102 protein-coding genes and 1 pseudogene (1 of these 103 running past the window's edge) are annotated in these 113387 nt (G+C 64.5%); 65 read left to right on the plus strand and 38 right to left on the minus strand.

The annotated features are described in order from the left end of the window. Window positions 1-230: 230 nt before the first annotated feature. Window positions 231-692, minus strand: a complete 462-nt coding sequence (locus ABIB78_RS27725) for an Lrp/AsnC family transcriptional regulator (protein WP_024579268.1) — start codon at window positions 690-692, stop codon at window positions 231-233. A 130-nt stretch (window positions 693-822) separates the two neighbouring features. Between ABIB78_RS27725 and ABIB78_RS27730 the strand changes: the two genes are divergently transcribed. Both ABIB78_RS27730 and ABIB78_RS27735 read left to right on the plus strand, forming a co-directional pair. Next, complete coding sequence (locus tag ABIB78_RS27730) at window positions 823-3189, plus strand: transketolase (protein WP_429030076.1); 2367 nt, start codon at window positions 823-825, stop codon at window positions 3187-3189. Between the two features lie 181 nt (window positions 3190-3370). Continuing rightward, window positions 3371-4801 (plus strand): aldehyde dehydrogenase family protein, encoded by a 1431-nt coding sequence (locus tag ABIB78_RS27735; protein ID WP_429030079.1) that lies wholly within the window; start codon window positions 3371-3373, stop codon window positions 4799-4801. 128 nt (window positions 4802-4929) lie between these two features. Here ABIB78_RS27735 and ABIB78_RS27740 read toward each other — a convergent pair whose 3' ends face one another. Then, a complete protein-coding gene (locus ABIB78_RS27740) occupies window positions 4930-5892 on the minus strand; it encodes an SMP-30/gluconolactonase/LRE family protein (protein ID WP_429030081.1) in 963 nt (320 codons plus the stop codon). A 125-nt stretch (window positions 5893-6017) separates the two neighbouring features. On the opposite strand from ABIB78_RS27740, the gene ABIB78_RS27745 reads away from it, so the two are divergent. Continuing rightward, a complete protein-coding gene (locus ABIB78_RS27745) occupies window positions 6018-6842 on the plus strand; it encodes an NAD-dependent epimerase/dehydratase family protein (protein ID WP_429030083.1) in 825 nt (274 codons plus the stop codon). A 16-nt stretch (window positions 6843-6858) separates the two neighbouring features. On the opposite strand, the gene ABIB78_RS27750 is transcribed toward ABIB78_RS27745, so the two are convergent. Together ABIB78_RS27750 and ABIB78_RS27755 are read right to left on the minus strand one after the other, a co-directional pair. Beyond that, on the minus strand, window positions 6859-7428 hold the full coding sequence (locus ABIB78_RS27750; RefSeq protein WP_429030086.1) for an invasion associated locus B family protein: 570 nt from the start codon (window positions 7426-7428) through the stop codon (window positions 6859-6861). 34 nt (window positions 7429-7462) lie between these two features. After that, window positions 7463-8155 carry a GntR family transcriptional regulator gene (locus tag ABIB78_RS27755; protein ID WP_429030088.1) on the minus strand — a complete coding sequence of 231 codons (693 nt, stop codon included), beginning with the start codon at window positions 8153-8155 and terminating at the stop codon, window positions 7463-7465. Between the two features lie 172 nt (window positions 8156-8327). On the opposite strand from ABIB78_RS27755, the gene ABIB78_RS27760 reads away from it, so the two are divergent. From ABIB78_RS27760 to ABIB78_RS27775, 4 genes are all read left to right on the plus strand, one after another. Then, a complete protein-coding gene (locus ABIB78_RS27760) occupies window positions 8328-10031 on the plus strand; it encodes an IlvD/Edd family dehydratase (RefSeq protein WP_429030090.1) in 1704 nt (567 codons plus the stop codon). 154 nt (window positions 10032-10185) lie between these two features. After that, a complete protein-coding gene (locus ABIB78_RS27765; protein WP_429030093.1) occupies window positions 10186-11187 on the plus strand; it encodes a TRAP transporter substrate-binding protein in 1002 nt (333 codons plus the stop codon). A 151-nt stretch (window positions 11188-11338) separates the two neighbouring features. Next, window positions 11339-11923 carry a TRAP transporter small permease gene (locus ABIB78_RS27770; protein ID WP_429030095.1) on the plus strand — a complete coding sequence of 195 codons (585 nt, stop codon included), beginning with the start codon at window positions 11339-11341 and terminating at the stop codon, window positions 11921-11923. Continuing rightward, window positions 11920-13260, plus strand: coding sequence for a TRAP transporter large permease (locus ABIB78_RS27775; protein ID WP_429030098.1), 1341 nt, complete (start codon window positions 11920-11922; stop codon window positions 13258-13260). The genes ABIB78_RS27770 and ABIB78_RS27775 overlap by 4 nt, the downstream gene beginning before the upstream one ends. Window positions 13261-13371: 111 nt before the next feature. Here the strand turns inward: ABIB78_RS27775 and ABIB78_RS27780 are convergent, their stop codons facing one another. Further along, a complete protein-coding gene (locus tag ABIB78_RS27780) occupies window positions 13372-14163 on the minus strand; it encodes an enoyl-CoA hydratase/isomerase family protein (RefSeq protein WP_429030359.1) in 792 nt (263 codons plus the stop codon). 259 nt (window positions 14164-14422) lie between these two features. Between ABIB78_RS27780 and ABIB78_RS27785 the strand changes: the two genes are divergently transcribed. Then, window positions 14423-15640 (plus strand): NAD(P)/FAD-dependent oxidoreductase, encoded by a 1218-nt coding sequence (locus tag ABIB78_RS27785; RefSeq protein WP_429030101.1) that lies wholly within the window; start codon window positions 14423-14425, stop codon window positions 15638-15640. Here the strand turns inward: ABIB78_RS27785 and ABIB78_RS27790 are convergent. Together ABIB78_RS27790 and ABIB78_RS27795 are read right to left on the minus strand one after the other, a co-directional pair. Continuing rightward, window positions 15637-16572, minus strand: a complete 936-nt coding sequence (locus tag ABIB78_RS27790; protein WP_429030103.1) for a ribokinase — start codon at window positions 16570-16572, stop codon at window positions 15637-15639. The two genes, ABIB78_RS27785 and ABIB78_RS27790, sit on opposite strands and share 4 nt — an antisense overlap. 21 nt (window positions 16573-16593) lie before the next feature. Continuing rightward, on the minus strand, window positions 16594-17487 hold the full coding sequence (locus tag ABIB78_RS27795) for a sugar kinase (protein ID WP_429030105.1): 894 nt from the start codon (window positions 17485-17487) through the stop codon (window positions 16594-16596). A 249-nt stretch (window positions 17488-17736) separates the two neighbouring features. Here ABIB78_RS27795 and ABIB78_RS27800 point away from each other — a divergent pair, with 249 nt between their 5' ends. From ABIB78_RS27800 to ABIB78_RS27840, 9 genes are all read left to right on the plus strand, one after another. Next, on the plus strand, window positions 17737-18597 hold the full coding sequence (locus ABIB78_RS27800) for a VOC family protein (RefSeq protein ID WP_429030107.1): 861 nt from the start codon (window positions 17737-17739) through the stop codon (window positions 18595-18597). A 264-nt stretch (window positions 18598-18861) separates the two neighbouring features. Further along, on the plus strand, window positions 18862-19521 hold the full coding sequence (locus ABIB78_RS27805; RefSeq protein WP_429030110.1) for a TetR/AcrR family transcriptional regulator: 660 nt from the start codon (window positions 18862-18864) through the stop codon (window positions 19519-19521). Between the two features lie 169 nt (window positions 19522-19690). Continuing rightward, window positions 19691-20500 (plus strand): ABC transporter permease, encoded by an 810-nt coding sequence (locus ABIB78_RS27810; RefSeq protein ID WP_429030112.1) that lies wholly within the window; start codon window positions 19691-19693, stop codon window positions 20498-20500. A 58-nt stretch (window positions 20501-20558) separates the two neighbouring features. Beyond that, window positions 20559-21557: an ABC transporter substrate-binding protein gene (locus tag ABIB78_RS27815; protein ID WP_429030115.1), complete on the plus strand. Its 999-nt coding sequence runs from the start codon at window positions 20559-20561 to the stop codon at window positions 21555-21557. 151 nt (window positions 21558-21708) lie between these two features. After that, the gene (locus ABIB78_RS27820) at window positions 21709-22557 is read left to right on the plus strand and encodes an ABC transporter ATP-binding protein (protein WP_429030117.1); all 849 of its coding nucleotides are present in this window, start codon (window positions 21709-21711) and stop codon (window positions 22555-22557) included. Between the two features lie 14 nt (window positions 22558-22571). Beyond that, a complete protein-coding gene (locus ABIB78_RS27825) occupies window positions 22572-23978 on the plus strand; it encodes a hypothetical protein (protein ID WP_429030120.1) in 1407 nt (468 codons plus the stop codon). Continuing rightward, complete coding sequence (locus ABIB78_RS27830) at window positions 23975-25126, plus strand: Gfo/Idh/MocA family protein (RefSeq protein ID WP_429030122.1); 1152 nt, start codon at window positions 23975-23977, stop codon at window positions 25124-25126. The genes ABIB78_RS27825 and ABIB78_RS27830 overlap by 4 nt, the downstream gene beginning before the upstream one ends. A 14-nt stretch (window positions 25127-25140) precedes the next feature. Next, window positions 25141-26334 carry a dihydrodipicolinate synthase family protein gene (locus ABIB78_RS27835; RefSeq protein ID WP_429030124.1) on the plus strand — a complete coding sequence of 398 codons (1194 nt, stop codon included), beginning with the start codon at window positions 25141-25143 and terminating at the stop codon, window positions 26332-26334. After that, window positions 26334-27197 (plus strand): sugar phosphate isomerase/epimerase family protein, encoded by an 864-nt coding sequence (locus ABIB78_RS27840; RefSeq protein WP_429030126.1) that lies wholly within the window; start codon window positions 26334-26336, stop codon window positions 27195-27197. Before ABIB78_RS27835 ends, ABIB78_RS27840 begins: the two co-directional genes overlap by 1 nt. 130 nt (window positions 27198-27327) lie before the next feature. On the opposite strand, the gene ABIB78_RS27845 is transcribed toward ABIB78_RS27840, so the two are convergent. The 4 genes from ABIB78_RS27845 to ABIB78_RS27860 all read right to left on the minus strand — a co-directional run bounded on the left by ABIB78_RS27845 (window position 27328) and on the right by ABIB78_RS27860 (window position 32672). Continuing rightward, entirely contained in the window at window positions 27328-28020 is a 693-nt protein-coding gene (locus tag ABIB78_RS27845) for an ion channel (protein ID WP_429030129.1), read from the minus strand. Window positions 28021-28157: 137 nt separating this feature from the next. After that, complete coding sequence (locus tag ABIB78_RS27850) at window positions 28158-29729, minus strand: Spy/CpxP family protein refolding chaperone (RefSeq protein WP_429030131.1); 1572 nt, start codon at window positions 29727-29729, stop codon at window positions 28158-28160. A 375-nt stretch (window positions 29730-30104) separates the two neighbouring features. Beyond that, on the minus strand, window positions 30105-31319 hold the full coding sequence (gene rocD / locus ABIB78_RS27855; protein ID WP_429030133.1) for an ornithine--oxo-acid transaminase: 1215 nt from the start codon (window positions 31317-31319) through the stop codon (window positions 30105-30107). Window positions 31320-31436: 117 nt separating this feature from the next. After that, on the minus strand, window positions 31437-32672 hold the full coding sequence (locus ABIB78_RS27860) for a cytochrome P450 (RefSeq protein WP_429030135.1): 1236 nt from the start codon (window positions 32670-32672) through the stop codon (window positions 31437-31439). 203 nt (window positions 32673-32875) lie between these two features. Here ABIB78_RS27860 and ABIB78_RS27865 point away from each other — a divergent pair, with 203 nt between their 5' ends. The 6 genes from ABIB78_RS27865 (at window position 32876) to cnbZ (ending at window position 40081) form a co-directional block, all read left to right on the plus strand. After that, entirely contained in the window at window positions 32876-33409 is a 534-nt protein-coding gene (locus ABIB78_RS27865; RefSeq protein WP_212311242.1) for a thiamine pyrophosphate-binding protein, read from the plus strand. Then, window positions 33406-33996, plus strand: coding sequence for a thiamine pyrophosphate-dependent enzyme (locus ABIB78_RS27870; RefSeq protein WP_429030139.1), 591 nt, complete (start codon window positions 33406-33408; stop codon window positions 33994-33996). Before ABIB78_RS27865 ends, ABIB78_RS27870 begins: the two co-directional genes overlap by 4 nt. 64 nt (window positions 33997-34060) lie before the next feature. Next, the gene (locus ABIB78_RS27875) at window positions 34061-34762 is read left to right on the plus strand and encodes a TetR/AcrR family transcriptional regulator (RefSeq protein WP_173641598.1); all 702 of its coding nucleotides are present in this window, start codon (window positions 34061-34063) and stop codon (window positions 34760-34762) included. Between the two features lies 1 nt (window position 34763). Continuing rightward, a complete protein-coding gene (locus ABIB78_RS27880; RefSeq protein ID WP_429030142.1) occupies window positions 34764-35957 on the plus strand; it encodes an efflux RND transporter periplasmic adaptor subunit in 1194 nt (397 codons plus the stop codon). 82 nt (window positions 35958-36039) lie between these two features. Further along, window positions 36040-39141, plus strand: a complete 3102-nt coding sequence (locus tag ABIB78_RS27885) for a multidrug efflux RND transporter permease subunit (protein WP_429030143.1) — start codon at window positions 36040-36042, stop codon at window positions 39139-39141. A 190-nt stretch (window positions 39142-39331) separates the two neighbouring features. Continuing rightward, entirely contained in the window at window positions 39332-40081 is a 750-nt protein-coding gene (gene cnbZ, locus ABIB78_RS27890; RefSeq protein ID WP_429030146.1) for a 2-amino-5-chloromuconate deaminase CnbZ, read from the plus strand. A gap of 190 nt (window positions 40082-40271) precedes the next feature. Here the strand turns inward: cnbZ and ABIB78_RS27895 are convergent, their stop codons facing one another. The 12 genes from ABIB78_RS27895 to ABIB78_RS27950 all read right to left on the minus strand — a co-directional run bounded on the left by ABIB78_RS27895 (window position 40272) and on the right by ABIB78_RS27950 (window position 54239). Then, complete coding sequence (locus tag ABIB78_RS27895) at window positions 40272-41162, minus strand: ABC transporter permease (protein ID WP_429030149.1); 891 nt, start codon at window positions 41160-41162, stop codon at window positions 40272-40274. A gap of 4 nt (window positions 41163-41166) precedes the next feature. Beyond that, window positions 41167-42108 (minus strand): ABC transporter permease, encoded by a 942-nt coding sequence (locus ABIB78_RS27900; RefSeq protein ID WP_429030151.1) that lies wholly within the window; start codon window positions 42106-42108, stop codon window positions 41167-41169. 31 nt (window positions 42109-42139) lie between these two features. Next, window positions 42140-43651: an ABC transporter substrate-binding protein gene (locus ABIB78_RS27905; protein WP_429030154.1), complete on the minus strand. Its 1512-nt coding sequence runs from the start codon at window positions 43649-43651 to the stop codon at window positions 42140-42142. A gap of 30 nt (window positions 43652-43681) precedes the next feature. Next, a complete protein-coding gene (locus ABIB78_RS27910) occupies window positions 43682-44773 on the minus strand; it encodes an ABC transporter ATP-binding protein (protein ID WP_429030157.1) in 1092 nt (363 codons plus the stop codon). Continuing rightward, complete coding sequence (locus ABIB78_RS27915; protein WP_429030160.1) at window positions 44770-45759, minus strand: ABC transporter ATP-binding protein; 990 nt, start codon at window positions 45757-45759, stop codon at window positions 44770-44772. The genes ABIB78_RS27910 and ABIB78_RS27915 overlap by 4 nt, the downstream gene beginning before the upstream one ends. Next, on the minus strand, window positions 45756-46466 hold the full coding sequence (locus tag ABIB78_RS27920) for a DUF1028 domain-containing protein (protein ID WP_429030163.1): 711 nt from the start codon (window positions 46464-46466) through the stop codon (window positions 45756-45758). Before ABIB78_RS27920 ends, ABIB78_RS27915 begins: the two co-directional genes overlap by 4 nt. 243 nt (window positions 46467-46709) lie before the next feature. Further along, window positions 46710-48515 carry a gamma-glutamyltransferase family protein gene (locus ABIB78_RS27925; protein WP_429030165.1) on the minus strand — a complete coding sequence of 602 codons (1806 nt, stop codon included), beginning with the start codon at window positions 48513-48515 and terminating at the stop codon, window positions 46710-46712. A 98-nt stretch (window positions 48516-48613) separates the two neighbouring features. Continuing rightward, on the minus strand, window positions 48614-49609 hold the full coding sequence (locus ABIB78_RS27930; RefSeq protein ID WP_429030168.1) for an ABC transporter ATP-binding protein: 996 nt from the start codon (window positions 49607-49609) through the stop codon (window positions 48614-48616). After that, on the minus strand, window positions 49606-50589 hold the full coding sequence (locus ABIB78_RS27935; protein WP_429030170.1) for an ABC transporter ATP-binding protein: 984 nt from the start codon (window positions 50587-50589) through the stop codon (window positions 49606-49608). Before ABIB78_RS27935 ends, ABIB78_RS27930 begins: the two co-directional genes overlap by 4 nt. Then, window positions 50586-51545: an ABC transporter permease gene (locus ABIB78_RS27940; protein WP_429030173.1), complete on the minus strand. Its 960-nt coding sequence runs from the start codon at window positions 51543-51545 to the stop codon at window positions 50586-50588. Before ABIB78_RS27940 ends, ABIB78_RS27935 begins: the two co-directional genes overlap by 4 nt. An 11-nt stretch (window positions 51546-51556) precedes the next feature. Beyond that, complete coding sequence (locus ABIB78_RS27945) at window positions 51557-52537, minus strand: ABC transporter permease (RefSeq protein WP_429030176.1); 981 nt, start codon at window positions 52535-52537, stop codon at window positions 51557-51559. Between the two features lie 103 nt (window positions 52538-52640). Beyond that, window positions 52641-54239, minus strand: coding sequence for an ABC transporter substrate-binding protein (locus tag ABIB78_RS27950; RefSeq protein ID WP_429030177.1), 1599 nt, complete (start codon window positions 54237-54239; stop codon window positions 52641-52643). A gap of 375 nt (window positions 54240-54614) precedes the next feature. On the opposite strand from ABIB78_RS27950, the gene ABIB78_RS27955 reads away from it, so the two are divergent. From ABIB78_RS27955 to ABIB78_RS28025, 15 genes and pseudogenes are all read left to right on the plus strand, one after another. Beyond that, window positions 54615-54866, plus strand: coding sequence for a DUF6489 family protein (locus ABIB78_RS27955; protein ID WP_429030180.1), 252 nt, complete (start codon window positions 54615-54617; stop codon window positions 54864-54866). Window positions 54867-54874: 8 nt separating this feature from the next. Further along, window positions 54875-55666, plus strand: a complete 792-nt coding sequence (locus tag ABIB78_RS27960) for an esterase/lipase family protein (protein ID WP_429030183.1) — start codon at window positions 54875-54877, stop codon at window positions 55664-55666. Between the two features lie 51 nt (window positions 55667-55717). Next, window positions 55718-57268 (plus strand): WS/DGAT/MGAT family O-acyltransferase, encoded by a 1551-nt coding sequence (locus ABIB78_RS27965; protein WP_429030186.1) that lies wholly within the window; start codon window positions 55718-55720, stop codon window positions 57266-57268. A 12-nt stretch (window positions 57269-57280) separates the two neighbouring features. Continuing rightward, the gene (locus ABIB78_RS27970; protein WP_429030188.1) at window positions 57281-58276 is read left to right on the plus strand and encodes an alpha/beta fold hydrolase; all 996 of its coding nucleotides are present in this window, start codon (window positions 57281-57283) and stop codon (window positions 58274-58276) included. A 132-nt stretch (window positions 58277-58408) separates the two neighbouring features. Continuing rightward, on the plus strand, window positions 58409-61642 hold the full coding sequence (locus tag ABIB78_RS27975) for a bifunctional cytochrome P450/NADPH--P450 reductase (RefSeq protein WP_429030191.1): 3234 nt from the start codon (window positions 58409-58411) through the stop codon (window positions 61640-61642). A 45-nt stretch (window positions 61643-61687) separates the two neighbouring features. Further along, complete coding sequence (locus ABIB78_RS27980; RefSeq protein ID WP_429030193.1) at window positions 61688-62362, plus strand: spermidine synthase; 675 nt, start codon at window positions 61688-61690, stop codon at window positions 62360-62362. 145 nt (window positions 62363-62507) lie between these two features. Continuing rightward, the gene (locus ABIB78_RS27985) at window positions 62508-63371 is read left to right on the plus strand and encodes a helix-turn-helix domain-containing protein (protein WP_429030196.1); all 864 of its coding nucleotides are present in this window, start codon (window positions 62508-62510) and stop codon (window positions 63369-63371) included. Window positions 63372-63545: 174 nt separating this feature from the next. Beyond that, the gene (locus ABIB78_RS27990; protein WP_429030198.1) at window positions 63546-64670 is read left to right on the plus strand and encodes a maleylacetate reductase; all 1125 of its coding nucleotides are present in this window, start codon (window positions 63546-63548) and stop codon (window positions 64668-64670) included. Window positions 64671-64696: 26 nt separating this feature from the next. Next, on the plus strand, window positions 64697-65602 hold the full coding sequence (locus ABIB78_RS27995) for an intradiol ring-cleavage dioxygenase (RefSeq protein WP_429030201.1): 906 nt from the start codon (window positions 64697-64699) through the stop codon (window positions 65600-65602). A gap of 35 nt (window positions 65603-65637) precedes the next feature. Then, window positions 65638-67428 carry an FAD-dependent oxidoreductase gene (locus ABIB78_RS28000; protein WP_429030204.1) on the plus strand — a complete coding sequence of 597 codons (1791 nt, stop codon included), beginning with the start codon at window positions 65638-65640 and terminating at the stop codon, window positions 67426-67428. 84 nt (window positions 67429-67512) lie between these two features. Further along, complete coding sequence (locus ABIB78_RS28005; RefSeq protein WP_429030206.1) at window positions 67513-68856, plus strand: ABC transporter substrate-binding protein; 1344 nt, start codon at window positions 67513-67515, stop codon at window positions 68854-68856. A 137-nt stretch (window positions 68857-68993) separates the two neighbouring features. Further along, window positions 68994-69653: pseudogene (locus ABIB78_RS28010) on the plus strand (ABC transporter ATP-binding protein); the annotation flags it as partial. Further along, on the plus strand, window positions 69650-70354 hold the full coding sequence (locus ABIB78_RS28015) for an ABC transporter ATP-binding protein (protein ID WP_429030209.1): 705 nt from the start codon (window positions 69650-69652) through the stop codon (window positions 70352-70354). The pseudogene ABIB78_RS28010 and the gene ABIB78_RS28015, both read left to right, overlap by 4 nt. 7 nt (window positions 70355-70361) lie before the next feature. After that, window positions 70362-71228, plus strand: coding sequence for a branched-chain amino acid ABC transporter permease (locus ABIB78_RS28020; protein ID WP_429030212.1), 867 nt, complete (start codon window positions 70362-70364; stop codon window positions 71226-71228). Next, on the plus strand, window positions 71225-72319 hold the full coding sequence (locus tag ABIB78_RS28025; RefSeq protein WP_429030215.1) for a branched-chain amino acid ABC transporter permease: 1095 nt from the start codon (window positions 71225-71227) through the stop codon (window positions 72317-72319). Before ABIB78_RS28020 ends, ABIB78_RS28025 begins: the two co-directional genes overlap by 4 nt. 257 nt (window positions 72320-72576) lie before the next feature. Here ABIB78_RS28025 and ABIB78_RS28030 read toward each other — a convergent pair whose 3' ends face one another. From ABIB78_RS28030 to ABIB78_RS28040, 3 genes are all read right to left on the minus strand, one after another. Beyond that, complete coding sequence (locus ABIB78_RS28030; RefSeq protein WP_429030362.1) at window positions 72577-72972, minus strand: nuclear transport factor 2 family protein; 396 nt, start codon at window positions 72970-72972, stop codon at window positions 72577-72579. A 332-nt stretch (window positions 72973-73304) separates the two neighbouring features. Then, a complete protein-coding gene (locus tag ABIB78_RS28035; protein WP_429030217.1) occupies window positions 73305-74330 on the minus strand; it encodes a DUF6709 family protein in 1026 nt (341 codons plus the stop codon). 468 nt (window positions 74331-74798) lie between these two features. Beyond that, window positions 74799-75725 (minus strand): alpha/beta fold hydrolase, encoded by a 927-nt coding sequence (locus ABIB78_RS28040; protein WP_429030220.1) that lies wholly within the window; start codon window positions 75723-75725, stop codon window positions 74799-74801. A 171-nt stretch (window positions 75726-75896) separates the two neighbouring features. Here ABIB78_RS28040 and ABIB78_RS28045 point away from each other — a divergent pair, with 171 nt between their 5' ends. The 17 genes from ABIB78_RS28045 (at window position 75897) to ABIB78_RS28125 (ending at window position 91826) form a co-directional block, all read left to right on the plus strand. Then, a complete protein-coding gene (locus tag ABIB78_RS28045) occupies window positions 75897-76280 on the plus strand; it encodes a hypothetical protein (RefSeq protein ID WP_429030223.1) in 384 nt (127 codons plus the stop codon). Continuing rightward, a complete protein-coding gene (locus ABIB78_RS28050) occupies window positions 76277-77359 on the plus strand; it encodes a PHA/PHB synthase family protein (protein ID WP_429030226.1) in 1083 nt (360 codons plus the stop codon). The genes ABIB78_RS28045 and ABIB78_RS28050 overlap by 4 nt, the downstream gene beginning before the upstream one ends. A gap of 26 nt (window positions 77360-77385) precedes the next feature. Beyond that, the gene (locus ABIB78_RS28055) at window positions 77386-77982 is read left to right on the plus strand and encodes an N-acetyltransferase family protein (RefSeq protein ID WP_429030228.1); all 597 of its coding nucleotides are present in this window, start codon (window positions 77386-77388) and stop codon (window positions 77980-77982) included. Between the two features lie 181 nt (window positions 77983-78163). Then, window positions 78164-78640, plus strand: a complete 477-nt coding sequence (locus tag ABIB78_RS28060; protein WP_429030230.1) for a phasin — start codon at window positions 78164-78166, stop codon at window positions 78638-78640. Between the two features lie 203 nt (window positions 78641-78843). Then, the gene (locus ABIB78_RS28065) at window positions 78844-80127 is read left to right on the plus strand and encodes a DUF445 domain-containing protein (RefSeq protein ID WP_429030233.1); all 1284 of its coding nucleotides are present in this window, start codon (window positions 78844-78846) and stop codon (window positions 80125-80127) included. 204 nt (window positions 80128-80331) lie between these two features. Continuing rightward, window positions 80332-81102, plus strand: coding sequence for an esterase/lipase family protein (locus ABIB78_RS28070; RefSeq protein WP_429030236.1), 771 nt, complete (start codon window positions 80332-80334; stop codon window positions 81100-81102). 271 nt (window positions 81103-81373) lie between these two features. Further along, on the plus strand, window positions 81374-82243 hold the full coding sequence (gene paaX, locus ABIB78_RS28075) for a phenylacetic acid degradation operon negative regulatory protein PaaX (protein WP_429030237.1): 870 nt from the start codon (window positions 81374-81376) through the stop codon (window positions 82241-82243). Window positions 82244-82319: 76 nt separating this feature from the next. Continuing rightward, on the plus strand, window positions 82320-83312 hold the full coding sequence (paaA, locus tag ABIB78_RS28080; RefSeq protein WP_429030240.1) for a 1,2-phenylacetyl-CoA epoxidase subunit PaaA: 993 nt from the start codon (window positions 82320-82322) through the stop codon (window positions 83310-83312). A gap of 12 nt (window positions 83313-83324) precedes the next feature. Continuing rightward, window positions 83325-83612, plus strand: a complete 288-nt coding sequence (gene paaB, locus ABIB78_RS28085) for a 1,2-phenylacetyl-CoA epoxidase subunit PaaB (protein WP_429030242.1) — start codon at window positions 83325-83327, stop codon at window positions 83610-83612. 146 nt (window positions 83613-83758) lie between these two features. Then, on the plus strand, window positions 83759-84535 hold the full coding sequence (gene paaC, locus ABIB78_RS28090) for a 1,2-phenylacetyl-CoA epoxidase subunit PaaC (RefSeq protein ID WP_429030245.1): 777 nt from the start codon (window positions 83759-83761) through the stop codon (window positions 84533-84535). Further along, window positions 84529-85032: a 1,2-phenylacetyl-CoA epoxidase subunit PaaD gene (gene paaD / locus ABIB78_RS28095; protein WP_429030248.1), complete on the plus strand. Its 504-nt coding sequence runs from the start codon at window positions 84529-84531 to the stop codon at window positions 85030-85032. Before paaC ends, paaD begins: the two co-directional genes overlap by 7 nt. Window positions 85033-85034: 2 nt before the next feature. Beyond that, the gene (paaE, locus tag ABIB78_RS28100; protein ID WP_429030249.1) at window positions 85035-86111 is read left to right on the plus strand and encodes a 1,2-phenylacetyl-CoA epoxidase subunit PaaE; all 1077 of its coding nucleotides are present in this window, start codon (window positions 85035-85037) and stop codon (window positions 86109-86111) included. Window positions 86112-86206: 95 nt separating this feature from the next. Beyond that, entirely contained in the window at window positions 86207-86680 is a 474-nt protein-coding gene (paaI, locus tag ABIB78_RS28105) for a hydroxyphenylacetyl-CoA thioesterase PaaI (protein ID WP_429030251.1), read from the plus strand. Between the two features lie 16 nt (window positions 86681-86696). Continuing rightward, entirely contained in the window at window positions 86697-88028 is a 1332-nt protein-coding gene (paaK, locus tag ABIB78_RS28110; protein ID WP_429030254.1) for a phenylacetate--CoA ligase PaaK, read from the plus strand. A 35-nt stretch (window positions 88029-88063) separates the two neighbouring features. Beyond that, a complete protein-coding gene (gene iaaH / locus ABIB78_RS28115; RefSeq protein WP_429030257.1) occupies window positions 88064-89494 on the plus strand; it encodes an indoleacetamide hydrolase in 1431 nt (476 codons plus the stop codon). Window positions 89495-89617: 123 nt separating this feature from the next. Next, the gene (locus tag ABIB78_RS28120) at window positions 89618-90628 is read left to right on the plus strand and encodes a quinone oxidoreductase family protein (protein WP_429030259.1); all 1011 of its coding nucleotides are present in this window, start codon (window positions 89618-89620) and stop codon (window positions 90626-90628) included. Window positions 90629-90770: 142 nt separating this feature from the next. Continuing rightward, window positions 90771-91826: a YeeE/YedE family protein gene (locus tag ABIB78_RS28125; protein ID WP_429030262.1), complete on the plus strand. Its 1056-nt coding sequence runs from the start codon at window positions 90771-90773 to the stop codon at window positions 91824-91826. A 127-nt stretch (window positions 91827-91953) separates the two neighbouring features. Here the strand turns inward: ABIB78_RS28125 and ABIB78_RS28130 are convergent, their stop codons facing one another. Then, complete coding sequence (locus ABIB78_RS28130; RefSeq protein ID WP_429030264.1) at window positions 91954-92691, minus strand: hypothetical protein; 738 nt, start codon at window positions 92689-92691, stop codon at window positions 91954-91956. A gap of 210 nt (window positions 92692-92901) precedes the next feature. On the opposite strand from ABIB78_RS28130, the gene ABIB78_RS28135 reads away from it, so the two are divergent. Together ABIB78_RS28135 and ABIB78_RS28140 are read left to right on the plus strand one after the other, a co-directional pair. Then, window positions 92902-93144: a DUF6471 domain-containing protein gene (locus tag ABIB78_RS28135; RefSeq protein ID WP_429030267.1), complete on the plus strand. Its 243-nt coding sequence runs from the start codon at window positions 92902-92904 to the stop codon at window positions 93142-93144. 7 nt (window positions 93145-93151) lie between these two features. Further along, complete coding sequence (locus tag ABIB78_RS28140) at window positions 93152-93316, plus strand: hypothetical protein (protein WP_429030270.1); 165 nt, start codon at window positions 93152-93154, stop codon at window positions 93314-93316. A gap of 37 nt (window positions 93317-93353) precedes the next feature. Here the strand turns inward: ABIB78_RS28140 and ABIB78_RS28145 are convergent, their stop codons facing one another. Next, a complete protein-coding gene (locus ABIB78_RS28145; RefSeq protein WP_429030272.1) occupies window positions 93354-94262 on the minus strand; it encodes a DMT family transporter in 909 nt (302 codons plus the stop codon). An 81-nt stretch (window positions 94263-94343) separates the two neighbouring features. Between ABIB78_RS28145 and ABIB78_RS28150 the strand changes: the two genes are divergently transcribed. After that, a complete protein-coding gene (locus ABIB78_RS28150; protein WP_429030274.1) occupies window positions 94344-95801 on the plus strand; it encodes a PLP-dependent aminotransferase family protein in 1458 nt (485 codons plus the stop codon). 210 nt (window positions 95802-96011) lie between these two features. Here ABIB78_RS28150 and ABIB78_RS28155 read toward each other — a convergent pair whose 3' ends face one another. The 5 genes from ABIB78_RS28155 to ABIB78_RS28175 form a co-directional block, all read right to left on the minus strand. Continuing rightward, window positions 96012-97232: a bifunctional alpha/beta hydrolase/OsmC family protein gene (locus ABIB78_RS28155; RefSeq protein ID WP_429030277.1), complete on the minus strand. Its 1221-nt coding sequence runs from the start codon at window positions 97230-97232 to the stop codon at window positions 96012-96014. 28 nt (window positions 97233-97260) lie between these two features. Continuing rightward, complete coding sequence (locus tag ABIB78_RS28160) at window positions 97261-97923, minus strand: sulfite oxidase-like oxidoreductase (RefSeq protein ID WP_429030280.1); 663 nt, start codon at window positions 97921-97923, stop codon at window positions 97261-97263. A gap of 13 nt (window positions 97924-97936) precedes the next feature. Next, window positions 97937-99259 carry an MFS transporter gene (locus ABIB78_RS28165; protein WP_429030283.1) on the minus strand — a complete coding sequence of 441 codons (1323 nt, stop codon included), beginning with the start codon at window positions 99257-99259 and terminating at the stop codon, window positions 97937-97939. A gap of 81 nt (window positions 99260-99340) precedes the next feature. Continuing rightward, on the minus strand, window positions 99341-100567 hold the full coding sequence (locus ABIB78_RS28170) for a cytochrome P450 (protein WP_429030285.1): 1227 nt from the start codon (window positions 100565-100567) through the stop codon (window positions 99341-99343). 74 nt (window positions 100568-100641) lie between these two features. Then, window positions 100642-100848 (minus strand): ferredoxin, encoded by a 207-nt coding sequence (locus ABIB78_RS28175; RefSeq protein ID WP_429030288.1) that lies wholly within the window; start codon window positions 100846-100848, stop codon window positions 100642-100644. A gap of 191 nt (window positions 100849-101039) precedes the next feature. On the opposite strand from ABIB78_RS28175, the gene ABIB78_RS28180 reads away from it, so the two are divergent. Next, window positions 101040-101672 carry a TetR/AcrR family transcriptional regulator gene (locus ABIB78_RS28180; protein ID WP_429030289.1) on the plus strand — a complete coding sequence of 211 codons (633 nt, stop codon included), beginning with the start codon at window positions 101040-101042 and terminating at the stop codon, window positions 101670-101672. Window positions 101673-101678: 6 nt separating this feature from the next. On the opposite strand, the gene ABIB78_RS28185 is transcribed toward ABIB78_RS28180, so the two are convergent. Next, window positions 101679-103100 carry an amidase gene (locus ABIB78_RS28185; RefSeq protein ID WP_429030291.1) on the minus strand — a complete coding sequence of 474 codons (1422 nt, stop codon included), beginning with the start codon at window positions 103098-103100 and terminating at the stop codon, window positions 101679-101681. A gap of 88 nt (window positions 103101-103188) precedes the next feature. On the opposite strand from ABIB78_RS28185, the gene ABIB78_RS28190 reads away from it, so the two are divergent. Next, the gene (locus ABIB78_RS28190) at window positions 103189-104040 is read left to right on the plus strand and encodes an alpha/beta hydrolase (protein ID WP_429030293.1); all 852 of its coding nucleotides are present in this window, start codon (window positions 103189-103191) and stop codon (window positions 104038-104040) included. 68 nt (window positions 104041-104108) lie between these two features. On the opposite strand, the gene ABIB78_RS28195 is transcribed toward ABIB78_RS28190, so the two are convergent. After that, on the minus strand, window positions 104109-104885 hold the full coding sequence (locus ABIB78_RS28195; RefSeq protein WP_429030295.1) for an SDR family oxidoreductase: 777 nt from the start codon (window positions 104883-104885) through the stop codon (window positions 104109-104111). A 168-nt stretch (window positions 104886-105053) separates the two neighbouring features. Between ABIB78_RS28195 and ABIB78_RS28200 the strand changes: the two genes are divergently transcribed. Continuing rightward, entirely contained in the window at window positions 105054-106133 is a 1080-nt protein-coding gene (locus tag ABIB78_RS28200; RefSeq protein WP_429030296.1) for a tartrate dehydrogenase, read from the plus strand. A 188-nt stretch (window positions 106134-106321) separates the two neighbouring features. Here the strand turns inward: ABIB78_RS28200 and ABIB78_RS28205 are convergent, their stop codons facing one another. From ABIB78_RS28205 to ABIB78_RS28215, 3 genes are read right to left on the minus strand one after another with little or no spacing between them, the layout of a single operon-like run. Continuing rightward, window positions 106322-107233 (minus strand): NAD(P)-dependent oxidoreductase, encoded by a 912-nt coding sequence (locus ABIB78_RS28205; RefSeq protein WP_429030297.1) that lies wholly within the window; start codon window positions 107231-107233, stop codon window positions 106322-106324. A 30-nt stretch (window positions 107234-107263) separates the two neighbouring features. Beyond that, a complete protein-coding gene (locus tag ABIB78_RS28210; RefSeq protein WP_429030298.1) occupies window positions 107264-108514 on the minus strand; it encodes a Zn-dependent hydrolase in 1251 nt (416 codons plus the stop codon). A 54-nt stretch (window positions 108515-108568) separates the two neighbouring features. Beyond that, a complete protein-coding gene (locus ABIB78_RS28215; RefSeq protein WP_429030300.1) occupies window positions 108569-109486 on the minus strand; it encodes a LysR family transcriptional regulator in 918 nt (305 codons plus the stop codon). Between the two features lie 120 nt (window positions 109487-109606). Between ABIB78_RS28215 and ABIB78_RS28220 the strand changes: the two genes are divergently transcribed. From ABIB78_RS28220 to ABIB78_RS28235, 4 genes are all read left to right on the plus strand, one after another. After that, complete coding sequence (locus ABIB78_RS28220) at window positions 109607-110425, plus strand: putative hydro-lyase (protein ID WP_429030301.1); 819 nt, start codon at window positions 109607-109609, stop codon at window positions 110423-110425. 86 nt (window positions 110426-110511) lie between these two features. Continuing rightward, window positions 110512-111759: an ABC transporter substrate-binding protein gene (locus ABIB78_RS28225; RefSeq protein ID WP_429030303.1), complete on the plus strand. Its 1248-nt coding sequence runs from the start codon at window positions 110512-110514 to the stop codon at window positions 111757-111759. Window positions 111760-111937: 178 nt separating this feature from the next. Beyond that, on the plus strand, window positions 111938-112816 hold the full coding sequence (locus ABIB78_RS28230; RefSeq protein WP_429030305.1) for a branched-chain amino acid ABC transporter permease: 879 nt from the start codon (window positions 111938-111940) through the stop codon (window positions 112814-112816). Further along, a protein-coding gene (locus ABIB78_RS28235) for a branched-chain amino acid ABC transporter permease (RefSeq protein ID WP_429030307.1) crosses the window boundary here: on the plus strand, window positions 112816-113387 show its 5' portion. The gene runs 415 nt beyond the window's last position; the window shows 572 of its 987 coding nt (coding positions 1-572); the start codon lies at window positions 112816-112818; its stop codon lies off the right edge, out of view. Before ABIB78_RS28230 ends, ABIB78_RS28235 begins: the two co-directional genes overlap by 1 nt.

A 113387-nucleotide genomic window follows, 5' to 3' on the forward strand; every position in this document is an offset into this window, starting at 1 on the left:
AATCTCTCTCACGGACGGCTCCCTTGTCTGAGATTTGCAACAACCTCATTCTGGCACAACTGATGCCGTAGGGGGCCGTCCACCCCATCAACCGCGAGGGTTGATTGGCGCACGATGCTGGAACGACGAGTCCCATTCACAACGCAAGCCGCGGAGTATGGGTCCCTGCTTTCGCAGGGACGACAGCCAGATTTTGGTGCGAGCGTGATATCGGCAGATGCAAGCGGCCCCTACACCGGCAGCGCGGTGGAATACTTCACCTGGCTCAACGCAAAGCTCGATTCGATCGAGGCGATGCCGTCGAGCCGGGTCAGCTTGTTCTTCAGGAACGCTTCATAGGAGGAGAGGTCGGCGGCGACGACGCGCAGCAGATAGTCGCGGTTGCCGGTCATCAAATAGCACTCGAGCACCTCGTCCCATTTGGAAATCGCGCGCGCGAAGCGGTTGAGGTCTTCCTCCTTCTGCCGCGCGAGCTTGATCGAGATGAAGACGGAGACATGCAGCCCGAGCGATTTCTGGTCGACGGTTGCGATGTAGCGGCTTATCACGCCGCGCTCCTCGAGCAGCTTGACCCGGCGGTGGCAGGGCGACACCGACAGCCCGACCTTGTCGGCGAGCTCCTGCATGGTCATGCGGCTGTCGGTCTGGAGCAGACTCAGGATCTTGCGGTCGATGGCGTCGAGGGCAGGCATTGGGATGAACTCGTTAATTGGGGCAGGATCGTGGGAATTTATCCCAATTTTTCCTGTGCTGTCGCGTGGAATTGAGATTTTCGGCGGCCCCCGCGGCAGTAACATCAGCGGTATCGCTGGGAGCATTGCCATGGGAATAGCACCTGAACGCCTCGACATGCTGTCCGCTTTGGCCCGCAAGGTGCTGTGGCTGTCGTCGTGGACCATCCATCACGCCAACCATGTGCGGCCCGCTACCGATGGGCTGAAGGTCGGCGGCCACCAGGCCTCGTCGGCCTCGCTCGCCAACATCATGTCGGCACTTTATTTCTCGGTGCTGCGTCCGCAGGACCGCGTCGCGGTGAAGCCGCATGCGAGCCCGGTGTTTCACGCGATCCAGTATCTGTTCGGCCACCAGACCCGCGACAAGCTGGAGAATTTCCGCGGCTACAAGGGCGCGCAGTCCTATCCGTCGCGCACCAAGGATGTCGACGATGTCGACTTCTCCACCGGCTCGGTCGGCCTCGGCGTGGCGCAGACCTTGTTCGCCTCGCTGGTGCAGGATTACGTCAAGGCGCATGGCTGGATGAACGACCGGCCCGAGGGCCGCATGATCGCGCTGGTCGGCGATGCCGAGATGGACGAGGGCAACATCTTCGAGGCGTTGCTCGAAGGCTGGAAGCATGGCCTGCGCAACACCTGGTGGGTGGTCGACTACAACAGGCAATCGCTCGACGCCGTCGTCCGCGAAGGACTGTGGGCCAAGTTCGAGACCATGTTCCGCAATTTCGGCTGGGACGTGGTGATCGTGAAGTACGGCAAGCTGATGCTGGAAGCGTTTGCCGAGCCCGGCGGTGAGGCGCTGCGGCGCTGGATCGACAATTGCCCGAACCAGATGTATGCGGCGCTCTGCTTCCAGGGCGGTGCTGCGTTCCGTAAGCATCTGCGCGACGACATCGGCGATCAGGGCGCGGTGTCGGCCCTGATCGATCGCCGCAGCGACGACGAACTGCTGGCGCTGATGTCGAATCTCGGTGGCCATGACATGGCGAGCATGATCGAGGCGTTCGAGGCGATCGACCATGATCGTCCGGTCTGCTTCATCGCCTACACCATCAAGGGCGTCGGCCTGCCGATGCAGGGCCACAAGGACAACCACGCCGGGCTGATGACCGTGGCGCAGATGGAGAAGTGGCGCGCCGCGCAGAATATCCGTGCCGGCCATGAGTGGGACAAGTTCGAGGGGCTGTCGCAGGAGCCCGCGAAGCTCGAGGCGTTCCTGGCGGACGCGCCGTTCAACCGCGAGGGACGCCGCCGCCTGTCGGCGCCCGTCATCGACGTGCCGGAGCGGCTGGCCTTCAAGGCCTCCGCGCAGATGTCGACGCAACAGGGCTTTGGTCTCGTGTTGCACGAGCTGGCGCGCGGCGACAGCGAACTCGCATCGCGCATCGTCACCGCATCGCCCGACGTCACCGTGTCGACCAATCTCGGCGCCTGGGTCAACCGCCGCGGCCTGTTCGCCAAGGCGGAGAACCACGACCTGTTCCGGCAGGAGAAGATCCCGTCCGCCTACACCTGGGAATATTCGCCGAAGGGACAGCACGTCGAGCTCGGCATCGCCGAGATGAATTTGTTCATCATGCTCTCGGCGCTCGGCCTGTCGCACCAGATCAACGGCGCGCGGCTGCTGCCGGTCGGCACGCTGTACGATCCCTTCATCGAGCGCGGGCTCGATGCGCTGAACTATGCCTGCTATCAGGATGCCCGCTTCATGGTGGCGGCGACGCCGTCGGGCATCTCGCTGGCGCCGGAAGGCGGCGCGCACCAGTCGATCAAGACGCCGCTGATCGGGATCGGGCAGGACGGGCTCGCCTCGTTCGATCCGGCCTTCGTCGATGAACTTGCCGTGATCATGGGCTGGGGCTTTGGCCACATGCAGCGCGAGGGCGCCGAAGGTGGTTCGGTTTACTTGCGGCTCTCGACGCGAACGCTGGAGCAGCCGCAACGGATCATGACGCCGGATCTGCAGCGCGACATCACCGATGGCGCCTACTGGATGCGCAAGCCGGGTCCGAACTGCGATATCGTCGTTGCGTATACCGGCACCGTCGCGCCGGAGGCGATCGAGGCGGTCGGCCTGATCGGCGAGAGCCACCGCGACGTCGGGTTACTGGCAGTCACCTCCGCCGACCGGCTCTATGCGGGATGGTCCGCGGCGCGGAATTTGCGCCGCGACCGCCGCGGCGCGCAGCATTTGAGTCATATCGAGCGCATGCTGGCGCCGCTCGGCCGCGACTGCGGCATCGTGACCGTGATCGACGGCCATCCGGCCTCGCTCGGCTGGCTCGGCAGCGTGCGTGGCCACAGGGTCGAGGCACTCGGTGTCGAGCATTTCGGCCAGACCGGTACGATCGGCGACCTCTACCGCCACTATGGCATCGACGCCAATGCGATCATCGACGCGGCGGAAAGCCTCTCGGTCGGCGCGCCAGTGCGGCATCGCAAAATGGCGGTGTGAGGCGAGAGGTGAGGGACGGGTGGCACGCCTTGCCACCCAAGCGGCTGCAACATTGTATGCGGTGGGCGCGCACGAGCCGCGCCCCGCATATGGCGGGTTCAATTCGCCCTGCTTTCGTGCAAGGATGCCTGCCGAACGCTTTCCGTTCCCCTTTCCATACGCCCCCTACAAGAGGTTTCCGATGGTCAATCGCATGCAATTCTACATCGACGGCGCCTGGGTCGATCCGGTCGTCAAGAAATCCACCCCGGTCGTCAATCCGGCGACCGAAGAGGCGATGTATGAAGTTGCGCTCGGCTCCAAGGCCGATCTCGACAAGGCAGTCGCCGCCGCCAAGCGCGCGTTCGAGACCTATTCCCGGACCAGCCGCGAGGAGCGCGTCGCGCTGCTCACCAAGGTCGTCGAGGTCTACAAGGGCCGCATGAAGGAGATCGGCGCCGCCGTCTCCGACGAGATGGGCGCGCCGCTGCCGATGGCCGAAAAGCTGCAGGCCGGCGCCGGCCTCGGCCATCTCATGAACACCCTCGAAGTGCTGAAGAAGTACGAGTTCGAGGAGACCATGGGCACCGCCGTGATCGTGCGCGAGCCGGTCGGCGTGATCGGCATGATCACCCCCTGGAACTGGCCGCTCAACCAGATCGCCTGCAAGGTCGCGCCCGCGCTCGCCGCCGGCTGCACCATGATCCTGAAGCCCTCCGAGTTCACCCCGACCTCGGCGCTGATCTTCGCGGAAATCCTCCATGAAGCCGGCGTGCCGAAGGGCGTGTTCAACCTGCTCAACGGTCTCGGCCCGGAGGTTGGTGCCGCGATGAGCGAGCACCCGGACATCGACATGATCTCGTTCACCGGCTCGACCCGCGCCGGCGTCGACGTCGCCAAGCGTGCGGCACCGACCGTGAAGCGCGTCAGCCAGGAGCTGGGCGGTAAGTCGCCGAACGTGATCCTCGACGGCGCCGACCTGACCAAGGCGGTGACCGGCGGCGTGATGCACATGTTCAACAACTCGGGCCAGTCCTGCAACGCGCCGTCGCGCATGATCGTGCCGCTCTCCAAGATGAAGGAAGTGGCCGCGATCGCGAAGGGCGTCGCCGACAAGACCAAGGCCGGCGATCCGCGCGCCGACGGCACCATGATCGGTCCGGTCGTCAACCGCGGCCAGTGGGACAAGATCCAGGCGCTGATCCAGAAGGGCATCGACGAGGGCGCAACGCTCGTCGCCGGCGGCCCGGGCCTGCCCGAGGGCGTCAACAAGGGCTTCTATGTCCGCCCGACCATCTTCGCCGACGTCACCAACGACATGACGATCGCTCGCGAGGAGATCTTCGGACCGGTGCTGACCATTCTCGGCGCCAAGGACGAGGCGGAGGCGGTGAAGATCGCCAACGATACGCCCTATGGTCTCGCCGGTTACGTCTCGGCCGACACCGTGGAAACCGCGCGCCGCGTCGGCCGCCAGATCCGCGCCGGCAACGTCAACCTGCAGGGCGTGCCGAACGAGCGCTCAGCGCCGTTCGGTGGCTACAAGCAGTCCGGCAACGGCCGTGAATGGGGCCGTTACGGTCTGGAAGAATATCTCGAGGCCAAGGCCGTCGCCGGCTACAACGCCGCGTAAGCCGAGCCACGAGAGATACGATTTTGGCGCCGGGGCGGATCACCGCTCCGGCGTCAGACGTTTGGGAAGGTAGAAGTTTTATCGTCGTCCCGGCGAAGGCCTGGCCTTCGCCGGGACGACCACGAAAACTAACCGCCGAGCGCGCCTTGGGTGTTGACGTAGAGCGCATAGATCGACTGGCTCGCCGCCATGAACAGGCGGTTGCGCTTCAGTCCGCCGAAGCAGAGGTTGGCGCAGCGCTCGGGCAGCGCGATGCGGCCGATCAACACGCCGTCGGGCGCGAACACGACGACGCCGTCGAGCTCGGGATCGCCCATGCCCCAGCCGCACCACAGATTGCCGTCGATGTCGCAACGCATGCCGTCGGGCGTGCCGGGGCCGGCATCGATGAAGACGCGCTTGTTCGCGATCGTCCTGCCGTCGGCTGCGACGTCATAGGCGAGGATCTTGCGGTGCGGCTCGCCGCGGGATTCCACGACGTAGAGAATTTTCTCGTCCGGCGAGAAGCACAACCCGTTCGGGCCGAGCACGCCCTCGGCGACGATGGTGGCCTTTCTGGTCGAAGGATCGAGCCGGTAGACGTTGGGCTCGATCTCGGGATCGGCCTTGTAGCCCTCGTAGTTGCCGAGCAGGCCGAAGATCGGATCAGTGAACCAGATCGAACCGTCGGATTTCACCACGACGTCGTTCGGCGAGTTCAGCCGCTTGCCGTTGAAAGAATCGATCAGCACCGTAACCGATCCGTCATATTCGGTGCGCACTACGCGGCGGCCGCCGTGCTCGCAGCTGATCAACCGGCCCTGGCGGTCGCGGGTGTTGCCGTTGGCGAAGTTCGACGGCTTGCGGAAGATGCTGACTGCGCCGGTCTCTTCCTCCCATTTCAAGATGCGCTGGTTCGGGATGTCGCTGCACAACAGATAGCGGCCGTCGCCGAACCACACCGGGCCTTCGGCCCAGCGCAGGCCGGTCGCGATGCGTTCGACGGCGGAGAGCTTCAGCCAGTATTTCTCGAAGCGCGGATCGAGCGCGTGGATCGCAGGATCGGGATAACAGGTCGCGGGACGCCAGCCGGCGGAATGAACATCGGACATTTGCTGTTCTCGTTGTTGTGTTTCGATGGTGTTTCCTTGAGCGCCTGGTTTGCTATCATTGTCGGCCTGCGACCGCAATTCGGCCCAACGATTCTCTTGGGCAAACAGCAAAGACGAGGGACGGCATGCCACGCATATTGATGACCGGCGCATCGGGTGGAATCGGCACGAGCCTGCGCAAATTGCTGCCGCCGATCTATCCGGACCTCCTGCTGAGCGATATCAAGCCGCCGGCCGATCTCGGAAAGAGTGAAAAATTCGAGGCGGCCGATCTCGCCGACCTCGCGCAGGTCGAGGCGATCTGCGATGGCGTCGACGGCATCCTGCATTTCGGCGGCTATTCGGTCGAAGGCCCCTGGGACGCGATCCTGCAGTCCAACATCATCGGCTGCTACAACCTGTTCGAGGCGGCGCGCAAGCAGGGCGTCAAGCGCGTGATCTTCGCCTCGTCCAATCACGCGGTCGGCTTCTACCCGCGTCATCACCGCATCGGCACCGACGTCACGGCGCGGCCGGACAGCCGCTACGGCGTCAGCAAGGTGTTCGGCGAAGGCGTCGGCGCGCTCTATGCTGACAAGCACGGCATCAAGGTGACCTGCATCCGGATCGGTAATTTCGGTGAGGCGCCGCTCGATCACCGCAGGCTCTCGATCTGGCTCAAGCCGGAAGACCTAGTTCAGCTCTGCCGCATCGGGCTCGAGCATCCCGATATCCATTTCGAGGTGCTTTACGGCGCGTCCTACAATGAGCGGTCGTGGTGGGACAATCACCACGCCTATGATCTCGGCTATCGCCCGAGCGGACGGGGTGAGGATTTTCGCGAGCACGCGATGGCCGAGCAGGCCAGGCTGCCGCCCGATCCCGTCGGCGACTATTATCAGGGCGGCGCGTTCTGCAGCATGGAGTTCGACGGCGACAAAAGCATGGTGATCGACTGGAAGAAGATGTGATCAGTCCTCGCAGCAATCAGTCCTCGCATTGCGGCAGTTGCTTTACCGCTTCGGTGTGCTGGCGCTGCGATTCCGTGGAGCCCTGCCCGGAAGTTTTGGGCGGACTACCGGGTCCATCGAAGGTCTCGGCGAAGTGAATGAGCGGGAAGGCGAGGCTGATGGTCTGACCGGTCAGGTTCTTGGCTTCGACGGCGATGGACTGTGCATGCTTCAACCGCTCGATCATGTTGCCGTCGGCCTCGAGCGTGCCGCCGCAGCCCAGCGTGTAGCAATGCGGCTTGGCGATCTGGATCGGCTCATCCTGATCGATGCGGAGGCTGATCGTGCCCTCCAGCATGGTCCGCGTTCCGACATTGGCGCTCACGATCGCGCGCTTGCTGTTTTGCGGCGAGACGCTGAGCGTGCCGCCCGACGGCGAGCACTGACCGCGGGCGGCGGCGCCGACGAAGCAACTTGCCTGGGTCAGACAAGTCTTGGTCCAGGGTTCGTAGCTGAGTTGCATCGCGCGCGGGTCGGCCGCTTCGCTGACACCGCCGAGTGCAGACTGCACGGCGAGCGATCCAATCAACAAGGCCACGTAACGCATTGCAGTCTCCTTCACGAACCGGCCGCGTATCGCGCTATTGCGGCTTTTTGTCGTTGGAGATGCGGTCGAGATAATCCGCCTTGCTGTACTGCATGTGATCGACACAAAGCTGCGCCAGCGCCCAGCTGTCGCGGCCTTTCAGGAGCTCGATCATCAAATCGTGCTGGCGTCGCGACAATGCGAGGCCTTCGCTGTCGGCTAGGTTCTTCGCGCGCATCGGCAGCGTCAGGTTCATGTAGTCCTGCAGCGAGCGCACCAGATAAGGATTGCCGGAGGCGGAGAACAGCGCGAGGTGGAATGCATCGTTGGTTTCGTGAATACCGCGCATGTCCTGCGCGTCGGCCTTGAGGCAGTACTGCCGTTGCAGCTCGCTCAATTGGTCGATCAGGCTTTCGGGCGCGGGCAGCGCGATCATCAGCGCGGCCTGGCGCGTCAGCATCTCGCGCACCTCGTAGATCTGCCGCACTTCCCCGGCCGAATAGAACCGCACGGTGGCGCCGACATTCTTCTCGCGCAGCACGATACCCTGGCGCTCGAGCTGGAACAGGGCCTGGCGGACGAAATGACGGCTCGCGCCGTAGCGCTGCATCAGGATATCCTCGACCAGCCGCAAACCGGGCGCGAAGCGGCCGAAGATGATGTCCTCCTCCAGCCGGCGGATCACTTCCGCCTGTTCCTCCTCCCGCGAGGTGGCCTGGATATCGGGCAATGTGGGCTCGGCTTTCATGCGCTCTCGGCTTCGGGTCGATGCCGGAGGTCAGCATGACGCCATGGCTATTGTCAATAATGGGGGCGATTTTGCCGCAGAGTGGCCGCGCTCCAGCGTCAGATTATCTCATATTGACAATAATTCCCGCCGCTCCTTAAGTGCGGCCGAACAACCACGGGACGAGAAGAAGATGGCCGACGGACTTCGCAAGGGACTGACCAGCTATGGTGACGCCGGCTTCTCGCTGTTCCTGCGCAAGGCCTTCATCAAGGCGATGGGCTATTCGGACGATGCGCTCAATCGCCCGATCGTCGGCATCACCAACACCTACAGCGACTACAATCCCTGCCACGGCAACGTGCCGCAGATCATTGAAGCTGTGAAGCGCGGCGTGATGCTGTCGGGCGCGATGCCGTTCGTGTTCCCGACCATCTCGATCGCCGAGAGCTTTGCGCATCCGACCTCGATGTATCTGCGCAACCTGATGGCGATGGATACCGAGGAGATGATCCGCGCCCAGCCGATGGATGCGGTGATCGTGATCGGCGGCTGCGACAAGACCTTGCCGGCGCAGATCATGGCCGCCATCAGCGCCGATCTGCCGACGGTGGTGATTCCGGTCGGCCCGATGGTGGTCGGTCATCACAAGGGAGAAGTGCTCGGCGCCTGCACCGATTGCCGCAGGCTGTGGGGCAAGTATCGCGCCGGTGAGATCGACGACAACGAGATCGAGGCGGTGAACGGCCGTCTGGCGCCGTCGGTCGGCACCTGCATGGTGATGGGCACGGCCTCCACCATGGCCTGCATCACCGAGGCGCTCGGCCTGTCGCTGCCGATGAGCGCGACGATCCCGGCGCCGCATGCCGAACGCTTCCGCTCCGCCGAAGCCAGCGGCCGCGTTGCTGCCGAGATGGCGAAAACCAAGGGGCCGAAGCCGAGCGATATCCTGACGCCGTCGTCGTTCCGCAACGCCCAGGTCGTCATGCAGGCGATCGGCGGCTCGACCAACGGGCTCATCCATCTCACGGCTATCGCCAACCGCTCGCCGCACAAGATCGATCTCGAGGCGTTCGACAGACTGGGCCGCGAGGTGCCCGTGCTGGTCGACCTCAAGCCGTCGGGCGAGCACTACATGGAGCATTTCCATCATGCCGGCGGCGTGCCGAAGCTGATGGCGCAACTCGGCGACCTCATCGATCTCGATGCCAAAACCATCACCGGCCAGACGTTGCGCGAAATCGTGGCCGGCGCGGAGGACGTGCCGGGGCAGGATGCGATCCGCTCCAAGGCGAACCCGATCAAGTCCGAAGGCGCGATGGCGATCCTGCACGGCAATCTCGCGCCGCGCGGTGCCGTGATCAAGCAGTCGGCGGCGAGCCCGAAGCTGTTACAGCACACGGGTCGCGCCGTGGTGTTCGAGTCGGTCGAGGACATGACGTTGCGGGTCGACGACCCGGCACTCGATGTGTCCGCTGACGACGTGCTGGTGCTGCGCAATGCCGGCCCGAAGGGCGCGCCCGGCATGCCCGAGGCGGGTTACCTGCCGATCCCGAAGAAGCTCGCGCGCGCCGGGGTCAAGGACATGGTCCGCATCTCCGATGCGCGGATGAGCGGCACCGCGTTCGGCACCATCGTGCTGCACATCACGCCGGAATCCGCGGTCGGCGGCCCGCTCGGGCTGGTGCGGAACGGCGACATGATCCGGCTCGATGTCGCCAAGCGCAGCATCGATCTCCTGGTCGACGAGGCCGAACTGCAGAAACGCCGCGCCGCGCTCGCCCCGGCCGGCACGCCGGGCTGGGCCAAGCGCGGCTATGCACATCTCTTCAACGAGACGATTCTGCAGGCCGACGAGGGCTGCGATTTCGACTTCATGCGCGCCAAAGGGAAGTAACTGGCGTTCGTTCGGCGTAGCAGCCGAATTGTCGATAATTTCAGCGATGCGGAGCTCAATAGTGGCCGTTGTCGCCTGATTCCTTCTGTTTTATTGACAATCCCGCAGGACTGGTGGGATGATCACGTCAATCAAAAACAGGGGGAACGTCGCGATGGGCTATTCAGCCAGGATCGTCGGGATCGCCATGGCCGCGGCCGCGTTGCTGCTGCCGGCGAGCGCTGGCGCGCAGGAGGTCAAGCACTTCCGCTTCGCCTACGACCAGCCGCGCAATACCGGTTATTCGGTCGCCGGTGATCTGTTCGCCGACAAGCTCAAGGAATTGAGCAAGGGGACGATGATCGTCGATCAATATCCCGGCGCGCAGCTCGGCCAGGAGCCGCAGCTGCTGCAACTCGTCAAGTCGGGCGATATCGAGTTCGCGATCATCTCCTCCGCCAACACCGCGACGATCTCGCCGCAGGCCGGCGTGATGTCGCTGCACTTCCTGTTCCGCAACGACGCCCATGTGATCAAGGCGCTGGCCGATCCGCAGGTGTTCGACGCCATCAAGACGATGATCGACGACACTGCCCAGGGCCTGCACGTGATCGGGACCGGCTCGCAGGGCGTGCGCCACATCTACAGCAAGAGGGAAATCCACAACGTCGGCGACCTCAAGGGCGTGAAGGTCCGGGTGCAGGCGACCGCGACCGAGGACACCATGTTCCCGGCCTACGGCGCGCAGACGGTGCACATGCCGTTCGGCAGCGTCTACACCTCGCTGCAGACCGGCGTGGTCGATGCCGCCGAGAACAGCATCAACGTCTATCTCGTCAACAAGCACTACGAGGTGGCGCCGGTGCTTTCGATCACCGAGCACGAGGCCAACAATGCGCTGCTGTTCGTCTCCGACAGACTGTGGCAGAGCCTTTCCGCCGAGCAGAAGCAGTGGGTGCAGGCCGCCGCCAACGAGGTCAGCGCCAAGGAACCGCAGAAGGCATTCGAGCTGGAGCGGAACGCGCTGACCAAGCTGAAATCGTTCGGCGTCAAGGTGGTCGAGGACGTGGACAAGAAGAGCTTCACCGCGATCGCCGATCCCTATCTCGACAAGCTCGCCAAGGAACTCGGCCCGCACGCGGAGAAGATCAAGAATCTGATCCGCGCGATCAACTAACGCACTTCATGCGTCGTCCCGGCGAAGGCCGGGACCCATACGCCGCGGCCCGTCCATTGAAGCACCAGGCCGCCGTTCTTTCTCAAAGCAACAGGCGCCGGTGGTTAGGTCCCGGCCTTCGCCGGGACGACCTACGAGGACGGAGCATTCGATGGCCATCGCCGACAGACTGGTGCTGCAACGGCAGCGGCATCTGAAATGGCGGGCGCTCGACCGGCTCGAGCTGATCCTGATGATGCTGTGCGGACTGCTGTGCTTCGGCTTCTCGCTCTCGGTGACCGCCGACATCGTCACCCGCACCATCGGTCATCCCTGGCTGTGGCTGCAGGAAGTGACCTCGACGCTATTCATCTACGCGATTTTCATCGGTGCCGCGGTCGCGACAAGGCGCAATGATCACCTCTATCTCACTGCGATCTCGGAGGCGATGCATGGCATGTCGCGGCTGATCGTCGAGATCGTCATCCGCCTCGTCGTGCTGGGCGTCGCCTTCTGCCTGATCTGGTACGGCTATCAAAACTACCTCCGCGGCTTCGGCAGTTTCCGCCTGCCGTCGGGCACGCCGATCGCCTCGCTTTATGCGGTGATCCCGCTTTCGGGCATCCTGATCGGCTTGTTCACCATCGAGCAGCTCGTCAACGGCATCCGCCACGGCTTCGATCATCCGGAGCCGCCCGATGAAGACCTTCCGATCCCGGCGATCAACACCGGCGCGACGACGGGAGCCCAGCCGTGAGCGCACCGGTCGTGCTTGTGCTGATGTCGTTCTGCTTCCTGTTCTTCGGCTATCTCGGCGTGCCCGTGCCGTTTTCGCTGTTGGCCGGCGTGTTCGTCGGTGCGGTGCTGTCGGACGTGTCGCTGGCCGCCATCATCCAGAAGATCTTTGACGGCGTCGATTCCGAGGCGTTGCTTGCGATCCCGTTCTTCCTCCTGGTCGGCGAGCTCATGAGCTCGGCGAATGTCGTGGTCCGCATCGCCAATCTGTCGGTCTCGCTGGTCGGCCACATCAGGGGCGGGCTGTCGCAGGTCGTGGTCGTCTTCAGCATGTTCTTCTCGGAAATGTCGGGTTCGACCACCGCCGACGTCGCGGTGATGAGCCGCGCGCTAGGCGGGCCGATGAAGCGGGAAGGCTATGAGCCGGCGTTCATCGCAGCGATCATTGCTTCGGCCTCGACGATCGCGGCACTGGTGCCGCCGAGCATCACCGCTGTGGTCTATGGCGCCGTCGGCAATGTCTCGATCGCCGGCCTGTTCATGGCCGGCGTGGTCCCCGGGCTGATGATCGGCTTCGGGCTGATGATCTATTGCTATTTCTTCGGCCCCTCAGGCCTGCGCAAGCCGCGCGCGCCGCTCCGTCAGATCGCTTTCGCCGCTGGAGATGCCGCGCTGCCGCTAATGATCCCGGTGATCCTGCTCGGCGGCATCCTGACCGGCTGGTTCACGCCGACCGAGGCCGGCGTGGTCGCGGTCGCCTACATCATCGTCGTTGTGATCCCGGCGCTGAACCGCGGGCATCTGAAGAAGATCCCGTACGACTTCTGCCTGGCCGGTCTGATCTTCTCGCTGCCGCTGATCACGATCGGGGCCGCCAACGCGTTCGGCTGGATGCTCGCCTATCTGCGCGGCGCCATCTACATCGCCGACTTGATCACCTCGATCGCCGGCAACGATCCACGCCTCATCATGCTGCTGATGGTGCTGCTGTTCACCGTGGTCGGCGACTTCATCGAGCCGGTGCCGACCATCATCATCTTCATGCCGCTGGTGAACGCGCTGACCCAGGCCGGCGACATCAACGGCGTCCACATGGGCGTGGTGCTGATCGCGACACTCGCCTTCGGCCTGATCACGCCGCCATACGGGCTCGTGCTGCTGATGGCCTCGAAATTCGTCGGCATCAGCTTTGCAAAAGCGCTGCGGGCAGCGTTGCCGATCTATGTCGTGTTCCTGGTCACGATCTGCTTCACGATCTATTTTCCAAAGATCGTGCTGTGGCTGCCCAAGCAGGTGATCCCGGAATCGGTCGGCTGCTTCAAGGCGCCGGGCGGTAGCGGCTACATCTGCCCGAACTAGAGCATTTTCGGTTCTGATGGAATCAGAACCGAAGCTCTAGATCCTTGTTTTGACGCGTTTTCTTCACGCGAACCGGTGTCCACTTCGCTCGAAAACGCTCTAGCCAAACCTCTATTTCGACTTGCTGGTGAATTTCTTCACGGCGACGCGGAAATCCGCGGTATGCATCGCCGAGATGATCTTGTGTTCCTCGGCATCGAGCTGCTGCTTGGTCGGCGTGGTGGCAGCCTGATAGACCAGCGACTTGGTCCCCGCGATTGCGGCGGGCGGATTTTGCGCGAGGCGCTCGGCGAGCTGCCGGGTGGCCGCCTTCAGCTCAGTCGCGGGGACGGTCTTGACGACCAGCCCCCATTCATAGGCCTGCTGCGCGGTGAAGCCATCCTCCGCAAGGAAAATCTGCAGCGCGCGACGGGTACCGACTGTGCCGACGATACCGACCGTGCTGCCGCCGTCCGGCGACACGCCAATCTTGGCATAGGCCGGCGTGAAGCGGGCATCGTCCGCGGCGATACACAGGTCGGTCACGAACGCGAGGCCCATGCCGGCGCCGGCTGCCGAACCGTGCACGCTGGACAGCACGATCTTCGGCATCCGCCGAACCGTCTCGATGAACGCATGATAGTGGTGAAGCATCTCGCCGACCACGGGGGCGATATTGTTGGCTTCGGTCGCAGCGCCGATGGTCTGCAAATCGCCGCCGGCGCAGAAGGCGCGGCCTTCGCCCTCGATGACCAGCACGCGGACGTCCTTGTTGGCTTCGACCTCGGCGCTGAGCTGTTCGAGCTTTTTGGCGATCGTCATGTCGATCGCATTGAACGCTGCCGGCCGGTTCAGCGTGATGGTCGCGATGGCGCCGTCGATGCGGAGCAGGGCGGGGTCGTCGGAGGAGGCGGGATCGGGCATTTTGAGGACCTTGGGCTTGTTATTTCCGGACATTTAAGGCCTTGGCGGGAGCTGTGGCAATCCGATCCGGCGTCAGAAGCGGCTTTCGGGTGCCCAGATTTGCCAGAGACCCCCTTGCGTCCGCGCGAGCCATGAGGCCAAATGGCAAGCGCCTTCGGTACGCAGACGCGAGCGCTGTGGGGACGGGGGCAAGCAAGCTAACATCGACAAGAGGAAACGGCATGGGTCACTCCTGCTCGCTGGTATTTGGGTTGTTTCAATGACAGGCTCGGTCATCATCGTCGGCGCCGGGCACGCCGGCTTCCAGCTCGCGGCGTCGCTGCGCCAGGCCGGCTTCGCCGAGCGCATCGCCCTGATCAATGACGAAGGCCATTTGCCGTATCAGCGGCCGCCTTTGTCGAAAGCCTATCTGAAAGGGACCGGCGGGCCCGAGTCCCTGATGTTCCGGCCTGACAAGTTCTACCAGGACAACAAGATCGAGCTGATCACCGATCGCGCCCACGCGGTCGACCGCAGCGCGCGGAAAGTGACGCTCGCCTCCGGCACCTCGCTCGACTACGGCCACCTGGTGTTCGCGACCGGCGCGCGGAACCGGCTGCTGGATATTCCCAACGCAAAGCTGGACGCCGTCCGCTACTTGCGCATCCTCGACGAGAGCGAGGCGCTGCGCCATTTGATCGCACCCGGCATGCGCGCCGTCGTGATCGGCGCGGGCTTCATCGGGCTCGAATTCGCCGCCACAGCGCGCGGCAAGGGCCTCGAGGTCGACGTGGTCGAACTCGCCTCCCGCGTGATGGCGCGGGCGGTGACCGCGGAGATTTCCGAGTTCTCGCAGTCGCGGCACACCGCGGCCGGCATCCGGATCCACCTCGGGGTCCAGGTCACGGCGATCGAGGCCGATGGCGCCAAGGTCACCGGCGTCAGCCTGAGCAACGGGACGCATATCCCGGCCGATCTCGTCGTGGTCGGCGTCGGCGTGTTGCCGAATGTCGAACTGGCCGCAGAAGCAGCCCTGCCGGTCGCATCGGGCATCATCGTCGACGAGCATCTCTTGACCGCCGATCCGAATGTGTCCGCGATCGGCGACTGCGCCCTCTATGCCAGCAAGCGCTTCGGCGGATCGCTGCGGCTGGAGTCGGTGCAGAACGCGACCGACCATGCGCGCTGCGTGGCCTCGCGGCTAACCGGCAAGACCGAGGTCTATGACGGCCTGCCATGGTTCTGGAGCGACCAGGGCCCCGACAAGCTGCAGATGGCGGGTCTCACCACCGGCTACGACCGCGTCGTGGTACGCGGCGACCGCGCGCAGGGGGCGTTCTCGGCGTTCTGCTATCGCGGTGACAGACTGCTCGGCATCGAGTCGGTCAATCGCGCCGGCGATCACATGTTCGGCCGCAGGCTGCTTGGCGCCGGAGGGTCGATCACGCCGGAGCAGGCGGCGGATACCGGTTTTGATTTGAAGAGTGCGCTTTCCTAACAGCCTTCGCCGGGACGACGTGTGGCCAGCACGGCCTTGACCTCTTCAACCGTCGGCATGGACGGCGCAGCGCCCATCCTCTGGACGCAGATTGACGCAGCAATGTTGGCGTATGACATCGCGGCCTGGATCGGCTGTCCGTGCGCCAGCAGGGCCGCGAAGGCTCCGACAAAGCAGTCGCCCGCGCCGGTGCTGTCGACGGCTTTGACGGCTCGCCCCTGATCGACGTGCATGTTGCCATCAACGAGCGCAACGGTGCCGCGCTTGCCCAATGTCACGCAGATGATCTGATCCTCGCGGGCCTGCAGCGACCGCGCGGCCTCCATGAATGTCTCGTACTTGTCGCCGTCCTTGAGCTCGCGTCCGGTGAGAAGGCCGAGTTCGGTCTCGTTGAGGATCAGGACATCGACGAGATCGAGCAACGCTGCATCAATCCTCTTCGCCGGCGCCGGATTGAGGATCGTGGTGGCGCCAGCGGCGCGGGCACGCCCGAAGAATGCTGCGATGGTCGGCAGCGGGATCTCGAACTGACTGACCGCAACGTCACCCTTCGTCAGGACAGGTGCCGCGACATCATCGGCATCGACCAGCCCGTTGGCGCCCGGCACGACCACGATCGTGTTGTCGGCATTGGCGAGCGTGATGATCGCCGTGCCCGAATGCGTGCCATCCGTGTCCTTGACGAAGGTGAGATCGACGCTTTGCGCGGCAAGGAACGTCCTCAGCTCCTTCCCGAACGCATCGGTGCCGAGACGGCCGATAAGCGTGGTCGGTATGCCCTGCTTGGCCGATGCCACCGCCTGGTTGGCGCCCTTGCCACCGGGAAAATGCAGTACGGCCTCGCCGGCGACGGTTTCGCCGATCCGCGGATGGCGCTCGGCGGTCGCCACCACGTCCATATTGATGCTACCGGCGACGAAAACGCGCCCCATGCCTAACCCTGTCCGGCCATCTCAGGCTTCCGCGCGAAACTCCTGCCTGACGGCCGCGATATCCGCCAGCGTCGGCAGGCCGGCTTCATTGCCGAGCTTCTGGATCTTGTAGGTCGAAGCGGCGCGCGCGAACTTGAAATGCTCATGCCAGCCTTTGCTCGGGTTTGAGAGATAAGAGTAGATGTAGGCGCCATGGAAGACGTCGCCCGCGCCGTTGGTGTCGATCACGCGCTCGCGGGGGATCGGGAAGGCCGGCAGCGTGCGCACCACACCGGCCTCGTCATACCAGAGCAGGCCGCGCTCGCCCATGGTGATGCCGCCGACCCGGCAGCCGCGGTTCTTGAGGTAGTCGAGCATCTGCTCCGGCGTCTTGTCCATCTGCTCGCACAGCCGTTCGGCGACGATCGCAATGTCGATGAACGCGAGCAGCTCGTGGGTGTTGGTGCGCAGGCCGCCGCCATCGAGCGAGGTCAGGATGCCGTCCTCGCGGCACAGCTTCGCATAATGGATCGCGGCGTCCGGCTGGTGGCCGTCAATATGCAGCGCGCGGCAGCCCTTGATGTTCAGCAATGGAAAGGGATGGATGTGCTGGTCGTCGCGGCAGCGGACGATGGCGCGCTTGCCGTCGTTGGGCATGATGAAGGACAGCGAGGACGAGTTGACCTTGCGGGGATGGAACGAGATGCCGTACCTGTCGGCCATGTCCCAGAACATCCGCCCCAGCCAGTCATTGGCCATGGTGGCGATCAGGTCCGGATGGATGCCGAGCTTCGCGCAGCAGAATGCCGCAGTTACCGCGTTGCCGCCGAAGGACACCGCATAGGCGTCGGCGACGTGTTTCTCGTCGCCGACTGGCATGTGATCCGTGATGAAGGTGACGTCGATATAGGTCTGTCCGATGAAGAGAGCCTGCATTCGCTTTCCGTCGTGGATTGGTGTGGTCCCGGCCGTTGTCCAGACTAGCACCGCTGGTCGGCCGATATCGCTGAAATTATTCGCAACCCTGCTTGGTTTGCGGGTAGAGATGATGGCCGCGGCCGGGCCGTTTTTGCATGCGGCATAACGGCTGGCGGCAGTGGACGGTTCCGGGGTGCGTAAGGGAGAAGCACTCCGGGGTGCGTAAGGGAGAAGCACAATGACGGCAGATTCGGGGAGGCCGCAACCATGATTACCGGTCTCGATCATGTCGTCGTCTTGACCGGCGACATAGCCGCCGCCAGCGCCGCCCATGAAACGCTATTCGCGCGGGCGCCGGCCTGGCGCAACGGCGGCGACGGCGCGGACCGGGTGCTGTTCACGCTCGACAACACCACGCTGGAGTTGATGGCGCCACGTGGCGATGACGATGCGGCCCAGCGCGTCCGTACCGCGCTCGTCACCCAGGGCGAGGGGCTCGCGAGCCTCTGCTTCCGCACCAGCGATATCGCCAGGACACGCCGCAGGCTCGACCGGCTGACGCTGAAGCCCGAGCCCGTCGCCGAGGTCGAGAGCCGCGACGACCTGAGTGGCGCCACGCTGTCGTGGAAGCGCACGCGCGCTGCGACCGATGCGACGAGGGGCGTGCGCATGTTCTTCCTGGAGCGGGAGCAGGAGCGGCCGCTGTCGGTGCGCACCACGCCGGCCTCGATCACGGCGATGGACCATGTCGTGGTCTCGACCGCCGACCCGGAACGCGCCGCCGCACTCTATGGCGCGCGGCTCGGGCTCGACATGGCGCTTGACCGGTCGCATCCCGAGTGGGGCCGGCTGATGTTCTTCCGCTGTGGCGACCTCGTCGTCGAGGTCACGCACCGGTCGGGCAAGGAAAACAACAAGGCGGAGACCGACGCGCCGGACCGGCTGCGCGGCATCTGCTGGCGCGTCGCGGATATCGATGCCACGCGTGCGCGGCTGGTGGCCGCCGGCGTCGACGTCTCGGAAGTTCGCACCGGCCGCAAGCCTGGTACGCGCGTGATGACGGTGCGTAACGGCACGTGCGGCGTGCCGACGCTCCTGATGCAGCCATCGCAGGGAAAGCCAGGCTAGGCCGCGTTTCATGCGCGCGTCGTCCCGGCAGCGGGCGCCGCGGGCAAATCGGTGCCGTTTCTTTCGCCATTCCGGGCTCGCGCCAAACGGCTCGAAACGACGGAGCGGGCCGTCGCAGCGGCGAGAAATATTCCCGCATGGCCATTATGACAACATTCGTTCTCAAACGCCGTGCGTCATGCTACATTCATCAATTCAGCATCACGGGCGATCGATTTGGCCAAGGCAAAGCGAATACAGAGATGGCAGCGTGACCCCCAGGGTATGCGGCTGCGGATTCTCGAGGCGGCCAAGCAGGAGTTCGCCGCCCATGGCCTCGCCGGCGCGCGGGTCGACCGCATCGCGGCCAATGCCGACGCCAACAAGCGCATGCTGTACTACCACGTCGGCAACAAGGAAGACCTCTATCTCGAGGTGCTGGAAGGCGCCTACGAGAAGATCCGTGCCGAGGAGCGCACGCTTGATCTCGAGCATCTCGATCCGCCCGAGGCGATCGGGCGCCTGATCGACTTCACGTGGAACTATTTTCTGCGCAATCCCGAGTTCCTGGCGTTGCTGAACACGGAAAACCTCGCCAAGGCAAAACACCTGAAGCGCTCGACCAAGGTCAAGTCGATGCACTCGCCCTTTGTCGAGATGATCCGCACCGTGGTGACGCGCGGGGTCGAGAGCGGCGATTTCCGCGTCGCGGTCGATCCGGTGCAGCTCTATATCTCGATCGCCGGGCTGGCGTTCTTCTATCTCTCCAACAGCGCCACGCTGAGCGTGATCTTCGGCCGCGACCTGCTGAAGAAGGACGCACGCGACGAGCGCCTCGAGCACATGACCGCGCTGGTGCTGGCGGCGTTGACCGGCAAGTCCACCGCAGCGTTCGGCGGCGCGAAGATGCCTGCGCTGCGCGCCGCGGAACATCGTGTGGTGTGAGCTCTCGCGGCCCGGCGGTTCGCTAAACACTCCGGGCTGCGGATCATCAAATTTTCGCCTGACGAAAGGTAGGGGATATCGGCGCGATTTTGCCGCTTGCGAGGGCTGGACAGTATTTATCCAACAGGTTAATTTCGCCGCGAACATAGAGACTGCAAGGGAGCGTGACGTGGCGGAGGCAAAGAGCCCTTCGGGACTGTCCAAGGTGCTGAACGCGGCGTGGCTGCGCCCGCTCCTGTTTCTGGTCGTCATCGTGGCGGCCTGGGACCTCGCGATCCGCCTGTTCCACATCCCGGCCTATCAGATCCCGTCGCCCGGAGACGTCGTCGCGGTGCTCTGGAGCGACTGGCCGGAGCTGTTGCGGCAGTCCTGGCCGACCACGTACGCGACGATCTGCGGCTTCCTGCTCTCGGCGCTGTTCGGCATTCCCGTCGCGATGCTGATCGCGGGCTCGAAGACGGTCGAGAGCTACGTCTATCCGCTGCTGGTGTTCTCCCAATCCGTGCCGAAGATCGCGATCGCGCCGCTGTTCGTGGTGTGGTTCGGCTTCGGCATCATCCCGAAGGTGATCTCCGCCTTCCTGCTCGGCTTCTTCCCCGTGGTCGTCTCGGCGGTGCAGGGCTTCAAATCCGTCGATCCCGACATGGTCGATCTGGCGCGCGCGATGCAGGGCAGCCGCTTCAAGGTGTTCTGCGCGGTCAACCTGCCGCATGCGATGCCCGCGATCTTCTCCGGCCTGAAGGTCTCGGTGACGCTCGCGGTGGTCGGCGCCGTTGTCGGCGAGTTCGTCGGCTCCAATTCCGGTATCGGTTACGTGATGCAGCGCTCGATCGGCACCTTCGACCTGCCGACGATGTTCGCCGCGCTGGTGATCCTGGCGCTGCTCGGCGTCATCCTGTTCTGGATCGTCGACCGCATCGAGCGGCTGGTGATCCCATGGCACGTCAGCCAGCGCGACGACATCATCTTCGCATCCTAGCGCAGCAACCGGACAAGCGGCCCACATAAGGGCCGGGGGACAATAAGGGAGAACAACCATGAAGCGTTTGATTGCGGTCGCCGGCGCCGCACTGGCCTGGACCGCGCTTGCGGTGGCACCAGTGTCCGCGGCTGACAAGGTCGTGCTGATGCTGAACTGGTACGTCTATGGCGAGCACGCGCCGTTCTATTACGGCAAGGCCAAGGCCATCTATGCCGCCGAAGGCATCGACCTCAAGATACAGGAAGGCCGCGGCTCGGCCGCGACCACGCAGGCGGTGGCCGCCAAGACCGCCGATTTCGGCTATGTCGACGTGCCCACGATGATGCGTGCGGCGGTGAAGGGGGCGCCGGTCATTGCCACCGGCGTGCTGCTGCAGACCAGCCCGATGTCGGCGATGAGCCTTGCCGACAAGAACATCAGGAAGCCGGAGGACATCAAGGGCAAGACCGTCGCAATCACGCCGGCGGATTCGATGACACAGATTTGGCCGCTATTCTTGAAGAAAACCGGCCTGAAGGAAAGCGACTTCCACACTGTCGCCGGCGACGGCCAGACCAAGCTCAACGCCGTGATCAACGGCCAGGCCGACCTCTTGCTCGGCTACGTCATGGACCAATCGATGAAAATCAAGGACGCCACCGGCAAGGACGTCTATCCGATCAAATTCGCCGACTACGGCATCAACATGGTGTCGTCGGGCATCATCGCGAACTCTGACTATGTGAAGGCCAATGCCGACCTGGTCCGCCGCTTCATGTCGGCGACCACAAAGGCGGTGGAAGCTGCCGAGAAGGACCCGAAAGCCGCGGCGCAGTCGATTCTCGACGCCAACCCCAAGGGCGGCAAGATCGACACGCTGACGCAAGGCTTCGAGCTGACGATCCCGCTCTATCGCACGCCGGAGACCAAGACCAAGCGACCGTTCCAGGTTACCGACCAGAACATGACCGAGTCGGTCGAGCTGATGGTCGAGTATGGCGGCCTCGACGCCAAGGCCAAGGCCAATCCGAAGGCGTTCTATACCAGCGACTATCTGCCGAAAGGTGATTCGTGAACCAGAGGTATCGACTGTCGTCCCTGCGAAAGCAGGGACCCATAACCACCAGCGCCGATTGTTGTGGAAGGTCTCTGCCATCGTGCCCGAACGAGAGGGCACGGCGTATGGGTCCCTGCTTTCGCAGGGACGACGGGTGGAGAGAGACGCGATGAATCCCTTGGCGAAGCTAACCGATGTCAGCCAGCCCGCCGCGCATCTGCGCCTGGTGTTGGACCGTGCGGCCGGCGCTGCGCCGGGCATCAAGCTCTCCGGCGTATCGAAGACCTACCGGTCGCGCGACGGCGATGTGCCGTCGCTGCGGCCGCTCGACTTCACCATTAATGACGGTGAATTCTTTGTCGTGGTCGGACCCTCCGGCTGCGGCAAGTCCACGCTGCTGAAGATGATCTCGGGCCTGCTGCCGCCGACATCAGGCGAAGTGCTGGTCGACGGCGAGCCCGTGACCAAGCCGCACGGCAATGTCGGCATCGTGTTCCAGAACGCACTGCTGCTGCCGTGGCGCAACATCCTCTCCAACGTGATGCTGCCGATCGACATGAAGCAGTTGCCACGGGACAAATATCTCGCCCGCGCCAAGGCGCTGCTGAAGCTGGTCGGGCTCGAAGGTTTTGAAAGGAAGCTGCCCTGGCAACTGTCCGGCGGCATGCAGCAGCGCGCCTCGATCTGCCGCGCGCTGGTGCACGATCCCAAGATCATGCTGATGGACGAGCCGTTCGGCGCGCTCGACGCCATGACGAGGGAGCGGATGAATGTCGAGCTGATGCGAATCCAGCGCGAGACCGGCAAGACGGTTCTGTTGATCACGCATTCGATCCCGGAAGCTGTGTTCCTCGCCGACCGCGTACTCGTGATGACCGAACGGCCGGGCGCGATCGCCGCGATCTACGACGTGCCGATGCCGCGGCCGCGCTCGCTCGAGACGATGTCCGATCCGGTCTTCTCCGAACTGGTGCAGCGGATCCGCAAGCATTTCTTCACGCAGGGGTCGCTGGATTAACACCCGAGTCTCCAATGTCGCTTCGCTTCAAAGTCAAAGATGTCGCCTTCTTCGAACGGCCGCTGGTGTTCGCCCGGCCGTTCCGCTTCGGCGCGGTGACGATCAATGCGTCGACGCAGATGTTCGTGCGGGTCGAGATCGAGGTGGAAGGCAAGGGCCGCGCGACCGGCGCCAGTGCCGAAATGCTGGCGCCGAAATGGTTCGACAAGCGGCCGCATCTGACGCCCGAGCAGACGGTCGACGAACTGCGCCGCTCGCTCCTGATCGCGCGCGAGTTCTATCTGGCGAACAGGGGCTTTGAGACCGCATTCGGCCTGCATGCCCTGTGTATCGGTCCGCAGATCGCGGCCTGCACTGTGGAAGACATTCCACCGCTCGCTGCCAGCTTCGGCCCGGCCGAGATCGACAAGGCGATCCTGGATGCGTTGCTGCGCGCGGCCGGCGTCAACGTCTTCGACGGCATGGCCGGCAATATCGCCGGCATCGACGCACGGCTGACGCCCGATATCGACGACGCGGCTATCGCGCGGTTCCTTTCGACGCGAAAACGCCTCGATCGTGTCGCCGTCAGGCATACGGTCGGGATGGACGACACTGTTGAAGGTGAGGGCGGCGTCGCCGATCCCAACGAGAATGCGGGTGCGCGCTATTTCAAGCTCAAGCTGAATGGCGATCCCGCGCATGATGCGGCGCGGCTGGCGCGGATCGGCAGCGAGCTTGCAAAGCTGCCATATGCGACAAAGGTCACGCTCGACGCCAACGAGCAGTATGCAGACCTTGCCGCACTGAACGCACTGGTCGACCGGCTCGACGATGACCCGGCACTGCAGCCGATCGCGGCAAACCTGCTCTATATCGAGCAGCCGATGCCGCGCGATATCACAAAAGCCTTGCCAATCTGGAGACTTGCCTCGCGCAACTTCATCATCGACGAGGCCGACGATTCCTACGACGCTTTTCCGCAGGCGCGGGCGCTCGGCTATCGCGGCATCTCCTCCAAATCATGCAAGGGCATCTACAAGTCGATCATCAACGCCGCACGCGCGGCGGCGTGGAGTGTCGGCGGCGCCTCCTATTTCATCAGCGGCGAGGACCTGACCTGCCAGGCTGGACTCGGCGTGCAGCAGGACCTCGCGCTCGGCGCGCTGATCGGCGTCCCCCATGCCGAGCGCAATGGGCACCATTATGTCGACGGTTTTGCCGAGACGCCGGCCGGGGAAGCCAACGCCTTCCTTAGCGCGCATCCCGATCTCTACACGCGCGCGGGCGGCAAGGTCCGCCTTGCGATCCATGATGGCGATCTCCTGACGGGATCGATCGTCGCCGCACCGGGCTTTGCCAGTTTGGTCCATCCGGACTGGTCCACCATGCAGCCGCTGCGGCGGCCAACACCACGCGTTTCGCAGGAGCAAGCAGTATGACGACCAAACGCCTCGGCCTGATCATGAACGGCGTCACCGGCCGGATGGGGCTCAATCAGCATCTGATCCGCTCGATCGTTGCGATCCGCGAGCAGGGCGGCGTACAGCTCGCGAACGGCGACCGCATCATGCCCGATCCGATCCTGGTCGGCCGCGACGCCGAGAAGGTCGGCGCATTGGCAAAGCGCTACGGCATCGAGCGTCACAGCACCGATCTCGACCGTGCGCTCGCCGACAAGGGTGACACGGTGTTCTTCGATGCCGCGACTACGCAGGCGCGGCCGTCGCTGCTGACCAAGGCGATCAATGCCGGCAAGCACGTCTATTGCGAGAAGCCGATCGCGACCAACCTCGAGGAGGCCGTGGCGGTCGTGAAGCTTGCCAATGCCAAGGGGCTCAAGCACGGCACGGTGCAGGACAAGCTGTTCCTGCCGGGCCTGAAGAAGCTCGCTTTCCTCCGCGACTCCGGCTTCTTTGGCCGCATGCTCTCGGTGCGCGGCGAATTCGGCTATTGGGTGTTCGAGGGCGGCTGGCAGGAGGCGCAGCGCCCGTCCTGGAACTACCGCGCCGAGGACGGCGGCGGCATTATCCTGGACATGGTCTGCCACTGGCGCTACGTGCTCGACAATCTGTTTGGCGAGGTCGAGAGCGTGGTCTGCATCGGCACCACCGATATCCCCGAGCGCTTCGACGAGAAGGGCAAGAAGTATGAGGCGACGGCCGACGATTCCGCCTACGCCACCTTCCGCCTGAGGGGCGGCGTGATCGCGCATATCAACATGAGCTGGGTGACGCGCGTCTACCGCGACGACCTCGTCACATTCCAGGTCGACGGCACCCATGGCTCGGCGGTCGCGGGCCTCAGCGACTGCGTCATCCAGGCCCGCCAGGCAACGCCCCGGCCGGTGTGGAATCCGGACGAGAAGCGCACGCACGATTTCTATGCCGACTGGCAGAAACTGCCGGAGAACGTCGTCTACGACAATGGCTTCAAGGAGCAGTGGGAGATGTTCATCCGGCATGTCTGCGAGGACGCGCCCTACAAATACACCCTGCTCGAGGGCGCCAAGGGCGTGCAGCTCGCCGAATGCGCGCTGAAGAGCTGGAAGGAGCGGCGCTGGATCGACGTTGCTCCGATATCAGTCTGAGAAAGGGCTTTGTCATGAACAAGCCAGTCCTGCCGATGTCATCGCTGTCGCTGAGGCTGCCCACCGCTGACGGAGGGCTCGAAACCTACCGCCTCGCGTCCTCGCGGACCTTTCCGGCGAAGCTCGAGGGCACGCTCAACCGCGTCGCGTTCTCGGCCGCGCATGTGGTCGCCGATCCGCGCGCTGACATGGATCCATGGCTGACGGCGGCGATCGACTGGGATAAGACGATCGCATTCCGCGAGCACGTCTGGGATCTCGGTCTCGGCGTCGCCGAGGCGATGGACACCGCGCAACGCGGCATGGGGCTGGACTGGGCGACCTCGCTCGAATTGATCCAGCGCTCGGTAAGGGCGGCGAAGGCAAAGGGCAACGCGCTGGTGTTCTCGGGCGCCGGCACCGACCATCTTGCGGTGGAAAACGCCAGGTCGATCGATGACGTGAGCCGTGCCTATGAGGAGCAGATCGCGGCCATCGAGAAAGCCGGCGGCCGCATCATCCTGATGGCCTCGCGCGCGCTGGCAAAACTCGGCAGGAGCGCGGACGATTACGCGAAGGTCTATGACCGGGTGCTGTCGCAGGTTCGTGAGCCCGTGATCATCCATTGGCTGGGCGACATGTTCGATCCGGCGCTGTCAGGCTATTGGGGCACGGCCGATCTCGACAGGGCGATGGACACGGCGGTTGCGATCATCAACGCCAATGCGGCCAAGGTCGATGGCGTCAAGGTTTCGCTGCTCGACAAGCGGCGCGAGATCGACATGCGGCGGCGGCTCGACCCGCGCGTGAAGATGTACACCGGCGACGACTTCAACTATGCCGAACTGATCGCAGGCGATGACAGGGGATTTTCCCACGCGCTGCTCGGCATCTTCGATGCGATCGCGCCCGCGGCGTCCTGCGCGCTGTCGCGGCTCGCTGCCGGCGACGAGGCCGGCTTCCACGACGTGCTGGGACCAACGGTGCCGCTGTCGCGCCACATCTTCAAGGCGCCGACCCGCTTCTACAAAACGGGCATCGTGTTCATGGCCTATCTCAACGGCCATCAGAATCATTTCACGATGGTCGGCGGGCAGGAGAGCGCGCGCTCGACCTTGCATCTTGCCGAGCTGTTCCGGCTCGCCGACAAAGCCGGGTTGCTCGCTAATCCGGAAGTCGCGACGCTCCGGATGGCGACGATCCTGGCCACCCGCGGCATCGACGCCTGATGCGCGACTTTTCCAACGACCACCGCTGGCTGTCGCTCAACACGGCGACTGTCCGCAAGCAGGGCGACCTTCTCGCCATCATCGAGGCCTCCGCGCGACATGGCATCCGCGCCATCGATCCCTGGCGCGACCAGGTCGCCGCCGTCGGACTCGATCGCGCCGTGCGCGCGGTCAAGGACGCCGGGCTCGATCTGTCGGGCTATTGCCGCGGCGGCATGTTCGTCGGTGACGGCGCGCATCGCAGCGAAGCGCGCGACGACAACCGCCGTGCGGTCGACGAGGCGTCGGCGCTGGGCGCCTCTTGCATCGTGCTGGTCGTCGGCGGCCTGCCGCAATATTCGCGGCCGGGTAGCACGGCGTCCAAGGATATCGCCGAAGCGCGGGCCCAGGTGCACGACGGCGTTGCCGAGATGCTGGAATATGCGAGGCAGGCGAAACTGCCGCTCGCGATCGAGCCGTTGCATCCGGCCTATGCCGCTGACCGCGCCTGCGTGAACACCACGAAACACGCGCTCGACATCTGCGACGCGCTCGATCCTGGCCGGAGCGGCGCGATCGGCGTCGCGCTCGACGTCTATCACATCTGGTGGGATCCGGAGCTGATGAGCCAGATCGCGCGCGCCGGCAAGGATCGCCTGCTCGCGTTTCACGTCTGCGACTGGCTGGTGCCGACCAGGGATATCCTCAACGATCGCGGCATGATGGGCGACGGCGTGATCGACATCAAGTCGGTACGCGCGGCGGTCGAAGCGCAGGGCTTTGCCGGCTATTCGGAGATCGAGATCTTCTCGAATGACTGGTGGAGCTGGCCGCTGGACGAGGTGCTGCGGACTTGCATCGAGCGGCATCGGACGGTGGTGTAGGACGCCGTCATTGCGAGCGAAGCAATCCATGGTGCGACAAGCGGAAACGTGGATTGCTTCGTCGCTTCAGCGCAAAATTGCCTTGCAATTTGTCGCGAGCTCCTCCCAATGACATGGTTGAAGCGGCGCCTTACGAATCCTGATCCCGATGCGCGATCTCGAGCGTGACGAGTCGCGCGAGCAGCGTCGCGGGGTAGAGCTGGCCGAAGATCGCCTCGACATTGCACAGGCTGCGCGCAACGGGATGTATCGGTGAAACATCGCCATAGCCGGTGGTCGTGAGCGTGGCGAAGGAGAAATAGATCAGCTGGCTCGCGAGCGTCGGCCGGTCCTCGACCATCATGCCGGCGAACGCATTCGGCACCAGCGTGCCGATGAAAGTGTAGAGCGCCGAGAAGATCAGCGCGACCGTGAGATAGAGCAGCACCGCGCCGATCACACGGTGATAGGTGATGCGTCCGGGCGCGAAGGTCGCGCGTGCGACCGTCACCGCCATCGTGATGCCGACCAGCAGCCATGAGCCGGCGAACAGATTGAGGTCGAGGATCGAGGGCGAGCGCAGCCGGAGGATCGCGCCGATCACGATCATTGCAAGCGCGACCAGCATGGTGACGACGGCGAGCGCGCTGCCCGACATCACGAACACGCCGCCGACCAGGAACAGTGCCAGCAACAGCTCGAACACCTGGAATTCGAACAGGCCGAGCGCCTGCAGCGGCGCCACCACGAACATCATGACCAGGAGCAGCACGGTCAGGACCGTCAGCAGGGAATCGCCCCAGCGCTCGCGCAATTCGTCAACGCTTTTCCAATCGCGCTTCATTCCTGCCCCGTCGTTGCGCCATGGCGTCATGAGCCTAGACTGGCGCCAAACATTGATGGGAGGCGGACATAAAGACAAGGTGGCGGGAGTGCTGTAGAGGGCGCGCCCGGTGGTTTAGAATCGCAAGTCCGCTGCCGTCAGGGGCTCGCGACCTGCTGCAGCGTGTTGAAACGCGCTTTCTGCTCGCTGCTCAGCGTGGCGTAGAACTTGTCCAACGCGGGCGCAATCAGCTTGGCGGCCCTTTGCATGGCCTCGAGCCGGTACTGCATCGCCTCCAGCCGGCCAACCGGCGTCAGCGGTACATCGTTCGGGCAGGCCGCCTGCAGGTCCGCTATGGCTTTTGTGGTCGCATCGCTCAGGCGGTCGAGCGCTTCCTTCTGCTTGCCCGCCGGATGGAGCGAGGCCTCGATCCTGTTGATCGGCAGCTGAGCGAGGTCGGATTTCGAATCGCGACAATTCCCGGATGGCGCGGTCGCTTCCTGCTGTCGCGCCGAACGCTCGCCGACATGTGGGCCGAGCGCATTGAAGCGGGCCTGTTGCTCGTCGCTGAGCGAGTTGTAGAAATTCTCCAGCGCGGGCCGCACGATCTTGATCGCCTCGAGCGTCGCGCTGATGCGGTCCAGCATCGACCGCAAGCGGCCGGTTGGCGTCATGGCATAGCTGTCCGTGCAGGAGTCCTTGAAGACATCGGCAGCCTTGGCCGCGGCAATCTTCAAGTCGTCGAGCAGGGCGCGCTGCTGCTGGTTCGGCCGTACCGCCCGCGCGATGTCGGCAAGCGGCCAGGCCGTGACGCCCGTGTCCGGCGCTCCGCATAACTGCTTGATCGCCTGCGGGCTCGTGTCGGCGCGTTGACGGGACCGATAGCGGCCTGCAGTCGCCGGATAGTCGTCAGGGGTGATGCTGGCGTAGGCGGAGTACGGACTGTTGGTGTCCCAGAACACGGTGTCGACGAAGTCATCATAGGCGTAGGCCCAATAGCCGGGCTCGTAGGCATAGGACCAGAACGTGTAGTCAAAGATGTCCGAATAGGCGTAAGGCCAGAATACCGGGCCAAGCCACGCCACGAACGCTGCGCGGTGGCCGCGTCGCCAGGCATTTCGGGGCGCCCAGCCGTTCTCGCGCGCGGCAAGCGCCGCCTGGCCCTGCGCACCTGCCTGTTCGCGGAAGCGCGCGGCAAATCGCTCGCGCTGAGCGGCCTGCGCTGTGGCAGTGGTGGCCGCGGTCGCGGCCCCAACCGTCGCTGCCGGCCCCAATCGCTGCTGGCGGGCGAGGTCGGCTTGCTGCGTGCGCTGCTCGCGCTGCAACAGGCGGTTCTGCGCCTGCAGGGCCCGGTCACGGAGGCGTTGCGCGCGCGCGCCTTCGACTTTTTGCGTCTGCAATTGCTGCACGCGTTGTTGCAGGCGATTGATCCGGCTCTGCCGCTCTGCGGTCTGACGCGAGAGCGTGTCGCGCTGCCGCTGCTGCGCTGTCTGCTGGCGCTGCTGGATCAATTGCTGCCGCTGCTGCGCGCGCTGGTCGATCCGCTCCGTCGGCAACCGCCGCTCGCTTACGCGCGGCGACGGGGTCGGACGCGATGGCGTGGCGATATGCGGACGTTGCGGGGCCGCTCGATGAAATTCGGGCCGCGGCGTTGCGGCGCGCGGCGCGGCGATACGGGGAGCCTGGCGCGGTGACGGAGCGGCGAAATGAGGTGCCGGGCGCGGCGCCATCGCCGGTCGCTGCGGGGCATGGAACGCGGGTGCGGCCGGCCGAGCCATCGCGGGCGGCCGAGCCATCGCAGGTGGTCTAGCCATTGCGGGAGGGGCGGCGTGCACCATCGGCGCTGAAGGGCGCGCCATCGCGGGCGGCGCGGCTGGGCGTGCCGCAGTTCCTGGCGGTCCGCCCTTTCCATGTGGCTGCGCGGACGCGCCGCCGCTCGCCACGAGCATCGAGATACCAATCAAAAATACAACAAATCGAACGCGGCGGGAAAGCATGAGCGTAGCTCTCCGTTCAACAGTCGCCCGCAGCGCTTTAACGCGCAGACGCCGGATTCGTTCGTTGTGGCTAAAGCCGATGCTGCGGTCTTCCGACGCAGGGAACCGTCAGGAGACATCCTGCTTGAGGGCGGCCGCGATCCGCTCCAGCGCCCAGTCGACCTGATCGCCCGTGATCACCAGCGGCGGGGCGATGCGGATGGTGTGTTCGTGCGAGTCCTTGGCGAGGATGCCGCGCGCCTGCAGCGCCAGGCAATAGCGGCGGGCACCGCCAGCTTCGGGGTGTAGTTCGATCGCCAGCATCAGCCCGCGGCCGCGTACCTCGCGGATCACGTTGGCGCGGATGTCCTGCAATCCGGCGAGAAAGCGTGCGCCCTGTTGCGCAGCGTTCTCGATCATTCCTTCCTCGATCAGCACGCGCAGCGCCGCCCGCGCCACCGCGCAGGCCAGCGGGTTGCCGCCGAAGGTCGAGCCGTGCTGGCCGGGCCGCAACGTGCCGAGCACGGCGTTGTTGGAAAGCACCGCCGAGACCGGATAGAAGCCGCCCGATAGCGCCTTGCCGAGCAGCGTCACGTCGGCTTCGATCCCTTCGTGCTGCTCGGCGAGCAGCTTGCCGGTGCGGCCGAGCCCGGTCTGGATCTCGTCGAGCACGAGCATCACGTTGTGTCCGGTGCACAGCTGGCGCACGCGAGCGAAGTAGCCTGGCGGGGGAATCATGACGCCGGCTTCGCCCTGGATCGGCTCGACCAGGAAGGCCGCGGTGTTCGGCGTGATCGCCTGCTCGAGCGCCGCGGCATCGCCGAACGGGATGATTTTGAAGCCCGGCGCGAACGGGCCGAAATGGTCGCGCGACCCCGGGTCGGTCGAGAAGCCGACGATGCCGAGCGTGCGTCCGTGGAAATTATTGGCGCAGACGATGATCTCGGCCTGCCCGTCCGGCACACCCTTGACCTCATAGGCCCATTTGCGCACCGACTTAATCGCGCTCTCCACCGCCTCGGCGCCGCTGTTCATCGGCAGCACCTTGTGCGATCCGGTCAGTTCCGCGAGCTCGCGGTAGAAGGGACCGAGCTGGTCGTTGTGGAAGGCGCGCGAGGTCAGCGTCAGCCGACGCGCCTGCTCGGTCATTGCTGCCAGGATCTTCGGATGACAGTGGCCCTGGCTCACCGCCGAATAGGCCGAGAGACAGTCGAGGTACTGGTTGCCGTCAGTGTCCCACACCCATACACCTTCGCCGCGGGACAGCACGACCCCGATCGGCTCGTAGTTGTAGGTGCCGAATTGCGCTTCGGTGGCAAGGAAATCAGTGACCGATGGACTCATCCTGTGTCACTCCCGCTGCAGCGCAGGATATCACGCCAACGCGCTTGCAGTTGACTTGGGCATCGGCGTGTCCACAGGGAAGTGCCTTGGCCGGCCAAATTCGCAGTCGGAAATTGCCTATCCGCCGCGCCGGCATGGCACGCTGAGGAAGCCGCGGAAGCGCACCCGGCCGCCACGCACCGGCGTGCCGTCGAGCATGTAGTTCGGGAAGCGCGCCAGGAACCGCGAGATCGCGATGGCGCCTTCGAGGCGCGCCAACGCCATGCCAGCGCATTGATGCGCGCCGGTGCCGAAGGCGAGGTGACGGTTCGGCGTGCGCGCGACATCGAAGCTTTCAGGGTTGGGGAACTGCGCCGGGTCGCGGTTGGCGGCGCCGATGCACAGCGTGACCAGCGTGCCGGGCGGCATCTTGATGCCGCCGAGCTCGGTCTGTTCCACGATCATCCGGTTGCCGAGTTGGTTCGAGCTCTCGTAGCGCAGCATCTCCTCGACCGCGGTCTTGATCAGCTCGGGCTGCGCGATCAGCCGCTGCTTCTCCGCGGGGTATTGGGTGAGCGTCACCAGGCCGTTGCCGATCAGATTGGTCGTGGTCTCGTGGCCGGCGTTGAGCAGGAAGATGCAGTTGTGCAGCAATTCCTTCGTGGTTAGCCTTTCGCCGTTGTCCTCGCCATTACCTTCTCCTCGGATCAACCGGGTGAGCACGTCGCGTTCGGGATTGCCCGGCTTGGCCCGGCGGCGTTCGACGAGGGTTTCAAGATAGGCGAGAAAGTCCTTCACCGCATTGTTGCCACGGTCGAACGCCTCCTTGCTGATCACGGGCTCGAGCGCACCCAGGATCGCCAGCGACCAGTCGCGCAGGGGCTCGCGTTCGTCGTGCGGCACGTCGAGCAGATTGCCGATCACCTCGACCGGAATCGCCGAGGCGAAGTCGCCGATCAGTTCGAAGCGGTCCTTGGTCTCGATCCGGTCGAGCAGGCTGTCGACCAGCGCGATCAAGTCCGGCTCCATGCCGGCGATCGCCCGCGGCGACAATGCGCCCATGATCAGCCGCCGCACCCGGGTGTGCGCTGGCGGGTCGTTGAAGACGAGGCTGGTCGTATGGTGCTCGTAGAGCAACGACTTGCCATATTTCGGCAAGAACTCCTTCTTCTTGTCGGAAGAGAACGTCTTGGTGTTCTTGTAGGCGGCGATGAGGTCGTCGTAGCGGGTGAGGAAATAGCAGCCGTTCGGCAGCCGCTTGACCGGCGCATTCTCGCGCAGCGCGCGATAGGTCGGGTAGGGGTTCGCGTAGAACTCCGGCGTCAGCTTTTCCAGGTCGAAGCCGTCAGCCAGCTCTCGCGCGCGCCCGTCCATGGCGAATCCGCCCAATTAGTTTCATTTGCAACTATCGTAAGCCGCAGACGGCGGCCGCGCAACACAATTTGCGGGCATCGGGAACAGCGTGGCGTGCGCCGCGCGATGCGAGTAAATCGCAGAGCCATATGCGGTTTTGCGCTTTGATGAAGCGCGCGCGCCCCTCTACAGTCGCGGCCAAACAACAGAGACCGGAAACGCCGATGCATGCCCGTGCCGAGTCCGCGGCCTCCTGGCCCGAGGAGATTTTCTCGATCTTGCAACGCTTCGAGGTGCGCCAGGTGCCCTACGTGCCGGACGCCGGGCATTCGGAGCTGATCGAGCGCGTGCTGGGTTCGTCCTCGATGCGCGGTATTGCGCTGACCACCGAGGAGGAGGGCGTGGCGCTGCTCGCGGGCGCCTGGGCCGGCGGCCAGCGCGGCGTGCTGCTGATGCAATCGAGCGGGGTCGGCAATTGCATCAACATGCTGTCGCTGGTGCAGATCTTCCGCCTGCCGTTCCTCACGCTGGTGACGATGCGCGGCGAATGGGGCGAGTTCAATCCCTGGCAGGTGCCGATGGGCTCGAACACCCAGGGCATTCTCGAATTGGCGGGGATCAAGGTGTTGCGCGCTTCACACCCTGATGAGGTTCGCGAAGTCGTCGAAGCCGGCGCGGCGCAAGCCTACAACGCCTGCACGCCGACCGCCGTGCTGCTGTCGCAGCGCCTGATCGGGGCAAAGGTCTTCACCAAATGAGCAAAGCCAATCTTCTCGACCGCCGCGCCGTCGTTTCTGAACTGCTGAGGGATCGCAAGGGCGCTTTCGCCATCGGCGGCCTCGGCGCCTCGACCTATGACATCGCCGCCGCGGGCGATCACGACCGCAACTTCTATCTCTGGGGCGGCATGGGCGGCGCCGTGATGATCGGGCTCGGCCTCGCACTGGCCCAGCCGACGCTGCCGGTCGTCGTGGTCACCGGCGACGGCGAGATGCTGATGGGCTTGGGGAGCCTCGCGACGGTCGGCCTGCAGCAACCCAAAAACCTCTCGATCATCGTGCTGGACAACGAGGCCTATGGCGAGACCGGCGGCCAGACCAGCCACACCGGTGGAACTGCCGACCTCGTAGGTGTTGCCAAAGCCTGCGGAATCGGGGATAGCCGGGCGATCAGCACGATGGCTGAGGTGGAGGTTTTTGCTTCGTCTTTGCAAGACGTTACGGCAGGGCCGCGATTCGCCAGCGCCAAGATCGACGGTGCCAATCTGGAACGGGTGCTGTCCAGCCGCGATGGCACCTACATCGTCAACCGCATCAGAGGGTCTGTCGGCCACACTCCGATATAAAGTGACTATCGCGGTGCAATACAACCTTGACTTTTGGTAAAGTGAGTGATTACTCACGACCCAAATGTCTACCTTACGCATGACGAGTGACTTGCGGCGTCAGTTGATCCTGAGCGCCGCCAAGCGGTGTTTCGCCCGCAACGGCTTTGCCGGCACCACGACAAAGAGCGTGGCGGCCGCGGCTGCCATTTCGGAAGGGCTGCTCTTCAAGCACTTCCCGTCCAAGGCCGCGCTCTACGCCGAAATCCTTGCCGAAGAGTGCGAGGCGGATCCCGATCTCGCGCATCTGCTCGGCCAGGAGCCCTCGACTGCGACGCTGATCGAACTGGTGCAGGGCATGGTCGGCCACTTCATGCAACTGCGCGACGCGCCGGACCAGGAAGAAGCGCAGCGGATGCGGCTGATGGTAACGAGCCATCTCGACGACGGCGAGTTTGCGCGCCTGCTCTACGACAAGGTCGGCAAGCTGATCGGCCCGACCTTCGCGGCCTCGCTCGAGCGGGCAATCGCCGCCGGCGAAGCGACGCGGATCGGCGACGAGCCGCTCAACCTGTTCTGGTTTGCGCACCACACCGTGCTTATGGGCGCGCTGACGCAGCTGCCTGCGACACCATGTCTCCCCTACGGCGATGCCGCCGCGGCCGAGCGGCAGCTTTGCCAGTTCATTCTTCGCGGCATCGGACTTACCGAAGCCGCAATTTCAACTCATTTGGGCCGCCAGCCGTCGCCGAGCGCAGGACCGTCGGTAACTGCAGAAAGTGCATGACATGAATATCCAGACCGAAAGCCACCTCTCGGGGCAACCGCTCAAGGAAAAGCAGGCCAAGCGCCCGGTTCGCCTGGTGCGCTGGTTCATCATCGTGGGCCTGTTGCTGGCGCTGCTGGTTGGCGCGCTGGTCGGCTTCAACGCCTTCCGCAGCCACATGATTGCGCAGTTCTTCGCCAACAATAAGCCGCCGCCGTCGAACGTCTCGATCGCCGAGGCGAAGACCGAGGTGATTCCGAACCTGCTGACCGCCGTCGGCGATCTCGTGGCCGTGCACCAGGTCAATGTCACGACCGACGTGCCGGGCCGCATCACCGAGATCCGGTTCACCGCCGGCAGCCATGTGAAGGCGGGCACGCCGCTGGTGCAGCTGTTCGACGCACCGGAGCAGGGCGACCTCGCCAGCTTCAAGGCGCAGGCGACCGTGGGCGAGCAGCAGCTCGACCGCGCCAAGCAGCTTGCGTCGCGCCAGTTCGGGCCGCAGTCGACCGTCGATACGGCGCAGGCGACCTACGACCAGGCCAAGGCGGGTATTGCGAAGACCGAAGCGCTGATCTCGCAGAAGCTGGTGCGCGCGCCGTTCGAAGGTGATCTCGGCGTTCGCCAGGTCGAAGTCGGCCAGTATCTGACGGCCGGTACACAGATCGTGTCGCTGACGGATCTGTCGGTGCTGTATGCCAACCTGACCGTGACCGAGAAGCAGAGCTCGCAGATCAAGGTGGGCCAGGCCGTGCGGGTCGCGGTCGACGCCTATCCGGGCCGCACCTTCGAGGGCAAGATCACGACCATCGAGCCGCAGATCGCGACCGAGACCCGCAACATCCGGGTGCAGGCCACGATCCAGAATCCGGACAGCATCCTCAAGCCCGGCATGTTCGCGACCACCACGATCGTGCTGCCTGAGAAGCCGCCGGTCGTGACCATTCCCGAAACCGCGGTCGACTACACGCTGTACGGCGACTCGGTGTTCCTGATCACCGAGAAGAAGGGCCAAGACGGCAAGATCAGCCTGACCGCGGACCGCACCTTCGTGAAGACCGGCAACCGTGTCGAAGGCCGCGTCGAAATCCTGAAGGGCCTGAAGGCCGGGGACAAGGTCGTGGCCGTCGGCCAGATCAAGCTGCAATCGGGCATGGCTGTTGCGATCTCGAACGATCCGCCGCCGTCGGTTCCGGCCGAGCCGCCGCGCTACTAATCCTGATCATAAAACCCGGAGGGCCGATTGGCCCTCCGCCACATGTTGCCGCAACCGGCAGACAACACGAATCGAGTTGGCGATGGCCTTCACTGATATTTTCATCAAGCGCCCGGTGCTGTCGGTCGTCGTCAGCCTGCTGATCCTGCTGATCGGCTTGCGCGCGGCGATGGTGCTGCCCATCCGGCAATATCCGAACCTGTCGAACACCGTCGTGACGATCACGACGTCATATCCCGGCGCGTCGCCGGAGCTGATCAACGGTTTCATCACCACGCCGATCGAACAGGCCGTGGCTTCGGCCGAAGGCGTCGACTACATGACGTCGAACTCGGTACTCGGCACCTCGACGATTCAGGTCTACGTCAAGCTCAATCACGATCCGAACCAGGCGCTGACCGAGGTGCTCGCCAAGGTCAACTCGGTCAAATACCTGATCCCGAAGGAAGCCTTCGATCCGGTCGTGTCCAAGGCGACAGGTGACACCATCGCCGTGATGTATCTCGGCTTCTCCAGCGAAGAGCTCACCGGATCGGCGATCTCGGATTATCTGACCCGCGTCGTGCAGCCGGTGCTCTCGACGGTCGATGGCGTCGCATCGGCCGACATCCTGGGCGGCCAGACCTTTGCGATGCGCGTCTGGCTCGATCCAACCCGGATGGCCGGACGCGGCGTGTCGCCCAACGACGTCGCTGCTGCGATCGCCGCCAACAACTTCCAGGCGGCTGCCGGCCAGACCAAGGGCTTCTTCATCGTCTCCAACGTCTCGGCCAACACCGACCTTCAGAACATCGATCAGTTCAAGCGAATGATCGTGAAGGCGAAGGACGGCGGCTTCGTGCGCATCGAGGACATCGCGACGGTGGAGCTCGCGGCACAGAGCACCGACGCCAGCGTCGCCTTCAACGGCGAGCATGCGATCTTCATCGGCATCAAGGCGACGCCGCAGGGCAACCCGCTGACCCTGGTGCAGGGCGTGCGCGCACTGTTCCCCGACCTCGAGCGCAACCTGCCGCCGTCGATGAAGATGAAGGTGGCCTACGACTCCACCAAGTTCATCCAGTCGTCGATCGACGAGGTCGAGAAAACGCTCACCGAAGCGGTCCTGATCGTCGTCGTGGTCATCTTCCTGTTCCTGGCGTCGCTCCGCTCGGTGATCATCCCCGTCGTTACCATTCCGCTGTCGCTGATCGGCGTCTGCATCCTGATGCTGGCCGCCGGCTTCAGCTTCAACCTGCTGACACTGCTGGCGATGGTGCTGGCGATCGGCCTCGTCGTCGACGACGCCATCGTGGTGGTGGAGAACATCCATCGACATCTCGAGGAGGGCCTGCCACCCGTGCAGGCATCGCTGAAAGGTGCCCGCGAGATCGTCGGCCCCGTCGTCTCCATGACGATCACGCTGGCGGCGGTGTACGCGCCGATCGGCTTCCTTGGCGGCGTGACCGGCACGCTGTTTCGCGAATTCGCCTTCACGCTGGCCGGCTCGGTGATCGTGTCGGGCGTGATCGCGCTGACCTTGTCGCCGATGATGTGCTCGGTGTTCCTCAAGAGTGCGGAGGAGGGGCGTTTCGCCAAGCTGGTCAATCGCGTGTTCGGCGCATTGACGCGCGCCTATGGCCGCCAGCTCGACCGCTCGCTCGACTACCGCCCGATCACGGCCCTGTTTGCCGTGACCATTCTCGGCCTGGTCGGCTTCCTCTACATGCACATCCAGAAGGAACTGGCGCCGCAGGAAGACCAGGGCATCGTGTTCGCGGTGACCAAGGCGCCGAAATACGCCAACATCGACTACATCGACCACTATGGCGACAAGATGGACAAGGAGTTCCAGAAGTTTCCCGAGACCGACCTGCGGTTCATCCTGAACGGCATCACCGGTCCGCAGGGTGGCTTCGCCGGCATGTTGCTCAAGCCGTGGGACGAGCGCAAGCGCTCGGCTCAGGCGCTGCAGCCGCTGGTTCAGGCGGAGCTGTCCAAGATCGAGGGCATCAGCGCGTTCGCGTTCAGCCTGCCGCCGCTGCCCGGTGGCCCCGGCGGTCTGCCGGTGCAGATGGTGATCAGCTCGACGGCCACCTTCCAGCAGGTGTTCGACCAGATGAACAAGCTGAAGGATGCCGCGCGCAAGAGCGGCCTGTTCATCGTCACCGACAGCGACCTCGACTTCAACCAGCCGGTGGTCCGGGTGAAGGTCGATCGTTCCAAGGCGAGCGACCTCGGCATCACCATGCAGTCGATCGGCGGCGCGCTCGCGACGCTGCTCGGCGGCAACTACGTCAACCGGTTCAACCTCGAAGGGCGCTCCTATCAGGTGATCCCGCAGGTGCCGCGTGTCAGCCGGCTCGCGCCGGAATCGTTCGACAATTACTACGTCCCGACCGCGACCGGGCAGCTGGTGCGGCTGTCGACCGTGGTTTCGGTCGAGACCGGCGTCGATCCGAACGCGCTGACCCACTACAACCAGCTCAATTCGTCGACTTTCCAGGCCGTGCCGATGCCCGGCGTCTCGATGGGCCAGGCGGTGGAGTTCCTGCAGGGTGAAGCCAAGAAGCTGCCGTCCGGCTTCAGCTACGACTTCCTGGCCGACTCCCGCCAGTACGTCCACGAGGGCAACCAGCTGCTGGTCACCTTCGCGTTCGCCATCATCATCATCTTCCTGGTGCTGGCGGCGCAGTTCGAGAGCCTGCGCGATCCGTTCGTGATCATGATCTCCGTGCCGATGGCGATCGTCGGTGCCCTGATCCCGCTGTTCTTCGGTGTCGCCACCATGAACATCTACACCCAGGTGGGTCTGCTGACGCTGGTCGGACTGATCACCAAGCACGGCATCCTGATGGTGGAGTTCGCCAACGAGCTGCAGCTCAACGAGGGACTGGACCGCCGTTCGGCGATCGAGATGTCGGCCCGGATTCGTCTGCGTCCGATCCTGATGACGACGGCGGCCATGGTCACCGGCCTGTTGCCGCTGCTCACGGCCTCGGGCGCCGGCGCCGCCAGCCGCTTCTCGATCGGGCTCGTGGTCGTCGCCGGCATGACGATCGGCACGCTGTTCACCCTGTTCGTGCTGCCGGCCGTCTACATGACGATCGCGACCGACCACCAGGCCGCGGCCCGTTCGGACCGCGCCAAGCAGATCGCCGATTACGAGCTCGACGGCCGCGGCGGCGCATTGAAACCGACCTGAGCCCTCCAAGCTCATGCTCGCAGGAGAGGCGGCGCTGGCGAAAGCCACTGCCGCCTTTTCCTTGTCCCGCGATAGCCTTGCCGATGGGCGGGCCGAAGACTGTTTGGTTTGACGCGTTTTCTTCATGCGAGCCGGGAGACCATTTCGCTCGAAAGCGCTATGCTCCTAACAAGATCCGGGGGAAACAGGCATGGCGAGCGAGTTTGCGGCGGGCAATTACCGGTTCATTCCGGCCGTGTTCCAATATTCCAGTGGCGCGCAGGCGAACGCTGGCTATGAGATCGAGCGGGTGCGCTTCGATCGCCTGGTGCCGCTCGCGGAAGGCTTCGCGCGGATCGCGGCCTACATCCGGGACGCCGGCCGGCCGCTGACCTCGTTCTGCGCCTGCGAATTGCGTTCGCCGGCCGCCTTCACCGAGGACGGTTTCCGGGCCTTCAACCAGCACTACGTCAAGACGCTTGCCGAATGGGGCCTGTTCGATGGCACCATCAATCCGGTGGCCCGCAGCAACGTCTGTCCCGAGATCGATCCGCCGGCCGAGCCGTCGTTCTACGCGTTCTCGTTCACGCGGCCGAGCACAAACGCGTCGCCGTCCTTCGTGATCGCGGGCGGCGCCGAGGCACGCGGCGGCGCCGGCAGCTATCCCGACCGCATCGTTTGCTATCGCGATCTCAGTCCCGGCGCGTGGCGGGAGAAGGTCCGCTTCACCGCCGGCGAGATGGAGCGGCGTCTTGCGGAGTTCAGCTTCGCCTGGGAGGAGACCACAGCGGTGCAGGCTTATACCGTGCACGACATTCATCCCGTGATCGTCGACGAGCTGGTTCGCCGTGGCGCCACGCGCTCAGGCCTGACCTGGCACTTCTGCCGCCCGCCGGTGGTCGATCTCGAATACGAGATGGATTGCCGCAGGGTGTCGAGGGAATTGGTGATTCAGGTCTAGAGGCAATCGGCTTCGCCGAACCCGTCATCCCCGCGCAAAGGCTTCGCCTTTGTCGCTGGAGGTGCGAGCGGAGCGAGCCTCGAAGGATGCACGGCCCGGCTGCTGGCCGTCGATCCTTCGAGGGCGGCTGAAGAAGCGGCCACCTCAGGATGACGGAGAAGATTGGGCGCCCGCTGTGACGGAGGACAGATCACCGCGCCTTCGGGTCGAGCGCGTCGCGCAGGCCGTCGCCGACCAGGTTGAACGACAGCACGACCAGGAAGATTGCAAGTCCCGGCCAGACCGCCATCCACGGCGCGCTGGTCAGGAAGCGTTGGGCGGCGTTGAGCATGCTGCCCCAGGACGGCGCCGGCGGCTGCTGGCCGAGGCCGAGGAAGGAGAGTGCGGCCTCGGCGATGATCGCGGCCGCGATCGACAGCGTCGCCTGCACCAGCAGCGCCGGCAAAATGTTCGGCAGGATGTGGACCAGCGCGATGCGCCAGCGCGGGTTGCCCATGGCGCGCGCCGCCTCGACATAGTCCTCGACCTTGACGCTCATCACCTGGCCGCGGGTCAGGCGGATGAAGATCGGGGTCGCCGAGATGCCGATTGCGATCATTGCATTGCCGAGGCTCGGGCCGAGAAAGGCGGCGAGCGCGATCGCCAGGATCAGGAACGGACAGGCCAGCATCGCATCGGTAATGCGGCTGATCAGCGCGTCGATGAAGCCGCCGCGATAGCCCGCGAGCAGGCCGAGTGGAACCCCGATCGTAAGCGCGATGCTGACCGAGATGAGACCCGCCAGCAGCGAGGCGCGGGCGCCGTACACGACACGGGCGAGCACGTCGCGGCCGAGTTCGTCGGTGCCGAACCAGTGCTGCGCTGATTGGGCCTTGCGTACCAGCGACCAGCTCGTCGCAATGGGATCATATGGAACGATCAACGGCGCGAAGACGGCGAGCAGGATGAAGAGCGCGATCACGGCGAGACCGAGCACGGCGCCCTTGCGCCTGATCAGCCGCCGCCACGCGCGCCGCGCCGGGCTCTCCAGCGTCTCGGAGGCGGCAAGCGAAGCGCTTGTCCCGAATGCGGCGTCCGTCATCCGATCAGCCCCTCAGCCGCGGGTTGACGAGGACATAGGCGATGTCGGCGATCAAATTGAGTGTGATGTAGATCGTCGCAGTCGTCAGCACCACGCCCTGCACGACGGCATAGTCGCGGTTGAATACGGCGTCGACAATCAGCTTGCCGAAGCCCGGGATCGAGAAGATCTGCTCGGTGAGGACTGCGCCAGACAGCAGCGTGCCGAGCTCGAGCGCGCCGAGCGTGATGATCGGCGTCAGCGCGTTGCGCATTGCGTGCTTGAGGATCACCGTGCGCTCGGACAAGCCCTTGGCGCGCGCAGTGCGGACATAGTCGCTCTCCAACACCTGCAGCATGGCGCTGCGCGTATGACGCATCAGGATCGCCGCGATCGCATTGCCGAGCACGAACGCCGGCATGATGGATGCGGCGAGGCTGGCGCGCCAGTTTTCGCTCAGCGGCACGTAGCCTGAGGCGGGCAGCCAGCCCAGTTCAACGGAGAACAGGAAGATCAGCATGATGCCGAGCCAGAAATTCGGCGTCGAGATACCCCACAGCGCGAACAAATTGGCGCCATAGTCCCACGCCGTGCCCTTCTTCACCGCAGAGATGACGCCGGCGGGAATGCCGATCAGGAAGGCGATCACGATCGCCATGCCGGCGATCTGCATCGTTACCGGCAGCTTCTGCGTGATCAGGCTCAACACCGGCATCTTGTTGCGCAGAGATTCGCCGAAGTCGCCTGTGAGCACGCCCTTGACCCAGTATGCATATTGCACCGGGATCGGTCGATCGAGATGGTACTGCTGGCGGATTTGCGCGATCACGGCCGGGTCGCGCTCCTCGCCGGCCATGACCAGTGCCGGATCGCCGGGCAGCAGATGCTGCAGCGAGAAGATGAGGAGCGAGACAAAGAACAGCGTCGGGACCAGTTGAACCAGCCGCTTGGCGAGGAAGTTCAGCATCGTCGGCCCCGCATCCCCTGCGCTGCGGCGGTCATTTCAATTTCAGCCCGACCACGCGCACCAATCCATCCGGCATCTGCCGGTAACCCTCGACTTTGGTGGTGTGTGCGATCAGAAGTGTGCGGTGATAGATGTAGATGATGGGTTCGTCGTTGAGCACGATCTTGGCCATCTTCTCGTAGATCGGCTTGCGTTGGGCGGGGTCGTTGACCAGCCGCGCCTCTTCCATCAGTCTGTCGGCTTCCGGATTGGAATAGCCGCCGTCGTTCTGCGGTGCCTTGGTGTGCAGGAAGACGTAGGAATTGCCATCAGGATCAATCCGACCGCTCCAGTTGATCTGGAACACCTGGAATTCACCGGCCTGGGCCTGCTTGAAGGTCGTCGCAAATTCGACCACGCGGATCTTGATGTCAAAGCCCGCTTCGGCGGCCATCGACTGCACGACCTGGGCCACCGCCTCGTTCTCGGCCCCCTTGGGGACCATGTAGTCGACGGCGACGGGCAGCGTGACACCGGCTTCCTTCAGCAGCGCCTTGGCCTTGGCGACATCGCGTCCGCGAACCGGAAACGCCTTCTGGTAATAGGGATGCGTCGGGCTGACCCATTGATTGCCTGGCGTGAACTCGCCGTTGAAGACGACCTGATTGAGCGCCTCGCGATCGATCGCGAGATCGAGCGCCTGGCGGACCTTCTCCGACTGGCTGAGCGGCCCTTTGTTCTTCTCGTTCGCAATGTTGATCGTAAGGCCGAGATAGCCGAGTTCGGGCGCAGTCGACAGCACGAGCTTCGGGTCGGCGCGAACATCCTTGATATCGGTTGCCAGCACGCGCTCGATCAGATCGAGCCCACCGGATTTCAGGTTGGCGAGCCGCACCGTGGCGTCGACGATCGGCAGGAACACGATGCGATCGATGAAGACGTTGTCCTTGTTCCAGTAATCCTGGAATTTCTCGAACACCATGCGGTCCTGCTGCACGCGTTCAACGAACTTGTAGGGGCCGGCGCAGACGGGATGCAGGCCGAACTTGTCGCCCGCTTCCTTTACCGCCTTCGGCGAGACCATCATGCCGGCGCGGTCGGTCAACTGCGCGATCAGCGGCGAGTAGGGTGTTTTGAGCACCAGCTTGATGGTCAGGGGATCGACGACGTCGACATGGTCGAGCGCGGCCAATTCCGGCTTGCGGAACGAGGTCGGCAGCGTGAGATGGCGCTCCAGCGAGAACTTGGCTGCTTCGGCGTCGAACGGCTCGCCGTCATGGAACTTGACGGCCGGCCGCAGCTTGATCGTCATCTCCTTGCCGTCGGCAGATGTCTCGTGCGACAGCGCGAGTTGCGGCACGATATTGAGTTTTTCGTCGATGTCGAACAGCTTGTCGCAGAACGCGGAAAAGACGATGCGGCCGACATAGGTGCGCCCGATCGAGGGATCGAGGATGTCGGGATCCTCGGCAAGGCCGATGCGCAGCGTGGTCTGGGCCTGCGCGCCCGCGCCGAGCGCGAGCAACAGGCCCGCTGCCGCCGCCGCCAAACGAAACATCTTCATCATACCGCTCCCCATGTTCACGCGCCGACCTTAGGTCCCGACTGTACCAACCCCGGGACGTCCGGCCCCTTCCGTCGCGCCAAAGGCCGCCAGCAGTTTTTCCAGCGTCGGCGAAAAGCCGCCGTCAGTCGGGACGATCGCATCGTCCCACGGCAGCTCCGCCGTCCGGTGACATGCCGTTGCATGTCCGGTGCCATCTTCAAGGAGCTGTGGTGCTTCGCTGCGGCAACGCTCGATCGCATAGGGACATCTTGTGTGGAATCGGCAGCCCTGCGGCGGATTGAGTGCACTCGGCAGCTCGCCTTGCAGCACAATCCGGCTGCGCTTTGCCTTCGGTTTAGGCACCGGGATCGCCGACAGCAGTGCGCGGCTGTAGGGATGGCGCGGGGCGGCGAACAGCGCGTGTGCCTCCGCAGTCTCGACGATGGTGCCGAGATTCATCACGGCGACACGGTCGGCGATGTGCTTCACGACGGCCAGATCGTGCGAGACGAAGATGTAGGCGAGCTTCAGGCGATCCTGCAGGTCGCGCAGCAAGTTCAATATCTGCGAGCGGATCGAAACGTCGAGCGCCGACACCGGCTCATCGCAGATGATCAGCTTCGGCTCGACCGCAAGCGCGCGGGCAATCGCGATGCGCTGACGCTGGCCGCCGGAGAATTCATGGGGATAGCGGCGCGCGAAGCGCGGCTCGAGCCCGACCAGACGCAACAGCTCGTCGACCCGCGCGCGGCGATCCGCCGCCGGGACCAGATTGTGCAGCGCCAGCGGCTCGGTCAGGATCTGGCTCACCGTCATGCGGGGATTGAGCGAGGCGTAGGGGTCCTGGAAGATCAGCTGCGCGTCGCGGCGGAATGCGCGCAATTGTTCGGCATTGAGCGAACCGAGGTCGCGGCCCTCGAAGTTGATCCGTCCGGCGTCCGGCTCGATCAGCCGCAGCACCAGGCGGCTGACGGTCGATTTGCCGCAGCCGGATTCGCCGACCAGCGCCAGCGTCTTGCCGGCCTCGACCGTGAAGCTGACGCCGTCGACCGCCTTCACATGGGCGGTTGGCCGTCCGAACACCGAGCGTTCGGCGACGAAATGCTTCACCAGCCCTTCGACCTCGAGCAGCACAGTCATGACACCAGCCGTTCCAGCGGCGCGCGGATGCAGCGCGAGGCATGGGTCGCGCTCAGCATTGCGAGCGGCGGCGGCGATTTTGTGCAGGCACCCTCGACGAACGGGCAGCGCGCGGCGAAGCGGCAGCCAGCAGGAGGATGCGCCATGTTCGGCACCATGCCTTCGATGGTCGCGAGATGACTGGTGCGGCGGTCGAGCCGCGGGATCGAGCCGAGCAGGCCGACCGTGTAGGGATGCTGGGGATTGGCAAACAGCTCGTCGACCGGGGCGCGCTCGACGATCTCGCCCGCATACATCACCGCGACCTCGTCACAGACTTCGGCGACGACGCCGAGATCGTGAGTGATCAGGATGATCGCAGCACCGCTCGCGGCCTTCAGCTCGCGCATCAGATCCAGGATCTGCGCCTGCAGCGTCACGTCGAGCGCGGTGGTCGGCTCATCGGCGATCAGAAGCCGCGGATCGCAGGCCAGCGCCATCGCGATCATCACGCGCTGGCGCATGCCACCGGATAGCTTGTGGGGAAACTCGTCGATGCGTTTCTCGGGCGAGGGGATATGAACGCGGCGGAGCAGCTCGATGGTGCGTTCGCGCGCCGCGCGCCGGGAGCCGCCGCGGTGCCGCAAAATGGTCTCGGTGATCTGGTCGCCGATGGTAAAGCTCGGGTTGAGCGAAGTCATCGGCTCCTGGAAGATCATCGCGAGGCGATTGCCGCGCAGGTCGCGCAGCGTCGCGTCCGGCACGTCGAGCAGGTCGAACCCGTCGAAGCGGATCGCACCGGAGACCGCGGCCGACTGCTTCGGCAACAGCCCCATGATCGCGAGCGAAGTCACGCTCTTGCCGCAGCCGGACTCGCCGACCAGGCCAAGCGTGGCGCCATTGGCGACGGAAAGATCGACGCTATCGACGGCATGCGTGGTACGGCCGTCGTCGCCGTGGAAGGTGACGCGCAGGCCCTCGATCTCGATCAGCGGACCGGCGGTCATTCGCCGCTCTTGGTTGCGGCTGCAATGCCGGCGTCGATCGTGGCGCGCTCGCTGGTTCCGGCCGGGTTGTCGCGGGTCGGCATGAAGTTCCGGAACGGCACCCAGTGCTCACGGCTGACAGCTTCGAGCCGCTTAAGCTCGCGCAAGGGATCGGCATGGTCGTCGACCCGCAGGTCGAGCAACGGCCATTCCTCCGCGCCGTGGATCAGAAGCGCCGCCGATTGCTTGCCGCGCTTGTCGCCACCGGCCGCTTCGCCGGCGAACATCGCCTTGATCAGCCGCTCTGCGAACGGCAGCTTTTGGTTCGCGGCATAGACGCGCGCGGTCTCGTCGAGCACCGCGGGCCCGGCCAGCATGTTGCCGGCGATCGAGAAGCCGTCGCCCGCGATATGGCCGAACCAGTCGATACAGTCCTTGCCGGAATGCGCGGCAATGCGGCCCCTGGCGTCCATGACATGCGCCCGCCGGCTCTCGCGGCCGCTGTCGGGCGCGAGCAGCGCCGCGATCACGTCATGTGGGCTCTTGCCTTGGCGCAGCAGCGCGAGGCCGTCGATGCCGTAATAGGGATTGACCAGCGCCTGCGTCGCAACGGCGCCGATTCCGGGTGCGATGTGGGGCACGAGGGCGCCGACCGCGAAGAATCGCGTCGCGACGGCGATGCCGAGCTGGTCGGTGGCGCTGTCGCAGGCGATGATCGACCAGGTCATCTCGTGTCTCTTCTCCCTCTCTCGGCCCTTCGCGGGGTCGAGACGAGCGGAGCTCGCTCTGAGAGGGGCAGGGTGAGGGGCTCGTTCCGCGAAAGCGGCAGGTATCGAGTTTGCGGAGGCTCCCCCTCACCCGGATCGCATCTCCGATGCGATCCGACCTCTCCCCGCAAGCGGGGCGAGGTGAAGATGGAGGCTCGGTCTGCAGTTCGATCCGACGTCATCATGATACGATGGTGATCTCGTCTAGCGCCCTGCGGCGTAACCCTGCATACCGCGCGGGTTGGCGGCGGCGCGGCGGCGCGGGCCAACCTTCGAGGCCGCGGTAAGGCGGCCTTCCGACCAATCGGGGCCAATCTCCACCACATGGCCGCGGCGTTTCAATTCGTCGATGGTCGATTTCGGCACACGATTCTCCAGCACCAGCACACCGGGCCGCGAGGTACGCGGCCAGAACGAGATCGGGAAATGCTCGGAGTGCCAGGCCGGCGCGTCGATCGCCTCCTGCAAATTGAGCCTGGCATGGACGTGGCGGAGGAAGAACTGCGTGATCCACTGGTCCTGCTGGTCGCCGCCCGGCGAGCCCCAGGAAAGATACGGCTCGCCGTCGCGCAGCGCCATGGTTGGCGACAGCGTGGTGCGCGGCCGCTTGCCCGGTGCGAGCGAGGCGGGGTGGTTCTCCTCGAGCCAGAACATCTGGGCGCGGCTGCCGAGGCAGAAGCCGATTTCGGGAATCACAGGCGAGGACTGCAGCCAGCCGCCGGACGGCGTCGCTGAGATCATGTTGCCGGCCTTGTCGATGATGTCGCAATGGACGGTGTCGCCGCGCACCTCGCCGAACCGGCCGACGGTCGGCTCGCCCGCGCCCATGGCGCCGACCGCTTCGCGATGCCCTTCGGCGCGCCGCAATTTCACGACACCACCGAAACCCTCGACCGAGCCGGGACGGAAGTCGAGTGAGGCTTTGTCCCTCAAGATCAGCTTGCGCCGCTCGTCGTTGTAGGCATCGGACAGCAGTGTTTCGATCGGGATGTCCGCGAACTTTGGATCGCCGTAGAACGTCTCGCGATCGGCATAGGCGAGCTTGGCGCATTCGATCTGCAGATGGATGAAGTCGGGGCCTGCGGGGTCGAGCCCGTCGAGCTCAAAACCCTTCAGCAGCGCGAGTTGCTGCAGCATCACCGGACCCTGGCTCCAGACCCCGGCCTTCTGCACGGTGTAGCGGCCGTAATCGTAGGTCAGCGGCGCCTCGATGGTCGGCTGCCAGCGTGCCATGTCGTCGGCCGACAGCACGCCGCGGTGCGGCCGGCCAGAGACGTCCATCACCTCCTGGGTGCGGCAGAACTTGTCGATCGCTTCCGCAACAAAGCCCTTTGACCAGGCCTGCCGCGCGCGTTCGATCTGCGCGACGCGGTCGCCGCCGGCGCTCTCCGCCTCGGTGAGGATGCGCGCGTAGGTCTCCGCAAGTTTCTTGTTGGTGAAGATGGTGCCGGGCTTCGGCACCTCGCCGTTCGGCAAATAGACGTCGGCCGATGTGGGCCAGTATTTCCGGAACAGCTGCTCGACGGTCTGGATGGTGGCGGACGCGCGCTCGACCAGCGGATGGCCGTCGCGAGCATAGGCGATCGCGGGCTCCAGCACGTCGCGCAGCTTCATCGTGCCGTAGTCGCGCAGCAGCAGCATCCAGGTTTCGAACGTGCCGGGCACGCAGGCCGCGAGCAGGCCGGTGCCGGGCACCATTTCGAGGCCTTCGCTGCGATAGTGGGCGATCGTTGCCTTGGCCGGCGCCGGACCCTGGCCGCAGATCACTTCGGTTTTGCCGCGCTTGACGTCGTGCACGATGATCGGGACATCGCCGCCGGGGCCGTTCAGATGCGGTTCGACCACCTGCAACGTGAACGCCGCTGCAACGCCGGCGTCGAAGGCGTTTCCGCCTTTCTCCAACGCCGCCATGCCGACAGCGGTCGCGATCCAGTGGGTCGAGGTGACGACGCCGAAGGTGCCTTCGATCTCGGGCCTTGTGGTGAATGGATCGGGATTGACGTTGCTCATGGGCTGCGCTTCCGGCTAGGTCTTGTGCGCGCGCACTTGATCACAGGCGGGCTGGTATGCCAACCGCTTGGTGGACATGGCCGCTCCCATCCGCGTGATCATGCCGGAACGGCGGCGGCGGGGCTGTTGACGGCGTGACAGGCCACGCCGTCAATCAGTTCCGGCGTCTTCTCACGGCAGAGATCGAAGGCGAGGGGACAGCGCGGATTGAACGAGCAGCCCGGCGGCGGATCGATCGGGTTGGGAATCTCGCCCTTGACCGGGATGCGCTGGCGGCCCGACATCGCAAGATCCGGAACCGCGCCGAGCAGCATCCTGGTGTAGGGCATCCGCGGGTTCTCGAACAGTTTCCGACCCTCGGCGATCTCGACGATACGGCCGAGATACATCACGCCGATCCGGCTGGCCATGTGGCGGACAACCGCGAGGTTGTGGCTGATGAAGAGATAGGTCAGGCCGAATTTGTCCTGCAGGTCGCGCATCAGATTGAGGATCTGCGCCTGCACGGAGACGTCGAGCGCCGAGGTCGGCTCGTCGCAGACGATGAACTCGGCCTCCGACGCCAGCGCCCGGGCGATCGCGATGCGCTGGCGCTGGCCGCCGGAGAATTCGTGCGGGAATTTTTGGCCGTCGTCGGGGTGCAGGCCGACCAGCGAGAGCAATTCGCCGACTCGGGCCTTGATGTCGCGCTCGCCCTGGATCAGGTCGAAGGCGCGGATCGGCTCGCCGACGATGGCGGCGACCCGGTAGCGCGGATTGAGGCTCGCATAGGGATCCTGAAAAATCATCTGGATGCGCCGGCGCAGCCGACGGCGCGCCTGGCCCTGCCGCGGATCGGTCATCGAGACCCCGTCGATGACGACTTCGCCCGAACTCGGTGACAGCAGGCCGACGACCATGCGTGCTACCGTGGTCTTGCCCGAGCCGGATTCGCCGACCAGCGCAAACGTCTCGCCGCGCTTGATGTCGAAGCTGACGCCGTCGACGGCCTTCAGATATTCGAGATGGCCGCCCTCGATCACGCGGTTGAGCCACGGCTTCGAGACGTCAAAGACGCGACGCAGGTTCTTGACCTCGACCAATGTCCCGCTCATGCCGCCGTCTCCTTCGCAGGCTCGAACAGATGGCAGGCGACGGATTGCGTGCCCTGCCGGATCGGCTCGGGCCGTTCGACGCGGCAGCGATCGAAGGCAAACGCGCAACGCGGATTGAACGGGCAGCCCGGCGGGATCGCCGACAGCCGCGGCATCGAACCGGGAATCTGCACCAGGCGCTTGTCCTCGCCGGCAAGCGTCGGGATCGCGCCCATCAGGCCCTTGGCGTAGGGATGCAGCGGATTGCGCACCACCTCCTGCACCGGGCCGATCTCGGCGATGCGGCCCGAATACATCACCGCGACGCGGTCGCAGGTCTCGGCGATCACGCCCATATCGTGCGTCACCAGCATCACGGCGGTGCCGTGGTCGCGGCCGAGCCGCTTGATCAGCGTGATGATCTGCGCCTGCACGGAAACGTCGAGCGCAGTGGTCGGTTCGTCGGCGATGATCAGCTCGGGCTCGGCGCAGATCGCGAGCGCGATGACGACGCGCTGGCGCATGCCGCCGGAGAATTCGTGCGGGTACCCGTCGATGCGCTTCTCCGGCGCGGGAATACCGACTTCGGCCAACAGGTCGATGGCGCGCCTGCGCGCGGCGCTTTCACTCAAATTGGTGTGGGTTCGAATCGTCTCGACGATCTGGTCGCCGATCCGGTAGAGCGGATTGAGGCTGGTCAGCGGATCCTGGAAGATCATGCCGATCCGCTTGCCTCTGACACGGCGGATCTCGTCGGGCGGAAGGTGGTCGATCCGCGTCCCAGACAGCTCGATCTCGCCGCCGGAGATGCGGCCGGGCGGATCGATCAGGCCAATCACCGCAAGGCCGGTAACCGATTTGCCGGCACCGGACTCGCCGACCACGCCGAGCACCTCGCCCTTGGCGATCTCGAACGACACGCCGTTGATGGCGCGCAAGGTGGCGCGACGGGTGACGAATTCCACCTCGAGGTTGCGCACGGAGAGAACGGGCTTACTCATCGGAGCTTTGGATTGAGTGCGTCGCGCAGCCAGTCGCCGAGCAGGTTGATGGAAAGGATCAGGCCGGCCAAGGCAATGCCCGGGAAGGCGACGATCCACCATTCGCCGGCAAACAGATAGTTGTTGCCGATCCGGATCAGGGTGCCGAGCGAGGGCATGGTGTCGGGCATGCCGGATCCGAGGAACGACAGCGTCGCCTCGGTGATGATCGCGAGCGCTAGGTTGATGGTGGCGATGACGAGGATCGGGCCCATCGTGTTCGGCAGCACGTGCCGCAGCATGATCGTCGGTGCCGGCAGGCCGATCAGTTGCGCCGCCGCCACATAATCCTTGTTCTTCTCGACCATGACCGAGCCGCGCACGGTGCGGGCATATTGCACCCAGAAACTGAGCCCGATCGCGATGATGAGCACGCCGAGCGTGCTCATTTCGTCGAGCCGGTTGCCGAGCAGCGATTTGGCGACGCCGTTGACCAGCAGCGCGATCAGGATCGCCGGGAAGGTGAGCTGGACGTCGGCGATCCGCATGATCACGCTGTCGACCGCGCCGCCGAAATAGCCGGCGACCAGCCCAAGGGCGATGCCGAGCGCGCCGGCGAAGACCACGCCGGCAACGCCGACCGCAAGCGAGATGCGCAGGCCGTAGAGGATCGCCGAGAGCACGTCGCGGCCCTGCTCGTCGGTGCCGAGCAGGAACGGGCTCTGGCCGTCGGCGGTCCACAACGGCGCGATCCGCGAGTTGATCAGCTGCAGCTGGGCCGGATCGAACGGGTTCTGCACCGCGAGCCATGACGCAAAGATTGCCAGCAGGAAGAACAATAGCGTGATCACGGCCGCGACCATCGTCAGCCTGGAACGGCGGAACGAATAGAAGATGTCGCTGTCGAGCGCGCGCCTGAACCAGCCGGCAGGTGCCTGATGGTCCTGGGAGCGGTGGGGGACGACGGCGTCGGACATCGGTTGGTCCCTCACGCCGCGCGGCCGACGGTCGAGCGCAATCGCGGATCGACCACGGTATAGAGGATGTCGACCACGAGATTGATGGTGACGAAGATCAGCGAGACCATCAGGAGATACGCGGCCATGATCGGGATATCGACATTCTGCACGGCCTGCACGAACAGAAGCCCCATGCCCGGCCATTGGAACACGGTTTCGGTGATGATCGAGAAAGCAATAACCGAGCCAAACTGCAGGCCGGCCACCGTGATCACGGGAACAAGGGTGTTCTTCAGCGCATGGCCGAAATGGATCGCGCGCGTGCTCAGCCCGCGGGCGCGGGCGAAGCGGATATAATCGGTCCGCAGCACTTCCAGCATTTCGGCGCGTACCAGCCGCATGATCAGGGTCATCTGGAACAGCCCGAGCGTGATCGCCGGCATGATCAGCGCCTTCAGGCCCGAGACGGTGAGCAGCCCCGTGGTCCACCAGCCGAGCTTCACCACCTCGCCGCGGCCGAAGGAGGGCAGCCAGCCCAGCGTCACCGCGAACAGATAGATCAGGAGGATGCCGATCAGGAAGGTCGGCAACGAAATGCCGATCAGCGATACAGCCTGGAATAATTTGGCGAGCACGGTGTCGCGGCGCAGCGCCGAATAGACCCCCATCAGGATGCCCGCACCCATCGCGAACAGCGTGGCGCAGATCGAAAGCTCCAGCGTCGCCGGCAGCCGTTCCGCCAGCAGCGAGGAAACCGGTAGCCGGAACTGGTAGGATACGCCGAACTTGAACTGCACGGCATTGATGAAGTAGCGGCCGAACTGCACCAGCACAGGGTCGTCAAGGCCGAGCGATTGCCGGATCGAGGCGCGCTCTGCCGCCGAGGTGTCGATCGAGACGATCTGGTTCACCGGATCGCCGGCGAAGCGGAACATCGCGAACGCAATGACGCCTACGGCGAGCATCACGCCGATCGCCTGCAGGAAGCGGCGAAGAGTGAAAGCGAGCATCTCTACCTTTCACTGCTTTTGACATTTGGCGCACCGCTTTGCGCGCCCGGAAAACGAGAGGTCCCGGAAGCCTGCGCTTCCGGGACCCAATTCGCTGCAACCACTATTCACCCTGCTTGGTCGCCCAGTAGAGCAGCACCTGGTTGTCCGCGCGCTGGGTCAATTTGACCTTTTTCGACACGCCCCACACCAGTGGTTGCTGATGCAGCGGAACGTAGCCGTAATCCTTGATGACGATTTCGTAGGCTTGCTTGATCAACTGGTCGCGCTTGGCAGTGTCGCTCTCGATCAGGACCTTGTCGGTGAGCGCGTCGACTTCCCTGTTGCAATAGCCGCCGAGATTGGCTTCGCCCCGCGTCGCATCCTTCGGATCGTCGCGGCAGCCGAGGATGTCGTGCAGCACATTGTGGGAATCCGAGGTCGCAGGCGTCCAGCCCAGCATGAACAACGAGGTCTGGTAGCCGCCGGGCTTCAGCACCTTGGCGAAATATTGTGCCTTCGGCTGCGCCAGAAGGTTCACCTTGACGCCGATACGGGCCAGCATGCCAACCACCGCCTGGCAAATTGCGGCGTCGTTGACGTAGCGGTCGTTCGGGCAATCCATCGTGACTTCGAAGCCGTCCGGATAGCCGGCGTCGGCCAGCAGCTTCTTGGCACCGTCAGGATCGAGCTTCGGCCGGGTGAACTCCTTCGACAGCGGATAGAGTTCGGGTGCGATCATCAGCGTCGAGGGCGTCGACATGCCGCGCATGACGCGGGTCTTGATCAGGTCGACGTCGATCGTTTTGTAGAAAGCTTCGCGGACCTTGATGTCCTTGAACGGATTCTTGCCCTTGACGTTGGAGTACAGGAGCTCGTCGCGCGCCATATCCATGCCGATGAAGATGGTGCGGATCTCCGGCGCGGTCATGACGGTGGCGACGCCGCTGGAATTGACGCGCTGGATGTCCTGAAGCGGAACCGGTTCTATGACGTCGACCTCGCCCGAGAGCAGCGCGGCAACGCGGGTGGCGTCGGAGCCGATCGGGGTGAAGATGATCTCCTTGAGATTATGCTCGGGCTTGCGCCAATAGCCTGGAAACGCCTTGAACACGGTCTTCACGCCGGGCTGGTGGCTCTCGATCGTGAAGGGGCCGGTGCCGTTCTCGTGCAGCGCCGCGTAGCTCGGCGTAGTCGCGGAGGCCGGCGTCGGTGCGACGGCGTTGTTCTCCTCGCACCACTTCTTGTCCATGATGTACCAGCTATCCCACTGCGAGGTCAGGATGGGATTGGGCGAGTCCAGCGTCACGTCGACCGTGTAATCATCGACCTTGGCGAACTTGGCGTCGGCGGGAACGTTGCTGAGGAAGTTGGAGCCCTTGGCGCGGACGCGATCGGCGGAGAACAGCACGTCGTCGGCGGTGAAGGGGTCGCCATTGTGAAATTTCACGCCCTTGCGCAGATGGAAGCGCCATTTGGTGGGGCTCACGGTCTCCCAGCTTTCCGCCAGAGCCGGGATGATCTTCAGGTCCTTGTCGCGCGCGGTAAGTCCTTCATAGACGTGGGCGTGGTGCGCGATCGTCGTGGTTTCCTTCAGCGTGTAGGGATCCAGCGACTTGAGCTCGCCCTGGTTGGCGTATTTCAACGTCTGGGCCGATGCCGGCAAGGCAAAGGCGACCAGTGCGACGGCAGCCGCCGCAAACAAACTCCAACGTACCGACATATGTGATCCCGCGTCCCCGTTTTTGTCCGCCGGCTGCTGTGTCCGGCTGGTATTATTGATCCATGTTGACAGAGTTTACCGGCCGCGCAAGCGCGATTTCCCAAAGGGTTAACCTGTCGGCGGGTGCAGCGCAATGAACGGGATTCGAGAACAGGCGGCTGGCGCGAAGGCGTGACATTCGACTTTCGGAGTGCCGGTTGTCGGCCGCGGAGACGATCACCGGCGAGCGCTGTTTCGCCGGCCGCCCAGGACAGTTTGGTTGACCATAACAGATGATTGAGGCCGGCCATGCCTTGGGTCAAGCACGGCTCGCTTGCGTGATGCACCCTGTCGCGGCGATACTGAGTCGGGTCGGGTGCATTTGAGGAGGCGGATATGAAGGTCAACGTGGAGATAGATTGCACGCCCCTCGAAGCGCGGCAATTCTTCGGCCTGCCGGACGTGGGGCCGATGCAAACCGCTGTGATGGACAGGCTGCAGCAGCAAATGATGTCGAACATCGACAAGGTTTCGCCCGAAGCCCTGATGCAGAGCTGGTTCACCTTCGATCCCAAGCTCGCCGAGCGCTTCCAGGACATGTTCGTGGCGATGGCCGGCTTCGGCGGCGGCGCGGGCAAGAAGAAGTAGTGACTGACATGGACAGGAGCGTTGATGGGACCGAACGCCGGTTGCGCCCGCCGAGCCTGTTCCTGATGCTGGCTGAGGCGCGCGGCGTGCTCGAACTCAATTCGAGCCTGCTGCTGTCGCCTCTGCTGATGCGGGCGCCGAGGGGCGATGGTCATCCGGTGCTGGCGCTGCCCGGCTTCCTTGCCAGCGATCTTTCGATGGCGCCGATGCGGCGCTATCTGAGGGAGCTCGGCTATGACGCCTACGCCTGGAACATGGGCCGCAATTTCGGCGGCATCGCCTCCAGGCGCGATGCGCTGCGCGACCTCTTGAAGCGGATTCACGAGGCCTCCGGGCGCAAGGTCTCGGTCATCGGCTGGAGTCTCGGCGGCGTCTACGCGCGCGACCTGGCGTCGCGGATGCCGGAGCTGGTGCGCTCCATCATCACGCTGGGCAGCCCGTTCGCCGATGACATCCGGGCCACCAATGCGACGCGGCTATATGAGGTCTTGTCCGGCGAGGGGGTGGACGACATCCCCGAGATCCGCGCCGCGATCGCCGGCGACATGCCGGTGCCGACGACCTCGATCTATTCCCGCACCGACGGCATCGTGAACTGGCGGACCTCACGGGTGCGGCCCTCGGCGACCGCCGAGAACATCGAGGTGCATTTCGCCAGCCATCTCGGCCTCGGCGTCAACCCCGCAGCCCTTTGGGCGATCGCGGACCGGCTGGCGCAGCCGGAAGGGGAGTTCCGGCATTTTGACCGGTCGGGCCCCTTTGCCATTGCCTACGGGCCGGCAGAGCAGGCACTATCCTAACCAAGAAGCGCCGCCAAGGCGCTCGCGTGAGTTGGTTCTCGGGAGGAGATCATGAGCGACGCCAAGAAGCTGTCCTCGCTGGACGCATCGTTTCTCTATCTGGAAACGCCGGAAATGCCGATGCATGTCGGCAGCATGGCGATCTTCCGCCTGCCCGACGGCTACAAGGGCGACTTCTTCGAGGAATTCAAGGCGATGATCGCCTCGCGGCTGCACGTCGCGCCGATCCTCAAGGCGCGCCTGCAGAAGGCGCCGCTCGACATCGATCATCCGTCCTGGGTCGAGGACGATCAGTTCGACATCGACCGTCACATCTTCCGCGCCAGCCTGCCCGCGCCGCACGACCGCGCGACGCTGGAGCGTATCGTCGGCTGGATGCACGCCAAGCTCTTGAATCGCGCCCGCCCGCTCTGGGAGTTCTATGTCTTCGAGGGCATGAAGGACAACGAGATCGGGCTCTATTCCAAGATGCACCACGCCTGCATCGACGGCGGCGCCGGCGCCGCGTTGACCAGCATGATCTACGACCTGACGCCGGTGCCGCGGCAGATCGATCCGCCGAGCGCGAAAAAGGTCGCGCAGGAGCCGCGCGACATTGCGTCCAACCTGATCGACGCCTATCAGCAGCTCTGGACCCAGCCGTTCGAGGCGGCCGCCGCCGCGCAGAAGGGCCTGGAGCTGCCGCGCTCGGGCAAGAGCGACCTCGGCTCGATCCTGTTCGACAACGCCATGTTCCAGATCGAGAGCGCGGTGAAGTTCGCAGGCTCCATGCCCACCGTCATGAAAAGCCTGTCCGACGTCGTCGCCAAGGTCGCCGACCCCAGGTCGCGCGAGAGCCTGCAGGCGATGGCTTCACCCCCGACCATCCTCAACAAGGCGATTTCGTCCGAGCGCAGTTTTGCCGGCACCTCGATCTCGCTGTCGCGCGCCAAGGCGCTGGCGAAGGCCTCGGGCGGCAAGCTCAACGACGTGGTACTGGCACTCGCCTCCGGCGTGGTGCGGCGCTATCTGATCAGCCAGGGCGCGCTGCCGAACAAGTCGTTGACGGCAGGCGTGCCGATCTCGCTGCGCGAGGAGGGCAACGCCGAATCCAACAACCAGGTGTTCGGCATGATCTGCTCGATCGCGACCGACATCGAAGACCCCCGGAAGCGGCTGGAGACCATCATCGTGCAGTCCACCAAGTCCAAGGAGATGTCGCATCCGCTGCGCGCTTTGGTGCCGCAGGTCTCCAACATCTCGCTGCTGGGCGCGCCGATCCTGGTGCAGATCATGGCGCTGGTCTACAGCCGCTCCGACCTTTCCAACGTGCTACCGCCGGCCACCAACATCACGGTGTCGAACGTGCCGGGCCCGCGGCAGACGCTGTATGCCGCTGGCGCGGAGCTGCTGCACATCTTTCCGGTCTCGATTTCGACCCACGGGATCGCGCTCAACATCACCGTGCAGAGCTACCGCGATCAGCTCGATTTCGGCTTCATCGTTGGCGCCAACATCATTCCCCATGTGCAGGTGATGTGCGACATGCTGCCGCTCGAGTTCGACGCACTCGAGGCGGCGTTCGCTCCGCCGCCTGCAGATATCAAGGCTGCGGCCGAATAGGAATTCCTGACAATGATCGAAATGCCACCGCTGCAATTCGCCGAGACCAACGGCATCCGCATGGGGTTTTACGAAGCAGGTCCCAAGACCGACACGCCGCCTGTCGTGCTGTGCCACGGCTGGCCTGAACTGGCGTTCTCCTGGCGCCACCAGATCAAGGCGCTGGGCGAGGCCGGCATCCGGGTGATCGCGCCGGATCAGCGCGGCTATGGCGCGACCGACCGGCCGGACCCGGTCGAAGCCTACGACATGGAGCACCTGACCGGCGATCTCGTCGGACTGCTCGACCATCTCAAGATCGACAAGGCGATCTTCGTCGGTCACGATTGGGGCGGCTTTGTCGTCTGGCAGATGCCGCTCAGGCATCCTTCGCGGGTTGCCGGCGTCGTCGGCGTCAACACGCCGCATTGGGATCGTGCGCCGATGGATCCGATCGCGCTGTTCCGCCAGCGCTTCGGCGACCAGATGTACATCGTCCAGTTCCAGGATCCGGCGCGCGAGCCCGACCGCATCTTTGGCAGCCGCGTCGAGCAGACGTTCGATGCCTTCATGCGCAAGCCGGTCGCGCGCCCGGCGGGCACGCCGGAGGAACAGCCGATTGCCGGCGTTGGTGCGTCGGCGCGGCTCAACCTGGCGTTCCCGCAGATGATCGCCAACTACGACGCCAAGCACGATCCGCGCACGCCGATCCTGTCGGCGGAGGAGAAGAAGGTGTTCGTCGATACGTTTTCGAGGACCGGCTTCACCGGCGGCATCAACTGGTATCGCAATTTCACCCGCAACTGGGAACGTTCGGCCGGGCTCGACCACAACGTGCGGGTGCCGTCGCTGATGATCATGGCGGAGAATGACGCGGTGCTGCCGCCCTCGGCCGCCGACGGCATGGAGCGGCTGGTGCCGGACCTCGAAAAATATCTGGTCCACGACAGCGGCCATTGGACGCAGCAGGAAAAGCCTGACGAAGTCAGCGCCAAGCTGATCGAATGGCGTAAGCGAAGGTTTGGATAGGCGCTATCCTCAGGTGCACCATCTTTGGCGCGCCTCGAAGGATGAGTGGGACTGGAGCAAGCGGCCATCCTTCGAGACGCGTGCATTGCGCGCGCCTCAGGATGACGGCGCGTAGTGAGGGGCACTTGGAAGATGGCGTCCGGCAACAGACTGAGTCCGATCCCGCATCCGCCGACGAAGCCGGTGGTCGGCAACATGCTGTCGCTGGATTCAACCGCGCCCGTGCAGCACCTGGTGAAGCTCTCCAAGGAGCTCGGACCGATCTTCTGGCTCGACATGATGGGCGCACCGATCGTGATCGTGTCCGGCCACGATCTGGTCGACGAGCTCTCCGACGAGAAGCGCTTCGACAAGGCGGTGCGCGGCTCGCTGCGCCGGGTCCGCGCGGTCGGCGGCGACGGGCTGTTCACCGCCGACACCAGGGAGCCGAACTGGAGCAAGGCGCACAACATCCTGATGCAGCCGTTCGGCAACCGCGCCATGCAGTCGTACCACCCGAGCATGGTCGATATCGCCGAACAACTCGTCAAGAAATGGGAGCGCCTCAACGCCGACGAGGAGATCGAGGTCGTCCACGACATGACGGCGCTGACGCTCGACACCATCGGGCTCTGCGGTTTCGATTACCGCTTCAATTCGTTCTACCGCCGCGACTATCACCCCTTCGTGGAATCGCTGGTGCGCTCGCTCGAGACCATCATGATGACCCGCGGCCTGCCGCTCGAGGGTCTGTGGATGCAAAAGCGACGCAAGACGCTCACCGACGACGTCGCCTTCATGAACAAGATGGTCGACGAGATCATCGCCGAGCGGCGCGGCAATACCGACGTGACCAGTGACAAGAAGGACATGCTGGCTGCGATGATGACCGGCGTCGACCGCGCCACCGGCGAGCAGCTCGACGACGTCAACATTCGCTACCAGATCAACACGTTCTTGATCGCGGGTCACGAGACCACCAGCGGCCTGCTATCGTGCACGATCTACGCGCTCCTGAAGCATCCCGAGGTGCTGAAGAAGGCTTATGAGGAAGTTGATCGCGTCCTCGGACCCGACGTCAACGCGAGACCGACCTATCAGCAGGTGACGCAGCTAACCTACATCACCCAGTGTCTGAAGGAGGCGCTGCGGCTGTGGCCGCCGGCACCGGCTTACGGCATCGCGCCGCTCAACGATGAGACGATCGGCGGCAAGTACAAGCTGAAGAAGAACACCTTCATCACCATCCTGGTGATGGCGCTGCATCGCGATCGCTCTGTCTGGGGCCCGAACCCCGACGTGTTCGACCCGGAGAATTTCAGCCGCGAGGCGGAGGCCAAGCGTCCGATCAACGCCTGGAAGCCGTTCGGCAACGGCCAGCGCGCCTGCATCGGCCGCGGCTTTGCCATGCACGAGGCGGCGCTCGCGATCGGGATGATTCTGCAGCGATTCAAGCTGATCGACGTGCATCGCTACCAGATGCATCTGAAGGAAACGCTGACCGTCAAGCCCGACGGTTTCAGGATCAAGGTGCGGCCGCGCGACGACAGGGATCGTGGCGCGTTCGCCGGCAGCACAAGCGCGGTGGCGGCCGCGCCGAAGGCGCCGCGCGCGCCGGCCACGCGGCCGGGCCACAACACGCCGATGCTGGTGCTCTACGGCTCCAACCTCGGCTCGGCCGAGGAGCTGGCGACCCGCATGGCCGATCTGTCGGAGATCAATGGCTTCGCGGTGCGGCTTGGTCCGCTGGACGACTATGTCGGCAAGCTGCCCGACGAGGGCGGCGTCCTGATCATCTGCGCCTCCTATAACGGCGCGGCGCCCGACAATGCGACGCAATTCGTCAAATGGCTCGAGAGCGATCTGCCGAAGGACGCCTTCGCCAAGGTGCGCTACGCGGTGTTCGGCTGCGGCAACAGCGATTGGGCCGCGACCTACCAGTCGGTGCCGCGTTTCATCGACGAGCAGCTGACCAAACATGGCGCCCGCGCCGTCTATCCGCGGGGCGAGGGTGATGCGCGCAGCGATCTCGACGGCCAGTTCCAGAAGTGGTTCCCGGAGGCGGCGAAGGTTGCGACCAAGGAGTTCGGCATCGACTGGAATTTCACCCGCACCGCAGAGGACGAGCCGCTCTACGCGATCGAGCCGGTGGCGCAGGGCGCGGTCAACACCATCGTGACGCAGGGCGGCGCGGTGCCGATGAAGGTGCTCGCCAACAGCGAGTTGCAGAACAAAGAGGGCGCCCATCCATCGGAGCGCTCGACCCGGCACATCGAGGTCGAGCTGCCGGCCAATCTCAGATATCGCGTCGGCGATCATCTCAGCGTGGTACCGCGCAACGATCCGACCTTGGTCGATTCCGTCGCGCGCCGCTTCGGCTTCCTGCCGGCCGATCAGGTCCGTCTGCAGGTCTCGGAAGGCCGCCGTGCGCAACTGCCGGTCGGCAACGCCGTGTCGGTCGGGCGGCTGCTCACCGAGTTCGTCGAGCTGCAGCAGGTCGCGACCCGCAAGCAGATCCAGATCATGGCCGAGCACACGCGCTGTCCGGTGACCAGGCCGAAGCTGACGACCTATGTCGGCGACGACGCCGCCGCGGCCGAGCGCTATCGCACCGAGGTGCTGGCCAAGCGCAAGTCGGTGTTCGACTTGCTCGAGGAATATCCGGCCTGCGAGCTGCCATTCCACCTTTACCTCGAAATGCTGTCGCTGCTGGCGCCACGCTACTACTCGATCTCGTCGTCTCCGGCGGGCGAGGCGCAGCGTTGCAGCGTCACCGTCGGCGTCGTCGAGGCGGCCGCGAGCTCGGGCCGTGGCATCTACAAGGGCGTCTGCTCGAATTATCTGGCGCGCCGCCGCGCCGGCGACACCGTCCACGCCACCATCAAGGAAACCAAGGCCGGCTTCCGCCTGCCTGACGACAACGCCGTGCCGATCATCATGATCGGGCCGGGCACCGGGCTCGCGCCGTTCCGCGGCTTCCTGCAGGAGCGTGCCGCGCGCAAGGCGCAGGGCGCGACGCTGGGGCCTGCGATGCTGTTCTTCGGCTGCCGCCATCCCGAGCAGGATTTCATCTATGCGGATGATCTGAGGGCGTTCGCAGCCGACGGCATCGGCGAACTCCACACCGCCTTCTCGCGCGCCGATGGGCCGAAGACCTATGTGCAGCATCTCGTCGCTGCGCAGAAGGACCGGGTCTGGGAGCTGATCCAAAGGGGCGCGATCGTTTATGTCTGCGGCGACGGCGGCAAGATGGAGCCCGATGTCAAGGCGACCTTGATGTCGATCCATCGTGAGCGCACCGGTGCCGGCGCCGATGCTGCCGCGCGCTGGATCGAGGAAATGGGCACCAGGAACCGGTACGTGCTCGACGTCTGGGCCGGCGGGTAGCCTCGCGCCTTCGGCAAATGTGCCGGCCATGTTACAAGCCGCCGCATGATTCCCTGGGATAGGATCGATACCGCGCGCATTCCCGGAACCGAAGGCGAATTGCGTCTGATGCGGCGAGGCCACGAGTTCTCGATCATGCTCGGCACCAACGAGCTGATGAACAGCCGCCTGTCCGGCTCGGAAGAGGCGCTCGCGACGCTTGCTGCCAAGAAGATCGACAAGGTCGCAAGGCCGCATTTTCTCATCGGCGGCCTCGGCATGGGCTTTACGCTTCGGGCCGCGCTTGCCGTGCTCGGACCCGACGCGCAGATCGTGGTGGCCGAACTGGTGCCGGCCGTCGTCGCCTGGGCGAGGGGCCCGATGGCGGAGATATTCGGCGACAGCCTGAACGATCCGCGCGTGAGCATCCAGGAGGTGGACGTTGCTAACGTGATCGAGCGCAATCCGCTCAGCTTCGATGCCATTCTCCTCGATGTCGACAACGGCCCCGAAGGCCTGACCCGCAAGGCCAATGACGGGCTGTACGATGTCTCCGGGCTCAAGATCGCACACGCCGCATTGCATCGCGGCGGCGTGCTCGCCGTCTGGTCGTCCGGTCCGAATGCCAAGTTCCCGAAATCGCTTTCCCGGGCCGGGTTCGTCGTCAACGAAATTGCCGTCCGCGCCACGGGCCGGGGCCGCGGTGTACGCCACGTGATCTGGATCGCGGTCAAGGACTAGCTGCGTCGCTATTGCGACGCAACAACGCTGCGCGGAGCACCCGTCGGTTCGATTGTATTGAAAATCGAGGGCAGTTGGGTTTCACTCGCGGCACCGAAGCCTCGAGCCCTTGGTCTGTCGGATGCAGGCGACGTCGAATTTTGGGGTGCAGGAGACGCACGGGATCCTGGGCCGCTTCCAGGCCGATTTCCGCGGCTCGAGCGAAGGGCTCGGCTGGTCATCGGCATTTGCATCGGTCCAGCGCGAACGGCCGTTTGACGGCCACTTCCACGCACTTTCGGACAATCTGATGGTGCTGCATCGGGGCGGCCCGGTCGACATCACCTATGTGATGGACGGCAAGTCGGTTGCCCGGCACATCCCGCGTGGCGGCGTGTTCTTCCTGCCGGCGGGACACACCTGCAACGTGGTGCTGCGTGAGGCGCTGGAATCCACCCATATCTATCTGCGGTCTGACCTGTTCGCGGGCCAGGACGGGGCGCCCAGCCTGATCGGCGGGCTCGCGCCGATGCTCGGCGACCAGGATGCGGTGCTGGAGCATCTCGCCGCGGCGATCGGCGACACCATCACCGGCGGCCTGCCGGCCTCGTCGCTGTTCGTCGATCCGATCGCGCAGGCGATCGCCAACCGCTTTGTCGCGCTCAATTTCCACAAGCCGAGCGTGGAGGCCGGCAAGCATCCGAACCTGCTCAGCAACAGGCAGATGGCGCGAATCCGCGAGTTCGCCGATGCCAACCTCGATACCGACATCCGGCTCGACCAGCTGGCAGAACTCTGCGGCCGCAGCACCGAATATTTCGTGCGCCTGTTCAAGGCGACCAGCGGCATCTCGCCCTACCAATATGTGCTCAATCTGCGCATCGAGCGCGCCAGGGCGCTGCTTGCCGACGAGACGCAGAGCCTGGCCGACATCGCGCTGGCGTGCGGCTTCTCCCACCAGGAGCATTTCACCCGCATGTTCCGCCGCTTCACCGGCGTGACGCCGGGGCGATACCGCCGCAGCCACTAGCTCCCGATGAACAGCGGCCGGGACAGCCGAGGGCGCTCAGTTCGAGCCCTGGGATGATTTTTTCGGTTTTGTGCAGATTTTCTCCGGTTTCGTGCAGGCCCGCCACGGCCGCCCGCCGCTAGCTTTCTCCCAACAAAGCGAAACTTGCCGGTCCGCCGGCCTGGGAGAAATGCCATGAGCATCGCAGCGCCCGACGCCGCACGCCCGCCTGTCGTGGCGGCCGGAGATGCCCGCCGCGACACATTTGCGTACTGCTCGCAACAGTACCGGGTGGTGTTCGGCGCCGGAACATCGGTGCGGCTTGGTGAGGAGGCCGAGCGCCTCGGCATCAAGCGGGCGCTGGTTCTCACAACCCCTGAACAGCAGGATCTCGGGCAACGGCTCGGTGCAGGCCTTGGTGAAAGACTCGCCGGGGTGTTTGCCGGCGCGCGCATGCATACGCCGGTCGAGGTCACCAATGAGGCGCTTGGCATCGTCGAATCCCGCGACATCGACGGGCTGGTCGCGATCGGCGGCGGCTCGACGGTCGGGCTCGGCAAGGCCCTGTCGCTCCGCACGGGACTGCCGCATATCGCGATGCCGACCACCTATGCCGGGTCGGAGATGACGCCGATCCTTGGCGAAACCACCAACGGCATCAAGACCACGCAGCATTCCCAGGATCTGGTGCCGGACACCGTCATCTACGATGTCGACCTCACCGTCAGCCTGCCGCCACACATCTCCGCCGCCAGCGGCTTGAACGCGATCGCCCACGCGGTCGAGGCGCTTTATGCGCCTGACGCCAATCCGCTGACCTCGCTGATGGCGGAAGACGGTATTGCCGCGCTCGCCCGAGCGCTGCCGCGCATCATGGAGGCGCCGGCCGATGCCACGGCGCGGCGCGATGCGCTTTACGGCGCCTGGCTGTGCGGCGTTTGCCTCGGCGCGGTCGGGATGTCGCTGCACCACAAGCTCTGCCATGTGTTGGGCGGGATGTTCGACCTGTCGCATGCGGAAACCCACGCGATCGTGTTGCCGCATGCGGCCGCCTATAACGCCGCTGCGGCGCCTGACGCGATGACCCGAATTGCGCGGGCATTGCGCGCGACAAATGCGCCGCAAGGGTTGTTCGACCTCGCACGCCGGCTCGCGCTGCCGCGCGGGCTAGCCGACATCGGAATGCCCGAGGATGGTATCGCGCGCGTCGCCGAGATGGCCGTGCGCAACCCTTACGCCAATCCAAGACCTGTGGAGCGCGGCGCGATCCAGGACCTGATCGCGGCAGCCTGGCGCGGCGACGCGCCGACGCAGCACTGAAATTTCAAGGTCAAAGGACAACCACGATGGCCAATTTCAACGAGCATGATCTGACCGACGAGGTGCTTCGCAGCTTCGCCAACACGCCGAACAAGCGGCTGAAGTTCGTCATCGAGGAGACGGTCAAGTCGCTGCACGATCTGGTGCGCCGCACCGAACTCACGTTCGAGGAATGGAATCAGGCGATCGAATTCCTGACCCGCACCGGCCAGACCTGCACGCCGCTGCGCCAGGAGTTCATCCTGCTCTCCGACGTGCTGGGGGTCTCGATGCTGGTCGATGCGGTCAATCACCGCGAGCGCGAGGGCGCAACCGAGACCACGGTGCTCGGGCCGTTCTATGTCGGCGAGCACCGCGTCACGCCGCACGGCGCCAATATCTCCGAAGGCATCGACGGCGAAGTCATGTTCGTGCAGAGCCGCGTCACCGACCTTGCCGGTCAACCGCTCGCCGGTGCCGAGATCGACGTCTGGCATGCCGACGACGACGGCTTCTACGATTCGCAGAAGGCGGACTATGCAGCCCACGGACCGTCACTGCGCGCGCGCTTCGTCACCGATGCCGATGGCCGCTTCTCGTTCCGCACCATCCTGCCGTGCAGCTATCCGATCCCGACCGATGGCCCGGTCGGCGATCTCATCACCGCGACGCAGCGCCATCCGATGCGGCCGGCGCATGTGCATTTCCTGGTCAAGGCCGAGGGCTACGAGCCGCTGATCACCCACGTCTTCCTTGATGGCGACGAATATCTGCGCAGCGACGTGGTGTTCGGCGTCAAGGATGAGCTCATTGCGCGCGTCGAGCCGCGCAACGAGCCGGCGCTGCCGAACGGCGAGCGCGTTTCCGGCCCATGGCACCTGATGTCCTACGATTTCCAGATGCGGCCCGGCGCCGGGCTGGTGCCGCAGCCGATGATGTCGGCCGCCGAATGACGATCACAACCAACAGAACGACCAGGGAGAGGACCATGACCAGCAAACCGATTGAGACCGACGTGCTTGTCGTCGGCAGCGGCCCGGCCGGTGCGACGGCGGCGGCGCTGCTCGGCATGTACGGCGTCAAGCACATCCTGGTGACGAAATACGGCTGGCTTGCCGATACGCCGCGCGCCCACATCACCAACCAGCGTGCAATGGAAGTGCTCCGCGATCTCGGTCTTGAGGAAAAGGCGGTCGCGCAGGCGGTGCCGCAGCATCTGATGGCCAACAACGTGTTCTGCGAGAGCCTTGCCGGCGAGGAGTTCGGCCGGCTGTATTCCTGGGGCAATCATCCCTCGCGCAAGGCGGATTACGATCTCGCCAGTCCGACCCGCATCTGCGACCTGCCGCAGAATTTCCTCGAGCCGATCCTGATCGAGGCCGCCGGCCAGCGCGGCACCTCGCTGTGCTTCAACACCGAATTCGTGGACCTGGTGCAAGACGCCGACGGCGTCACTGCAACGGTGAAAGACCGTCTCTCCGGCGAGACCTATCAGATCCGCGCCAAATACCTGATCGGCGCCGACGGCGGCCGCAGCCGGGTCGCCGAAGTGATCGGGCTGCCGATGGAGGGCCAGATGGGTCGCGCCGGCAGTATGAACATCATCGTGCAGGCGGATCTGAGCAAGTACGTCGCGCACCGGCCGAGCGTGCTGTATTGGGTGCTGCAGCCTGGCGCGGAGATTGGCGGCATCGGAGCCGGCCTGATCCGCATGGTGCGGCCGTGGAATGAATGGCTGATCATCTGGGGCTACGACATCGAGCACGGCGAGCGCAAGCTCAGCAATGACGAGGCGATCTCGATCGTGCGCAATCTGGTCGGCGACGGGGCGCTCGAGGTCAACGTTCGGTCCACGTCGACCTGGACCGTCAACGAGATGTATGCCGGCCACTATTCGTCGGGCCGTGTGTTCTGCGTCGGCGATGCCGTGCACCGCCATCCGCCGACCAACGGCCTCGGCTCCAACACCTCGATCCAGGATGCCTACAATCTGTGCTGGAAGCTGAAGCTGGTGCTCGAGGGTCACGCGGCGCCGGCGCTGCTTGGGACCTATTCGGCCGAGCGCCAGCCGGTCGGCAAGCAGATCGTGACCCGCGCCAACAAGAGCATCGGCGACTTCCCGCCGATCTTCGAGGCGGTGGGCCTCGTCGCCTCGACCGATCCGGCTGAAGCACGAAAGGCGATCGCCGCGCGCAAGGCGCCGACCGTCGAGGGCAAGGCGCGCCGCAAGAAACTTTACGAGGCCATCGCCAACAAGAGCTACGAGTTCAACTGCCACGGCGTCGAGCTGAACCAGCGCTACGGGTCGACCGCCGTGGTGTCCGATGGCACGCCGATGCCGGCCTTCATCCGAGATCACGAGCTCTATTATCAGGCCACCACCTGGCCCGGCGCACACCTTCCGCATGTCTGGGTCGAGCATCAGGGCCAGCGCAAGTCGACGCTCGATCTCACCGGCAAGGGCCGTTTCACATTGCTCACCGGGATCGGCGGCGATGGCTGGAAGGCCGCCGCCGCCGCGGTCGAAAAGGTCTACGGCTTGCCGGTCGACGTGGTGACCATCGGCCCGCAGGGCTGCGACGCGCTCGACATCTATGCCGACTGGTATCGCCAGAGCGAGGTGGACGAGGACGGCTGCGTGCTGGTGCGTCCCGACATGTACGTCGCCTGGCGCGCCAGGGAGGCGGCGGCGAATGCCTCCGATGTGCTGCTCGACGTGTTCGGCCAGATTCTCGGCCGCAGTGCGAAGGCGCAGACGAAGTCCGTCGCTGCCGCGTGAAGCGGCGCGACGCAGGTAATTCTTTTTCAGCACGAAATAGACGGCAGCCGGCTTGAAAACCGGCTTGCCTCAAGGGAGGGAAAAATGACCAAGGACTATTTGAACGCCAAGGACCACTTGAACGCATTGTCATTCGATCGCCGCCGTGTGCTGCAGGGCATCGCCGGTGGTTTCGCCGCCGCAGGAACGACCACGTTGTTCGCGCCGGCCGTGCGGGCGGCCAACAAGCCGATCAAGATCGGCTATGTCTCGCCGAAGAGCGGTCCGCTCGCTGCCTTTGCCGAAGCGGATGATTTCGTGCTCGGTGAATTCCGCAAGTTCATCAAGGATGGCGTCAAGGTCGGATCGCAGACCTATCCGGTCGAGGTGGTGACAAAGGACAGCCAGTCGAATCCGAACCGCGCTGCGGAAGTCGCCAAGGAACTGATCACCCGCGACAATGTCAGCCTGATCGTGGTCGGCGCCACGCCCGAGACCAATAATCCGGTGGCGACGCAGTGCGAACTCGAGCAGGTGCCGTGCATCTCCTCGGTCGCTCCATGGCAGACAAACTTCATCGGCCGCCAGGCCAATCCGGGCGATCCGAAGAGCTGGAAGCCGTTCGACTACACCTTCCACTACTTCTGGGGCCTCGAGGACGTGATCGGCGTCTTCACCGGCATGTGGAGCCAGGTCGCGACCAACAAATCGGTCGGCGCGCTGTTTCCGAACGATGCCGATGGCAATGCCTGGGGCGACGCCACGATCGGCTTCCCGCCTGTCATGGCCAAGCAGGGCTTCAGGCTCACCGATCCCGGCCGCTTCCAGAACCTGACCGACGATTTCAGCTCGCAGATCGCAGCCTTTCGCGGCGCCGATGCCGAGATCATCACCGGCGTGATCATCCCGCCCGACTTCACCACGTTCTGGAACCAGTCGCGGCAGAAGGGGCTGAAGCCGAAAGTCGTGTCGGTCGCCAAGGCGCTGCTGTTTCCTGCCTCGGTGCAGGCGCTGGGCAAGGGCGGCAACAACATCTCGACCGAGGTGTGGTGGACACCGACGCATCCCTACAAGTCGAGCCTCAGCGGCGTCAGCGCAGCCGATCTCGCCAAGGGATATGAGCAGGCATCCGGCAAGCAATGGACCCAGCCGATCGGCTTCGTGCATTCGCTGTTCGAGGTCGCGACCGATGCGATCAAGCGCTCCAGCGACCCGACCGATGGCGCGGCGCTTGCGAAAGCGATCGGAGCCACCAAGCTCGACACCATTGTGGGCCAGATCGCGTTCGGCTCCAGCGCGGTGCCGCCGTTCGCGGCGAAGAACATCGCGAAGACGCCGCTGGTCGGCGGCCAATGGCGGCTCAACGGCGACAAATACGACATGGTGATCACGGACAACAAGCTGGCGCCGCAGATCCCGCTCGGAGGCGACATGCAGGCGTTGAGCTAGCTGGCGCGTTGCAGGCAAATTGTTCATCGGAGATGCGCGGTACCCCAAGCATCTCCACCAAGAAATTCATCCGGTGAGCGGCCATGCTGGAACTCCATTCTGTTTCGAAGACGTTCGGCGCGATCGTTGTCGCCGATGCCGTCGATCTGACGCTTGCGCCCGGTGAAGCGCTCGGAGTGATCGGGCCGAACGGCGCCGGGAAGTCGACGTTGTTCAACCTGATCACCGGGCTGTTGCGGCCGAACTCCGGCCGCATCGTGCTCGACGGCGTCGACATCACGGGTCTCTCGCCCGAGGCACGCTGCCGCGCCGGCATCGGCCGTTCGTTCCAGATCCCGCAACCGTTCGATCATCTCTCGGTGTTCGAGAACCTTGCGGTCGCCGCTTTGTTCGGCGGCGGGCTATCGGAGGCGGATGCCGTCCAGCATTGCGGCCGCATGCTTGATCTGACCGGCCTTGAAGTGAAGGCCAATCGGCTGGCGGGGAGCCTGCCGCTGCTCGATCGCAAGCGCCTTGAGCTCGCGCGGGCGCTCGCCACCAAGCCACGCACACTGCTGCTCGACGAGATCGCAGGTGGTCTCACCGATGCCGAATGCCATGAACTGGTGGAAACCATTCGTACCATCCATGCCGAAGGTGTCGGCATCATCTGGATCGAGCATGTGGTGCATGCACTGCTCGCGGTCGTGCAGAGGTTAGTGGTGCTGAACTTCGGCAAGGTCGTCGCCGAGGGCGTGCCGGCCGAGGTGATGCGCTCACGCGAGGTCGAGACCATCTACATGGGAGTGCCGGCATGACCGCACTGCTCAATGTCACCGCCCTCGACGCGTTCTATGGCGACTTCCAGGCGCTGTTCGGCATCGATTTCGAACTCGATCAGGGCGAGGCGGTCGCGGTGATCGGCGCCAATGGCGCCGGCAAGTCGACGATGCTGAAGTCGCTGGCCGGACTCGTGAAGAGCCGTCCCGATTCCATTCGTCTCAGTGGGAGGGCGATCGGCGATGCGTCCGCCGCCAGCATCGTGCGGCTCGGGCTTGCGCTGGTCCCGGAGGGGCGCCAGCTGTTTCCCTCGCTCAGCGTCGAGGAGAACCTTCTGATCGGCGCTTACGGCGGCGAACGCAGCGCTCCGTGGGATCTCGCCGCGGTCTACCGGATGTTCCCGGTGCTGAAGGAGCGACGGCGCGGTGCCGTCACGGCGCTGTCGGGCGGCCAGCAGCAGATGGTGGCGATCGGCCGCGCGCTGATGTCCAACCCGTCGGTCCTGCTGTGCGACGAGATCAGCCTCGGCCTCGCGCCGATCGTGGTGGAGGACATCTACCGCATGCTGCCGCAGATCCGATCCGGCGGCACCGCGGTCGTGCTGGTCGAGCAGGACATCGCCCGCGCGCTGCGGGCCGCCGATCGCTTCTACTGCCTGCAGGAGGGGCGGGTGACCCTGAGTGGACGGCCCGAGGATGTAGATCAGGACACGATCCGCGCGGCTTATTTCGGAGCATGAGGGCGCGATGAACGGATTCGATACCATCATCGAGGGCGTGCTGCTCGGCGGCGTCTATGCGCTGTTCGCGCTCGGCCTGTCGCTGATCTTCGGCATCATGCGTCTCGTCAATCTGGCGCATGGCGACCTGATTTTGCTCGCCGCGTATCTGGTGCTCAGCGCCACCACGGCGCTCGGCCTGCCGCTTGCGGCCGCATCCCTGCTGGTCGTCGTGACGATGTTCGCGCTCGGCTTCGTGTTGCAGCGGCTGGTGCTGGAGCGGGTGCTCGGTGACGACATCCTGCCGCCACTGCTCGTCACCTTCGGCCTGTCGATCGTGATCCAGAACGCACTGCTGCTCGGCTACGGTGCAGACAGCCGCCGGCTGCAGGCTGGCGCCTTCGAATCTTCATCGGTGACACTGGCCCCCGGCCTGAGCGTCGGACTGGCGCCGCTGACGGCGCTGGTGACGGCGATCGCCGCCGTCGCGCTGCTTCAGCTCATCTTCTATCGCACCTCGCTCGGCCGCGCCTTCCGCGCCACCGCCGACAATCCCGCGATCGCGCAATTGATGGGCGTCAACGAGCGTAATGTCTACGCGATCGCGGTCGGGCTCTCGCTCGCGGTGTCGGTGATTGCCGCTATCGTGTTCGGCATTCGCGCCAGCTTCGATCCGTCGATCGGGCCGGCGCGGCTGCTCTATGCGTTCGAGGCCGTGGTCATCGGCGGCCTCGGCAGCCTGTGGGGCACGCTGGCGGGCGGTATCGTGCTCGGGCTCGCCCAGGCGATCGGCGGCCGGATCAATCCGGAGTGGCAGATCCTGGCCGGCCATCTCACCTTCCTTGCCGTGCTGATGTTGCGGCCGCGCGGTCTCTTCCCGGCGAGGCGGACATGAGCGTGGAAAGCATCCGTATCCCGGCAGGCCGGAACGAGCGCGCGGCAGATATGCCGGTGTGGCAAATTCGGGTCGGCACACGGCTGTCGCGCGTTGCGGCCGTGGCCGGCATCGTGCTGGTCGTTGTGCTTGCCGTGCTGCCCGCGATCGCGTCGCGCAATCTGATCCAGGATCTGATCTTCGTCCTCACCATGCTGACCCTGGCCCAACTCTGGAACGTGCTGGCCGGGTGGGGCGGGCTGGTGTCGGTCGGGCAGCAGGCCTTTGTCGGGCTCGGCGCCTATGCGTTGTTTGCCGGCATCGTGATGGCCGGGCTCGATCCCGTTGCGGCGATCCCGCTGGCCGGGCTGTTTGCGGCGCTGATTGCGGCGATGCTTGGGCCGCTGCTGTTCCGGCTGGAGGGGCCATATTTCGCGATCGGCAGCTGGGTCGCTGCCGAAGCGCTACGGCTGATCTGTGCGCAATTCAAGTCGCTCGGTGGCGGCACCGGGATGTCGATCACGCCCAGCGAGCTGTCGCAGATGTTCGGGCTGAAGGCGGTGCAGGGGCTGCTCGGCCTGCGTCCTGCGGCCGCGCGCGACGTGCTGGTCTACTGGCTTGCGCTGCTGCTCGCCGTGCTGGTCACGCTCGGCATCTATGCCTTCATGCGCTCGCGCCACGGCCTTGCGCTGGCGGCAAGCCGCGACAACGCCGCGGCGGCGCGCAGCGTCGGCGTCCGCACCGCGCGGATTCGCCATGTGCTGTGGGTCGCGGTCGCCTTCGCCACCGGCATGGTCGGTGCGCTGGTCTATCTGCAGAAGGCGCGCATTTCGCCTGACGCCGCATTCAGCGTCACGGATTGGACCGCCTATGTGATCTTCATTGTCGTGATCGGCGGCGTCCGCACCATCGAGGGCCCGATGGTCGGCGTGCTCCTGCTGTGGGGGCTCGTCACCTATCTCGCCCAGTATGGCAGTTTGTACTTGGTGGTGCTTGGAACGCTCGCCATCCTGATCATGCTGTTCATGCCGAGAGGCGTGTGGGGCGCGACGGCCCGCCGCTGGCAGGTGCAGCTATTCCCGACACAGCGCTGGCTCGGCCGCAGCCGATAGATTCGGCTGCGCGATCCAGGTCCTCATACCGTCATTCTGAGAGAGTGTGAACGTATGACTCTCGATGACGCAACATACTCGATGTCGTCCCTGCGAAAGCGGGGACCCATACTCCGCGGCGGGTGTTATGAAAGGGACTCGTCGTCCCAGCGGTGCGAAAGTATAAGCTTCGGTGGTTATGGGTCCCTGCTTTCGCAGGGACGACACTGAATCTGTTGTCCAGTCACTGAGCGCTATCGCCTGCGGTCGGCGCAGGCTCAGAACATCGTGTTGTTGTTGGCCGGATTTTCCGGAACGGGCTGCGCCACGTCCCAATGCTCGACGATCTTGCCGTCCTCGAGCTTGAAGATGTCGACGATCGCGTTGCCGCGGGTGCCGGGCTCGCGCACGGCGTGGACATGCAGGATCACGTAGTCGCCGTCGACGAACGAGCGCTTGATCTCACTGTGCGAGTTTGGAAATTTCTCGCGCAGGAAGCCGATGAACTTGCGGAAGCCTTCAGGGCCGTCGGCCGCGCCGGGATTGTGCTGCACATAGCGGTTGCCGACATAGGCGAGCGCCGCGTCGGCGTCCTTCTGGTTCAGCCCCTTTTCGTAGAAGGCCAGCACCGCCTTGCGGTTGGCTTCCTGTTGCGCGTCGCTGGTGGCCGCCATTGCGGCGGAAGATGCGAGCGCGAGGAAGAGAGCGGCAACGGCTGTCCGCGGCCGGAGGATGGTCTTCATTTGGGGACTCCCGGGCTGATGGCGCGCGACCCGCGCGCTGCATGGCGCTCTCTACAGCCTCCATGCCGTGCCCGGAAGAACGCACTCCTGGCTCACATGGTCACCGGGAGATACCAGGCCCTTAAACCCCGCGCGGCGTGACGTGACTGGTGACTACGTCGCTTCGCCCATATAGCGACCAAGTTAGCGCGGCAGCGCAATATGTCGCGATGGGCCAAAAGCGGTAAGTTGGAAACAAATAGCCGCCCGGAATGCGGCCTCGTTTATGGCGAACCGGCTGCGACTAGCTTGCGCCGCGCCGCGACGAGGTCAATGAGCCTGGATCTGTTTTTCTTGTACGCCTTGTCGAGTTCACGAGCGTGGCCGAGCAACACCCATGGCGCCACTCTCTCCAAGTGCTCCATGACCTCGGCACTTTGCGCCTTCCAGGCAGAAGCCCGCATCTTCTGGTTGGAGAAGTAGAGCATCAGCGCATGCGAGCGGCCGATCGGTATCACGCCGTACATCAGTGTCGTAGTCGTCATGCTATAGGCATAGAGCATGTCCGACAGCGGCATCAGTCGGAACCGAAACCAGCCCCTTTGCAAAACATGCGTGTCAGTAATCCGCACGTGGCCGCGAAGCTTCAAGGCAGATCTGGCTGTCGCTATGTCGTGCTCAAGCCGCGCGCTGAGCATTTCCAACGCATTGGCCGACTGCCTGCAGACCGCACGCAAATCGGGATGCGATGATGGCGCGTTCAATCGTGATAGTGCTCGCCCGCCGATCAAGGCAACGAGCGCCAACGGTACCGCAATCAAGATCAGCACGGCCGCAACGGTGGCGGAGGTGTATTGCTCCGTGTCGAGCATGACAGGGAGGAACGCCGCGCTGGCATCGCCACTCCGCTTAGCGAGGCTATTGATCTGGCCGATTGTCTCCATGTCGGCGGCAAGCAGCCCGCCGCTCAGCGCTCTCGCGTCGAGAACGCGATCCGGAGCCGCTTTGATCAGGAGCAAGCGGTCCCCGAGCTGAGCAATGGAGAATATCGCGTGGTCATATTTACGCCGGGAGTAGACGCCGGTCGAAACGACTTTATCGGCCTGCAGTGCGACCCAGTTGCGCGACAGTTGCGGAAGGCTCGTCACCGCGCGCACTTGGTCTTGCGACATCGCAACGACGCCTCTGGCGTAGTTGCCGAGAAACTGTACGTTTTCCAGCACCATGACAGCCGCAAACGCGAACAGCAGAAGGCATACGCCGAGCTGACGCAAGCTCGTGTTGCGTATCTGGCGCTCGACCCATGTCATGCGCATACCTCTGCTTCCGGTCGAACCCGCCTAAAGTTCGGGCGTTTGTCTGCCTGGTCCTTCGAGGCAAGCACCCTGGAAATGTCGCGCGAATGCAATTGCCGATCGTTCGGGAAGCTCGCCAGCCTCAGCCGCGAAGCAAGCGACAAATCCGTCCACAGCCGCCGCGACCATGAATCTCAAGCGTATAGTCGTACTTCAGGACTGCTGCCGGAGACTGCAGCGCAGGCGATTAAAGCGAGTTTAACGGCGCGGACCTGGCTTGGCGTCGGCCACGTTTCGATTGCTTAAACTTGTAAAATTTTAGCTTTGGCTGCGCCTTAATGAGTCCGCGGCGAATGATACGAACTTCGGATTCGGGACATTAGAGCCCCACTCCGATTGAAGCGGAACGGGGCTCTGGATTCTTGTTTTGACGCTTTTCCTTGACGCGAACCGGTATCCAGTTCGCTGGAAAACGCTCCGGCCTCACGCCGCCTTTGCCGCTGCCCCGTGCGCGTGCTTGTCGATGGCGTCGATGATCTGCGGCCACATCGGGATCGGCAGTGCATGGCCCATGCCCTCGATCATCACGAGCTTTGCGCCCGGGATCGAGACCGCGGTGTCCTTGCCGCCTTCGGGATGCACCAGCGGATCGGCGGTGCCGTGGATCACCAGCGTCGGCGCCTTGACGCCGCGCAGCCGTTCCTTGCGGCTGCCGGAGGCGAGAATGGCGCGAAGCTGCCGGCCGACACCCTCGGGATTGAGGCCGCGCTCATAGGTGCGCCGCGCGCGTTCGGGATCCAGCGCCTCATCTTCAGGGAATGAGCCGTTGCGCAACACCTTCCAGGTCTGGCCGTAACGTGCGAAGTACTCCTCCTTGCTCTTCGGCGGCGGCGCCGTCAGCACCGCAGTCGCCTCGCGGGTCGCTCCCGGTATCTTTGGATTGCCAGTGGTCGACATGATCGAGGTCAGCGAACGCACGCGCTCGGGAAAGGTGATCGCAACCTCCTGCGCGATCATGCCGCCCATCGACGCCCCGACCAGATGCGCGGTGCGGAGGCCGAGCGCGTCCATCAGGCCGATCGTGTCCCGCGCCATGTCGATCAGGCGGTAGGGCGCCGCAACCGGGATCTTCAGGAACCGCAGCTTGAGCAGTTCAAGCGCGGTCAACCGCTTGCCGCCACTCAGGCGGGAGGACTTGCCGATATCCCTGTTGTCGAATCGGATCACGCGAAAGCCGCGCGCGGCGAGCTGGCGGCAGAACTCGTCGTCCCAATGGATCATCTGGGCGCCGAGGCCCATGATCAGCAGCAGCGGCTCGGCATTCGCATCGCCAAAAACCTCGTAGCAGATGTCGATGCCGTTGGCGCGGACGAGCTGCGGCGGCTGATGGGCGAGCGTGGTCACGGGCATCCCCTGCTGGTGTCGCGGTCAGAGACCTCTATGCCACGGATTGACGCAGCGCAGAAGAGCTTCGACGCGCTGGTCGCGCCGCGCTGTTGACCGATCTGCGGCAACAGTGTCGTATGGCGGAAACAGGCGGAAGCGCGGCAAGCGCTCGGATTTGGTGTGGAGGAGCGCCGCATGGCCGACAAGGGCAACGATCCTGCCGTGATCTGGCAGACGATGATTGGCGAGATGGAGAAGGGGTTCAACTCCTTCGGCAACCAGTTGATGACCTCGCCGGAATTTTCCAAGGTGATGAACCAGGCGGGCGGCGTGGCGGCCGGCGCACAGAAGCAGCTCGGCGAGCTGATGGAGAAATATCTGCTGGCGATGAACCTGCCGAGCCGCGCCCAGCTCGTCGGCATGGCCGAGCGCCTGCAGTCGATGGAGACCCAGCTCAACGAGATCAAGACGCTGCTGCAGCAGGTGCATCACAATTCGCTGGCACCGGACGACGGCCACGGCGCAACGCCGAGGCCGCCGCGCACCAAACGGCCGCCATCCGAGGGAGACAGCAAATGAATGCTCCCACCGGGTTTGATTTCGCCTCGATCTCCGAGCGGGTACAGTCCGAGGTGCAGCGCGCGATCCAGCGCAGCATCAAGGGCGTGGAGTACTTCTCGAGCTCCGGGCCCGAGCTCGGCTCGACGCCGAAGGACGTGATGTACTCGCGCGGCACCATGAACCTCTATCACTACCGGCCGCAGGCCGACGAAGTCTATCGCGTGCCGGTCCTGATCGTGATGGCGACCACCAACCGCGGCTACATCCTCGACCTCGTACCGGGCCAGAGCTTCATCGAGTTCCTGCTCAAGCGCGGCTTCGACGTCTACATGCTGGACTGGACCGCGCCGAAGCCCGAGGAGAAGTCGCTGCGGATGGAGGACTACGTCCTCGACTTCATTCCGGAATCGGTCCGCCGGGTGCAGCAGGATTCCGGCGAAAAGGACGTCTCCGTGATCGGCTATTGCTTCGGCGGCGTGCTGTCGCTGCTCTATGGCTCGATCTTCAGCGACGGGCCGATGAAGAACCTGATCTGCTTCACCACGCCGATCGATTTCCGCGAGATGAAGCTGTTCTCGAATTTCGCCGACCGCCGCTATTTCGACGTCGACCGCCTGATCGACAGCACCGGCAACATGCCGCCCGAACTGATCCTGCAATCGTTCGACATGTTACGGCCGGCCGCGCGCGTCGCCGGCCAGATCCAGTTGTGGGACAACATCTGGAACGACGAGTTCGTGAAGTCGTATCGGATGTTCGATCGCTGGGCGACCGACACGCTGCCGCTCGCCGGCGAATATTTTCGCGCCATCACCAAGGACCTGATGTGGGACAACAAGCTTTACAACGACACCATGACGGTCGGCGGCCGTGAGGCCAAGCTTGCCGACATCAAGGTGCCGATCCTGCACGCGGTCGCCGAGCACGACCACATCGTTCCCTATGATGCGGCAAAGCACCTCATCACCAAGATCGGCTCCGAGGACAAGGAGGAGGTGATGCTGAAAGGCGGTCACGTCTCGCTGGTCGCCGGTGCCAATGCAATCAAGCGGCTGTGGCCGAAACTGGACTCCTGGTTGAGCAAGAGATCGACCTAAGAAGGGTCGACCTGAGAGAGATCGACATGACCGAACAACGTTCCTATCCGCGCCACGTCAAGACCGAGGCCGGCGACATCGAGTTCCGCCTGATGAAGCGGGCCGACGAGGCCGCGGTGCTGGCCTTTGCGCAAAAGCTGCCGACGCATGATCTGCTGTTCCTGCCGCGCAACATCAGCCAGCCGAAGGTGCTGTCGGCCTGGATCAACGAGATCGAGCGCGGCGACATCACGAGCCTGCTCGCGATCAAGGACGGCAAGGCGGTCGGCTGCGGCACCCTGGTGCGCGATCCGCACTCCTGGTCGCCGCATGTCGGCGAGATCCGGATGGTGGTGTCGCTCGACGTGCGCGGGCAGGGCGTCGGCCGGGCGCTGTCGCAGGAGACCTTCGCCATCGCGCTCGGCGCTGGGCTGGAGAAGTTCTCGGTGCAGATGACGGTCGACCAGCGGGCGGCGATCGCGCTGTTCGAAAGCCTCGGCTTCAAGGCGGAGGCGCTGCTGCGCGACCACGTCCGCGATGTCGAGGGCAAGACCCATGACATCGTCGTGCTCGGGCACAACGTGGCTCAGGTTCGGGCACAGATGGAGGCATACGGGGTGTCCGACGCGGTAGGTAGTAATTAGGCACCTTTTTCTGCCGGTTCCTCAGGCAGTTTGCCGGATATTCATGCTGTTCACGGATTCGTGATATCGCGCTGCAGCATTGATGTTGCGATGCACCATGAATTGTGACACAACGACCTTGCCCCGGGCCAATCCGGACGGGGTGAGCCCATAGCTCAAATCTGAGGATGGAGAGACCCCAATGACCACCGAAACCAATTCCGTGCTGAACAGCGTCAAGGAAGCCTTCGCGCCCGTCACCGAGGCGTTCACCAAGCTCCAGAACCTGGAAGTTCCGGAGGCCGCCCGTGAGTTCGTGAAGAAGCAGGCCGAGGCCGCCAAGACCCGTGCCGCCGACGCCTATGCCGGCTCCGAGAAGGTGACCACCGTGATCGAGACCGCTGTTGCCGGTTCGGTGACCGAAGCCGCCAAGATCAGCCGCAAGATCCAGCAGGCGATTTACCAGGACGCCGAGGCGTTCTTCGCCGGCATCGACCAGCTCGCGTCCGCCAAGTCGCTGAGCGAAGCTGCCCAGATCCAGTCGGACATGGTCCGTGCGCGTGGCGAACTGTTCGTCTCGCGGGCGAAGGCCACCACCGAATATCTCGGGAAGCTCGTCACCGACGGTGCGAAGACTGCGCAGGACAACTTCGCCAAGGTCTACGGCAAGACCGCCTGATCGCGCTTGCACAGACCGACTGCCCTTTTCGAAGGCCCGCCATTTCGCGGGCCTTCTTTTTTGGGCGCACCGCTGTACATCTCCTCATGGTGAGGAGGCGCCCTTGCGCCGTCTCGAACCATGAGGCCACCATACGAGCCTCATCCTTCGAGACGCGCCTCGCGCTGCTCAGGATGAGGGTCGTCGATCAATCGAAGGTCCCCATGACCCTTCCCGCCACCCTGGTCGCAACGCCCGTCGATGCCGAACGCGCGGCCGAGCTGCGGCGCGTGAAGTGGCTGGCGACCAGCGTGCTGGCAGCGACCCTCGTCATCTTCGTCACGTCGAAGGCGCTGCTGCCGGTGCATCCGGTGTTCGGCTTCATCGCCGCATTTGCCGAGGCCGCGACCATCGGTGGGCTCGCCGACTGGTATGCCGTCGTCGCCCTGTTCAAGCGGCCGCTGGGGCTGCCGATCCCGCACACCGCGATCATCCAGAGTAATCAGGAACGCATCGCCGAGAAGCTCGGCGAATTCATCGAGAACAATTTTCTGGAATCCGGCCCTGTCGAGGCCAAGCTGCGCGAGATCGATTTCGGCAGCTTCATCGCCGACTGGCTGCGCGACCGCAAACGTTCGGAGGATCTCGCCCGCTTCGTGCTGCGGATGCTGCCCGAAGCATTCGCGGCGACCGAGAGCTCAGGGTTGATGCAGTTCATCAGCCGCCGCATCACGACGCAGGTGCTTTCGATCGATCTCGCGCCGCTTGCGGCCGGCGCGCTGCGCGGCTTCGTGCAGGAGGGCAAGCATGGCGGCCTGCTCGACGATATCCTGCGCGTACTGCACCAGACGCTGACACAGCAGGAAACCATGGCCGTGATCCGCGACAAAGTCCGCGCGGAGATGCCAACGCTCCTGAGGCTCTATCGTGCCGACAAGTTCGTGGTGAACCGGATCATCGCCTCGGCCACGAAATTCTTCGAGGAAGTGCGCAACGATCCGCAGCATCCGTTCCGCGGCGAGTTCGACCGCATGCTGTTGTCCTTTGTCGACCGGCTCGGCAGCGACAAGGCATTCGCCGATCGCATCGACGGGCTCAAGCGCGATTTGATGGCGCGACCGGAGCTGGCCAATCTCGGGCGCACGATCTGGGCCAACGTCAAGGACTTCATCGAGCGCAGCGCCTCTGGCGAGTCGCAGGTGTTGCAGCATCAGCTGGCGAGAATGTTCGTCGAGGCCGGCGACGCGCTCGACGGCGACGCCGAGCTGCGCGGCGAAATCAATCAGGGCCTGGTCGCGATCCTGCGCACCGTCGTCGCCGAGCAGAAGAGCGGCGTCTCGACCTTCATCGCCGACCAGATGAAGAGCTGGGACATGGACCAGTTGCTGCAGTTGATCGAGGTCAATGTCGGCAAGGACCTGCAATACATCCGCTTCAACGGCTCGCTGATCGGCGGGCTTGCCGGGCTGGCGCTTTACACGCTGGAATATGCGCTACGGCTGCTGTGACCGATTGGGCACGAACACCACATTAGTTGTGGCAAGTGTGATCTGGACCGCTTGCACCGAAGTGATCGGTTCCCTAGCTTTTCAAGACAGTTTGCTGCGTTGCGGAACGATTCCGCCGGGTTTGCGTCAACTCTATTGACCCATCCTGTTGATCCCATTGCCGGCAGCCGAGACGTCAGGGGCCGGGCCGGAAGAGGAGCTGAAATGTCCGTTGCTGCGCAGACGCTACGCCCGCCGTCCAGGACGCTGATGTTTCTGGAAGGCCGCGCCATTCATGAGCTCGGTGCCTTCCTTGGTGCCTTGCCGCTGCTGAGCCTCGCGCCGCGCGGCGATGGGCATCCGGTACTGGTGCTGCCCGGGCTGATTGCCTCGGACACGTCGACCCGGCCGCTGCGCGACTTCCTCAAGAGCAAGTGCTACGCCGTCAGCGGCTGGCGTCAGGGCCGCAACCTCGGGCTTCGCGCCGGCGTGCAGGACGGGATGGTCGATCTGCTGCAGGAGATGACTGAAACCAGCGGCCGCAAGGTCTCGGTGATCGGCTGGAGCCTCGGCGGCCTCTATGCGCGCCAGCTCGCCAAGATGATGCCGGAGCGCGTGCGTCAGGTGATCACGCTCGGCAGCCCGTTTGCCGCGGGCCCGAAGTCGACCAACGCCTGGCGCGTCTACGAGATGGCCAGCGGCCGCCGCGCCGACGAAGAGGATTCGCGTTTCGGCGGCTCGCTCGCCAGCTCGCCGCCGGTACCGACCACCGCGATCTTCAGCCGCACCGACGGTGTCTGCGCCTGGCAGGGTTGCCGCGAGCAGGCTTCGGCGATGACCGACAGCATCGAGGTCGAAAGCAGCCATTGCGGCATGGGCCATCATCCGGCCGTGGTCTACGCGGTCGCCGATCGCCTCGCGCAGAAGGAAGGCGAGTGGGCGCCGTTCGATCGCAGCGGCTGGCGCAGCTTCGTCTATCCGGATCCCAATCGGTAACGTGCCTTTCCTTACCTCGCCCCGCTTACGGGGAGAGGCACAGGCCGCCTACGGCGGCCGTCCTCAAGAACGCCGAAGCGGAGCTTCGGCTATGTCGCATGGAGCGAAGCGCAATGCGATCCGGGTGAGGGGGAGTCTCCGCGCACTCGCGCCTATCAAATTTGCTGAGGCAGCCCCTCACCCCAACCCTCTCCCTGCGAAGAGCGGGGTGAGGGAGAAGCTAGAGCGGTTGCATTGTCGTGAATCGACAAAACGCGCTATGCGTTGGGGCATGCCGCAGCCGCTTGCCCGCATCGTCGATCAGCTGAAGCGCGAGCCGTCACGCACGGGCTCGATCATCATCACCGTGTTCGGAGATTCCATCGTGCCGCGCGGCGGCTCGGTGTGGCTCGGCACGCTGCTGGAATTCTTCAAGTCGCTCGACATCGACGGCAACGTGGTGCGCACCGCGATGTCGCGGCTCGCCGCCGACGGCTGGCTCGAGCGCAACAAGGTCGGCCGCAACAGTTTCTATCGGTTGAATGCCAAGGGCCGGCAGACCTTCGATACCGCGACCAGGCACATCTATGATCCGCCGCCGTCGGACTGGACCGGCCGCTTCGAACTGCTGTTGATCGGCAATGCCGAGGATCGCGACGCCGCGCGCGAGGCGTTGAAGAATGCCGGCTTCGGCAGCCCGCTGCCGGGCGTGTGGGTCGCGCCGTCGGGTACGCCGATCCCCGATGAAGCGTCGCGCGCGATCCGTCTCGAAGTTTCCGCGGAGGACGACAGCGGACGCCGGCTGCTCAGCGAAAGCTGGCCGCTCGATCGCACCGCGGACGCCTATCTGAAGTTCATGAAGACGTTCGAGCCGCTGCACGGCTGGATCATCAGAGGCGAGAAGCTGACCGACGCCGACGCCTTCACCGCGCGGATCCTGCTGATCCATCACTACCGCCGGGTCGTGCTGCGCGACCCGCTGCTGCCGTATCAGCTGTTGCCGAAGGATTGGCCGGGCCGGGCAGCGCGAAAACTCTGCGGCGAGATCTATCGCGGGCTGCTTTCGTCGTCGGAACAATGGCTTGACGACCATGCAACCAATGAGGACGGGCCGCTGCCGAAGCCCAACGGGGCCGTGGCGCGCCGTTTTGAGGGTATTTGAACGTATTACAAAAATGTTTTGCATTTGGAAAATTATGTTATATATTCCTGCCTAACAACACACTGGGAGGTCGGCCATGTATACGCAGGCGCTCAACTCATCCGACGGCGACGATCGCGGCGTCGAGGATGTCGCCCGTGCCCGTCAGTTCCAGGGCCGCATCGATGCCGACGAGCGCATCGAGCCGAACGACTGGATGCCCGCCGCCTACCGCAAGACGCTGACCCGGCAGATTTCCCAGCACGCCCATTCCGAAATCGTCGGCATGCTGCCGGAAGGCAACTGGATCACCCGCGCGCCGTCGCTGCGCCGCAAGGCCGCGCTGCTTGCCAAGGTGCAGGACGAATGCGGCCACGGGCTCTATCTTTATGCTGCCGCCGAGACGCTCGGCACCTCGCGCGAAGAACTCGTCGACGCGATGCTCTCGGGCAAGGCGAAATATTCCTCGATCTTCAATTATCCGACCCTGACCTGGGCCGACATCGGCACCGTCGGCTGGCTGGTCGACGGCGCCGCGATCATGAACCAGATCCCGCTGTGCCGCTGCTCCTACGGCCCCTATGCACGCGCGATGATTCGCGTCTGCAAGGAAGAGTCGTTCCATCAGCGCCAGGGCTTCGAGATCATGGTGACGCTGTGCCGCGGCACCGCGGAGCAGAAGGCGATGGCGCAGAACGCGCTCGATCGCTGGTGGTGGCCGGTGCTGATGATGTTCGGCCCGCCGGACCAGGCGAGCCAGCACAGCGACACCTCGACCAAATGGAAGATCAAGCGCTTCTCCAACGATGAGCTGCGCCAGAAATTCATCGACGCCACCGTGCCGCAAGCCGAGTTCCTCGGGCTGACCATCCCCGATCCCGGCATGAAGCAGAACGAAAACGGCAATTGGGAGCACAGCCCGATCGATTGGGACGAGTTCAAGCAGGTGCTGGCCGGCAACGGCCCCTGCAACCGCGATCGTCTCGCCGCGCGCCGCAAGGCGCATGAGGAGGGCGCCTGGGTGCGCGAGGCTGCGATGGCCTATGCCGAGAAGCGCAAGAGCCGCCAGCTCGCGCAAGCCGCCGAATAAGGGAGCGCTGATATGGCTACGCCGAACGTTCCGCTCTGGGAAGTCTTCATCCGCAGCCGCAATGGCCTTGCGCACAAGCATGTCGGCTCGCTGCATGCGGCCGACGCGACGCTCGCCCTGCAGGCTGCCCGCGATATCTACACCCGCCGCGGCGAGGGGCTGTCGATCTGGGTGGTGCCGTCGAATGCGATCACCGCGTCCGATCCGTCCGAGAAGGGCATGATGTTCGAGCCGGCGGAAACCAAGATCTACCGCCACCCGACCTTCTACGACGTACCCGACGAAGTCGGGCATATGTGAATTTCTTTCTCCCCTCATGGTGAGGAGCGCGAAGCGCGTCTCGAACCATGAGGCCGGTGCACAGTGACCGCGGCCCATCCTTCGAGACGCGCCTTCGGCGCTCCTCAGGATGAGGTCTGAACAAGTGATGCAGGTGGGACAGTAGAATGGCAACCGCCAATATCGCAGTTTCCGAAACACCGCTGGTGCTCTACGCGCTGCGCCGCGCCGACGATGCGCTGATCCTCGGCCACCGGCTGTCCGAGTGGTGCGGCCATGCGCCCGCGCTTGAAGAGGACATGGCGCTCGCCAATATGGGACTCGACCTGCTCGGCCAGGCCCGCGAGCTCTACACCTACGCGGCCAAGGTCGAAGGCAAGAATAACGACGAAGACAAGTTCGCCTATCTCCGCGACGTCAGGCAGTACCGCAATCTGCTGCTGGTCGAGCAGCCGAACGGCGATTTTGCCCGTACCATGGTGCGGCAGTTCTTCTATGCGGCGTTCGCTGATCTCTACTGGCGCGCGATGATGGCATCCTCCGATCCGACGTTTGCCGCGATCGCGGCGAAGTCGGAGAAGGAGAGCGCCTATCATTTGCGGCATTCGTCGGAATGGATCGTCCGTCTCGGCGACGGCACCGAGGAGAGCCATCGCCGCGCGCAGGATGCGATCGACGATCTCTGGGCCTATACCGGCGAGATGTTTGCGGTCGACGACGGCGAGCGCGGCCTGATCGATGCCGGCATCGCGATTGATCCTGCGGCGCTGCAACCGCGCTGGCTGACGACGGTCACCGGCATCGTCAACGAGGCGACGCTGTCGCTGCCATCAGGCAACTGGATGCAGCAGGGCGGCCGCAGCGGCCGGCACAGCGAGCATCTCGGCCATCTCCTCAGCGAATTGCAGTCGATGCAGCGGACCTTTCCGGGGGCAACATGGTGATGGTTGCCAGCAGCGATGCCGATCTGCGCCGGCGCGCCTGGAGCGCGGCTGCGCAGGTGGTCGATCCCGAAATTCCGGTGCTGACCATCGCCGACCTCGGCGTGCTGCGCGATGTCGCGGTCCACGACGGCCATGTCGAGGTCGCGATCACGCCGACCTATTCGGGCTGTCCCGCGATGAACATGATCGCGCTCGAGATCGAGCTTGCGCTGGAGCGCGAGGGCATTCATGGACCGAAGGTCCGCACCGTGCTGTCACCGGCCTGGACCACCGACTGGATGAGCGAGGATGGCCGTCGCAAGCTCAGGGAATACGGCATCGCGCCGCCGCTGCCGGGCTCGTCGCGCCGCGCGCTGTTCGGCGCGCAGCAGGTGACGTGTCCGCAATGCGGGTCAGGCGATACCGAACTGCTGTCCGAATTCGGCTCGACCTCCTGCAAGGCGCTGTGGCGCTGCAGGAGCTGCCGTGAACCCTTCGATTACTTCAAGTGTCATTGACCATGTCGACCCCACGCTTCCACCGTCTGTCCGTCAGCGATCTGCGCCGCGAGGCCTCGGACGCCATCTCGATGACTTTTGCGATCCCTGACGATCTGCAAGACGACTACCGCTTCACGCCGGGCCAGTATCTGACGCTGCGCACCACGATGGACGGCGAAGAAGTCCGCCGTTCCTATTCGATCTGCTCCGGCCCCGACGACGGCGAGCTGCGCATCGCCGTGAAGAAGGTCGATGGCGGCGCATTCTCGAACTGGGCGGCCGACGAGTTGAAGGTCGGCGACGAACTCGACGTGATGACGCCGACCGGCCGTTTCGGCGTCGCGCACACACCCGGCGAGGCGCGGACCTATGTCGGCTTCGCCGCCGGCAGCGGCATCACGCCGATTCTCTCGATCGTCAAGGGCGTGCTGGCGCGCGAGCCGGACAGCCGTTTCTTCCTGTTCTACGGCAACCGCTCCACCGAGGGCGTGATGTTTCGCGAGGCGCTGGAGGAGCTGAAGGACCGCTTCATGCAGCGGCTCTCGGTATTCCACGTCATCTCGGGCGAGGAGCAGGATATCCCGATCCTGCACGGCCGGCTCGATGGCGAGAAGGTGCGGGTGCTGCTGCGCTCACTGGTGCCGGCCGCGACCGTCGATCATGTCTTCGTCTGCGGCCCGGCCGCAATGAGCGAGACGATCGAGGCGACCTGCCGCGAAATCGGCATCGCCGACGAGCGCATTCATGTCGAACGCTTCGTGTCGGAATTCGGCGGCAAGCCGCGGGCGAAGGTCGTCGTTGCCGCCGGCGCGCCGCCGAAGGCGATCGCCGGACTGATCATCGACGGCAAGCGCCGCGAGGTCCCGGTGGCTGACGGCGAGTCGATCCTCGACGCCGCGCTGCGCGCCGGCATGGACCTGCCGTTCGCCTGCAAGGGCGGGATGTGCTCGACCTGCCGCGCCAAGCTGGTCGAAGGCGAGGCACCGATGGATCTGAATTACTCGCTGGAGCCGTGGGAGCTGAAGGCGGGGTTCATCCTCACCTGCCAGGCCAAGCCGTGCTCCGGCAAGGTCGTGGTCGACTACGACCACGTCTAATTCTTTCTGCGCGTTGACACCCTCTGGTGTCGCGCCCAACACTGATGTGACACCAAGAGGCTCGTTGTAACGGGCCCGCGCTCAGGGAGTTCGATGTGAACGTGAAGGCCACGCTATCGCCCGAGGACATGACGCAGGAAGATTTGGCCCGCGCCTGCGCGGATGCGATGTGGAAGGAAGACGACGCCAGCAAGGGTCTCGGCATGGAGCTCGTCGAGATCAGGCCGGGGCAGGCGGTGATGGCGATGACGGTGCAGCCGCACATGGTCAACGGCCAGCGCATCTGCCATGGCGGTTACATCTTCACCCTCGCCGATTCAGCCTTCGCCTTTGCCTGCAACAGCCGCAACGATCGCGCGGTGGCGGCGCAGGGCAACGTCACTTTCATCCGGCCCGGCAAGCTCGGCGACCGTCTCGTTGCTACTGCGCACGAGATCTCGCGCAACGGCCGCTCGGGAATCTACGACGTGCGCGTCACCGCCGGCGATAGCGTGGTCGCCGAGTTTCGCGGACATTCGCGCGTGATACCCGGCAGCTGGCTGCCGGACACGGACATCAAGGCATCATGATTTCGGGAGACAAGTGATGGCGACGGCAAAGCTCAAGGTCAGGGACGGCGGCTACCACGCCGAGCTCGACGGTGCCGAACGCGCCTCGCGCGACGAGATCATGGCGCTGCAGACCAGGCGGCTCGCCTGGTCGCTGAAGCACGCCTACGACAATGTCGCGCACTACAAGAAGGCGTTCGACACCGCCGGTGTGCATCCGTCCGACTTCAAGCAGCTTTCAGATCTCGCCAGGTTTCCGTTCACGGTGAAGACCGATCTGCGCGACAACTATCCCTTCAACATGTTCGCGGTGCCGCGCGAACAGCTGGTGCGGGTCCATGCGTCCTCGGGCACGACCGGCAAGCCGATCGTGGTCGGCTATACCAGGGCCGACATCGACACCTGGGCGGACGTGATGGCGCGCTCGATCCGCGCCGCCGGCGGCCGCACCGGCATGCTGATGCACAATGCCTACGGTTATGGCCTGTTCACCGGTGGCCTCGGCGCGCATTACGGCGCCGAGCGGCTCGGCTGCACCGTGATCCCGATCTCCGGCGGCATGACCGAGCGGCAGGTGCAGCTCATCAACGATTTCAGGCCGGACATCATCACGGTGACGCCGAGCTACATGCTGGCGATCCTCGACGAATTCAAGCGGCAGGGGCTCGATCCGCGCAAATCGTCGCTGAAGTTCGGCATTTTCGGCGCCGAGCCCTGGACCAACGCGATGCGTGTCGAGATCGAGCAGGCCTTCGACATGGATGCCACCGACATTTACGGTCTGTCAGAGGTGATCGGCCCCGGCGTCGCGCAGGAATGCGTGGAGACCAAGGACGGCCTGCACATCTGGGAGGATCACTTCTATCCTGAAGTGATCGATCCCCTGACCGGCAAGGTGCTGCCCGACGGCGAGAAGGGCGAACTGGTGTTCACCTCGCTGACCAAGGAAGGCTTTCCGATCATCCGCTACCGCACCCGCGATCTGACGCGGCTGTTGCCCGGCACGGCGCGGCCCGGCATGCGGCGGATGGAGAAGGTGACCGGCCGCTCCGACGACATGATCATCCTGCGCGGCGTCAACGTGTTCCCGACCCAGATCGAGGAGGCCCTGCTGGCGACCGACTGGTGCGGCGGCCATTTCGTCATTGAGCTGACCCGCGAGGGCCGCATGGACGAAATGACGGTGCTCGCCGAAGCCCGGCCCGAGAGCTGGGACGGCGAGGGACTGACCGCGCACGCCGAGAAGGTCTCCACCTTCATCAAGAACACGATCGGCATCTCCACCCGCGTCCGCATCGTCGCGCCCGAGACACTGGAACGGTCGCTCGGCAAGGCGAAACGTGTTTACGACAAGCGGCCGAAAGCATAGCCTCTCGCCTGCAATCCAAGAGGGCGCAGGGGTCCATGGCCGATACCGATGAAGCAACCGCTGCGGAGATCGTGGCGGCGATCCGCGGCAGGAAGGTCACGGCGGTCAGCGTTGTCGAGGCGGCGCTCGATCGCGCGGAGCGGCTCAAGCACCTCAACGCCTTCATCGTGCTGAACCGCGACGGCGCGCTTGCGATGGCGCGCCAGGTCGATGCCGGGACGCGGACCGGCGTGCTGGCCGGGCTTCCCATCGTCGTGAAGGACAACATCAACACATCAGATCTGCCGACATCCGGCGGCACGCCGGCGCTGCAACACGCGCGGCCTGCGCGCAATGCGCCGTCGCTGCAAAAGCTGCTCGACGCGGGTGCTGTCGTCATCGGCAAGACCAATTTGCATGAGCTCGCTTTCGGCATCACCAGCACCAATCTCGCACCGTTCGCCGGACCGGTGAGGAATCCGTACGACACAAGCCGGATCCCGGGCGGCTCGTCGGGCGGAACGGCGGCGGCGATCGCGGCGCGTATCGCGCCCTGTGGCCTCGGATCGGACACCGGCGGCTCAACCCGCGTGCCCGCGGCGTTGACCGGGACCGTCGGCCTCAGGCCTTCGGTCGGCAATGGCGGCGCCGAGCGGCGCTATCACGACGACAATCAGGTCATTCCGATCAGCCATACCCGCGATACCGTCGGCCCGATGGGACGTACGGTCGCCGATGTCGCGCTGCTCGATGCCGTGATCACAGGCACGCCGCTGGCAACGAGCATTCCGCTACGTGGCGTGCGTCTCGGCATTCCCGCTTGCTTCTGGATCGGCCTCGATCGCGATGTCGAGGCCGTCGCCCGCGCAGCCTGCGCCCGGCTCACGGCGGCTGGTGCGGTGCTGGTCGATGCCGATATGCCCGATCTGTTCGAGCAGAACGGTAAGGTGTCCTTCGTGGTCGCGCTGCACGAACCGATCGCCGATATCCCGGCCTGGCTCGCCGCCTCCGGGATCGAAGGGATCACGCTGCCCGACATCGCGGCCGGCGTCGCCAGTCCCGACGTCGTCGGCGCTTTCGGCGCCATCACCGCGGACGCCTTCGGTGCTGCCTATGATGATGCGATCAAGGTGCAGCGGCCGGCACTGCAGGCGATCTATGCCGCATATATCAGGGACAACAAACTGGATGCCGTCCTGTTTCCGACCACGATCGCGCCCGCGCCGGTCATCGACGAAAAGAACGGGTCCGGCGAGATGTCGGTCAATGGAGGCGAGCCGACGCCGACCTTCGGCACCATGATCCGCAACACCGATCCCGGCAGCAATGCCGGCCTTCCCGGGTTGTCGCTCCATGCCGGCATGACGCCTGAGGGCCTGCCGGTTGGGCTCGAACTCGACGGTCCGGTCGGCAGCGATGCCAGGCTGCTCGGGCTCGGCCTGTCGATCGAAGCGATCCTGGGCACCGCCCCGCCGCCGACGCTCTGACTCCGCCGGCCGTAACAAGCCCCTTGAATTGATCGGTCAGTCGATTAGTCATGGCCTGAGGCCGCCCGGCGGCCACGATCCGCGCGCTTTGCGGCGCGCTTCTTGACCAAGACTGGAATGCTCATGCCGGCCCGGCAAGCAGATCGTCATCCTGTCGACGCCCGTTGTGTCCGCCTGCTGACGAAAGCGGAGAACGCGGCGGCGGTGGCGCCGGTGGTCGAGATCCATGCACTTTCGTGCGGGGATAACGACGTCCTGATCGAGGTGAAAGCCGCCGCGGTCAATCCGTCCGACGTCAAGGCCGCGACAGGGCTGATGCCCTATGCCGTGTTCCCGCGCACCTCCGGTCGCGACTACGCCGGCGTCGTGATCGACGGGCCGTCGGGCTTGGTCGGGCGCGCGGTGTTCGGCTCGTCCGGCGATCTCGGCATCCGCCGTGACGGCACCCATGCCACGCATCTGGTGGTCGAGCGTGATGCTGCGGTGGTAAAGCCCGCCGGCATCTCCTGGGACGAAGCCGCGGGGATCGGCGTGCCCTTCGTCACCGCAATGGAAGGCCTGCGCCGCGCCGGGCTGCCGAAGGCGGGCGAGACCGTGCTGGTGATGGGCGTCAACGGCAAGGTCGGCCAGGCCGCGGTGCAGATCGCTAGCTGGCGCGGTGCGCGTGTGATCGGCGTGGTGCGCAAGAGCGAACCTTATGAGGGCCACAGCAATTCGTCCGTCGAGGTGATCGATGCCTCCACCATCGACGTCGCTGCGCGGGTGCGCGAGCTGACCGGCGGAAAGGGCGCCGACATCGTCTACAACACGGTCGGCGATCCCTATTTCCAGGCTGCGCACAAGTCGCTGGCGCTGCGCGGCCGCCAGATCCTGATCGCGGCAGTCGACCGCATCGTGCAGTTCAACATCCTCGAATTCTACCGGGGCCAGCACACCTATGTCGGCATCGACACGCTCGCGCTGTCGTCGGTTGCGACCGGCGAGGTGTTGCGCGAGCTCGTGCCGGGCTTTGCCAGCGGCCATCTGAAGCCGTTCCCGATCAAGCCGAGTGCGATTTATCCGCTGGAACAGGCCAAGGCGGCGTTTGTTGCCGTGGCGGGCTCGTCGCGCGACCGCGTGATTTTGCGACCATGACCTACCGTCATTGCGAGGAGTGAACTGACGAAGCAATCCATTCTCTGTCGTGTGATAGTATGGATTGCTTCGCGGAGCCTGTCATCCGGCGGCGCTTCGCACCGACCGGTTGGCCCGCAATGACGAACTCTGAGGGACTTCCATGGACTCCGCCACGACAGTTATCCTCGCCGCCCTCATCATCGGCCTGATCTATGGTTCGGTCGGGCTGCTCAGCGGCTTCTGCATGATGAGCGGCCTGCGCGGCTGGTGGGCGGAGGGCGACGGCAGGCTGGCGCGCACCTATGCGCTGGCGATGGGGGTTGCGATCGCGGCCTCGCAGCTCCTGGCGGCGGCAGGCCTCGTCGATCTCGGCAAGTCGATCTATCTGCAACCATCATTCTCGGCGCCGGTGATGTTCCTCGGCGGGCTGTTGTTCGGCTACGGCATGGTGCTGTCGAACGGCTGCGGTTCGCGGGCCTTGGTGCTTCTCGGGCGCGGCAATCTACGTTCCTTCGTGGTCGTGATCGTGCTCGGCATTTTCGCTGAGATGACGCTGAAGGGCCTGATCGCACCGGCGCGGATCGCGATGGTGCAGGCTTCGCAGGCCACCGTCGCCACCAATTCGGTGCCGGCGCTGTTGGCAAGCATCGGTCTCGGCGCGGTGCCGGCGCGAACGGTCGCGGCCTCGGCGCTATCAGCCGTCCTGATCATCTTCGCCTTTGCCCATGCGCCATTCCGAAAATCATTCGGCCAGATCGCAGCGGGCCTGATCGTCGGCCTGCTGGTGGCGGGAGGCTGGTACGCGACCGGCTATCTCGGCGTCGACGATTTCAATCCGGTGCCGGTGACGTCGCTCACCTTCATCGCGCCGATCGCCGACGCCCTGCAATATGTGATGTTGTCGACCGGCTCGACGCTCAATTTCGGCATCGTCACCGTGTTCGGCGTGTTCGCCGGCAGCCTGATCACGGCGATCGCCACCGGGCGCTTCAAGCTCGAAGGCTATCGGTCGCCGCAGCACATGCTGCGCTCGGCAAGCGGCGCCGCGCTGATGGGCGCCGGCGGCGTGATGGCGTTCGGCTGCTCGGTCGGGCAGGGGCTGACCGGACTGTCGACGCTGTCGCTGTCGTCGTTCATCGCGATCGCCGGCATCATGCTCGGCACCGGCGCCGGCCTGCGTGGCGCGCTGCGGGTCCGGCCGCTTGCGACGGCTTGAAGTTAAGCGGTATTATGGCGCAAACGCCACAAGCCTAACGGCCGAAGCCCCGTTCGTACCTAGCACCGTTCATCTCAGGACAATGAACGATGCCTGGCTATAACGTCGAGCGGCTTACGCCGCTCTCCTATGTCATGAAATTATGTTCTGGACCGCCGGCGGCGGAAGTGTCGTTGATTTTGGCGTCATAGGTCACGCAAATGCCAGTGTCATACCAGTTGTCGGCGGCGTCCCGGTAAGAGATCACTGCCACGAAGTACAGCTTGGCTGCTCCGGTTTTGACCCTCTCAAGCTCCTCTGCGGTCTTTCCCCGAATGGGCCATTGAAGAACCTTGCCTTTACCATGCCCGGGTAGCACCCAGTGAACCCCTTGCTCGTGTTCTTTGAGGGGGATGAACTGCCGCGGTGGTTCGTCTTGGATATAGAAGTCGCCCTGCGCGACTCCCACAAAGGCCAACGACCGACCATGATTGACGATATGGACTTCCAAGTCAGCCAACGCGCCGCTACGGTTCGTGCGCGGATCAATGACTACATAGGGACGCTCAAGCGTTCTGAGCGCGACTTCGGAGGATTTGGCAGCTACCCACAGTTGGCGAGTAGAAACCCAAAGCCCAGCAGTCGATAGGGCCAAGATGCCGGTGAATCCAACGAGCCAAAGGGTGAAGTAGGCTACGGGATCGTCAGCCGCCTTTTCCCAAAACCCGTTCTTCTTTTCCTTTTCGGCGGTAAGTTCGTTAGATTGATGATTGTCGGCTGTGCGCTGTTGTGGGGGAGAATATCGCACTCCCCAAACAAAGCTCCCACCCAGCGCAAAGCCCATAACAGCCGCAACCAGCGGCCAGACTAACCAGCGCGGAACCACGCCCCCTCCAATCCCAAAATCTCTTTCAATATTAGCTGTTGGCGTTCTGAGACCGCAATGCAGCCAAGAGCGAATTCTGCACTTCTTTCGTCGGTCTGCCGTGCCTTGCCGCATCCTATCGAATGTGATAGCTAACGGATATGATCGGCTTGACGCCAAGTCAAGGCGGGCTATCATATTTGTTAGCTCACGAAATCGATAGGGAATGCCATGGTCCTACCCAAGGCGGAAGAGGAATGGGGCCAGCGAGCCAGCGCCTTCCTCAAGGCGGAAATGAAGAAGGCCAACGTGACCTATGCGGACTTGGTCAAGCGGCTGAAGAAGCATGGCCTCAAAGACGAGACAGAGGCTGGGATCACTATGAAGCTCAAGCGTGGATCGTTTACAGCGATCTTCTTTCTTGCGTGCGTTGCAGCGCTAGAGCTTGAACAGGTGGTTTTAGAGGAGATTTAAGAAGGCAATGCGGACGCTTGGAATTTGGTTCTTTGGATTGATTGCCGGAGCCATGATTGGTGGCATGGTCGCTCACTATTTCTACGGACGCGACATGGATGTTTTCGGCGGTCTTACTGGCATGGCTGTCTTTGCTTGCGCCCGTCTTTGGCTGGCGTCCCCAACGAAATGAAATAAGGCTTGTGGCGTTTGCGCCATTATTACCGAAATTAAGCCCGCGACGGCGCATCCGCGAGTGAGCTCAGCGCAATTCCGCCGACGATCAGGGCCGCGGCAATCGCCAGCGAGAGGTCGATCGGCTCGCCGAGCAGCAATGCTGCGGTCACGATGCCGACGAGCGGCGTTGCGGTGGTGCCGAGCGAGGTCGTCAGCGCCGGCAGGCTCTTGTTGACCATCGACATCGCCCAATAGGCCAGCGCCGTGCCGATGAAGCCGGAATAGAGGAACAGCAGCACGAGGTGTGGCGACCATGTCACCGCGGGCACGCCCTCGGTGACCAGCGCCGTCATGGTCAGCACCACCGTCGCGACCAGCACCTGCCACAGCAACAGCTGCAGCGGCGTCGCGATCCAGCGGTGCGAGCGGAGATAGATGATGTTCGCGGCCCAGCAAATCGCCGCAATGATGATCATGCCGGCGCCGGCGATGACATGCAGATTGCTCCAGTCCAGCGATGCCGGGTTGAGGATCACGCAGAGGCCGGCGAGCCCCAACGCGACACCGGCAAGCTTGAGCGCGCCGAGCCGCTCGGTTCGCGCTGTGCCTGCCGCAAGCGCGACCCAGAGCGGCGTGGTGTAGCCGAGCACGACGCCCTTGCTGGCCGGCAGATAGCGCAGGCCGGCGGCGACCAGTGTCGAGAAGAACGTCATGTGCAGCAGTGCGACGCTGAGCACGACAGGGACATCGGCGATCCCTGGAATGATCAAATTGCCGCTAGCGCGCAGGATCACCAGCAGGGCGATCAGGGCGACCCAGCTGCGGATCGATGCGGTCCACAGCGGCGGCACCGCCTCGACCAGCGATTTCGTCACCGACCAGTTGATGCCCCAGGCCAGCACCACGACGATGAACAAGGCGGCGGCTTTGGCAGGGGAGAGCGATGGGTTCACGGGCGGCATCCTTGCAGGCGATACCGCTTGTGAATAGGATCGTACTGGCTCTCTAGAAAGAGCCAGATTTGACAGATCGAAGGAGCCAGATTGATCCTCGCCGAATTGCTCGCGCTCAAGCGTGCCGATGATGCCGGGCTGACCGCACAGCTCACGCAGCAGCTGCGTGCGCTGATGGCAAGCGGCCGGATCAGGAGCGGGGCCATGCTGCCGTCGAGCCGCACGCTCGCCACTGAACTCGACGTGTCGCGCAACACGGTCACGCATGCTTACGAACAGCTCGCGGCCGAGGGGTATCTACGCATCGCCGCGCGGCGGCGGCCAGTCGTCACCGACGATATCGAGGCGCGGTTCGCCAGGGCGGTGCCGGCCCCGCGGCGGGATGCCGCCCGCAAGCCGCAGCTGTCGCCCTGGGCCTTGCAGCTCTCCGACACGGATTGGCCGCTGTCCTACCAGGCCGATTTCCGGCCGCTTCGTCCCGGTCTTGCGGATGCGCGCGAATTTCCGCACGAGATCTGGGCGCGCTGTCTGCGCCGTAGCGCGCTGCGCCGTCGCTTCAATGACCAGACCGTGATCAACCGGCCGAGCCTGCGCGAAGCCTTGCGCGATTACCTCGAAATCAACAGAGGCGTGCGCGCCGACGCCGATCAGATCCTGATCCTGCCGACGGCGCAGGCGGCGCTGACGCTGATCGCTGCGACCACCATCATGACCGGTGATGCGGTGTGGACCGAGGATCCCGGATATCCCGGTGCCGCGGCGGCGTTTCGCGCGGCCGGCGCCGATGTCGTCGGCGTCAGGCTGGATCAATGGGGCATGATGCGGATGCGCGAAGCGCGCGCGCCAAAGCTCATCTTCACGACGCCCTCGCATCAGCACCCGACCGGGCGGGTGATGCCGGTTGCGCGCCGTACCGAGCTGTTGGCGGCGGCCGAGCCCGGCAAGACCTGGATCGTCGAGGACGATTACGACGGCGAGTTTCACTATGACAGCCGCCCGATGCCGGCCCTGCAAGGGCTCGATCGTGAGGGGCGCGTGCTCTATCTCGGCACCTTCGCCAAGGCGATGACCGCCGATATCCGCATCGGCTATCTGGTGGTGCCGCCGTCACTGGCGCGGACGCTGGAGATCGCGCAGCGGCATCTCGGGCTGATCGCCTCCGTGCACGTCCAGGAGGCGCTGGCCGGCTTCATGGCCGACGGGCACTTCCTGGCGCATGTCAGGCGGATGCGGCGGATCTATCGCGCGCGCCGCGACCACCTCGCAGCGGCGCTGGCGCGGCAGCTCGAGCCGGTGCTCACGGCCGAGGTCCCGCCGGGCGGCATGCAGCTGATCGCCCGTTTCAAGGATGGCGCCGCGGACCGGAGCACCGTAACGCGGCTGGTTACCGCCGGCGTCGAGGTGCGCGCGCTGTCGAGCCTCGCGCTGGAGCGGCCGCGCGACCATGGCCTGTTGCTCGGCTTCGCCGCCTGGCGCGAGAACGAGATCGGCGCCGCGGTCCGGATCATGGCGAACTGCCTGGTCGGCAAGCGCGCCGCGCGCGGGTAGATTAGCGTTCGCTCGATTTCGGAATAATGGAAAAATATCCCTGAGTTGCCCGACGTGTCAAGTAGCCTTGTCGAACGCCGGCGGCTGCCGGCTACTTTGCATGGGGTTGTTTTCGATATTTTTCAGCGCGCCCCCTGCGACGGCCCGCAAGCGGGAGGCGGATGTAGCTGACATGCTGCTACGGCTCGGCCCAACCCCTGCGTCGCAGGCTCACTCCGCGGCCTTGGTGACGATCCGCACCTCCGACGTCAGCGTCTTGTGCACCGGGCATTTGTCGGCGATCTCCATCAGCCGCTTGCGCTGGTCGGCATCGAGTTCGCCCTCGATCCTGATGACGCGGTCGATCTGGTCGAGCATGCCCTCGCGCGTCTCGCATTCCTCGCAATCTTTTGCATAAATCTTGTTGTGCTGGAGCGTTACGGTGATGCGATCGACCGGCAGCGACTTGCGGTCGGCATACATTCGCATCGTCATCGAGGTGCAGGCCCCGAGCCCGGCCAGCAGGAAGTCGTAGGGACCGGGGCCGGAATCCTGGCCGCCGACCGCAGCCGGCTCGTCGGCCAGCATGTGATGCGGACCCGTCGTGACGGTCTGCTGGAATTTGCTGGCGCGGGTCTCCTGCACCACGACGTTGCGCGGCGCGCTGCCGGTGTCGGCCGCGGGCTGCGGCGCGAGGTCGATGTAGCGTTCGGCCCAGGTGCCGATCACGTCGGCGACATAGGCCGCGTCCTGCTTGCCGCTCAGGAGATGGTCCGCGCCCGCGAGCGAGACGAAGCTCTTCGGGTGCTTGGCCGCGATGAAGATGTTTGTGGCGTTGTCGATGCCGACGGTGTCGTCGGTCGGCGAGTGCATGACCAGCAGCGCCTTGTGCAGCTTGGTCACCTGCGCCATCAGGTTCTGCTCGGCGACATCGTCGAGGAATTCGCGCTTGATGCGGAACGGGCGGCCGGCGAGCGACACTTCGCCTTCACCCTGCGCGCGGATGTCCTCGATCCGATCCTTGAAAAAGTGCGTGACATGGGCGGGATCGGAGGGCGCAGCGATGGTGACGACCGCCTTCGCCTCGGGAATCTGACCTGCGGCTGCAAGGATCGCGGCGCCACCCAGGCTGTGGCCGATCAGGATCGTCGGCGCCTTGTGGGTCTCGCGCAGATGGTCGGCGGCGCGAACGAGGTCGGCGACGTTCGACGAGAACGTCGAATTGGCGAAATCGCCCTCGCTGGAGCCGAGGCCGGTGAAGTCGAACCGCAGCGTCGCAATACCCTTGGCGGCGAGGGCGACCGCGATGCGCTTGGCCGCCAGCACGTCCTTGCCGCAGGTGAAGCAGTGCGCGAACAGCGCATAGGCCTTGATCGGCCCGTCCGGCGTATCAAGTGCGGCGGCAAGCTGATGGCCGCCCACACCAGTGAATTGAAAGCGTTCGTGCGGCACGGGCAGGCTCCATCATCTCGTTGGTTTGTCAGTCGCCAGAATAGCGCTGTTCGGCCCAGGGATCACCGCGATTATGATAACCGCGCACCTCCCAGAAGCCCGGCGCATCCTCGGTGAGAAATTCGATGCGCTGCAGCCATTTGGCGCTCTTCCAGAAATAGAGATGCGGCACCACGAGCCGCACCGGGCCGCCATGCTCCAGCTCCAGCGGCTTGCCCGACCAGCTATGGGCGAGCAGCGCGTCCTCGGCAGCAAAATCCTCGAGCGGCAGATTCGTCGTATAGCCGTCATAGGAATGCAGCGCGACGAAGCGCGCGCCTTCGCGGGGCTGGCAGGCGGCGAGCAGGTCGCGGGTCGCGAGCCCCTCCCACTGATTGTCGTAGCGCGACCAGGTCGTGACGCAGTGAATGTCGGAGACGAACTGCGTCTGCGGCTGCGCCATGAACTGCGGCCAGCTCCAGTAGATGGTCTGCTCGACTGCGCCGTAGACGTCGAGCCGCCAGCGCTCCTGCGAAATATCAGGCATCAGCCCGAGGTCGAGCACCGGCCAGTCCGCCGTCAGGTGCTGGCCCGGCGGCAGGCGCTGTTCGTCGGGCCGGGTGACCTTGCCGGTGAGGAATTTGCCCTCGCGCGCCCAGCGCTGCTTGCTGCGCGTCAGCTTGCTCTCGGGCGGTTCGGGCTCGTCGGTCATGGGCGTCGTGCCATCAATCGTGGCGATGCATCGCGGATTCGTGCTTGGTGTCGCGCATCGTCGCATAGATCAATAGCGACAGGAAAATCATGCCGCTGAGATAATAGTAGAACCAATCCTCATGCCCGATGCTCTTGAAATAGAGCGCGACCGCCGGCGCGGTGCCGCCGAAGATCGACACCGTGATGGCGTAGGGCAGGCCGACGCCCAGCGCGCGGACATTGGTCGGGAACAGCTCGGCCTTTACGATCGCGTTGATCGAGGTGTAGCCGGCGACAAAGATCCAGGCGCCGCAGATCAAGAGGAAGGCCATGAAGGGCGACTTGGCCTCCTTTAGTGCCGTCAGGATCGGGATCGTGGAGATCGTGCCGACGACGCCGAAGAAGATCAGCAGCGGCTTGCGGCCGATGCGGTCGGAGAGCCCGCCATAGATCGGTTGCAGGATGGTCGCAAAGATCAGCGAGCCGAAGATCACGAAAGTGGTCTGGTCCTCGGTGAGGCCGACCGACAGCTTGACGAAGGTCTGCATGTAGGTGGTGAAGGTGTAGAACGCCGCGGTGCCGCCGGCGGTCAGGCCGACCACCAGCAGCAATTCGCGGGGATAGTTCAACAGGCCGACGATCGAGCCGGTCGGCTTGGAAACCCTCTTGGCTTCGACGAAGGCCTCGGTCTCATGCAGGCCGCGCCGCATCACCGCTGCGAAGATCGCGAGCATGGCGCCGATCACGAACGGGATCCGCCAGCCCCAGGCCTTCAACTCATCCGGCGTCAAAAACACCTTCTGCAGCAACAGCAGCACGATGATCGCGGTGAGCTGGCCGCCGATCAGCGTGACGTATTGGAAGCTGGAGTAGAAGCCGCGGTGCTTGGCATCGGCGACCTCGCTGAGATAGGTGGCGCTGGCGCCATATTCGCCGCCGAGGCTCAAGCCCTCGATGATGCGTGCCAGCGCCAGGATCGCCGGGGCCGCGATGCCGATGGTGGCATAGGTCGGCGTCACCGCGATGATCAGCGAACCGAAGCACATGCAGACGACCGACAGCGTCAGCGACAGCCGGCGGCCGTAGCGGTCGGCGATGAAGCCGAACAGCCAGCCGCCGAGCGGGCGCATCAGGAAGGTCGCGGCAAATAGCACGGCCGCATTGAGCTGCTGCACCACCGGATCGCTGTGCGGAAAGAACGCCGGCGCGAAATACAGCGCGAACGCCGTGTAGGCGTAGAAATCATACCACTCGACGAGATTGCCGACCGAGCCGATGAAGATCGCCTTCACCCGCCGCTCGACGTCGTGGATGTCGAGGTGATCGCTCGCGGATTGAGCGGTTTGATCGGTCATAGGCTAGCCTCCCGGACTCGTCGGTTCGATTCCGGGCAAGCTACCTCATTGGGTGGTGCGATGTAACTGCTGTCCGGTTCCTCAGGCGTTCTTGCCAAACAGAACAGGCAGTTGACGCGGGCCACGCACCGTGCCTTCCGACCAGGTGACCTTGCCGGCCGGGTCGAGGCGGAAATCCGGGATTCGCTTCAGCCATTCCTCGATCGCCACCTGCATCTCCATCCGCGCCAGGTTGGAACCGACGCAGCGGTGGATTCCGAGGCCGAAGGCGGCGTGGCGGTTCTCCTTGCGGTCGATCACGACCTTGTCGGCATCGTGGAACATGGCGGGGTCGCGGTTGGCCGCAGGGAAGGACAGCAGCACCATGTTGCCTGCTTTCACCGGGCAGCCGGAGATCGTGGTCTCCTTCATCACCTCGCGTGCCATCGTCACCGGCGAATAGGCGCGCAGGAATTCCTCGATCGCGGTCGGGATCAGTGCCGGCTCCGCAATCAGGCGCTCGCGATCGGCCGGCGTTTTGGCGAGGTGCCAGAGCGAGGAGCCGATCGCGCTCCAGGTGGTGTCGATGCCTGCGATCAGGAGCAGCCGCAGCGAGCCGAGCACGTGCTCGTCGGTGAGCGGTTGGCCGCCCGGGCCCTTGGCCCGCAGCAACTGCGAGATCAGATCGTCGCCCGGCTCCTGCTTGCGCTGTTCGAGATGAGCCACGAAGTAGCCGGTCATCTCGCGCACGCCGTTCATCAACTCGTCTTCGTTCTTGATGCCGAGCTCGAGGATCTGGTGGATCCATTTGATGAAGAGGTCGCCGTCCTGCTCCGGGATTCCGAGCATGTGGGCGATGGCGCGCACCGGGATGTGTTTGGTGTAGCGCGCCGCGGCGTCGCAATGGCCATCGGCAATGAATTCGTCGATCAGCTCGTTGCAGATCGCGCGCACCCGCGGCTCCAGCCGCTTCATCGCGTCCGGCGTGAACGGCGGCAGCAGCACCTGCTTGGCGGGCTTGTGCTCCGGCGGATCGGAGGTAATCGGCGGTGCGCGGGCCGAGATCTCGGGGCGGACGTCGCGCACGATGACCCGGCGCGAGGAGAAATGCTCGGTGTCGTAGGCGATCTCCTTCACCGCCTGATAGGTGGTCGGCATGTAGCAGCCGAGGAAGCGCTCGGTATGCACGACCGGCGAGGCCGTGCGCAGCGTCTCCCAGATCGGGAACGGATCGTCGGTCCAGACCGGATCGGTATGGTCGAAATCATGGATCCAGTCGGTGACCGGCGGATGTTCGGGCAGATAGCTTGCGGACGGGGAATCGGACATCAGCTCGTTTCCTTCTCGTTCGATCAAATGCTGGTCGGCTCAATGGGAGGCGCGCGGCCATCCCTTGGCCGGCGCTATTCCTCGGTGACTTCGATCGCGATTTCCGGGCAGTTGGTCTGCGCCAGCCAGGCCTTGTCCTCGAGCCCGGCCGGAACAATCCCGTCGCCGGCTTCATGGGCATTGCCGTATTCGTCGAGCTCGAACAGTTCGGGGGCGAGTGATTTGCAGCGGGCGTGACCCTGGCATTTGTCCTGGTCGACGCGGATTCTGAGCTTGGACATGCAAGTACTCTCCCTCGGCTCTGGCGCATAGCGGGTTGCGCCGGGTTCCTTATTCCGGTTTATGCAAGTCTTGTTTGTGCAAGTCTTGGCTTGCTTGGGCGGCCAGCCTCTTAACCGGATCACCAAGTTATACTATATTACATTATCGTTGCGCTTGCGCGTCAAGCAAAAATTCAGCGATCATTGCCGCAATGGGACAAATCGTTCGTAAGCCGTTGAAAACCTACCACCATGGCGACCTCCGCGAAGCCCTGATCCAGGCCGCGCTACGCGAGGTCGAGCTGGGTGGTCCCGAAGCGATTAGCATCAAGGCGCTGGCCAAGCAGCTCGGCGTCTCGCAGCCGGCGCCGTACCGGCATTTCGCCGACCGCGAGGCGCTGCTGGAGGCGGTGACCGCGGAGGCGTTCCGGCAGTTCAACGTGATTATGCGCGAGGCGATCGAGCAGCCGGGCAAGGGCTCGAAACTGTCGCGCTTTGCCCAGGCTGCGCTGGCCTTCGGGCTCGAGCGCCACGGCATCTACCGCTTGATGTTCGCGTCCAGAACCATGGCCTGCGCGCCCGTTGGCAGCGAGTTGCACACGGCGGCGATGGAAACGCTGGCGCTGTTGATCGAATCGTTCGAGGCGCCGGCCGTCGGGCTATTGCGCGAGCGGCAGGCGCTGAAGATCTGGGCCGGGCTGCACGGCATCGTGATGCTTGCCGAGCAGGGCCTCCTCACCGGCGAGGCCGCGCAGATCAGCCGCGAGGAGCTGCTGGACGAGATCGTCGAGCAGACCAAGGCAGCACTCACGATCGCGTTGCAGGCGACGGAAGGTAAGGGTTAAGCCGCCTTACTTCGGCGGCCGCGGATCGATCGGGGTGGTGGCGCGGACGCCCAGAATGTCCTCCAACACTTTCGCGCTGGCCAACAGCTGCGCCTCGGCTCGGGGCTTCGCCACCATCTGCAGGCCGATCGGCAGGCCCGACGCGGTGAAGCCGCAGGGCAGCGACAGCGCCGGGCAGCAGGCCAGCGTGATCGCATAGACGATGCCGAGCCATTCGACGTAATTGTCGAACTTCTTGCCGTCGCATTCGGCAACATAGCGGTTCTCGACCGGGAATGGCGGCACGATCGTCGCTGGCGCCAACAGCAGGTCATATGTCTCGAAGAACTCGAGCGCACGCGCGGTCATCGCGACACGCTGGGCCTCGGCGCGCTCGAGCTTTTCGACCGTGAGCTTCAGCCCTTCCTCGATGTTCCAGATCACCTCGGGCTTCAGCAGGTCGCGCTTGGTGCGCAGCAATTCGGCCTTGCTGATTGCGAAATCGAACGCGCGCAGCACGTGGAAGCATTCATGGGCTTCGCTGAAGTCAGGATGTGCCTCCTCGACAATTGCGCCGGCTTCCGCAAAACGCTCCGCGGCCTTACGGGTCACGGCCCTGACCTCGGGATCGACGGGCGTGATGCCGAGATCGGGTGAGTAGGCGATGCGCTTCGGTTTCTGGTTCGAACGTGCCGCGGAGAGGAACGACGTCGGCAGTGCGGGCAGCGACAGCGGATCGGCCGCATGTTCGCCGCTCATCGCGTCCAGCAGCAGCGCGAGGTCCTCGACATTGCGCGCCATCGGTCCCTGCACGCCAAGTGTGCGGTCGACGCCGAACTTCGGCGTGTGTGCGACGCGGCCGATCGACGGCCGCAAGCCGACGATGCCGCAGAAGCTCGCCGGGTTGCGCAGGCTGCCGCCCATATCGGAGCCATGCGCGAGCCAAGCAGTTCCGCTGGCCAGTGCCGCCGCGGCGCCGCCGGAAGAGCCGGCGGCCGAGCGCGATGTGTCCCAGGGATTGCGGGTCGGGCCGAACACCTCGTTGAAGGTGTTGGCGCCGGCGCCGAATTCCGGCGTGTTCGACTTAGCGTAGATCACCCCGCCGTTCCGTTCGAGGTGCTCCACCAGGATGTCCGACTTCGCCGGGATGTTGTCCTTGAAGATCGGGGAGCCCTGCGTGGTCAGCACGCCGGCGACGGCGGTGAGGTCCTTGATCGGAACGGGAAGGCCCGCGAGCAGGCCGCGTTCGCTGACCGGCTTCTGCATCAGGGACCTGGCGTGGGTGCGGGCGCGGTCGAAGCAGAGCGTCGGCAGCGCATTGACCTTGCCGTCGACCTCGGCGATGCGCTTTTCCAGCACGTCGAGCAGATCGAGCGGCGTGACATCACCGGCTTTCAGTTTCTCGACGACGGCACACGCCGTTTCCTTCACCAAGCCCTGATCAGCCATGCGCCGTTGCTCCTATGTGTTCTGTTTGCTTGTGCTGTAGAACATTTCCTGCCGTCGTGGCAATGCGACGAGAACCGAAGGGGCAGGGATGCCAGCGTTGTTTTCCGCGCTTGACTGGCGCGCGATGAGCCAGCAGGAACGTGACCTCGGCCTGAACAACGGCGTTGCCGTCAAGGGCAGCGCCGACATCGCCGCCGGCTGGCAGCAGCGCTCGGCGGCAATGCGGCAGATGCATCCCGAGCATCTCGACCTCGGATACGGCCCGCGTGAGCGCAACCGGATCGATTTCCTGAAGGCGCGCGACGGCGCGCCGACGCTGTTGTTCATTCACGGCGGCTATTGGCAGACCCGTGCCAAGGAAGTGTTCACGATCTTTGCCGAAGGGCCGCTGGCGCATGGCATCAATGTGGCCCTGATCGGCTACACGCTGGCGCCGGATGCGACGCTCGATGACATCGTCGCCGAGATCCATGCCGGCATCGATGATCTGGCCGGGCGGTTGCCCGCGCTTGGCGCTGCTGCCGATGGCATTGTCGTGTCGGGGTGGTCGGCCGGCGGACATCTGACATCTATGGCGCTGTCGAACTCCCATGTCCGAGCCGGCATGGCGATCTCGGGCATCTATGATCTCGAGACGATCAGGCATTCCTACCTCAACGAGAAGCTCAAGCTCGATGAAGCCGCTTCACGGCGCAATTCGCCCCTCATGCAGGAGGGCGGCACCGCAAAGCCGTTGTCATTGGTGGTTGGCAGCGCCGAACTGCCGCTGCTGCGCAAGCAGACCGCCGATTTCGCCGGCCATCGCGCCCGCCACGGCTTGCCGGTGACCTATGAGGAGATCGCCGGTGCCGATCATTTCTCCATCATGAACCAGATGCTGGCGCCGAGCGGCCGCATCACGACGCTGATCCGGCAGTTGTTCGAGCGGACGGCGAGTTAACGTCGTCCTGAGGCGCGAGCTCTTGCGAGCCTCGAAGGAGACGCAGAACAAGTGGCACGCTGCAGAAGCTAACCCCACCCCGACGTCAGCCCGCCGTCGACCGTATAGATCACGCCCGACGTATAGCCGGCGCGGTCGGAAGCCAGGAACGCCATCAGGTCACCGATCTCGCGCGCATGAGCGGGACGGCCGAGCGGCAGCCCCTTCTGGAATTCCTTGTAGCGGTTCTCGTCGCCGAACTCGTTCTTGGCGCGGGTCTTGAGCAGCGTGACATGGCGGTCGGTGCCGACGGGGCCGGGGTTGATGCCGACGACGCGGATATTGTCAGCGAGGCTTTTGCCGCCAAGCGCACGGGTGAACGCCATCAGCGCCGCATTGCCGGCGCTGCCGCAGATGTAATTGGCGTCGAACTTCTCGCCGGCCGCGCCGATGTCGTTGACGATCACCCCGCCGCCGCGCGCCTTCATCTGGGCATAGATCGCGCGCGTCAAATTGACATAGCCGAACACTTTCAGCTCCCAGGCATGCCGCCAGGTCGCCTCGTCGATCTTGTCGATCGAGCCGCCCGGGATGTCGCCCGCATTGTTGACGAGGATGTCGATGTCGGCGGCCTCTTTTGCCAGTCGCGCCAGATCTTCGGATTTGCGCAGGTCGACGATGCTCATCGTCGCATCGATTTGGTGCGCCGAACGGAGCCGCTCGGACATCGCCTTCAACTGCTCTCCGTTGCGGGCGGCGAGCAGCAGGTTGGCGCCTTCCTCGGCAAAGGCTTCGGCGGCGGCTGCGCCAATGCCCTTGGAGGCGCCGGTGATGAGGACACGCTTGCCGCGCAGATGCAGATCCATGGGATGTCTCGCTTGGTTTGAGGAACGGATGTCGGCGAATTTGGTGGGGCAGGGTCGCACGGCGGTCAACACTGCACTGCAGCGTTGCGCTCGCGCGAAGTTTGGTCCATTGCAGGGCCATCAGGATAGACGGCATTGCCGGCCGGGCAAATCACAAGGGTGTTCTCGATGAGCAGCGCAAAGAAGCAGTATCGGATTGCGGTCATTCCCGGCGACGGTATCGGCAAGGAAGTGATGCCGGAGGGCATGCGCGTCATCGAGGCGGCGGCGAAGAAGCACGGCGTCGCGGTGACGTTCGACCATTTCGACTTCGCCTCCTACGATTATTACGAGAAGCACGGCGAGATGATGCCGGCCGACTGGAAGGAGAAGATCGGCAAGCATGACGCGATCTATTTCGGCGCGGTTGGCTGGCCGGCCAAGATCCCGGATCACGTCTCTCTGTGGGGTTCGCTGATCAAGTTCCGCCGCGAGTTCGACCAGTACGTCAATCTGCGCCCGGTGCGGCTGATGCCCGGCGTGCCTTCGCCGCTGGCGGGCCGCAAGCCCGGCGACATCGATTTCTGGGTGGTGCGCGAGAACACCGAGGGCGAATACTCCTCCGTTGGCGGCCGCATGTTCCCGAATACCGACCGCGAATTCGTCACGCAGCAGACGGTGATGACGCGCATTGGCGTCGACCGCATCCTGAAATTCGCATTCGATCTGGCGCAGTCGCGGCCAAAGAAGCATCTGACGTCGGCCACCAAGTCGAACGGCATCTCCATCACCATGCCCTATTGGGACGAGCGCGTGGAGGCGATGGCCACGAAGTATCCCGGCGTGAAGTGGGACAAGTACCACATCGACATCCTCACCGCGAATTTCGTGCTGCATCCGGACTGGTTCGACGTCGTGGTCGGCTCCAATTTGTTCGGGGATATCCTTTCCGACCTCGGCCCGGCCTGCACCGGCACGATCGGCATCGCGCCGTCGGGCAACATCAATCCGGAAGGCGATTTCCCCTCGGTGTTCGAGCCGGTGCACGGTTCGGCCCCCGACATTGCAGGCCAAGGCATCGCCAACCCGATCGGCATGATCTGGTCGGGCGCGATGATGCTGGAGCATCTTGGCGAGAAGCAGGCCGCCGACGCCATCGTCGGTGCGATCGAGCGCACGCTCGGCGAACGCACACTGCGCACGCGCGATCTCGGCGGCAACGCCGACACCGCGGCGTGCGGCAAGGCCGTCGCGGAGATGGTGGATTAAGCTGCGCTGTTACCCTCCCCTTGTGGGAAAGGGTGGCTCGTCGTCCAACCCCGTGCTGTCGTCCCTGCGAAAGCAGGGACCCATAACCACAGGGTCTTGTTGTTGGGGCTCGCTGTGGCCTCAGCCTTCGTGACAATCGGGCGGCGCTTTGCGTCGACCCGTTCGCTTGGCCGGGACGACGGCGAAAATTACCCTTTCACAATCCTACGGCAATGCTCCCATGCCGCGTGGATCAAATTCTCGCTGGCCTCGGGCGTGCGGAATGCGGAGTGCGCCGACAGCGTCACGTTCGGAATCTTGGTTAGCGGATGATCCTTCGGCAGCGGCTCGACGTTGAAGACGTCGAGGCCAGCGTGGCGGATGTGGCCCGATTTCAGCGCATCGATCATGGCCTGCTCGTCGACGATCGCGGCGCGTGCGGTATTGACCAGGATCACGCCCTTCTTCATCTTCGCGATCTTGTCGCGTGTGATCAGACCGCGGGTCTCGTCGTTCAGCAACAGATGGATCGAGACCACGTCGCTGTTGGCCAGCACCGTGTCGAGATCGACGAACTCGATGCCCGGATGTGTCTTGGGCGACCGGTTCCAGGCAATGACCTTCATGCCGCCGCCGAGTGCGATGCGGGCGACCTCGGCGGCGATGCCGCCGAAGCCGACGAGGCCGAGCGTCTTGCCGGTGAGCTGCATGCCGTCCTCGCGCAGCCAGTTGCCGGCGCGCATCTCGCGGTCCATCTGTGCGATCACGCGCGCCGATGACCACATCAACGCGATCGCGGACTCCGCGACCGCGGTGTCGCCATAGCCCTTGATCAGGTGAACCGAGATACCGAGCTCGGCGAGCTCTTCCGGATTCATGTAGCTGCGCGCGCCGGTGCCGAGAAACACGACATGCTTGAGGCCGGCGCACTTCTTGGCAATGTCGGTCGGCAACGCGGTGTGATCGACCACCGCGATCTCGGCGCCGTCGAGCACCGCCGGATAGTCCTCGGGCTTGATGTCCGGGTTGCGGTTGATCCGCATTTTGGGATCGCCGGGCTTTTCCAGGCGCTCCATGATGACCGCAAGCGATTCATTGGCGTCGACGAAAACTCCGCGCACGAGAACCTCCGTTTGAGGGAATGAGTAAGGTCAGGACGCGACGCCGGCGAGCGCCAGCACCGTATGCATCAGGACATTGGCGCCGGCGGCGCAATCGGTCTGCTTGGCGTCTTCCAACTCGTTATGGCTGATGCCGTCCTTGCAGGGTACGAACACCATCGCCGCCGGCATCACGGTGTTGAGGTTGCAGGCGTCGTGGCCGGCGCCGGAGGTGATGCGGCGATGCGAATAGCCGAGCTGCTTTGCCGCGTTCTCGACGGCGTCGACCAGCTTCGGATCGAAGTGCGTCGGCGCCTTGCGCCAGACCAGGTCGAGCTGGACCTCGACCTTGCGCCGCGCGGCGATCTCGGCAACCGCCGCACGCAGGTCGCGGTCCAGCGCCTCCATAATCGCGGCATCGGCGCTGCGGCAATCCACCGTGAAGGCGATCTCGCCGGGGATGACGTTGCGCGAGGGACTCGCGATCACGGCCTCGCCGATAGTGCCGACTGCCTTCGGGCCGTGTTTCTTGGCGATGCTTTCCATCGCCAGCACGATCTCCGACAGCGTCGCCAGCGCATCGCGGCGCAGCGGCATCGGGGTCGAGCCGGCATGGCTCTCGAATCCGGTGATCTTGCCGTCGTACCACAAAACGCCCTGGCCGGAATCGACCACGCCGATGGTCTTGTTCTCGGCCTCCAGGATCGGGCCCTGCTCGATATGCAGCTCGACGAAGCTGGTGAGTTTCTGGCGGCCGACCGGGGCATCGCCGCGATAACCGATGCTGTCGAGCGCTTGCGCTACCGTGACGCCCTCGGCGTCCTTGCGCGACAAGATGTCGTCGGTGGTGAAATCGCCGACATAGGCGGCCGAGGCCATCATCGCCGGCGCGAAGCGCGAGCCCTCCTCATTGGTCCAGTTGCAGATGCAGATCGGCAGCTCGGTCTCGATGCCGGCATCGTTCAGCGTGCGCACCATCTCGAGCGCGGCGAGCGTGCCGAGGATGCCGTCATATTTGCCGCCCGTCGGCTGGGTGTCGAGATGCGAGCCGACGCCGATCGGCGGCTTCGACATATCCCTACCTTTCCTCAGCCCGAACATCGAGCCGAGCGCGTCGACATGCACCTCGAGACCGGCGTTCTCGCATGCCTTGCGGAACCAGTCGCGCACCTGCTTGTCCTCGGCGCTCAGCGTCAGCCGTCGCACGCCGCCCTTTGGCGTTGCACCGAACTGCGCGGTTTCGTGGATGCTGCCCCAGAGGCGGGCGGAATCGATCTGCAGGTTGGTCGCGGCTCGGCTCATGTCGTCAGTCCATTTCAGCTGTCATTTAATGACGGTCATCTATCCGGCACTCGTTCAATGGCGCGGCGCTTCGACCGCGTCAACCGCTACGCTCGCTTGCGCGATCTGCCTCGCGAGATGGGCGACGCGCTCGATGGCGACCGCATCGGGCGAAGCGAGCCAGCTTGCGGTGAAGGTGAGGGGCGGCAGCTTGAGGTCGGTGTCGAGCAGTTGCAACCGCCCGTCGGCAAGCTCGTTCTCGACGATCGCCGCCGGGATGACCGCGACGCCAAGCCCTTCATTGGCCATGTGGATCACGGTCGCGAGCGACGTCGAGGCGTGCAGCCGGATCGGCGGCAGATCGGGGGCGTTGAACAATGCGCGCACGGTCTCGTAGGGCTGGGTCTTGCGTGGAAAGGTGATGATCGGAAACCGCGCCAGGTCCTGCCGGGCCACCGGGCCGTCGCCGAGGCCGAGCGCCGGGCTCGCCAGGAAACCGATCGGGTAATCGCACAGCACATGGTTGTGCGCGCCGGATGCCGAGACCGGTCCGAGCACGAAGGCGAGCTCGATCTCCTGCGCCAGCAGCCGCGCGGTCAAATTGGGCGTGATGTCGACCTCGATCTCGAGCGACAGGTTCGGGTAGATCTCGTTCACGCTCTTGACCAGCCGCGGCAGCCAGGTGTGCACGATGGTCTCCGCGACACCGAGCCGCAGTGCGCCGCGCATCGCCGAACGGTCGCCGACCTCGGCCATCATCTCCGAGCGCAGGCCGATCAGTTTCTCGGCATAGATCATCATCAGCCGTCCGCTCGGCGTCGGCGAGGCCACCCGGTGGTCCCGGTTCAACAGCTTGACGCCCATCTCCCGCTCGAGCTGGGCAATGCGCTGGGAGATCGCCGGCTGGGTGGTGTTGAGCCGCTGGGCGGCGCCACGGAAGCTGCCGAGCTTGACGACCCAAAGGAACGTTTCGATCGAGCGGAAGTCCGTCATTGGAGGCATTTTCCCGATCGATAAATCTATTTTATCGATTTTGATTAGAAAGGACGATTAGACATTATATCACGCCTGGTGTTGGTTTGTCCTTGTCGAGATTATGGGCAGGAGGCTCCCATGACTGTTTTTGCGGCAGTGCAGCGATCTCAGGGTGAAGCGGTGCTTCCGAGCGTTGAGGCGCGGCGCGCGTGCCGTGACGGCATGGCCTCGGCCACCACCGCTGGTCTCGCCAACGGCTTCGTCCAGGGCAATCTCGCGATCCTGCCGGAGAAACTCGCCGGCGCCTTCCACCGGTTCTGCCAGCTCAATCCGAAGCCGTGCCCGATCATCGGCATGTCCGACGTCGGTGATCCCCGCATCCCTGCGCTTGGCCTCGATCTCGACATCCGCACCGACGTGCCTCGCTACCGCGTCTGGCGCGACGGCGAGGTGGCCGACGAGCCGACCGACATCACCAAATACTGGCGCGACGATCTCGTCACCTTCGTGCTTGGCTGCTCGTACTCATTTGAAGAGGCGCTGCTGGAGGACGGGCTGCCGATCCGTCACATCGAACGCAATCTGCGTGTGCCAATGTACCGCACCAGCATCGCCTGCCAGCCGTCGGGGCCGTTCGAGGGACCCATGGTGGTGTCGATGCGCCCGTTCAAGCCGGCGGATGCGATCCGCGCGGTGCAGATCACTTCGCGTTTCCCGTCGGTGCACGGCGCGCCGGTCCATCTCGGCCACCCGCATGCGATCGGCATCAGGGATATTGCCAAACCCGATTACGGTGATCCGGTGCCGGTGGCCGATGACGAGATCCCGGTGTTCTGGGCCTGTGGCGTGACGCCGCAATCGGTGATCGCAAGTGCGAAGCTGCCGTTTGCGATCACGCATTCGCCGGGCCTGATGCTGGTGACCGATCTCAGGAACAGGCAGCTCGCTGTGCTCTGAATAGGCAATTCGTGCAATTCATTGAGGCTTTACTGCGCGCTACAAGCGTCACATCGATAATAACAGGCTGACCAAGGGGAATTTCGATGACGATCTCTCGCCGTAACGTGTTGCTGGGTGCCACTGCCGCCGCCGCGCTCGGTCCGATGGCCGCGCGCGCGCAAACCAGCGAAGTGGCAATCGGCGTGATCTATCCGCTGTCCGGTGCCAGCGCCCAGATCGGCGTCGACGCGCAGCGCGCATTCGAGACCGCGGCCGACATCATCAACAAGAACTATGATTTCGCGCTGCCGCTCGCCAAGGGCGAGGGCCTGTCCGGCCTCGGCGGCGCCAAGGTCCGCCTCGTGTTCGCCGACCACCAGGCCGATCCGCAGAAGGGCCGCGCCGAAGCCGAGCGCCTGATCACGCAGGACAAGGTCTGCGCCGTGATCGGCACCTATCAGAGCGCGGTCGCGGTCACCGTCAGCCAGATCTGCGAGCGCTACGGCGTCCCCTTCATCTCGGCCGACAATTCCTCGCCGAGCCTGCATCGCCGCGGCCTGAAGTACTATTTCCGCGCCTCGCCGCATGACGAGATGTTCTCGACCGCGATGTTCGACTTCTTCGATGCAATGAAGAAGAAGGGCCAGAAGATCGAGACGCTCGCGCTGTTCCACGAAGACACCATCTTCGGCACCGACTCCGCGAATGCACAGCTCAAGCTCGCCGGCGAGCGCGGCTACAAGGTGGTGGCCGACATCAAGTATCGCGCCAACTCGCCGTCGCTGACCGCCGAGGTGCAGCAGATCAAGGCCGCCAACGCCGACGTGCTGATGCCGTCGAGCTACACCACCGACGCGATCCTCCTGGTCAAGACCATGGCCGAGCTCGGCTACAAGCCGAAGAACATCATGGCCCAGGACGCCGGCTTCTCGGAGAAGGCGACCTATGATGCGGTCGGCGACAAGCTCGAAGGCGTGATCTCACGCGGCAGCTTCTCGCTCGACCTGGCGCAGAAGCGGCCGATGGTCGGCCTCATCAACGAAATGTACCGCGCCAAGTCCGGCAAGGACTTCAACGACTATTCGTCGCGTCAGTTCATGGGCCTGATCGTGATGGCGGATGCCATCAACCGCGCCAAGTCGACCGACGGCGACAAGATCCGCGAGGCGCTGGTCGCCACCGACATGCCGGGCGATCAGACCATCATGCCGTGGCGGCGGGTCAAGTTCGACGAGATGGGGCAGAACAACTTCGCCGATCCAGTGCTGCTGCAATACGCCGCGAAGAACTTTGTGACGATCTTCCCGGAACAGGCCGCCGTTTCCGAGGCGATCTGGCCGATGAACAGCTGATCGATCGGATACTTTCCCTACGTCGTCCCGGGCAAGCGAAGCGCGACCCGGGACCCATTACCCCAGGCAGGCGTTTTGCGATGATTGGTTGTGATCTATCCTCCCGATGCATTTGTGGTTATGGGTCCTGGCCTTCGCCAGGACGACGCCGGGGCCACACATTGACCGGGGCCAAGCGGTGACAGCCGATACCATCATCCAGAGTCTGGCAAGCGGCCTTTTGATGGGGCTGCTCTACGGACTGATCGCCGCAGGCCTCGCATTGATCTTCGGATTGATGGACGTCGTGAATTTCGCGCACGGCGAGTTCCTGATGATCGCGATGTACGCGACTTTCTTCCTGTTCGCGTTCTTCGCGATCGATCCCTTGCTCGCGGCGCCGCTGGTCGCCGCGGCGCTGTTCGTGTTCGGCGCGGTGGTCTACCTATTGGTGGTCCGCTTCGCGATGCGCGCCAAGGCCAATGCCGGCATGGTGCAGATCTTCTCCACCTTCGGCCTTGCGATCGTGATGCGGGGCCTCGCACAGTTCTTCTTCACGCCCGACTACCGCAGCGTCGCCAACTCCTGGCTCGGTGGCAAGACGGTCTCGATCGCCGGCATCTACCTGCCGGAGCCGCAGCTGATCGGCGCGATGCTCTCGATCGCGGCCTTCGTCGCGCTCTACTTCTTCATCAATCGCACCGATTTCGGCCGCGCGCTGGAGGCGACGCGCGAGGACGCCGGCGCGGTGGCGCTGGTCGGCATCGACAAGAACCGGGTGTTCGCGCTCGGCTGGGGCCTCGGTGCGGCGCTGGTCGGCCTCGCCGGCGCCATCATGGCGATCTTCTTCTACGTCTATCCCGACGTCGGCGCGTCGTTTGCCCTGATCGCCTACGTCACCGTGGCGCTCGGCGGCTTCGGCAGTGTGTTCGGCGCCTTTGCCGGAGGCATCATCGTCGGCTTGGTGGAGGCGACCACCGCGCTGATCCTGCCGCCGTCGCTGAAATCGGTCGGCATCTACGCCGTCTATCTGCTGGTCGTCTTCATCCGCCCGCGCGGCCTGTTCGGATCGATGTGATGGACACCCACTTCGCCCAACGCCGCAGGCGTGACCTGATCGTGGCGCTTTTCCTTGCGGTGATCGCCGCGCTGGTGCCGTTGTTCGTCAAGGATGTCTATGTCCAGAACATCATGGTGCTGACCCTGATGTATGCGGCGCTGTCGCAGAGCTGGAACATCCTGTCCGGTTATTGCGGACAGATCTCGCTCGGCCATGCGCTCTATTTCGGGCTCGGGGCCTACACCACGGCGCTGCTGTTCACCAAGTTCGGCGTGCTGCCGTGGTTCGGCATGCTGGCGGGTGGCGCGATCTCCGCCGTGATCGCGATGGCGCTCGGCTATCCCTGCTTCCGCCTGCGCGGGCATTACTTCGTGATCGCGACCATCGTGATCGCCGAGATCGCGCTGCTCTTGATCCAGAACTGGGACTGGGCGGGCGCTGCGCTCGGCATCGATATCCCGGTGCGCGGCGACAGCTGGCTGAAATTCCAGTTCACCCGCTCGAAGCTGCCTTACTTCTATTTCGCGCTGGCGCTGGCCTGCATCGCCTGGTTCGTCACCTGGTGGCTGGAAGATTCCAAATGGGGCTA

The sequence above is a fragment of the Bradyrhizobium sp. I1.14.4 genome, assembly GCF_050435825.1.
Classification (GTDB): Bacteria; Pseudomonadota; Alphaproteobacteria; order Rhizobiales; family Xanthobacteraceae; genus Bradyrhizobium.

Excerpts from the sequence above, each read along its gene's own strand:
- ABIB78_RS27725 (WP_024579268.1), bottom strand. The coding sequence starts at position 692 with ATGCCTGCCCTCGACGCCATCGACCGCAAGATCCTGAGTCTGCTCCAG.
- ABIB78_RS27730 (WP_429030076.1), top strand. The coding sequence starts at position 823 with ATGGGAATAGCACCTGAACGCCTCGACATGCTGTCCGCTTTGGCCCGC.
- ABIB78_RS27735 (WP_429030079.1), top strand. The coding sequence starts at position 3,371 with ATGGTCAATCGCATGCAATTCTACATCGACGGCGCCTGGGTCGATCCG.
- ABIB78_RS27740 (WP_429030081.1), bottom strand. The coding sequence starts at position 5,892 with ATGTCCGATGTTCATTCCGCCGGCTGGCGTCCCGCGACCTGTTATCCC.
- ABIB78_RS27745 (WP_429030083.1), top strand. The coding sequence starts at position 6,018 with ATGCCACGCATATTGATGACCGGCGCATCGGGTGGAATCGGCACGAGC.
- ABIB78_RS27750 (WP_429030086.1), bottom strand. The coding sequence starts at position 7,428 with ATGCGTTACGTGGCCTTGTTGATTGGATCGCTCGCCGTGCAGTCTGCA.
- ABIB78_RS27755 (WP_429030088.1), bottom strand. The coding sequence starts at position 8,155 with ATGAAAGCCGAGCCCACATTGCCCGATATCCAGGCCACCTCGCGGGAG.
- ABIB78_RS27760 (WP_429030090.1), top strand. The coding sequence starts at position 8,328 with ATGGCCGACGGACTTCGCAAGGGACTGACCAGCTATGGTGACGCCGGC.
- ABIB78_RS27765 (WP_429030093.1), top strand. The coding sequence starts at position 10,186 with ATGGGCTATTCAGCCAGGATCGTCGGGATCGCCATGGCCGCGGCCGCG.
- ABIB78_RS27770 (WP_429030095.1), top strand. The coding sequence starts at position 11,339 with ATGGCCATCGCCGACAGACTGGTGCTGCAACGGCAGCGGCATCTGAAA.
- ABIB78_RS27780 (WP_429030359.1), bottom strand. The coding sequence starts at position 14,163 with ATGCCCGATCCCGCCTCCTCCGACGACCCCGCCCTGCTCCGCATCGAC.
- ABIB78_RS27785 (WP_429030101.1), top strand. The coding sequence starts at position 14,423 with ATGACAGGCTCGGTCATCATCGTCGGCGCCGGGCACGCCGGCTTCCAG.
- ABIB78_RS27790 (WP_429030103.1), bottom strand. The coding sequence starts at position 16,572 with ATGGGGCGCGTTTTCGTCGCCGGTAGCATCAATATGGACGTGGTGGCG.
- ABIB78_RS27795 (WP_429030105.1), bottom strand. The coding sequence starts at position 17,487 with ATGCAGGCTCTCTTCATCGGACAGACCTATATCGACGTCACCTTCATC.
- ABIB78_RS27800 (WP_429030107.1), top strand. The coding sequence starts at position 17,737 with ATGATTACCGGTCTCGATCATGTCGTCGTCTTGACCGGCGACATAGCC.
- ABIB78_RS27805 (WP_429030110.1), top strand. The coding sequence starts at position 18,862 with ATGCGGCTGCGGATTCTCGAGGCGGCCAAGCAGGAGTTCGCCGCCCAT.
- ABIB78_RS27815 (WP_429030115.1), top strand. The coding sequence starts at position 20,559 with ATGAAGCGTTTGATTGCGGTCGCCGGCGCCGCACTGGCCTGGACCGCG.
- ABIB78_RS27820 (WP_429030117.1), top strand. The coding sequence starts at position 21,709 with ATGAATCCCTTGGCGAAGCTAACCGATGTCAGCCAGCCCGCCGCGCAT.
- ABIB78_RS27825 (WP_429030120.1), top strand. The coding sequence starts at position 22,572 with ATGTCGCTTCGCTTCAAAGTCAAAGATGTCGCCTTCTTCGAACGGCCG.
- ABIB78_RS27830 (WP_429030122.1), top strand. The coding sequence starts at position 23,975 with ATGACGACCAAACGCCTCGGCCTGATCATGAACGGCGTCACCGGCCGG.
- ABIB78_RS27835 (WP_429030124.1), top strand. The coding sequence starts at position 25,141 with ATGAACAAGCCAGTCCTGCCGATGTCATCGCTGTCGCTGAGGCTGCCC.
- ABIB78_RS27840 (WP_429030126.1), top strand. The coding sequence starts at position 26,334 with ATGCGCGACTTTTCCAACGACCACCGCTGGCTGTCGCTCAACACGGCG.
- ABIB78_RS27845 (WP_429030129.1), bottom strand. The coding sequence starts at position 28,020 with ATGAAGCGCGATTGGAAAAGCGTTGACGAATTGCGCGAGCGCTGGGGC.
- ABIB78_RS27850 (WP_429030131.1), bottom strand. The coding sequence starts at position 29,729 with ATGGCGCCGCGCCCGGCACCTCATTTCGCCGCTCCGTCACCGCGCCAG.
- rocD (WP_429030133.1), bottom strand. The coding sequence starts at position 31,319 with ATGAGTCCATCGGTCACTGATTTCCTTGCCACCGAAGCGCAATTCGGC.
- ABIB78_RS27860 (WP_429030135.1), bottom strand. The coding sequence starts at position 32,672 with ATGGACGGGCGCGCGCGAGAGCTGGCTGACGGCTTCGACCTGGAAAAG.
- ABIB78_RS27865 (WP_212311242.1), top strand. The coding sequence starts at position 32,876 with ATGCATGCCCGTGCCGAGTCCGCGGCCTCCTGGCCCGAGGAGATTTTC.
- ABIB78_RS27870 (WP_429030139.1), top strand. The coding sequence starts at position 33,406 with ATGAGCAAAGCCAATCTTCTCGACCGCCGCGCCGTCGTTTCTGAACTG.
- ABIB78_RS27875 (WP_173641598.1), top strand. The coding sequence starts at position 34,061 with ATGTCTACCTTACGCATGACGAGTGACTTGCGGCGTCAGTTGATCCTG.
- ABIB78_RS27880 (WP_429030142.1), top strand. The coding sequence starts at position 34,764 with ATGAATATCCAGACCGAAAGCCACCTCTCGGGGCAACCGCTCAAGGAA.
- ABIB78_RS27885 (WP_429030143.1), top strand. The coding sequence starts at position 36,040 with ATGGCCTTCACTGATATTTTCATCAAGCGCCCGGTGCTGTCGGTCGTC.
- cnbZ (WP_429030146.1), top strand. The coding sequence starts at position 39,332 with ATGGCGAGCGAGTTTGCGGCGGGCAATTACCGGTTCATTCCGGCCGTG.
- ABIB78_RS27895 (WP_429030149.1), bottom strand. The coding sequence starts at position 41,162 with ATGACGGACGCCGCATTCGGGACAAGCGCTTCGCTTGCCGCCTCCGAG.
- ABIB78_RS27900 (WP_429030151.1), bottom strand. The coding sequence starts at position 42,108 with ATGCTGAACTTCCTCGCCAAGCGGCTGGTTCAACTGGTCCCGACGCTG.
- ABIB78_RS27905 (WP_429030154.1), bottom strand. The coding sequence starts at position 43,651 with ATGAAGATGTTTCGTTTGGCGGCGGCGGCAGCGGGCCTGTTGCTCGCG.
- ABIB78_RS27910 (WP_429030157.1), bottom strand. The coding sequence starts at position 44,773 with ATGACTGTGCTGCTCGAGGTCGAAGGGCTGGTGAAGCATTTCGTCGCC.
- ABIB78_RS27915 (WP_429030160.1), bottom strand. The coding sequence starts at position 45,759 with ATGACCGCCGGTCCGCTGATCGAGATCGAGGGCCTGCGCGTCACCTTC.
- ABIB78_RS27920 (WP_429030163.1), bottom strand. The coding sequence starts at position 46,466 with ATGACCTGGTCGATCATCGCCTGCGACAGCGCCACCGACCAGCTCGGC.
- ABIB78_RS27925 (WP_429030165.1), bottom strand. The coding sequence starts at position 48,515 with ATGAGCAACGTCAATCCCGATCCATTCACCACAAGGCCCGAGATCGAA.
- ABIB78_RS27930 (WP_429030168.1), bottom strand. The coding sequence starts at position 49,609 with ATGAGCGGGACATTGGTCGAGGTCAAGAACCTGCGTCGCGTCTTTGAC.
- ABIB78_RS27935 (WP_429030170.1), bottom strand. The coding sequence starts at position 50,589 with ATGAGTAAGCCCGTTCTCTCCGTGCGCAACCTCGAGGTGGAATTCGTC.
- ABIB78_RS27940 (WP_429030173.1), bottom strand. The coding sequence starts at position 51,545 with ATGTCCGACGCCGTCGTCCCCCACCGCTCCCAGGACCATCAGGCACCT.
- ABIB78_RS27945 (WP_429030176.1), bottom strand. The coding sequence starts at position 52,537 with ATGCTCGCTTTCACTCTTCGCCGCTTCCTGCAGGCGATCGGCGTGATG.
- ABIB78_RS27950 (WP_429030177.1), bottom strand. The coding sequence starts at position 54,239 with ATGTCGGTACGTTGGAGTTTGTTTGCGGCGGCTGCCGTCGCACTGGTC.
- ABIB78_RS27955 (WP_429030180.1), top strand. The coding sequence starts at position 54,615 with ATGAAGGTCAACGTGGAGATAGATTGCACGCCCCTCGAAGCGCGGCAA.
- ABIB78_RS27960 (WP_429030183.1), top strand. The coding sequence starts at position 54,875 with ATGGACAGGAGCGTTGATGGGACCGAACGCCGGTTGCGCCCGCCGAGC.
- ABIB78_RS27965 (WP_429030186.1), top strand. The coding sequence starts at position 55,718 with ATGAGCGACGCCAAGAAGCTGTCCTCGCTGGACGCATCGTTTCTCTAT.
- ABIB78_RS27970 (WP_429030188.1), top strand. The coding sequence starts at position 57,281 with ATGATCGAAATGCCACCGCTGCAATTCGCCGAGACCAACGGCATCCGC.
- ABIB78_RS27975 (WP_429030191.1), top strand. The coding sequence starts at position 58,409 with ATGGCGTCCGGCAACAGACTGAGTCCGATCCCGCATCCGCCGACGAAG.
- ABIB78_RS27980 (WP_429030193.1), top strand. The coding sequence starts at position 61,688 with ATGATTCCCTGGGATAGGATCGATACCGCGCGCATTCCCGGAACCGAA.
- ABIB78_RS27990 (WP_429030198.1), top strand. The coding sequence starts at position 63,546 with ATGAGCATCGCAGCGCCCGACGCCGCACGCCCGCCTGTCGTGGCGGCC.
- ABIB78_RS27995 (WP_429030201.1), top strand. The coding sequence starts at position 64,697 with ATGGCCAATTTCAACGAGCATGATCTGACCGACGAGGTGCTTCGCAGC.
- ABIB78_RS28000 (WP_429030204.1), top strand. The coding sequence starts at position 65,638 with ATGACCAGCAAACCGATTGAGACCGACGTGCTTGTCGTCGGCAGCGGC.
- ABIB78_RS28005 (WP_429030206.1), top strand. The coding sequence starts at position 67,513 with ATGACCAAGGACTATTTGAACGCCAAGGACCACTTGAACGCATTGTCA.
- ABIB78_RS28015 (WP_429030209.1), top strand. The coding sequence starts at position 69,650 with ATGACCGCACTGCTCAATGTCACCGCCCTCGACGCGTTCTATGGCGAC.
- ABIB78_RS28020 (WP_429030212.1), top strand. The coding sequence starts at position 70,362 with ATGAACGGATTCGATACCATCATCGAGGGCGTGCTGCTCGGCGGCGTC.
- ABIB78_RS28025 (WP_429030215.1), top strand. The coding sequence starts at position 71,225 with ATGAGCGTGGAAAGCATCCGTATCCCGGCAGGCCGGAACGAGCGCGCG.
- ABIB78_RS28030 (WP_429030362.1), bottom strand. The coding sequence starts at position 72,972 with ATGGCGGCCACCAGCGACGCGCAACAGGAAGCCAACCGCAAGGCGGTG.
- ABIB78_RS28035 (WP_429030217.1), bottom strand. The coding sequence starts at position 74,330 with ATGACATGGGTCGAGCGCCAGATACGCAACACGAGCTTGCGTCAGCTC.
- ABIB78_RS28040 (WP_429030220.1), bottom strand. The coding sequence starts at position 75,725 with ATGCCCGTGACCACGCTCGCCCATCAGCCGCCGCAGCTCGTCCGCGCC.
- ABIB78_RS28045 (WP_429030223.1), top strand. The coding sequence starts at position 75,897 with ATGGCCGACAAGGGCAACGATCCTGCCGTGATCTGGCAGACGATGATT.
- ABIB78_RS28050 (WP_429030226.1), top strand. The coding sequence starts at position 76,277 with ATGAATGCTCCCACCGGGTTTGATTTCGCCTCGATCTCCGAGCGGGTA.
- ABIB78_RS28055 (WP_429030228.1), top strand. The coding sequence starts at position 77,386 with ATGACCGAACAACGTTCCTATCCGCGCCACGTCAAGACCGAGGCCGGC.
- ABIB78_RS28060 (WP_429030230.1), top strand. The coding sequence starts at position 78,164 with ATGACCACCGAAACCAATTCCGTGCTGAACAGCGTCAAGGAAGCCTTC.
- ABIB78_RS28065 (WP_429030233.1), top strand. The coding sequence starts at position 78,844 with ATGACCCTTCCCGCCACCCTGGTCGCAACGCCCGTCGATGCCGAACGC.
- ABIB78_RS28070 (WP_429030236.1), top strand. The coding sequence starts at position 80,332 with ATGTCCGTTGCTGCGCAGACGCTACGCCCGCCGTCCAGGACGCTGATG.
- paaX (WP_429030237.1), top strand. The coding sequence starts at position 81,374 with ATGCCGCAGCCGCTTGCCCGCATCGTCGATCAGCTGAAGCGCGAGCCG.
- paaA (WP_429030240.1), top strand. The coding sequence starts at position 82,320 with ATGTATACGCAGGCGCTCAACTCATCCGACGGCGACGATCGCGGCGTC.
- paaB (WP_429030242.1), top strand. The coding sequence starts at position 83,325 with ATGGCTACGCCGAACGTTCCGCTCTGGGAAGTCTTCATCCGCAGCCGC.
- paaC (WP_429030245.1), top strand. The coding sequence starts at position 83,759 with ATGGCAACCGCCAATATCGCAGTTTCCGAAACACCGCTGGTGCTCTAC.
- paaD (WP_429030248.1), top strand. The coding sequence starts at position 84,529 with ATGGTGATGGTTGCCAGCAGCGATGCCGATCTGCGCCGGCGCGCCTGG.
- paaE (WP_429030249.1), top strand. The coding sequence starts at position 85,035 with ATGTCGACCCCACGCTTCCACCGTCTGTCCGTCAGCGATCTGCGCCGC.
- paaK (WP_429030254.1), top strand. The coding sequence starts at position 86,697 with ATGGCGACGGCAAAGCTCAAGGTCAGGGACGGCGGCTACCACGCCGAG.
- iaaH (WP_429030257.1), top strand. The coding sequence starts at position 88,064 with ATGGCCGATACCGATGAAGCAACCGCTGCGGAGATCGTGGCGGCGATC.
- ABIB78_RS28120 (WP_429030259.1), top strand. The coding sequence starts at position 89,618 with ATGCCGGCCCGGCAAGCAGATCGTCATCCTGTCGACGCCCGTTGTGTC.
- ABIB78_RS28125 (WP_429030262.1), top strand. The coding sequence starts at position 90,771 with ATGGACTCCGCCACGACAGTTATCCTCGCCGCCCTCATCATCGGCCTG.
- ABIB78_RS28135 (WP_429030267.1), top strand. The coding sequence starts at position 92,902 with ATGGTCCTACCCAAGGCGGAAGAGGAATGGGGCCAGCGAGCCAGCGCC.
- ABIB78_RS28140 (WP_429030270.1), top strand. The coding sequence starts at position 93,152 with ATGCGGACGCTTGGAATTTGGTTCTTTGGATTGATTGCCGGAGCCATG.
- ABIB78_RS28145 (WP_429030272.1), bottom strand. The coding sequence starts at position 94,262 with ATGCCGCCCGTGAACCCATCGCTCTCCCCTGCCAAAGCCGCCGCCTTG.
- ABIB78_RS28160 (WP_429030280.1), bottom strand. The coding sequence starts at position 97,923 with ATGACCGACGAGCCCGAACCGCCCGAGAGCAAGCTGACGCGCAGCAAG.
- ABIB78_RS28165 (WP_429030283.1), bottom strand. The coding sequence starts at position 99,259 with ATGACCGATCAAACCGCTCAATCCGCGAGCGATCACCTCGACATCCAC.
- ABIB78_RS28170 (WP_429030285.1), bottom strand. The coding sequence starts at position 100,567 with ATGTCCGATTCCCCGTCCGCAAGCTATCTGCCCGAACATCCGCCGGTC.
- ABIB78_RS28175 (WP_429030288.1), bottom strand. The coding sequence starts at position 100,848 with ATGTCCAAGCTCAGAATCCGCGTCGACCAGGACAAATGCCAGGGTCAC.
- ABIB78_RS28180 (WP_429030289.1), top strand. The coding sequence starts at position 101,040 with ATGGGACAAATCGTTCGTAAGCCGTTGAAAACCTACCACCATGGCGAC.
- ABIB78_RS28185 (WP_429030291.1), bottom strand. The coding sequence starts at position 103,100 with ATGGCTGATCAGGGCTTGGTGAAGGAAACGGCGTGTGCCGTCGTCGAG.
- ABIB78_RS28190 (WP_429030293.1), top strand. The coding sequence starts at position 103,189 with ATGCCAGCGTTGTTTTCCGCGCTTGACTGGCGCGCGATGAGCCAGCAG.
- ABIB78_RS28195 (WP_429030295.1), bottom strand. The coding sequence starts at position 104,885 with ATGGATCTGCATCTGCGCGGCAAGCGTGTCCTCATCACCGGCGCCTCC.
- ABIB78_RS28200 (WP_429030296.1), top strand. The coding sequence starts at position 105,054 with ATGAGCAGCGCAAAGAAGCAGTATCGGATTGCGGTCATTCCCGGCGAC.
- ABIB78_RS28210 (WP_429030298.1), bottom strand. The coding sequence starts at position 108,514 with ATGAGCCGAGCCGCGACCAACCTGCAGATCGATTCCGCCCGCCTCTGG.
- ABIB78_RS28215 (WP_429030300.1), bottom strand. The coding sequence starts at position 109,486 with ATGACGGACTTCCGCTCGATCGAAACGTTCCTTTGGGTCGTCAAGCTC.
- ABIB78_RS28220 (WP_429030301.1), top strand. The coding sequence starts at position 109,607 with ATGACTGTTTTTGCGGCAGTGCAGCGATCTCAGGGTGAAGCGGTGCTT.
- ABIB78_RS28225 (WP_429030303.1), top strand. The coding sequence starts at position 110,512 with ATGACGATCTCTCGCCGTAACGTGTTGCTGGGTGCCACTGCCGCCGCC.